The 112,984-nt window shown below is 69.4% G+C and carries 104 protein-coding genes, 1 pseudogene and 1 riboswitch (2 of these 106 cut by a window edge); of the genes and pseudogenes, 60 read left to right on the forward strand and 45 right to left on the reverse strand.

Annotation, left to right across the window (positions count from 1 at the left end; all coding sequences use genetic code 11):
* Positions 1-3,392: the 5' portion of a TM0106 family RecB-like putative nuclease gene (locus FNH21_RS15000; protein ID WP_152816867.1), read on the reverse strand. 250 nt of this gene lie to the left of the window's left edge; the window shows 3,392 of its 3,642 coding nt (coding positions 1-3,392); the start codon lies at positions 3,390-3,392; the stop codon falls past the left edge of the window.
* Between the two features lie 156 nt (positions 3,393-3,548).
* Between FNH21_RS15000 and FNH21_RS15005 the strand changes: the two genes are divergently transcribed.
* The 9 genes from FNH21_RS15005 to FNH21_RS15045 all read left to right on the forward strand — a co-directional run bounded on the left by FNH21_RS15005 (position 3,549) and on the right by FNH21_RS15045 (position 7,538).
* Positions 3,549-4,022 carry an Asp23/Gls24 family envelope stress response protein gene (locus FNH21_RS15005; RefSeq protein WP_055769630.1) on the forward strand — a complete coding sequence of 158 codons (474 nt, stop codon included), beginning with the start codon at positions 3,549-3,551 and terminating at the stop codon, positions 4,020-4,022.
* An 88-nt stretch (positions 4,023-4,110) separates the two neighbouring features.
* Positions 4,111-4,293 (forward strand): DUF2273 domain-containing protein, encoded by a 183-nt coding sequence (locus FNH21_RS15010; RefSeq protein WP_055769632.1) that lies wholly within the window; start codon positions 4,111-4,113, stop codon positions 4,291-4,293.
* Positions 4,294-4,298: 5 nt separating this feature from the next.
* Positions 4,299-4,718 carry an Asp23/Gls24 family envelope stress response protein gene (locus FNH21_RS15015; RefSeq protein WP_152816868.1) on the forward strand — a complete coding sequence of 140 codons (420 nt, stop codon included), beginning with the start codon at positions 4,299-4,301 and terminating at the stop codon, positions 4,716-4,718.
* Positions 4,715-5,275 (forward strand): DUF6286 domain-containing protein, encoded by a 561-nt coding sequence (locus FNH21_RS15020; RefSeq protein ID WP_152816869.1) that lies wholly within the window; start codon positions 4,715-4,717, stop codon positions 5,273-5,275. The genes FNH21_RS15015 and FNH21_RS15020 overlap by 4 nt, the downstream gene beginning before the upstream one ends.
* Before the next feature lie 57 nt (positions 5,276-5,332).
* Positions 5,333-5,938 (forward strand): hypothetical protein, encoded by a 606-nt coding sequence (locus FNH21_RS15025; protein ID WP_152816870.1) that lies wholly within the window; start codon positions 5,333-5,335, stop codon positions 5,936-5,938.
* Between the two features lie 61 nt (positions 5,939-5,999).
* Positions 6,000-6,194: a CsbD family protein gene (locus FNH21_RS15030; RefSeq protein ID WP_055769639.1), complete on the forward strand. Its 195-nt coding sequence runs from the start codon at positions 6,000-6,002 to the stop codon at positions 6,192-6,194.
* Positions 6,195-6,270: 76 nt separating this feature from the next.
* Positions 6,271-6,771 (forward strand): DUF3817 domain-containing protein, encoded by a 501-nt coding sequence (locus FNH21_RS15035; protein WP_241743295.1) that lies wholly within the window; start codon positions 6,271-6,273, stop codon positions 6,769-6,771.
* A gap of 7 nt (positions 6,772-6,778) precedes the next feature.
* On the forward strand, positions 6,779-7,276 hold the full coding sequence (locus tag FNH21_RS17445) for a 2-polyprenylphenol hydroxylase (protein WP_206687065.1): 498 nt from the start codon (positions 6,779-6,781) through the stop codon (positions 7,274-7,276).
* The gene (locus FNH21_RS15045) at positions 7,269-7,538 is read left to right on the forward strand and encodes a DUF3253 domain-containing protein (protein WP_152816871.1); all 270 of its coding nucleotides are present in this window, start codon (positions 7,269-7,271) and stop codon (positions 7,536-7,538) included. The genes FNH21_RS17445 and FNH21_RS15045 overlap by 8 nt, the downstream gene beginning before the upstream one ends.
* Positions 7,539-7,642: 104 nt before the next feature.
* On the opposite strand, the gene FNH21_RS15050 is transcribed toward FNH21_RS15045, so the two are convergent.
* The 5 genes from FNH21_RS15050 to FNH21_RS15070 all read right to left on the reverse strand — a co-directional run bounded on the left by FNH21_RS15050 (position 7,643) and on the right by FNH21_RS15070 (position 12,837).
* Positions 7,643-8,419 carry a CHRD domain-containing protein gene (locus tag FNH21_RS15050; RefSeq protein ID WP_152816872.1) on the reverse strand — a complete coding sequence of 259 codons (777 nt, stop codon included), beginning with the start codon at positions 8,417-8,419 and terminating at the stop codon, positions 7,643-7,645.
* Positions 8,420-8,637: 218 nt separating this feature from the next.
* The gene (locus FNH21_RS15055; protein ID WP_338403307.1) at positions 8,638-9,630 is read right to left on the reverse strand and encodes a glycoside hydrolase family 43 protein; all 993 of its coding nucleotides are present in this window, start codon (positions 9,628-9,630) and stop codon (positions 8,638-8,640) included.
* Positions 9,627-10,517, reverse strand: a complete 891-nt coding sequence (locus FNH21_RS15060; protein WP_152816873.1) for a carbohydrate ABC transporter permease — start codon at positions 10,515-10,517, stop codon at positions 9,627-9,629. The genes FNH21_RS15055 and FNH21_RS15060 overlap by 4 nt, the downstream gene beginning before the upstream one ends.
* The gene (locus tag FNH21_RS15065; RefSeq protein ID WP_152816874.1) at positions 10,514-11,491 is read right to left on the reverse strand and encodes a carbohydrate ABC transporter permease; all 978 of its coding nucleotides are present in this window, start codon (positions 11,489-11,491) and stop codon (positions 10,514-10,516) included. Before FNH21_RS15065 ends, FNH21_RS15060 begins: the two co-directional genes overlap by 4 nt.
* Positions 11,492-11,496: 5 nt before the next feature.
* Entirely contained in the window at positions 11,497-12,837 is a 1,341-nt protein-coding gene (locus FNH21_RS15070; RefSeq protein WP_152816875.1) for an extracellular solute-binding protein, read from the reverse strand.
* Positions 12,838-12,982: 145 nt separating this feature from the next.
* Here FNH21_RS15070 and FNH21_RS15075 point away from each other — a divergent pair, with 145 nt between their 5' ends.
* Genes FNH21_RS15075 through FNH21_RS15085 form a run of 3 tightly spaced genes read left to right on the forward strand, consistent with a single transcriptional unit; the run spans position 12,983 to position 16,749 of the window.
* Positions 12,983-14,011, forward strand: coding sequence for a LacI family DNA-binding transcriptional regulator (locus FNH21_RS15075; RefSeq protein WP_152816876.1), 1,029 nt, complete (start codon positions 12,983-12,985; stop codon positions 14,009-14,011).
* Between the two features lie 42 nt (positions 14,012-14,053).
* Complete coding sequence (locus FNH21_RS15080) at positions 14,054-15,886, forward strand: glycoside hydrolase family 2 protein (RefSeq protein WP_152816877.1); 1,833 nt, start codon at positions 14,054-14,056, stop codon at positions 15,884-15,886.
* Entirely contained in the window at positions 15,883-16,749 is an 867-nt protein-coding gene (locus tag FNH21_RS15085; protein WP_152816878.1) for a phytanoyl-CoA dioxygenase family protein, read from the forward strand. Before FNH21_RS15080 ends, FNH21_RS15085 begins: the two co-directional genes overlap by 4 nt.
* A 120-nt stretch (positions 16,750-16,869) precedes the next feature.
* Here FNH21_RS15085 and FNH21_RS15090 read toward each other — a convergent pair whose 3' ends face one another.
* Genes FNH21_RS15090 through FNH21_RS15100 form a run of 3 tightly spaced genes read right to left on the reverse strand, consistent with a single transcriptional unit; the run spans position 16,870 to position 19,023 of the window.
* Positions 16,870-17,898 (reverse strand): isopenicillin N synthase family dioxygenase, encoded by a 1,029-nt coding sequence (locus FNH21_RS15090; RefSeq protein ID WP_152816879.1) that lies wholly within the window; start codon positions 17,896-17,898, stop codon positions 16,870-16,872.
* Between the two features lie 44 nt (positions 17,899-17,942).
* Positions 17,943-18,377 carry a YkvA family protein gene (locus tag FNH21_RS15095; RefSeq protein ID WP_338403308.1) on the reverse strand — a complete coding sequence of 145 codons (435 nt, stop codon included), beginning with the start codon at positions 18,375-18,377 and terminating at the stop codon, positions 17,943-17,945.
* A 4-nt stretch (positions 18,378-18,381) separates the two neighbouring features.
* Complete coding sequence (locus tag FNH21_RS15100) at positions 18,382-19,023, reverse strand: TetR/AcrR family transcriptional regulator (protein WP_152816880.1); 642 nt, start codon at positions 19,021-19,023, stop codon at positions 18,382-18,384.
* A 66-nt stretch (positions 19,024-19,089) separates the two neighbouring features.
* Here FNH21_RS15100 and FNH21_RS15105 point away from each other — a divergent pair, with 66 nt between their 5' ends.
* The 3 genes from FNH21_RS15105 to FNH21_RS15115 all read left to right on the forward strand — a co-directional run bounded on the left by FNH21_RS15105 (position 19,090) and on the right by FNH21_RS15115 (position 22,737).
* Positions 19,090-19,965: an ATP-binding cassette domain-containing protein gene (locus FNH21_RS15105; protein ID WP_152816881.1), complete on the forward strand. Its 876-nt coding sequence runs from the start codon at positions 19,090-19,092 to the stop codon at positions 19,963-19,965.
* A 3-nt stretch (positions 19,966-19,968) separates the two neighbouring features.
* Entirely contained in the window at positions 19,969-22,311 is a 2,343-nt protein-coding gene (locus tag FNH21_RS15110) for a YhgE/Pip family protein (RefSeq protein WP_152816882.1), read from the forward strand.
* Positions 22,312-22,416: 105 nt separating this feature from the next.
* On the forward strand, positions 22,417-22,737 hold the full coding sequence (locus tag FNH21_RS15115; protein WP_152816883.1) for a putative quinol monooxygenase: 321 nt from the start codon (positions 22,417-22,419) through the stop codon (positions 22,735-22,737).
* Positions 22,738-22,747: 10 nt separating this feature from the next.
* Here FNH21_RS15115 and FNH21_RS15120 read toward each other — a convergent pair whose 3' ends face one another.
* Positions 22,748-23,299, reverse strand: coding sequence for a GNAT family N-acetyltransferase (locus FNH21_RS15120; RefSeq protein WP_152816884.1), 552 nt, complete (start codon positions 23,297-23,299; stop codon positions 22,748-22,750).
* Positions 23,300-23,483: 184 nt separating this feature from the next.
* Complete coding sequence (locus FNH21_RS15125; protein WP_191932037.1) at positions 23,484-25,289, reverse strand: 5'-nucleotidase C-terminal domain-containing protein; 1,806 nt, start codon at positions 25,287-25,289, stop codon at positions 23,484-23,486.
* A 161-nt stretch (positions 25,290-25,450) separates the two neighbouring features.
* Between FNH21_RS15125 and FNH21_RS15130 the strand changes: the two genes are divergently transcribed.
* A complete protein-coding gene (locus FNH21_RS15130; protein ID WP_191932038.1) occupies positions 25,451-26,440 on the forward strand; it encodes an alpha/beta fold hydrolase in 990 nt (329 codons plus the stop codon).
* A gap of 148 nt (positions 26,441-26,588) precedes the next feature.
* On the opposite strand, the gene FNH21_RS15135 is transcribed toward FNH21_RS15130, so the two are convergent.
* From FNH21_RS15135 to FNH21_RS15155, 6 genes are all read right to left on the reverse strand, one after another.
* The gene (locus FNH21_RS15135) at positions 26,589-26,969 is read right to left on the reverse strand and encodes a hypothetical protein (protein ID WP_152816885.1); all 381 of its coding nucleotides are present in this window, start codon (positions 26,967-26,969) and stop codon (positions 26,589-26,591) included.
* Positions 26,970-27,161: 192 nt separating this feature from the next.
* The gene (locus FNH21_RS15140) at positions 27,162-27,725 is read right to left on the reverse strand and encodes a dihydrofolate reductase family protein (protein ID WP_152816886.1); all 564 of its coding nucleotides are present in this window, start codon (positions 27,723-27,725) and stop codon (positions 27,162-27,164) included.
* Between the two features lie 243 nt (positions 27,726-27,968).
* The gene (locus FNH21_RS16905; protein ID WP_206687066.1) at positions 27,969-28,385 is read right to left on the reverse strand and encodes an alpha/beta fold hydrolase; all 417 of its coding nucleotides are present in this window, start codon (positions 28,383-28,385) and stop codon (positions 27,969-27,971) included.
* A complete protein-coding gene (locus FNH21_RS16910; RefSeq protein WP_206687067.1) occupies positions 28,382-28,855 on the reverse strand; it encodes an alpha/beta fold hydrolase in 474 nt (157 codons plus the stop codon). Before FNH21_RS16910 ends, FNH21_RS16905 begins: the two co-directional genes overlap by 4 nt.
* Positions 28,852-29,703 (reverse strand): SDR family NAD(P)-dependent oxidoreductase, encoded by an 852-nt coding sequence (locus tag FNH21_RS15150; RefSeq protein WP_338403309.1) that lies wholly within the window; start codon positions 29,701-29,703, stop codon positions 28,852-28,854. Before FNH21_RS15150 ends, FNH21_RS16910 begins: the two co-directional genes overlap by 4 nt.
* Entirely contained in the window at positions 29,700-31,214 is a 1,515-nt protein-coding gene (locus tag FNH21_RS15155; protein WP_152816887.1) for a flavin-containing monooxygenase, read from the reverse strand. Before FNH21_RS15155 ends, FNH21_RS15150 begins: the two co-directional genes overlap by 4 nt.
* A gap of 69 nt (positions 31,215-31,283) precedes the next feature.
* Between FNH21_RS15155 and FNH21_RS15160 the strand changes: the two genes are divergently transcribed.
* Both FNH21_RS15160 and FNH21_RS15165 read left to right on the forward strand, forming a co-directional pair.
* Entirely contained in the window at positions 31,284-32,369 is a 1,086-nt protein-coding gene (locus FNH21_RS15160) for an AraC family transcriptional regulator (RefSeq protein ID WP_152816888.1), read from the forward strand.
* The gene (locus FNH21_RS15165; RefSeq protein ID WP_191932039.1) at positions 32,347-33,327 is read left to right on the forward strand and encodes a substrate-binding domain-containing protein; all 981 of its coding nucleotides are present in this window, start codon (positions 32,347-32,349) and stop codon (positions 33,325-33,327) included. Before FNH21_RS15160 ends, FNH21_RS15165 begins: the two co-directional genes overlap by 23 nt.
* A gap of 165 nt (positions 33,328-33,492) precedes the next feature.
* On the opposite strand, the gene FNH21_RS15170 is transcribed toward FNH21_RS15165, so the two are convergent.
* Complete coding sequence (locus tag FNH21_RS15170) at positions 33,493-35,400, reverse strand: adenylyl cyclase (protein WP_241743296.1); 1,908 nt, start codon at positions 35,398-35,400, stop codon at positions 33,493-33,495.
* A 233-nt stretch (positions 35,401-35,633) separates the two neighbouring features.
* Here FNH21_RS15170 and FNH21_RS15175 point away from each other — a divergent pair, with 233 nt between their 5' ends.
* The 3 genes from FNH21_RS15175 to FNH21_RS15185 all read left to right on the forward strand — a co-directional run bounded on the left by FNH21_RS15175 (position 35,634) and on the right by FNH21_RS15185 (position 37,374).
* Positions 35,634-35,948, forward strand: coding sequence for a DUF6457 domain-containing protein (locus FNH21_RS15175; protein WP_055769682.1), 315 nt, complete (start codon positions 35,634-35,636; stop codon positions 35,946-35,948).
* The gene (locus FNH21_RS15180) at positions 35,945-36,928 is read left to right on the forward strand and encodes a D-cysteine desulfhydrase family protein (RefSeq protein WP_152816889.1); all 984 of its coding nucleotides are present in this window, start codon (positions 35,945-35,947) and stop codon (positions 36,926-36,928) included. The genes FNH21_RS15175 and FNH21_RS15180 overlap by 4 nt, the downstream gene beginning before the upstream one ends.
* A 122-nt stretch (positions 36,929-37,050) precedes the next feature.
* The gene (locus FNH21_RS15185) at positions 37,051-37,374 is read left to right on the forward strand and encodes an ASCH domain-containing protein (RefSeq protein ID WP_338403311.1); all 324 of its coding nucleotides are present in this window, start codon (positions 37,051-37,053) and stop codon (positions 37,372-37,374) included.
* A gap of 161 nt (positions 37,375-37,535) precedes the next feature.
* On the opposite strand, the gene FNH21_RS15190 is transcribed toward FNH21_RS15185, so the two are convergent.
* Together FNH21_RS15190 and FNH21_RS15195 are read right to left on the reverse strand one after the other, a co-directional pair.
* Complete coding sequence (locus FNH21_RS15190) at positions 37,536-38,840, reverse strand: MFS transporter (RefSeq protein ID WP_152816890.1); 1,305 nt, start codon at positions 38,838-38,840, stop codon at positions 37,536-37,538.
* 260 nt (positions 38,841-39,100) lie between these two features.
* Positions 39,101-41,515 carry an FdhF/YdeP family oxidoreductase gene (locus FNH21_RS15195; protein WP_152816891.1) on the reverse strand — a complete coding sequence of 805 codons (2,415 nt, stop codon included), beginning with the start codon at positions 41,513-41,515 and terminating at the stop codon, positions 39,101-39,103.
* A gap of 247 nt (positions 41,516-41,762) precedes the next feature.
* Between FNH21_RS15195 and FNH21_RS15200 the strand changes: the two genes are divergently transcribed.
* The 9 genes from FNH21_RS15200 (at position 41,763) to FNH21_RS15240 (ending at position 52,919) form a co-directional block, all read left to right on the forward strand.
* The gene (locus FNH21_RS15200) at positions 41,763-42,338 is read left to right on the forward strand and encodes a MarR family winged helix-turn-helix transcriptional regulator (protein WP_152816892.1); all 576 of its coding nucleotides are present in this window, start codon (positions 41,763-41,765) and stop codon (positions 42,336-42,338) included.
* 80 nt (positions 42,339-42,418) lie between these two features.
* Positions 42,419-44,293, forward strand: coding sequence for an MFS transporter (locus FNH21_RS15205; RefSeq protein WP_206687073.1), 1,875 nt, complete (start codon positions 42,419-42,421; stop codon positions 44,291-44,293).
* A 195-nt stretch (positions 44,294-44,488) separates the two neighbouring features.
* Positions 44,489-45,505 (forward strand): LacI family DNA-binding transcriptional regulator, encoded by a 1,017-nt coding sequence (locus FNH21_RS15210; RefSeq protein ID WP_152816894.1) that lies wholly within the window; start codon positions 44,489-44,491, stop codon positions 45,503-45,505.
* Positions 45,506-45,619: 114 nt separating this feature from the next.
* The gene (locus FNH21_RS15215; RefSeq protein ID WP_152816895.1) at positions 45,620-46,927 is read left to right on the forward strand and encodes an ABC transporter substrate-binding protein; all 1,308 of its coding nucleotides are present in this window, start codon (positions 45,620-45,622) and stop codon (positions 46,925-46,927) included.
* 90 nt (positions 46,928-47,017) lie between these two features.
* Positions 47,018-47,974 (forward strand): carbohydrate ABC transporter permease, encoded by a 957-nt coding sequence (locus FNH21_RS15220; protein ID WP_152816896.1) that lies wholly within the window; start codon positions 47,018-47,020, stop codon positions 47,972-47,974.
* Positions 47,974-48,882: a carbohydrate ABC transporter permease gene (locus FNH21_RS15225; protein WP_152816897.1), complete on the forward strand. Its 909-nt coding sequence runs from the start codon at positions 47,974-47,976 to the stop codon at positions 48,880-48,882. Before FNH21_RS15220 ends, FNH21_RS15225 begins: the two co-directional genes overlap by 1 nt.
* A gap of 2 nt (positions 48,883-48,884) precedes the next feature.
* Entirely contained in the window at positions 48,885-51,218 is a 2,334-nt protein-coding gene (gene yicI, locus FNH21_RS15230) for an alpha-xylosidase (protein ID WP_152816898.1), read from the forward strand.
* A gap of 68 nt (positions 51,219-51,286) precedes the next feature.
* Entirely contained in the window at positions 51,287-52,021 is a 735-nt protein-coding gene (locus FNH21_RS15235) for a glutamine amidotransferase (protein WP_191932040.1), read from the forward strand.
* A gap of 46 nt (positions 52,022-52,067) precedes the next feature.
* Positions 52,068-52,919, forward strand: coding sequence for an aminoglycoside phosphotransferase family protein (locus FNH21_RS15240; protein ID WP_152816899.1), 852 nt, complete (start codon positions 52,068-52,070; stop codon positions 52,917-52,919).
* 103 nt (positions 52,920-53,022) lie between these two features.
* Here the strand turns inward: FNH21_RS15240 and FNH21_RS15245 are convergent, their stop codons facing one another.
* The gene (locus tag FNH21_RS15245) at positions 53,023-53,535 is read right to left on the reverse strand and encodes a hypothetical protein (protein ID WP_152816900.1); all 513 of its coding nucleotides are present in this window, start codon (positions 53,533-53,535) and stop codon (positions 53,023-53,025) included.
* Between the two features lie 14 nt (positions 53,536-53,549).
* Positions 53,550-54,155: a P-loop NTPase family protein gene (locus FNH21_RS15250; protein ID WP_191932041.1), complete on the reverse strand. Its 606-nt coding sequence runs from the start codon at positions 54,153-54,155 to the stop codon at positions 53,550-53,552.
* A gap of 219 nt (positions 54,156-54,374) precedes the next feature.
* Between FNH21_RS15250 and FNH21_RS15255 the strand changes: the two genes are divergently transcribed.
* From FNH21_RS15255 to FNH21_RS15270, 4 genes are all read left to right on the forward strand, one after another.
* On the forward strand, positions 54,375-55,676 hold the full coding sequence (locus FNH21_RS15255) for a CapA family protein (RefSeq protein WP_338403313.1): 1,302 nt from the start codon (positions 54,375-54,377) through the stop codon (positions 55,674-55,676).
* 142 nt (positions 55,677-55,818) lie between these two features.
* Entirely contained in the window at positions 55,819-56,286 is a 468-nt protein-coding gene (locus FNH21_RS15260; RefSeq protein ID WP_152816901.1) for a hypothetical protein, read from the forward strand.
* A gap of 129 nt (positions 56,287-56,415) precedes the next feature.
* Positions 56,416-57,633 (forward strand): NAD(P)/FAD-dependent oxidoreductase, encoded by a 1,218-nt coding sequence (locus tag FNH21_RS15265; RefSeq protein WP_422108793.1) that lies wholly within the window; start codon positions 56,416-56,418, stop codon positions 57,631-57,633.
* 47 nt (positions 57,634-57,680) lie between these two features.
* On the forward strand, positions 57,681-57,971 hold the full coding sequence (locus FNH21_RS15270) for a hypothetical protein (RefSeq protein WP_152816903.1): 291 nt from the start codon (positions 57,681-57,683) through the stop codon (positions 57,969-57,971).
* A 67-nt stretch (positions 57,972-58,038) separates the two neighbouring features.
* Here FNH21_RS15270 and FNH21_RS15275 read toward each other — a convergent pair whose 3' ends face one another.
* Positions 58,039-58,842 (reverse strand): serine hydrolase, encoded by an 804-nt coding sequence (locus FNH21_RS15275; RefSeq protein ID WP_241743297.1) that lies wholly within the window; start codon positions 58,840-58,842, stop codon positions 58,039-58,041.
* 350 nt (positions 58,843-59,192) lie between these two features.
* Here FNH21_RS15275 and FNH21_RS15280 point away from each other — a divergent pair, with 350 nt between their 5' ends.
* The 3 genes from FNH21_RS15280 (at position 59,193) to FNH21_RS15290 (ending at position 62,497) form a co-directional block, all read left to right on the forward strand.
* Positions 59,193-60,545 carry a glycerophosphodiester phosphodiesterase family protein gene (locus tag FNH21_RS15280; protein WP_152816905.1) on the forward strand — a complete coding sequence of 451 codons (1,353 nt, stop codon included), beginning with the start codon at positions 59,193-59,195 and terminating at the stop codon, positions 60,543-60,545.
* Positions 60,546-60,683: 138 nt separating this feature from the next.
* Positions 60,684-61,685 (forward strand): acetamidase/formamidase family protein, encoded by a 1,002-nt coding sequence (locus FNH21_RS15285; protein ID WP_152816906.1) that lies wholly within the window; start codon positions 60,684-60,686, stop codon positions 61,683-61,685.
* Between the two features lie 50 nt (positions 61,686-61,735).
* Positions 61,736-62,497: an SDR family NAD(P)-dependent oxidoreductase gene (locus tag FNH21_RS15290; protein WP_152816907.1), complete on the forward strand. Its 762-nt coding sequence runs from the start codon at positions 61,736-61,738 to the stop codon at positions 62,495-62,497.
* A 139-nt stretch (positions 62,498-62,636) separates the two neighbouring features.
* Here FNH21_RS15290 and FNH21_RS15295 read toward each other — a convergent pair whose 3' ends face one another.
* Positions 62,637-63,524, reverse strand: coding sequence for an alpha/beta fold hydrolase (locus tag FNH21_RS15295; RefSeq protein ID WP_338403314.1), 888 nt, complete (start codon positions 63,522-63,524; stop codon positions 62,637-62,639).
* Positions 63,525-63,566: 42 nt separating this feature from the next.
* Here FNH21_RS15295 and FNH21_RS15300 point away from each other — a divergent pair, with 42 nt between their 5' ends.
* Positions 63,567-64,145 carry a TetR/AcrR family transcriptional regulator gene (locus tag FNH21_RS15300; RefSeq protein ID WP_152816909.1) on the forward strand — a complete coding sequence of 193 codons (579 nt, stop codon included), beginning with the start codon at positions 63,567-63,569 and terminating at the stop codon, positions 64,143-64,145.
* On the opposite strand, the gene FNH21_RS15305 is transcribed toward FNH21_RS15300, so the two are convergent.
* Positions 64,146-64,439 carry a GNAT family N-acetyltransferase gene (locus FNH21_RS15305; RefSeq protein ID WP_152816910.1) on the reverse strand — a complete coding sequence of 98 codons (294 nt, stop codon included), beginning with the start codon at positions 64,437-64,439 and terminating at the stop codon, positions 64,146-64,148. It lies immediately after the preceding gene.
* Positions 64,440-64,520: 81 nt separating this feature from the next.
* Positions 64,521-64,880, reverse strand: a complete 360-nt coding sequence (locus FNH21_RS15310) for a SpoIIAA family protein (RefSeq protein WP_152816911.1) — start codon at positions 64,878-64,880, stop codon at positions 64,521-64,523.
* Positions 64,881-65,010: 130 nt separating this feature from the next.
* Between FNH21_RS15310 and FNH21_RS15315 the strand changes: the two genes are divergently transcribed.
* The 6 genes from FNH21_RS15315 (at position 65,011) to FNH21_RS15340 (ending at position 71,146) form a co-directional block, all read left to right on the forward strand.
* Positions 65,011-65,769 (forward strand): SDR family NAD(P)-dependent oxidoreductase, encoded by a 759-nt coding sequence (locus FNH21_RS15315; protein ID WP_152816912.1) that lies wholly within the window; start codon positions 65,011-65,013, stop codon positions 65,767-65,769.
* A 97-nt stretch (positions 65,770-65,866) separates the two neighbouring features.
* A riboswitch (SAM riboswitch) is annotated at positions 65,867-65,980 on the forward strand.
* Positions 65,981-66,016: 36 nt separating this feature from the next.
* Positions 66,017-67,405: an LLM class flavin-dependent oxidoreductase gene (locus tag FNH21_RS15320; protein WP_152816913.1), complete on the forward strand. Its 1,389-nt coding sequence runs from the start codon at positions 66,017-66,019 to the stop codon at positions 67,403-67,405.
* A 102-nt stretch (positions 67,406-67,507) separates the two neighbouring features.
* Entirely contained in the window at positions 67,508-68,551 is a 1,044-nt protein-coding gene (locus FNH21_RS15325; protein ID WP_152816914.1) for a methionine ABC transporter ATP-binding protein, read from the forward strand.
* Positions 68,548-69,252, forward strand: a complete 705-nt coding sequence (locus tag FNH21_RS15330; protein WP_152816915.1) for a methionine ABC transporter permease — start codon at positions 68,548-68,550, stop codon at positions 69,250-69,252. The genes FNH21_RS15325 and FNH21_RS15330 overlap by 4 nt, the downstream gene beginning before the upstream one ends.
* Before the next feature lie 92 nt (positions 69,253-69,344).
* Positions 69,345-70,271, forward strand: coding sequence for a MetQ/NlpA family ABC transporter substrate-binding protein (locus tag FNH21_RS15335; RefSeq protein WP_152816916.1), 927 nt, complete (start codon positions 69,345-69,347; stop codon positions 70,269-70,271).
* Between the two features lie 221 nt (positions 70,272-70,492).
* On the forward strand, positions 70,493-71,146 hold the full coding sequence (locus FNH21_RS15340; RefSeq protein ID WP_152816917.1) for an SDR family oxidoreductase: 654 nt from the start codon (positions 70,493-70,495) through the stop codon (positions 71,144-71,146).
* Positions 71,147-71,582: 436 nt separating this feature from the next.
* Here the strand turns inward: FNH21_RS15340 and FNH21_RS15345 are convergent, their stop codons facing one another.
* The 3 genes from FNH21_RS15345 to FNH21_RS15355 form a co-directional block, all read right to left on the reverse strand.
* Positions 71,583-72,128 carry a heme-degrading domain-containing protein gene (locus tag FNH21_RS15345; protein WP_152816918.1) on the reverse strand — a complete coding sequence of 182 codons (546 nt, stop codon included), beginning with the start codon at positions 72,126-72,128 and terminating at the stop codon, positions 71,583-71,585.
* A gap of 126 nt (positions 72,129-72,254) precedes the next feature.
* The gene (locus FNH21_RS15350) at positions 72,255-73,247 is read right to left on the reverse strand and encodes a zinc metalloprotease (RefSeq protein WP_152816919.1); all 993 of its coding nucleotides are present in this window, start codon (positions 73,245-73,247) and stop codon (positions 72,255-72,257) included.
* 213 nt (positions 73,248-73,460) lie between these two features.
* The gene (locus FNH21_RS15355) at positions 73,461-74,450 is read right to left on the reverse strand and encodes a pullulanase X25 domain-containing protein (RefSeq protein ID WP_152816920.1); all 990 of its coding nucleotides are present in this window, start codon (positions 74,448-74,450) and stop codon (positions 73,461-73,463) included.
* A 236-nt stretch (positions 74,451-74,686) separates the two neighbouring features.
* On the opposite strand from FNH21_RS15355, the gene FNH21_RS15360 reads away from it, so the two are divergent.
* Complete coding sequence (locus FNH21_RS15360; protein ID WP_152816921.1) at positions 74,687-75,181, forward strand: DoxX family protein; 495 nt, start codon at positions 74,687-74,689, stop codon at positions 75,179-75,181.
* A gap of 110 nt (positions 75,182-75,291) precedes the next feature.
* On the forward strand, positions 75,292-76,161 hold the full coding sequence (locus FNH21_RS15365) for a Rieske (2Fe-2S) protein (RefSeq protein WP_152816922.1): 870 nt from the start codon (positions 75,292-75,294) through the stop codon (positions 76,159-76,161).
* Positions 76,162-76,222: 61 nt separating this feature from the next.
* Here FNH21_RS15365 and FNH21_RS15370 read toward each other — a convergent pair whose 3' ends face one another.
* Positions 76,223-77,458, reverse strand: a complete 1,236-nt coding sequence (locus tag FNH21_RS15370; RefSeq protein ID WP_152816923.1) for a saccharopine dehydrogenase family protein — start codon at positions 77,456-77,458, stop codon at positions 76,223-76,225.
* A complete protein-coding gene (locus tag FNH21_RS15375; protein WP_152816924.1) occupies positions 77,458-79,017 on the reverse strand; it encodes an APC family permease in 1,560 nt (519 codons plus the stop codon). Before FNH21_RS15375 ends, FNH21_RS15370 begins: the two co-directional genes overlap by 1 nt.
* A gap of 99 nt (positions 79,018-79,116) precedes the next feature.
* Here FNH21_RS15375 and FNH21_RS15380 point away from each other — a divergent pair, with 99 nt between their 5' ends.
* The 3 genes from FNH21_RS15380 to FNH21_RS15390 all read left to right on the forward strand — a co-directional run bounded on the left by FNH21_RS15380 (position 79,117) and on the right by FNH21_RS15390 (position 83,755).
* Positions 79,117-79,659, forward strand: coding sequence for a TetR/AcrR family transcriptional regulator (locus FNH21_RS15380; protein ID WP_152816925.1), 543 nt, complete (start codon positions 79,117-79,119; stop codon positions 79,657-79,659).
* A 138-nt stretch (positions 79,660-79,797) separates the two neighbouring features.
* Positions 79,798-81,990, forward strand: a complete 2,193-nt coding sequence (locus tag FNH21_RS15385) for a choice-of-anchor I family protein (RefSeq protein WP_191932043.1) — start codon at positions 79,798-79,800, stop codon at positions 81,988-81,990.
* Between the two features lie 130 nt (positions 81,991-82,120).
* Positions 82,121-83,755, forward strand: a complete 1,635-nt coding sequence (locus FNH21_RS15390) for an alkaline phosphatase D family protein (protein ID WP_152816926.1) — start codon at positions 82,121-82,123, stop codon at positions 83,753-83,755.
* Between the two features lie 77 nt (positions 83,756-83,832).
* Here the strand turns inward: FNH21_RS15390 and FNH21_RS15395 are convergent, their stop codons facing one another.
* The 5 genes from FNH21_RS15395 to FNH21_RS15415 form a co-directional block, all read right to left on the reverse strand.
* Positions 83,833-84,279, reverse strand: coding sequence for an excalibur calcium-binding domain-containing protein (locus tag FNH21_RS15395; RefSeq protein WP_152816927.1), 447 nt, complete (start codon positions 84,277-84,279; stop codon positions 83,833-83,835).
* A gap of 128 nt (positions 84,280-84,407) precedes the next feature.
* Positions 84,408-84,731 (reverse strand): NIPSNAP family protein, encoded by a 324-nt coding sequence (locus FNH21_RS15400; RefSeq protein ID WP_152816928.1) that lies wholly within the window; start codon positions 84,729-84,731, stop codon positions 84,408-84,410.
* A 353-nt stretch (positions 84,732-85,084) separates the two neighbouring features.
* Complete coding sequence (locus FNH21_RS15405; RefSeq protein WP_206687068.1) at positions 85,085-85,786, reverse strand: GntR family transcriptional regulator; 702 nt, start codon at positions 85,784-85,786, stop codon at positions 85,085-85,087.
* A gap of 5 nt (positions 85,787-85,791) precedes the next feature.
* Positions 85,792-86,745: a hydroxymethylglutaryl-CoA lyase gene (locus FNH21_RS15410; RefSeq protein WP_338403315.1), complete on the reverse strand. Its 954-nt coding sequence runs from the start codon at positions 86,743-86,745 to the stop codon at positions 85,792-85,794.
* 82 nt (positions 86,746-86,827) lie between these two features.
* Positions 86,828-88,060: a CaiB/BaiF CoA transferase family protein gene (locus tag FNH21_RS15415; protein ID WP_152816929.1), complete on the reverse strand. Its 1,233-nt coding sequence runs from the start codon at positions 88,058-88,060 to the stop codon at positions 86,828-86,830.
* A gap of 346 nt (positions 88,061-88,406) precedes the next feature.
* Here FNH21_RS15415 and FNH21_RS15420 point away from each other — a divergent pair, with 346 nt between their 5' ends.
* From FNH21_RS15420 to FNH21_RS15430, 3 genes and pseudogenes are all read left to right on the forward strand, one after another.
* Positions 88,407-90,503: a hydantoinase/oxoprolinase family protein gene (locus FNH21_RS15420; RefSeq protein ID WP_152816930.1), complete on the forward strand. Its 2,097-nt coding sequence runs from the start codon at positions 88,407-88,409 to the stop codon at positions 90,501-90,503.
* A gap of 3 nt (positions 90,504-90,506) precedes the next feature.
* Positions 90,507-92,378: pseudogene (locus FNH21_RS17165) on the forward strand (hydantoinase B/oxoprolinase family protein).
* A gap of 164 nt (positions 92,379-92,542) precedes the next feature.
* Complete coding sequence (locus tag FNH21_RS15430; RefSeq protein WP_152816931.1) at positions 92,543-93,154, forward strand: isochorismatase family protein; 612 nt, start codon at positions 92,543-92,545, stop codon at positions 93,152-93,154.
* A gap of 87 nt (positions 93,155-93,241) precedes the next feature.
* On the opposite strand, the gene FNH21_RS15435 is transcribed toward FNH21_RS15430, so the two are convergent.
* Positions 93,242-94,795 (reverse strand): LTA synthase family protein, encoded by a 1,554-nt coding sequence (locus FNH21_RS15435; protein ID WP_152816932.1) that lies wholly within the window; start codon positions 94,793-94,795, stop codon positions 93,242-93,244.
* Positions 94,796-94,948: 153 nt separating this feature from the next.
* Positions 94,949-96,502 carry a sulfatase-like hydrolase/transferase gene (locus tag FNH21_RS15440; RefSeq protein WP_152816933.1) on the reverse strand — a complete coding sequence of 518 codons (1,554 nt, stop codon included), beginning with the start codon at positions 96,500-96,502 and terminating at the stop codon, positions 94,949-94,951.
* 240 nt (positions 96,503-96,742) lie between these two features.
* Between FNH21_RS15440 and FNH21_RS15445 the strand changes: the two genes are divergently transcribed.
* Positions 96,743-97,639: an NERD domain-containing protein gene (locus tag FNH21_RS15445; protein ID WP_191932044.1), complete on the forward strand. Its 897-nt coding sequence runs from the start codon at positions 96,743-96,745 to the stop codon at positions 97,637-97,639.
* A gap of 29 nt (positions 97,640-97,668) precedes the next feature.
* On the opposite strand, the gene FNH21_RS15450 is transcribed toward FNH21_RS15445, so the two are convergent.
* From FNH21_RS15450 to FNH21_RS15475, 6 genes are all read right to left on the reverse strand, one after another.
* A complete protein-coding gene (locus FNH21_RS15450; protein ID WP_206687070.1) occupies positions 97,669-98,604 on the reverse strand; it encodes a restriction endonuclease in 936 nt (311 codons plus the stop codon).
* A gap of 72 nt (positions 98,605-98,676) precedes the next feature.
* Positions 98,677-99,552, reverse strand: coding sequence for a GntR family transcriptional regulator (locus FNH21_RS15455; protein ID WP_152816935.1), 876 nt, complete (start codon positions 99,550-99,552; stop codon positions 98,677-98,679).
* Between the two features lie 20 nt (positions 99,553-99,572).
* Positions 99,573-99,716, reverse strand: a complete 144-nt coding sequence (locus FNH21_RS15460; RefSeq protein WP_157365822.1) for a hypothetical protein — start codon at positions 99,714-99,716, stop codon at positions 99,573-99,575.
* Positions 99,717-99,813: 97 nt separating this feature from the next.
* Entirely contained in the window at positions 99,814-100,839 is a 1,026-nt protein-coding gene (gene pdxA / locus FNH21_RS15465; RefSeq protein ID WP_152816936.1) for a 4-hydroxythreonine-4-phosphate dehydrogenase PdxA, read from the reverse strand.
* Positions 100,836-102,134 (reverse strand): four-carbon acid sugar kinase family protein, encoded by a 1,299-nt coding sequence (locus tag FNH21_RS17450; RefSeq protein ID WP_152816937.1) that lies wholly within the window; start codon positions 102,132-102,134, stop codon positions 100,836-100,838. Before FNH21_RS17450 ends, pdxA begins: the two co-directional genes overlap by 4 nt.
* Complete coding sequence (locus tag FNH21_RS15475; RefSeq protein WP_152816938.1) at positions 102,131-103,216, reverse strand: 2-keto-3-deoxygluconate permease; 1,086 nt, start codon at positions 103,214-103,216, stop codon at positions 102,131-102,133. Before FNH21_RS15475 ends, FNH21_RS17450 begins: the two co-directional genes overlap by 4 nt.
* A gap of 198 nt (positions 103,217-103,414) precedes the next feature.
* Here FNH21_RS15475 and FNH21_RS15480 point away from each other — a divergent pair, with 198 nt between their 5' ends.
* The 7 genes from FNH21_RS15480 (at position 103,415) to FNH21_RS15505 (ending at position 112,684) form a co-directional block, all read left to right on the forward strand.
* Complete coding sequence (locus tag FNH21_RS15480; RefSeq protein ID WP_152816939.1) at positions 103,415-104,329, forward strand: D-arabinono-1,4-lactone oxidase; 915 nt, start codon at positions 103,415-103,417, stop codon at positions 104,327-104,329.
* A 43-nt stretch (positions 104,330-104,372) separates the two neighbouring features.
* Positions 104,373-105,215, forward strand: a complete 843-nt coding sequence (locus tag FNH21_RS15485) for a glycosyltransferase family 8 protein (protein WP_152816940.1) — start codon at positions 104,373-104,375, stop codon at positions 105,213-105,215.
* A gap of 376 nt (positions 105,216-105,591) precedes the next feature.
* Entirely contained in the window at positions 105,592-106,413 is an 822-nt protein-coding gene (locus tag FNH21_RS15490) for a hypothetical protein (protein ID WP_191932045.1), read from the forward strand.
* Between the two features lie 283 nt (positions 106,414-106,696).
* Positions 106,697-107,794: an N-6 DNA methylase gene (locus tag FNH21_RS17455; protein WP_206687071.1), complete on the forward strand. Its 1,098-nt coding sequence runs from the start codon at positions 106,697-106,699 to the stop codon at positions 107,792-107,794.
* Positions 107,746-108,249, forward strand: a complete 504-nt coding sequence (locus FNH21_RS17325; protein WP_277819765.1) for an N-6 DNA methylase — start codon at positions 107,746-107,748, stop codon at positions 108,247-108,249. The genes FNH21_RS17455 and FNH21_RS17325 overlap by 49 nt, the downstream gene beginning before the upstream one ends.
* Positions 108,246-109,355, forward strand: coding sequence for a restriction endonuclease subunit S (locus tag FNH21_RS15500; protein WP_152816942.1), 1,110 nt, complete (start codon positions 108,246-108,248; stop codon positions 109,353-109,355). Before FNH21_RS17325 ends, FNH21_RS15500 begins: the two co-directional genes overlap by 4 nt.
* A complete protein-coding gene (locus FNH21_RS15505) occupies positions 109,355-112,684 on the forward strand; it encodes a type I restriction endonuclease subunit R (protein ID WP_152816943.1) in 3,330 nt (1,109 codons plus the stop codon). The genes FNH21_RS15500 and FNH21_RS15505 overlap by 1 nt, the downstream gene beginning before the upstream one ends.
* Positions 112,685-112,837: 153 nt before the next feature.
* Here the strand turns inward: FNH21_RS15505 and FNH21_RS15510 are convergent, their stop codons facing one another.
* Positions 112,838-112,984: the 3' portion of a hypothetical protein gene (locus FNH21_RS15510; protein ID WP_152816944.1), read on the reverse strand. 684 nt of this gene lie beyond the right edge of the window; the window shows 147 of its 831 coding nt (coding positions 685-831); its start codon lies off the right edge, out of view; it ends in the stop codon at positions 112,838-112,840.

Consider the following 112,984-nt stretch of genomic DNA (forward strand, 5'->3'; position numbering starts at 1 on the left):
TGGAACCGATCCACCGTCCCCACCCTCACCCGCGGGTACCCGGCAGCGGCCAGCGCCCCGTGGACGAGCTGCACCTGTGCGTTGTAGGCGGCGACCACCAGGAGGTCGGCCTGGTCCAACGCCCGGGCCGGCGCCCCGGCGTCCGCGACCCACGGCAGGCCGAGGTGCAGCTCGACCTGACGGACGACCTCCGCCGCCTCCTCGGGGGAGGACGTCGCATGATCCGTGTGCTCGACCAGCACACACCCGACTCCCGGCTCCACACCGCCGAGCAGCCGCGACTCCGCCGCGGGCGCCGTGGAGAGCCGGCCCTCGTAGGCGAAGGTGGAGACCGCACGGCACAGTGCCGGGTGCATCCGCCAGGTGTCCGCGAGGAAGTAGCCGAGGTCGGCGGGCAGGGTGGCGTGTCCGTCGGAGAGCCAGCCGAGCGCTGATTCGTCGACCGGCTCGGGGTGGGTTCCCTGGGTGACCTGTGGAAGCTGCTGCGGATCCCCGAGGAGCAGCAGCCGCCGGGCCGCCTGCGCGACCGCCATCGTGTTCGCCAGCGAGAACTGCCCGGCCTCGTCGATGACGAGGAGATCGAGCGATTTGGGCGGCACGTTCTTCCCCGTCATGGTCCAGGCCGTGCCCCCGACGAGGCAGCCGCCGTCACCGGACACCAGGCGTGCGACGTCCGTGTCCGAGCGCTGCCCCCACGGGAGGTCGGCATCCACGTCCTTCGGCTTCTTCGCCACGCGTCCGGGCGGGACGCCGGCGTCGACGGCGCGGCAGAGCAGGTTCTCGACGACCGCATGGGACTGTGCGACGACGCCGATCTTCCAGCCGTCCGCCACCAGCCGGGAGATCACGTCCGCCCCGACATGCGTCTTGCCCGTCCCGGGCGGCCCCTGGACGGCGAGGTAGGACTCCGACAGGCGCAGCAGGGCCGCCGTGATCGCCTCGGCGTAGCCGCCGTCCCCGGGGCGGACGGCGGGAAGAGCGCCGCCGTCGAGGAGCCGGGGCGGCACGCGACGCAGGAGGTCCAGGGCGGGTCCGGCGGGAACATTCGGCAGGGCGCGGCCCACGTGGGCAGCCAGGTCGAGCAGAGCTGCCTGGATGGACCCCGTCATGATCGGCTGGTCCGGTCCCAGGGCCACCGGCAGCTCACTGCGTTCCGGTGCGCCGCGCCTCAGTTTCTCCCGGACGGTAGCCGTGGTCAGGCCGGTTTCGTCCTCGGCGAGCTCCACCACCTCGACCCCGAACCACCCGCCACGGCCGGGACCACTGCTGTCCGTGCTGTCGGCGTCCTCGGGGACGGGCGCGTCGTAGAGGGCGAAGTAGGTGCCCCCGGTCCGGAAGTCCGCGCCCGCCTCGAGCCGTGCGGTGACCGACAGGGTGCGCACGGGGTTGGACCGGGACGTGGGCTTCTCCCAGTCGCTGATCACGTCGACGGTGCGGAAGGGCATCACCTCCCTGGACTGCTCCCACTCCGAGGTCGGTGCTGCGAGGCGGTCGAAGTGGGCCCACCAGAACTGCTTCCGCTCACGCCGGTGATAGCCGACGGCGGCGGCGACCAGGGCCACCGCACGCGGACCGGGCTCCATGGCAGCGGCCGGAGTCAGGCCCGCGAGATAGTCCTGGAGCTGCGTCTCCTCGGCCTCGGGTGGAGCCTGGGGAACGGCATCGGCACGGGCATCGGCAGCAGCATCGGTGCTGCTGCCGCCGGCGGGGTCCATTCCGGGTGATTCCGGACCAGCACCGGACGCGGACCGCGACGCCTCCTCGGACTCGGGTGCGAGCCCGAGGAGCCAGTCCCGCAGCTTCAGCGTGGAGAGGCAGTCATAGCGGTTGTAGTCGCTGATGCCCTCGAGGATCGCCGCAGCCTCCTCGGCGTCACCGGCGTCGCGCGCGGCGCAGTAGGCGGCGTAGGCGACCACCGAGGCGCCCGCGTCCGTCACGTCCCCCGCGCGGAGGGTGGCCCCCATGTACAGGGGCTCGAGCTTCTTGATGCTGTAGGACCGTTCGGAGATCCGGAGGCTGTGCCGCACGGTCTCGTAGAGATCCACCAGGACCCCCTCGCGCAGCAGCGTGTCCACGGCGTCCTCACCGATGACGTGCTGGAGCGAGAGGCGGCGCAGGGCGCTCTTCTCGTAGGCGGCGTAGTGGTAGATGTGCAGGTCCGGATACTGCTGGCGCCGCTCGTCCACGTAGTCGAGGAACTGCATCAGGGCGGTACCTTCCTCGGCCCGGGAGTGGGCCCAGAAGGGCCGGAAGGATGGTTCGGCGGAGGCGCCCGGCCCGGCGGCGGGCTGCTCGACGACGCCGAACAGGTACTCGAGGCCCCACCGCCCGTCCGCCGGGTCCTGCCACAGGGGATCGCCCTCGAAGTCGAAGAAGATGTCCCCGGGGCTGGGAGCAGGGATGGCGGCGAGGGTGTGCTCCGGGAGGATCCGGTAGGAGACGGAGTGCTCCGTCCCCTCCGCGTCACTGTAGGAGACGGTGCCGTCCACCGCTCCCACCCCGGTCTGCAGCCGAGCCTGGTCCCGCAGCCGGGTGAGGGACGCGTCGTCGGGTCTCTCGGGTATCGCCGCCAGCTGGTCGATCGTGGTGATGCCCTCACGCCGGAGCCGCGCCCGGCGGTCACCGGTCATCGAGGCCACGAGCAGCAGGTCCCGCGCGGCGACCACCTGCTCGGCGCAGTAGTCGCACCGACCGCAGGCCGAGTGCCCGCCGTCGCCCCATTCCACCGGCGCGGACCCGCTGCGGTGCGCCTCGACGAGGTCGAGGAAGCGCGCCCGGCGCTCCCGGAAGACGGGCAGCAGGTCCGTGAGGCTGTGGGTGCTCCTCGACCGGTCACCGAGCACGAGTGTCACCTTCGGCGACGTCGGGATACCGGCTGCCTGCAGCTGGTCCCCGTAGGCGGCGAGCTGCAGCAGCGCTCCCACCTTCGCGTGCCGGGCGAGCTTCGTGTCCCAGACCGCGTACGCTCCGTCCTCCTGGCGCACGAGGAAATCGGAGCGGCCATGGAACGTGCCGTCGAAGAACGCCGCCTGGAACACCACCGACGCCCCTGAGCCGAGGGCGGTCAGGGACTCCTCGTGCTTGGTCGTGAGGGTGGCGCGGTCCATCGAGTTCGCGGGTTCGACGTCGTACACGCCCCCCGAGTTGCCCGGCGACCAGACGCCGTGGTCGGCCACGAGCTCGTCGAGGATCCTGTGCTCGTGGACGTCGCCGAGGACGGCGGCCCGCTGCAGCATCCCGTCCGGGGCGAAGGAGGCCCGCGGGGCACGCCCCAGCTTCTCGTCGAGGACGCGCAGCAGGCGGTACCCGCACTCCGAGGCGGTGACGAGGTCCGTCGCCGAGAACACCAGGTCCTGCCGGTCGGAGCTACCGTCGGCATCGAGCAGGAACATGCGCCGGGGTCCTTTCGTCGGGAGCGGCCAGTGGATCACCCACCTCCGACGTTCTGTGACGCAGGTCTCGGAACTGGTGCGTGCGGATTGCGGTGGACCGGACGACTTACCTGTGTACGACGCAGCTGAACGCAACGACAGTAAAGGATACGCATCATGGTCGAGACCGCCACCGCCCAGAAGTCCACCACCGGCTCCGAGTCCGCAGCGCCCGTCCGCAAGGGCCCCCTGCAGACCGACAAGGGCAGCACCACCATCGCCGAGACGGTCGTGCAGAAGCTCGCCGGTGTTGCCACCCGCGAGGTGCCCGGCGTCTTCGCGATGGGGAACGCAGCCCGCCGCGCCTTCAACCAGATCACCGAGCGCATCCCCGGCTCGCAGACGAACGTGAGCGGCGGAGTGAGCGTCGAGAAGGGCGAGCGCCAGGCCGCGATCGACGTGAGCATCGTCGTGGAGTACGGCAGCTCGATCGTCGAGGTCAGCGAGAACATCCGTCGCAACGTCGTGAACTCGGTGGAGCGTGCCACGGGGCTCGAGGTCCTCGAGGTCAACGTGAACGTCACCGACGTGCACCTGCCGGGTGACGACGACGAGGACGACTCGTCCAAGAGCGGCACCGAACTCGAGTAGCACCTGCGGCTCCGCCCGTGCGGCGGAAAGAACCCGCCGCACGGGCACGGACCGACGCCACCATCAGCCCACCAGACAGGACAGCATCATGTCGCGCAGCACCATCGGATTATTCGCAGGTCTCCTGCTGGGGATCGTCGCCGTCTTCGGCGGCTTCCTCCAGTTCATCGCCGTCGTCTTCTTCGCGGCGGTGGGCCTGCTCATCGGCCGCTACCTCGAGGGCAGGCTCGACGTCCAGGACCTGCTGAGCCGCCGCAGCTCGAAGGGCTGAGCGCCATGAGTACGCTCGCGGGCCCAGCGCCCGGTGTCCTCGACCCTGCCGGAAGCACGCACGGCGACCCGTCGACGAGGGGCACCCTCGTCACCAAGGAGAAGGTCCTGCGGAAGATCGCCGGACAGGCCGCCTCCGAGCTGCCGTTCATCGGCGGACGAAGCGGAGGACTGCTCGGCCTCGGCGCCTCCGGTGACCTCGACGCCCGCCCGCAGGCCGAGGTCGATCTCGACGGGACCACGGCCTTCGTCTCCCTGACCGTCGCGATGCTCTACCCCACGCCGCTGCGCGCGGGGACCGAGCAGCTGCGCAGCCACGTCACGGAGGTCCTGGAGCGGACGGCGGCGGTCCACGTGGGCCGCATCGACGTCACCATCGTTTCCCTCGAGACCGGCACGGCCGGTAGGGGAAGGAGCCTCGCATGAGCAGCACACCTACCCGGACGCTGAGGCGCCGCCCCAGCCGTACCGTCCCGGCCACCGTCACGGCACTGGTCCTGGTCCTCGGCGGAGCCGCACTCGCGTGGGCCGGTATCGCAGGACTGACCGGTGACACCACCCTCGCCGAGGGCTCGCTCACGGCGGGTTCCGGTCTCGCCTGGGGCTCGCCCGCCCTGTACGCAGCCGTCGCGGTGTTGACGGTCCTCGGGCTGGTGCTGCTGTTCGCGGCCCTGGTGCCCGGGCGCCGCACGCTCCTGACGGCCGGATCCACGTGGGGTGGACCCGAGGGGACGACGACGGTACTCAGCCGATCGGCGGTGGAGCGTTTCGCCGCCGCACGGGCTGAGCAGATCGATGGCGTCTCGTCGGCCAGAAGCAGCCTCCGGGGCTCCCGGCTGAAGCTGTCCGTCACGACCTACCTCCTGTCCACAGATGATCTTCAGCAAACGGTCAGGAATGCCGTCCAGTCTTCAGTGGACGACCTGGGCCTGGAATCCGCTCCGCGGGTCCGAACGATCATCCGGACGGAGCACGATGACTGACCCGATGACCGACCAGCATCTGCGCACCCTACCCACCGCTTCGGAAAGGACACGGCCATGAGGCAGTCACCCGCCGCACTCAACCGATCCTGGCTCGCCATCATCGGTGTCCTGCTCCTGCTCGGCGCCGCCGCACTCGTCGTGGCCACCGCAGGACTCCTCGACACCGTGATCCCCGGCGCGGCCGCTCCTGAGAACGGGGCACCACTGCTCGACGTCGATCCTGCGGCGACCGCCGCGGCACCCGCCGTCCTCGGTGGTGCCGCCGGCGTCGGCGTCCTGCTGGCCCTCCTGGGGCTGGCCTGGCTCGCGGCGCAGGTCCCCAGGCGTCGTCGGACCCGGACCTACCGGCTCCACGGAGCCGAGGACAACGGGCTCGTCACGATCAACCCGACCGTCCTCGAGGGAGCACTCAACGCGGACATCGAGCGCCTGCCGGGCGTGGAGAAGTCGCGGAGCGTGCTGCGGGGGAGTTCCACCGCGCCGGACGTCACCATCCGCACCACGGTGGACCACCGCGCGTCCATCGGCGACACCGTGCGCTCCATCCGCGGCGGAGCGGTGGAACGCCTCGCCGGCTCGCTCGAGGCGATGCCCCGGACGGTCGCCATCATCGTCGACGTCAGCACCTCGACGTCGAGGACCAGGAACGTTACGCAGTAACGCCCGTCCCGGGACCTCCCGGGACGGGAGAACACCAGCAACCCAGCGGAAGGACACGCACATGAGCTTCATCGACAAGGCGAAGAACAAGGCCGAGGAACTGTCGGGCAAGGCCAAGGAGGCCGTGGGCGACGCCACCGACAACCATGATCTGAAGGCCGAGGGCCAGGCGGACCAGGCGTCGGCGACGACCAAGCAGGCCGGCGAGAACGTGAAGGACGCCGCGACGAACGTCAAGGACGCCTTCAAGTCCTGATCCTGTTCGGTTGAGGCCCCGGAGTGGACGGCTCCGGGGCTTCTCCGTGTCCGGCGTCGGGCACGGACGGGACGGGATGGAAGAATTGGCGGTACCCACCGTGAACCAGGAGCAGACCATGAATCCCCGCACGCTCTTCCGCACCGTCGCCGTGGCCGAGGCGGTGACTTGGGCCTTCCTGCTGCTGGGCATGCTCCTCAAGTACGTCACGCGCACCACGGAGGCCCTCGTGCCACCCGCGGGCGCCGTCCACGGCTTCGTGTTCCTCTGCTTCGTGGTGACCACAATCTTCATCTGGATCAACCAGCGCTGGCCTGTGGTGACGGGCCTGCTCGGCCTCGCCTCCGCGATCATCCCCTTCGCGACCGTCCCCTTCGAGCGGTGGATCGAGCGTCGCGGCCGGCTGGGCGGTGGGTGGCGGCTGGCCCCGGGCGCCGACGCACCCCGCAATCCCGCCGAGCAGGTGCAGGCCTGGGTGCTGCGGAGCCCGCTCGTGGCCCTGTTCGTCGCGATCGTCGGGATCTCGGTCGTCTTCACCGTTCTGCTGCTCGTCGGCCCGCCCGGTTCGTCGAGCTGAGGCCGGCATGCTGGATCTCGCGAACACCACCGACGACGAACGCTTCTTCCTCCACAGCGGACGGCGCTGGCGGAAGACCGATCCCACTCTTCCCGGGGATGTGCGGGCCCGGCTGATGTCCCACCTCGGCCGCGGCCGCTCCGGCGTCCGCACCAGTGCCAAGGGCGACGACGGCGCAGCGCTGCCGCGCGCGCGGCGGACCGTGCAGCTCGCGAAGGAGGGGCTCGGCGAACGCGGGACCGCCTGGTGGGACCAGACCGCGGCCGAGCGCGCGGCCCGCTGGACCGCCGCCCTCGAGGAGCTCGACGCCCTGCACCCGAAGCGGCCGGAGCAGGCCGGCCGGGTGGATCGCGCGGACCGGGCCCAGCAGCCGAAACACACCGAGCAGTCGAATGACACCGAGCAGTCGAAGCGGTCGGAGCACCCGAAGCGGTCGGGCCGGGCACAGGGTCCGACCGGAAAGCGCGACGCCGGTTCGCCGCCGGAACGTCCCGGGCATGCCTGATCAGCCGTCCGAGAGCGAGCTGCGGGCGGAGATCCTCCGTATCGCGGAGCAGCGCGGGCCGGAGAAGACGCTCTGCCCGTCGGACGCGGCGCGGAGCATCGGAGGCGGGACGTGGCGGGAGTTGATGCCCGCCGCCCGCCGGTTGGCCTTCGACCTGGCCGCGGAGGGGCGGGTGGAGGTCACGCAGCACGGCGAGGGCGTGGACCGCGATGCCCGCGGTCCCATCCGGATCCGCTGGGTCGACCCGCCCGGATCGGCGTGACCCTCCCCGGGCGGGCGCTCGGCGGGACGGCCCGGACGTACGGAAGCCGCCGTCGGCACCGGTAGGCGCCGACGGCGGCTTCCCGCCACACTGCCGAGCCGAGGCTACGAGGCCTTCGCCGTGCTCCGGCGGACGGCGTAGGTGCCGCCGACCGCGGCCACGAGGACCAGTCCGCCGCTCAGGGCGATCATGCCGGTGGTGTTCGACGACGCCTCGACGGCCACGCCGGTATCCGCGCCGCCGGACGGCATGGCACCCATCTGGGTCTTGACCAGGGTTCCGCAGAGCGCGGGGGAGGTGGCGCCCAGGGGGAGATCCGGGGTCAGGTCACTCGGCGCGTTGAAGGCTTCGGGCGTGGACGGGGTGGTCGCCGGGTCCAGTCCGTGCACGTTGAAGACCGCCGTGCCGTTCTCGAGCGCCGCCACGGTCGCGGCGTCGATCGTGAAGGTGCGCTGCACCGCGTAGCTCCCGCCCTGGCCGCCGAGCTGCGTGTTGAGCGCCTCGGCCGGAGTGGTGGGACCGGAGGTGGTGACGGTCGTCAGGATACCGCCGTAGCTCGGCGCGCTCTCGGTGACACTGATGATGCCGTCCGCGTTGGTGTCCGCGGCGGGCGTGGGGCACACGCCCGCGGCTCCGCCGTGGATGTGCTGCACGTGCGGGTACGGCGCGCCCATGAACGTCTGCGCCAGGCCGGAGACCTGCAGGTTGACGGTGGCCTGGTCGCCGACGACGTCGAGGGTGACGGTGCCGGTACCCGTGGTGCCGTTGAGCTGGCCGAGGGTGGACGAGTAGGTGCCGTCCGCGGCCATGGCCGGTGATCCCGCCAGGGCGACGGCGCCGAGGGCGAGGACGGGGACTGCGAGGAGACTCTTCGTGTTCATCGGGATGGATCCTTCGCTGGAATCGGAGCGGGACCGTCGTGGGCCCGCGTCGGATGGAACGCGGAGCGCCTCGTCGCAGCCAGCGACGTCCCCACCGAATCGGTCTCGGCCGTGCACCACGGGGTGCGCCCTCGGTCCTCATCCTGACGCGGGCCCGCCGCGTGGCATAGCGGCCGGCGGGCCCGGTGCACGCCTTTACAGAACCCGGATCGTCCGTTTCACTCCTGCGTGAACTGCAGGTCGGAGCCCTGCCACTCGACGGGTTCGGCATGCATCGACCGGTAGGTGACCGCGGCGTCCCAGCTGTGGAAGAGCAGGTAGGTGGTGTCGTCGGGTGCCGTCGCGAGATCCTGCCCGCCCGGCCCGATGTAGCGGTCCCCGCCGAACGAGTCGGAGGAGAGGATGGGCTCGGGGGACTTCTCCCACGGGCCTTCCAGTGCCGGGGCGGTTGCATACCCCACGTTGTAGGAGCTGTCCCCGTAGAAGTTGCTGGAGTACAGGAGGGCGAAGCCGTCGTCGCGCGGGACCACGGTCGGCGCTTCGACCAGCAGGCCCTCCCAGTCGAGCGTCTGCTTGACGAGCCTCGTGGTCGGTCCCGCCAGCGCCAGGCCGTCGGCCGAGAGCGGAGCCGTCTGGATCCAGGTGTCCTTGTCGCAGCAGTTGCCGTCGTTCTTCCAGACGAGATTGAGGCCGGTGTCCGTGGCGAACGTGCTGGCGTCGATCGCGCCGCCCTCGGCCTCCGGACACACCAGCATCCGGTCACCGGCCACCGTGAAGGGTCCCGCCGGATCGGTGGACGTCGCTACGCCGATGCACTGGAGGGCGGGCTTGAAGTTCGTCGTGGTGAAGTACAGGACGAACTGCCCGTCCGCCACCTCGGTCACCTCGGGCGCCCAGGTCTTGCCCGGGATGGTCCAGGACGGCAGCTCCGGCAGGGCGTCGTCGTCGAGCATCTCCCACTCGAGGAGGTCGGTCGACGTCGCGACCTGGACGTTCTTGCGGTTGCCGGCGGAGGCGTACGCGTAGTAGACGCCGTCGACCTCGAGGATGTCCGGGTCCGCGAACTCCTCGTCGAGCACACGGGTGGCGTTCGCCTCCTCGGCCGGGGCCGCGTCGTCGGGGGTGTCCGACGGCGAGCAGCCGGCGGTCGCTGCGGCGAGCGCACCGACCGCCAGCAGGCCGAGGACCCGACGCAGGAGCGGAGGGTTCACCCCTTGACCCCGGACCGTGAGACGCCCTCGATGATGAAGCGCTGGAGGAACACGAAGAGCGCGAGGACGGGAAGGCTGGCGATCACGGCACCGGCCATCAGGAGGTCGTACCGGACCGCGTTCGCCGACTGCAGCGTCGACAGGCCGGGGGGCAGGGTCTGCACCTCGGGTGTGAAGAGCACGTAGACGGGCCACAGGAAGTCGTTCCAGTTGCCCAGGAAGGCCAGCAGGGCGAGCGTCGCCATGGCGGGCTTGGCGAGCGGCAGGATGATCCGGGTGAACATCTGGAAGCGGTTGGCGCCGTCGATCCGCGCCGCCTCCTCCAGGTCGTCCGGCAGCGAGATGAAGAACTGCCGCATGAAGAACACGCCGAACGCCGAGGCCGCCGTGGGCACGATGATCGCGATGAGCGAGTTCAGCCAGCCGAGTTCGCTGACGAGCAGGTAGTTCGGGATGACCAGGATGACCGGGGGGACCAGCAGGGTGGCGACGATGACCGCGAAGACGATCTTCTTCCCGCGGAAGTTCATCCGTGCCAGCGGGTACGCGGCCAGCGACGCGGTGACCACGACGAGCGCCGAGTGGATGATCGCGGCCAGCATGCTGTTCGCGAACCACCGGAGGACCGGGGTGTTGGTCCCTGGGGCGAGGATCTCCTTGTACGCGTCGAGCGAGAAGGGATTCGGGATCCACGACGGCGGGATCGCCGTCGCGTCGCTCCGCGTCTTGAACGACGTCACGATCATGAAGATGAGCGGACTGACGAAGATCAGTGCCACCAGCGCGAGGAGGACGATCTTGAGGACGGTCCGGGGCTGGAGCCTGCGCTGCGGCTTCTCGGCCGGCTCGGTCCTGCGGGGGGTGCGTGTCTCGACACTCGAGCTCATCGGGCGTCCTTCCGTTCGCGGAACAGCCAGAAGACCACGAGGCTCAGGCAGATGAGGAAGAGGGTCAGGACGTAGCTCATGGCGGCTGCGCTACCCATCTGGAAGTTACGGAGGCCCGTGTCCGCGATCTGGTAGATCGCGGTGCGGGTCTCCCTGCCCGGGCCGCCCTGGGTGATCAGGTAGGACTGGCCGAACATGTTCACCGACGCGATCAGCGTGGTGAGGGTCACGAAGGACAGCACCGGCCGGAGACCGGGCAGCGTCACATTGACGAACTGCTGCCACGGGCTGGCCCCGTCCATGCGGGCCGCCTCGTAGAGCTCCGAGGGGATGTCCTGCAGGCCGGCCAGGTAGATGACGGCGTTGAAGCCGAGGGTCCACCACACGGTCACCCCGACGAGAGCCACCCAGGCGGCCGGGGTGGAGGTGGTCCAGGCGATGTCGTTCGGCAGGCCGACCAGGCCGAGGTAGTAGTTGACGAGGCCGATGTTGTTGTCGAGCAGGTAGCGCCACATCACGGCGACGACGGCGACACCCAGGACATAGGGCGCGAAGTAGATGGCCCGGAAGAAGTTGCGGCCCGGGAACTTCTTCGCCATGAGCAGTGCCACGGCGAGCGGGATGGTGAGCAGGAGCGGCACGCTGAACAGGGTGAAGATGCCTGTGGCGCGCATCGATCCCCAGAAGTTGGTGAACTGCCCGCTGCCGGACCGGAAGAGCTCGGCGTAGTTCTCGAGGCCGACGAAGGGCTTGAGCGGGCGCGTGTAGTCCCAGGTGTGCAGGCTGATCCAGGCGCCGAACACGATCGGGACGAGCACGAAGGCGATGAACAGGACCAGGTACGGGGCCAGGAAGAGCCAGGGCGTGGCTGCCGCCTGCTTGCGGATCTCTCGGGACGGCGACGCCGTCCCCGACGGGCGGGGTGCCCCCTTACGTGCGGGGGCACCCCCTTCTCGTTCCCTCAGCGTGGTCATGGTGCTTACTCTCCGAACGACGCTTTGTTCTCTTCCATGAGCTTCGAGGCGTTGTCCGCTGCCTCGGTCATGGCGTCTTCCGGCGATTCCTCTCCGAGGACGGCCTTGCTGACGGCGACCTCGAGGGTCTCCGTCTGCACGGCCCCGATGCCGGGGACGGCCGGAAGGAACCGCATGGAATCGATCTGCTCGGCGATGGGAGCCTGGGGGAGGCCCTCGAGGGCGCCGGCGGCACGGACGGACTCACGGGCGGGGATCATGCCCGAACCGGCCCATTCGGCCGAGTTCTCGCTCAGCCAGGCGATGAACACCTTGGCCGCGTTCTGCTTGTCCGGGTCCGGCTGCGCCTGGCGGGGGAGGAAGAAGTTGTGCGAGTTGGCCCAGACGGCCTGCTCGTCCCCGATGGTGGGAATGGGAGCCGCCGCGTACGGCAGGCCGGACGCGTCGAGGTCGTTGACCTGCCAGATGCCGTCCCAGGTGATCGACGTCTCGCCGTTCTTGAACGCGACGTACTGCGAGTCGATCGCCACGGACGAGGGGCTGTAGCCGTCCTCGACGATGCTCCGCTGCCAATCGATGGCCTCGAGGCCTTCCGGCGAGGCGAAGTTGGCCTTGGATGCCTCGGCGTCATACGGTTCGTTGCCGTACTGCCACTGGAGGGAGAGGTTCATCAGGTGGCTGGGCCACAGCGTCGGCATCCAGAACGGGTTCTCGTAGCCGGCGGCCTGGAGCTTGGTGAGCGCGTCCTCGAAGGACGCTGCGTCGGTGGGAGCCTCGGTGATGCCGGCCTTCTCGAAGTGCTCCGTGTTGTAGTACATGGCCAGGGAGTGGACATCCAGGGGGATGCCGAACCGCTCGTCCTGGTAGACGCCTGCGTCCCAGACCTCCTTGGTGAAGTCGTCGCCGCTCAGTTCCAGCGTCTCGGCGAGGTCGTCGACCGGGACGATCACGTTGCGCGCGGCCATCGTGGAGAGCTGGTCGAGGTGCATGACGCCGACGTCGGGTCCCTCGCCGGCCGTCACGGCCGCCGGGAGCCGCTGGTAGAAGTCCGCCCACTGCATGGTGTTCGAGCTGACCTTGATGTTCTCGTGCTCGGCGTTGAAGTCCTCGATCATCTGTTCCATGAACGGCCCGTCGCCGCCCGTGAACCCGTTCCAGAAGGAGAGTTCCACCGCGGGTCCGGTGTATTCGCCGGTGAACTCGCTGGCAGCCTCTTCGCCACCGGAGCCGCCGCATGCGGTTAGTCCGAGCAGCGCGACGGCGCCGATGGCCGTTGCAGCCCTCAGGCGCCCGCGCAGGGATCGCTTCGTATGGATCATGGTGTCCTCCTCGTTGAAAACGTGCACGCCGCGTAGTGAATGGCGCGGCGTGTGACCGAGCTTACAGCGCTGTAAAAAAACTGTCCAGAGTCCCTTCCCGGGCCCTGCTCCCGGAGGCGACGGGGCGCATTGCCACCCGTCCTAGACTTGGGGTGAGCCCGAGGAGCAGCAGATGAGAAAAGTCCGACTCGCCGATGTGGCGGCGGTCGCCGGTGTATCGATGAAGACCGTGTCGAACGTCGTCCACGACTACCCCCACGTGACGCCGGAGATGCGGCGGAAGGTCCAGCAGGCCATCGACGAGCTCGGGTACAAGCCGAATCTCACGGCGCGGCGCCTGGCGACGGGGAAGACCGGCATGATCGCCCTGGCCATCCCCGAGATCGACCACCCCTACTTCTCGGAGCTCTCCCGGTACATCGCCGAGGAGGCGAGCGCGCGCGGCTACCGGGTACTGGTCGAGCAGACGCTGAGCAACCCTGCAGCGGAGCGCGCGGTGCTGAACGACCGCGAGGCCGGGGTGGTGGACGGCGTCATCTTCCACCCCGTGAGCATGAACTCGATGGAGGTCGCGAGGCTCAAGCGGGACGTGCCCGTGGTGCTGCTCGGTGAGTCCACCATGCCCGTCACCGCCGACCACGTGATGATCGACAACGTCGTCGCGGCCCAGGAGGGCGTGGCGCATCTCCTGGCGCAGGGCAGGCGGCGGATCGCCTTCCTCGGCGTGGTCGAGGGCGATGTCACCGGATCCACGGACCAGCGGCTCCTCGGCTACCAGCAGGGCCTGGTCGACGCGCGCATGCCGCTCGATCCCCGGCTGATCCTGTCGGTCACCGACTTCACGCCCGAGGAGAGCGCCCGCGCCGTCCGCGAGGCACTGGAGGCGGGGCTCGGCCTCGACGGCCTGGTCTGCCGTGACGACCGCTTCGCCACGGGTGCGCTCTACGCCCTCCGGACCGCCGGCGTGCGCGTGCCGGAGGATGTCGCCGTCGTCGGCTGGGACGACACCGAGCTGGGGCGCTGGGCCACACCGACCCTCACCTCGATCGCCCCGGACAAGCGTGAACTGGCGGCGACCGCCCTGCAGCTCCTCGGCGAGCGGATCGACGGCTACCAGGGCATCGGCCGCCACCGCATCGTCTCCCACTCGCTCATCGTGCGGGAGAGCGCCCCGGTCGCGGCAGCCGTCCTGTCTTCGTGAGGTTGTCTTTACAGCGCTGAAAATCTGCGGCAGGATATCGGCATGCGGAATCCAGATGTGTCGACGGCCAGCCTCCAGGACGGGACCTACCCCCGGCCTCAACTCGTCCGCCACGGGTGGGCGGATCTCGGGGGAGAGTGGGACTTCAGGTACGACGACGAGGACGCCGGCGTCGCCGACGACTGGTTCGCGGGGGCGACGCCGTTCCCCCTGACCATCACCGTCCCGTATCCGCCGGAGTCCGTCCGATCCGGCGTGAACGACACGACCTTCCACCCCGTGGTCTGGTACCGGCGCATCCTCACCCGGGCGGACGTCGTCGAGAGCGGGAGGTCCGCACCGGACGACCGCCTGCTGCTGCACTTCGGTGCCGTCGACTACCGGGCCACGGTCTGGATCAACGGTGCCCTCGTCGGGTCCCACGAGGGCGGCCAGAGCCCCTTCAGCTTCGACATCACCGATCATGCGGCGGCCGCCCCCGAGCTGTCCCTGGTGGTGCGCGCCGAGGATGATCCGCACGACGTCGCCCAGCCCCGCGGCAAGCAGGACTGGCTGGAGGACCCCCACGTCATCTGGTACCACCGCACCACGGGCATCTGGCAGCCGGTCTGGCTCGAGTCCGTGCCGGCCGCGTTCATCGAGGGCGCCGTCTGGGAGCCGGACGTCCCGAAGGGATCGGTCCGCCTCGAGCTCGAACTCTCGCCGCAGCGGCACACCGCCCGGACCGTGCGCGTGGACCTCAGCTATGCGGGCCACCCGCTCGGCAGCTACACGGCATCGGCCTCGCAGCCCCGTGTCGTCCTGGACTGCGTCATCCCGCATCAGGCCAACGGCCAGGCCTACGAGTCACTGCTGTGGTCGCCGGAGGATCCCCGCCTCATCGACGCGACGGTGGCCCTGCTCGACGGCGACGGGTCCGTCGTCGACGAGATCTGGTCCTACTTCGGCCTGCGCAGCGTCGGTACCGCCGGGCGCCACTTCCTGCTCAACGACCGGCCCTACTACGTCCGCTCCGTCCTGGAGCAGGGCTACTGGCCGGAGTCGCTCCTCGCGGCGCCCGACGCGCACGCCCTCCGCGAGGAGGTCCAGCTGATCAAGGATCTCGGCTTCAACGCGGCGCGCCTCCACGAGAAGGTCGAGGACCCGCGCTTCCTGTACTGGGCGGACCGGCTGGGCCTGCTCGTCTGGGGCGAGATGGGCAGCACCTTCGAGTTCTCGCCCACCGCCATGGAGCGGGTCTCCCGCGAGTGGGTCAGCGTGGTCCAGCGTGACCGGTCGCACCCCTGCATCGTCACGTGGGTGCCGCTCAACGAGAGCTGGGGCGTGCAGCAGATCGCCCACAGCGCCGAGCAGCGCCACTTCGCCCAGGCCATGTACCACCTCACCAAGGCCCTCGACGGCTCCCGACCGGTCATCTCCAACGACGGCTGGGAGCACGTGGAGTCCGACCTCTTCACCATCCACGACTACGCGACCACGTACGAGGACCTGAATGCGAGTTACCGGGATGCCGCCGCGTTCGACATCGTGGCCAGGGGAGTGGGGCCGGCGGGCCGCCGATTGAGCGTACTGCCGGACCTGCCCCGGACCGAACCCGTGATGGTGTCCGAGTTCGGCGGGATCCTCTACGCACCGAACAGCCCCATCGAGACGTGGGGCTACTCCACGGCGGACTCCGACGAGGACTTCGCCCGTCGGTTGCAGGCCCTCTTCTCCGCGCTCTACGACAGCCCGGTCCTCTCGGGCTTCTGCTACACCCAGCTGACCGACACGCTGCAGGAAGCCAACGGACTGACGGACGAGAACCGGAAGCCGAAGCTGCCGGTGGCCGAGATCCGGAAGATCGTCATGGGACCGAGGGGGGAACACGCATGAGTGACATCGCAGCAGGGACGCCGCCCCGGGAGATCCCGGTACCGGAGGGCGCGACCCCCGAGGCGGCCGCCGCCGTCGAGGGGCTGTACACCCGCGGGGTGATCGCGCAGCAGGGCGCCTTCACGCGCGAGTGGGCCGCGGAAATGCGCGAGGACATCGACGCCGCCCTCGCCGAGGCCCTCGCACGGCCGAACGGCGCCGTGGGCCGCGGCCCGAAGCGACACTACGTGGAGATCCACCCGGAACAGCTGCGCGGCTGGGTGGACCTCGTGGACCACCCGTGGGTCCGCATGGTCAGCGAAGCCGTGCTCGGCCCGGACTACGAGATCGTGGAGCTCGGGTTCGACGTCCCCGGGCCCGGTGCGGTCAATCAGCCGTGGCACCGTGACTTCCCCATGCCGGCGGAGACCAGGGAGCACGGGCGGCTCACCTCCCTCGCCTTCAACCTCACCGCGGTGGACACCGAGGAGGACATGGGGCCCTTCGAGGTGGCACCGGGGACCCAGTGGGACCTGCCGGAGGGCTTCGACCACGAGATGTTCCCGCCGAAGTCCGCCTATCCGCGGTACGAGGCACTCGCCGAGCGGAAGTATCCGCGCATGGGAGACATCTCGGCGCGCTCCGCGCTGACCATCCACCGCGGCACGAGGAACGAATCGCAGAAGTCCCGGCCGGTCCTGGTGCTCGGCATCGACGCGCCGGGAGCCGGGAACGCGGAACACCACTCCATGGCCGTGACGAAGCCCTTTCATGACGCACTGCCCGAGCGCGTGCGGCGCCACGTGGTGTGCCCGGTCGTCGACGAGCTGACGCCGATCACGCAGAAGCACTCCATCGAGGGCCTCATGATGGGCGAGGCCTGACAGCCTTCCGGACGACGGCGACGGCGGCACCCTCGCGGGTGCCGCCGTCGTCGTTCCCGTGTCCCGTCCGGTCCCGTGCCGTGACGGGCGAGCCGATCCTCCGACCGGGCGACGACCGGCCTACCGGCGGGCGAGCTCCGGGTGGTGGAGCTCGGTGACGTCCGGGTGCGCACGGACGCGGCCCTTCAGGACGTTCGAGCCGTACGAGGACAGCATGGGGTTCTCGGGGTCGTCCGAGATGCCGCGGGCAGCGGCACGCAGCTCCTCCGTCAGCGGCACCGGCTCGATCACGGCATCCAGGCGGGGCGACCAGAAGAACGGGATGGCGTAGCGGTCGACTCCGGGGGCGGGCGCGGTGACGCGGTGGACGGTCGCTGCGAGGTAGCCCTCGGTGGCGACCTCGAGCATCTCGCCGAGGTTCACCACGAGGGCGCCCGGGATCGGCGTGACGGGGACCCACTGCTCGGTCCCGTGGGGGAGGACCTCGAGGCCCCCGACGGCGTCCTGCAGCAGGAGCGTCACGAAGCCGTAGTCGGCGTGGGAGCCGACGCCCTGCGAACCGGCGCCCTCGACCACGCCGCCCACGTAGTGCACGAGCTTCGCCATCCATGCAGGTGTTCCCTCGAACGGCGCCGCGAAGTAGTCCTCCGGCAGGTGGAGGGCGACGGCGATGGCCGAGAGCAGTTCAGCGCCGACCCGGGACATGAGGGCGGCCCACTCCATGGCCCGGACCTCGAGCTCCGGCAGCGCCTCGCGCGGCCACAGGTTCGGGCCCTGCAGGAGCCAGTAGGGCTCGTCCGCGGGGTAGTCGGTGACGGGCTCGCGTTCGGGGGAGAAGTCGATCTGCTCCCGTGCGTCCGGTCGGCCGCGCGTGATCTCGGTGCCGAGTCCGGCGTAGCCGCGGAAGTGCGGCGAGGTGCGGTTGACGATCGTCAGGCGTTCCTCGAGCGGCAGGGCGAAGAAGCGGCGGGTGATGTCGAAGAGGTCGTCGACCTGCCCTGGTGCGGAGCCGTAGTTGACGATGTGGAAGAAGCCGACGGTGTGTGCGGCGGTGCGCAGTTCCTCGATGAACCCGGGGGTGAAGGAGCCATCGGTGGAGCGTGCGCTGCTGAGGTCGAGTGTGGGGATCTGCCCCGGTGAGTGCTGCATCTGCAGGAGATTACGCCTCGGCGAAAGACGCGCCCGCGTTTCCGTTACGCCGTATTGCGATCCTCGCCCGGGTCCCTGAGCCCGGCCAGGGCGCGCACCAGGCGGAGGCCGCCGTCGGACCCCGGCCAGTGGCGCCGCAGTGCGTCCGGGCCCGCGGAGCGCACCACCGCGCGGAGGACGACGGCGATCAGGACGAGGTCGTCCGCGTATCCGACGACGGGCAGGACATCCGGAACGAGGTCGATCGGGAGCAGCAGGTAGGCGAGGAGTCCCAGGAGCAGCAGGCGGCTCCGACGAGGCAGTGCACGGTCCGCGGCGAGCCGCCGGACGAGCCGGAGGATGTCCGGGCCGAGGCGCACTGCGTCGGTCAGCGAGAGCACGTCCGGGTGCCGCCGTGCGTAGACCGCGAGGCAGGCGAGGAAGAGGGCGTAGGCCAGCACCAGGGCGACGACGACGGACAGGGCGGCGTGCCGGTCCACGGGTTCAGGACGCCAAGGCCGCGCGGAGGACGGCGGAGATGCTGCCCGTGATCTGCTCCTCCGTGACGGCCTCCGGATCGGCCGCGCATTCGACGGCCATGCCGTTGATGGTGGCCAGCAGGATCGTCGCGAAGACGGTGTAGTGCTCCGGGTCGGACGGCGCCCCAAAGGGTGCGGCCCGCTCTGCGAGGGTCGTGGCGAGCAGTGAGCGGCGGTTGCGCCGGTGCTCCCTGAACACGGCGCCCACGTCGGGGTCGCGACCCGCCTGGAGGGCGAACTCGACGACGAGCGCGTGCCAGCGCTGCTCGCGCAGGACGCCGCGGGCGAGATGACGGGCCGTCCGCGCGATCGTCTCCTCGAGCGAGGTGAGGTGGTCGAGCTGGCTGAGGACGTCCGCGGCGGTGTCGGCGAGGCGTTCACCCAGGAGGGTCGCGAACAGCTCCTGCTTGGACCCGAAGTTCGAGTAGACCGCGCCCTTCGTGTAGCCGGCACGTTCGGCGATGGTGTCGAGCCGGGCCGCGACGTAGCCGATCTCCTCGAAGACCTCCAATGCGGCCGCGAGCAGTCCCGCACGTACGTCCTCCCGGCGCGGTCGGCGCCGTGGTCGTCCGGCCGTGGTGTCCGGCGTGTCCTTCTGCGTGGTCATCTGCCCTCCTGCAAAGACGATACCATTGGTATTGAATACCCAAAGTATTGAAAGTCGAAGGACGTCATGACCCTCATCCCGCTCGTTCACCGGCCGGATCTATCCGCGGACGCGCCCCCCGCCGTCGTCGTCGACGGTCTCACCCTGCAGGCAGGGAAGCGCACCGTCTTCGAGGGCATCTCCTTCACCGTTCCCGCCGGTGTCCTCGCGGTCCTCGCCGGCCCGTCCGGCACGGGCAGGACCGCCCTGGCGCTCGCGCTCTCCGGTCGGCTCGCGCCCTCGAACGGCCGCCTCTCGGTGCTCGGCCTCGCCCTTCCTCGCCGCGCCGGTGCCGTCCGGCGGCGGGTCGGGATCGCGGCCAACGCCACCGTGGCGCCGCTCGACGAGACACTCACCGTGCGGCACCACGTGGCCGAGGCACTCACGCTCGCCGGCCCCTGGTGGAAGCCCGCCGCCTCACCCCGGCAGGTCGACAGGACGATCTCCGCGGCCAATGACCTGCTCGGCGCGCTCGAGGACGCCTTCGGCGATGATCCCGCTGCCGCGTCCCTCCACCAGGCCAGGCTCCATCGCGGCGAGCTGATCCGGGACACCGCACCGATCGCGCGTTTCACCCTCAGCCTGCTCCTCGCGCTCATCCCGTCTCCCGACATGCTCGTCGTCGACGACGTGGACCAGCTCCGCACCGTCGGCGAGCGGCGGGCCGCCTGGGCAGCGCTGCTCACCGTCGAGCGCACGGCCCGCGCCGGCTCGGGCGCCCTGACCGTCGTCGCCACCTGCCAGGAGCGGCGTGAACTCGACGACGTCCTCGACCCGACGCATCGACTGAGCGCCCTGCCCCTGCGACCCGCCGTCGTGCAGGTGCTGGGGGCTCCCGCCGCGTTCGCCCCCACTCCGGCGACCTCCGTCGCTCCCTCGGGACCCACCCCAGAAACCAGGTGACGCATGTTCTCCCTGATCCGCACCGAACTCTCCCGCTTCCGCACCACCCTGCTGTCCAGGGCCGCGCTCATCGTGATCGCCATCATCCCGGCCCTCTACGGCGGGCTCTATCTCGCCGCCAACTGGGATCCGACGGGCAACCTCGAGCATCTGACGGCCGCGGTCGTGAACGAGGACCAGCCCGCACCGACCACCGGACCCGACGGCTCGGGCACCATGGTCTCGGCCGGCGATGACCTCGCCGCCTCACTGACCTCCTCCGGCGACGCCGGCTTCACCTGGGTGGAGGTGACCCGGGCCGAGGCCGAGGACGGCCTGCAGGACGGGACCTACGCGGCGACCCTCGACATCCCGGCCGACTTCTCCTCCCGCCTCGCCTCGCTCGGCGGGGAGTCGCCGGATCAGGCGATGCTCGACATCACCACCGACGACGCCGACAGCTTCATCGTCGGCCAGGTGGGCAACACCGTGGCCGCCACCCTGCAGCGCCAGGTGCAGTCGGGCGCCACCGAGGACTACCTCGACGGCATCTACCTGGGCTTCTCGTCCCTGCACGGGAAGCTGGTGGAGGCGGGCGAGGGCGCCGACAAGCTCGCCGCCGGCGCCCGCAGCGCGGACGAGGGGTCCGCTTCCCTCGCCGTCGGCCTGGGAGACATCGTGGACGGGACCGCGCAGCTGTCCACCGGCAGCGCGCAGGTCGCCGCCGGTGCTGCCGACCTCGCGGCCGGGTCCGGTGAGCTCGCGGGTGGCCTGGCCGGTCTCGACAGCGCGACGGCGGACCTCGTCCCGCAGTCCCTGCAGCTCGCCGACGGTGCGGCTGCGGCCTCGGCCGGAGCGGCGACCCTGCGCGACGGCGCCGCACAGCTGGCAACCGGAACTCAGTCCGTCGCCGACGGCGCCTCGGCCCTCACCCCGTCCGCCTCCGCCCTCGCGGACGGCACCCGGCAGGTCGCGGACGGCGTCGGCCAGGTGGGGCAGGGAGCCGCGGCACTGTCCACAGGTGCCGCCCAGATCCAGGGCGGCGCCGAGCAGTCGGCCGCCGGGTCGAGGGCGGTGGCGGACGGACTCGCCCGGCTGCAGCAGACCTATGACTCGCTCACCGACGCCGAGCGGCTCGCGGCCCTCCAGCAGCTCGCCGCAGGCGCGGACGCCGCTGCGGACGGTTCGGATCAGGTGGCCGCCGGAGCCGGGGCCCTCGCGTCCTCGGCGTCGGACCTCGCCGCCGGCGCGGACGCCGCGGCCACGGGTGCGTCCACCGCCGCCGACGGAGCGGGAAGCCTCGTGACGGGCGCGGGGCAGCTCGCCGCCGGCGCCACCGACGCGTCGGCAGGGGCCGCGCAGGTCGCCCAGGGTGCGGCGGACCTGGCCGACGGGCTGGGTCAGCTCGACGCCGGCACCGCGACGCTCGCCCGGAACACCCCGGCCCTCCGCGACGGGATCGTCGCGGCGTCCGACGGCGCGGACACGCTCGCCGCCGGAGCGTCGACGCTGAGCACGGGTGCGGGCGACGTCGCCGGAGGGGCAGCAGTGCTGGCCGACGGGTCCGGCGAGGCCTACGACGGCGCCACGAGCCTCGAGGGCGGGCTGGGCTCCCTGTCGACGGGCTCACAGGACCTCGCGCAGCAGCTCGGCGAGGGGGCCGGCCAGGTGCCCGACCCCGACGACGCGGAGCGGGCCGAGCTCGCTTCCGTGGGAGCCTCACCCGTCTCGATCGAACGGACGCACGCCAACGCGGTGGACGCCTACGGCGAGGGCATGGCGCCCTACTTCATCCCCCTGGCGCTCTGGGTCGGCGGGATCGTGACCTACACCGTCCTCCGCGCCGTCTCGCCGCGGGCCCTGGCCTCCTCGGCGTCGTCCTGGCGCGTGTCTGCCGCCGGGTACCTGCAGGGCGCGCTGTTCGCCGTGCTCCAGGCGGGGGTCCTGCTCGCGATCCTGCTGGCCGGCCTCGGCCTGACCACGCCGCACCCGGTGGGCCTGGTCGCCTTCACCGTCCTCACGGCGCTCGTGTTCACGGCGATCCACCAGGCGCTCGTCGGGCTGCTCGGCGGGGTGGGGCGGCTCGTGGCGCTCGTCCTGCTGATGCTGCAGCTGACCTCCGCCGGGGGCACCTATCCCGTCGCGACGGAGCCCGGCTTCTTCCAGGTCCTCAGCCCGCTGCTGCCCATGACGCACGCCGTCACCGGGCTGCGGCACCTCATCGCGGGAGGTGACACGGGCATCGTCTGGGCGTCCGTCGCTCAGCTGCTGATCGTCTTCGCCCTCGCCGCCGCCCTCTCCGTGTACGCGTCGCACCGGCGTCGTTCGTGGACCCTGGAGAAGCTCCACCCCAGCCTGTCGATCTGACAACAGTCCTCCACAGGTGTGCCGTCCGCCTGCAGCGGCCGGCCCGGAGCTTATAGGTTGGAGGTGTATGTCCGAGCAGTTCCTCCATCAGGAAGGCACCATCCCATGATCTTCATCGTCGTCAAGTTCACCGTGAAGCCCGAGTGGAGCGACCGCTGGATCGACCTCACGCGCGACTTCACCGAGGCCACCCGCCGCGAGGCGGGCAACCTCTGGTTCGACTGGTCACGCAGCGTCGAGGACCCCAACCGGTTCATCCTCATCGAGGCGTTCCAGGACGACGCCGCCGAAGCGCACGTCAACAGCGACCACTTCTCGCAGGCCATGCAGGACATGCCGCAGGCGCTCGTCGAGACGCCGGAGATCATCAGCGAGCGGATCGCCGCCGAGGGCTGGGGCCGCATGGGCGAGCTGACGGTCGAGTAGCGCCCGGACGTCAGACGGCGGTGGCCACTGCGGGGAGGGCCTGCTCCATGATGAAATCGTCCTCGAAACGGTCTCCCAGCTGGAAGCGCTTGGTCCCCACCACACCGAAGCCGTGCTTGCCGTAGAACCGGAGGGCTCGGGCGTTCTCCTGGTTGACGCCGAGCCAGATGCCCGGGAGGCCGGACCCGGCTGCGTGCTGCAGCGTCGCCGTCATCAGGGCCGATGACGATCCGCTGCCGTGCAGGTCGGGGTGGACGTAGAACTTGCTCAGTTCCGCCGTCGGAGTGAGCGAGAGGGCTGCGAGCACGTCCGCGTCCGACGGAGGATCCAGGACCACCATGCTCCAGCCCGCCACCCGGTGCCCCTCGCGGATGCACAGGACGGTGTGCCCCGGCCGGGCCAGCACCTCGGCGAAGCGCTCCTCCGAGAGCTGCGTCTCGATGTGCCGCTGGATCTCCTCCGGAGGGGAATCGGGCGGGCAGGCCAGGGGGAACGTGACGGCGGCGCAGGCGGCGAGGGCCGCCGCGTCGGCGACGGTCGCCGTCGTGATGTCGATGCTCATGCACCAAATCTAGGACGAACGGCAGCAGGACGCGGACACGGGGTCCACGTCCTGCTGCCATTCGTTCACTGCGTCCGTCGGTTCACTGCGTCCGTCGGCTCCGGCGGGTGCTTGCTCCGGTCCGGGCGTCCGATCCTGCGGACGCAGGGCACCGGAACGCCGGGGGCGGAGCTGCCGTGATGGGCTACTCGACGACGGGCAGGCCGTCGCGGGTGAGCTTCCAGTTCTCCTCGAAGAACGTGCTCGGATCGATCGTGCCCTCGGCGATCAGGTAGTCGATGAGCAGCTGACGGATCTCCGTGGTCTGGTTGACGAGGACCGGAGCCGTGGCGATGTGCGGGAAGTTCCCACCGCCGGACTGCCGGTAGTTGTTCGTCGCTACCGCGAACCGCTGCGCGGGATCGATCGGCGCACCGGCGTAGCTCAGGTCGACGATGCGCTGTCCCACGGGCCTGCTGATGTCGATGTCATAGCTGACGCCGGACATCATGTCGTAGTTGTAGTCCGGCGTGCCCGCGGCATTGGTCAGCGTGGCCGGATCGACCGGAGCGCCGACGGCGGTCTGGGTGAAGTACTTGGCCGAGTACTCGAGGTAGTCCTTGACCTGGGCGCCGGTCATCTCGACGCCGAACAGCGTGTTCGGGAAGACGTACAGTCCGGCCATGTCGCGGATGGTGACGGGCCCCTCGGGGATCACCGCTGCACGGTTGAAGGGCGCGACGATGGACAGGACCGGCAGGTCGGCGTTCGGGGTCCCGTCGAGGGCCTTGTCGACGGCCTTGGCCTGGACGTCGTTGACGAAGTCCATGACGGCCGTGTCGCGGAAGCGCGAGTCGGCCGCTGACATGGTCTCCGTCGCCGTACCGATGGCCGTGTTGACGTAGTCGATCGTCGTCCGGTGCTGCTCGGCGGCGATCGCCGAGATCTTCGGGTCGGCAGGGACGGTGTTGGAGTTCAGCAGCTCGGAGTTCGCCGACGCGACGTCCCACTGGCCCCGTACCTTGACGAGCTCGAAGTCCATGACGGACAGGCGCATGCCCCAGTTCTTCGGCTCGGTGAGCAGGATCTGCTCGCCGGTCTGCCGATTGGTGACGAACCGCTCCGGGATCTCCTGGTGCTCGTGGCCCGCAAGGATCGCATCGATGCCCGGCACCTGCTCGGCGATCAGCGTCGACGCGTTCTCGATCGGGAGGTCGCCGCCGTAGGAGGACGTGCCCGAGGGGCCGGAGTGCGAGCTGACCACGACGACGTCCGCCCCCGCGGACTTCATCTCCGGAACGTACTTCTTCGCCTGCTCCACCATGTCGAGGAACTCGAGCTGCCCCTCGACGTTGTTCTTGTCCCAGATGGCGCTGCCGGGCGTGGTCAGCCCGAGGATGCCCACCTTGATGGGCTTCTGGCCCTTGAGCTTGACCGTCTTGATCACATAGGGCGTGAAAGCGTCCCCGCCGGTGGTCGCGTCCTTGACGTTGGCACCGAGCAGCGGGAAGTCGAGCTGCTCCTCGTAGGTGCGCAGCAGCGGCAGCCCGTAGTTGAACTCGTGGTTGCCGAGCGTGGTGGAGTCGTAGCCCATGGCGTTCATCGCGGCGGCCATGGGGTGCAGCTCGCCGGTCTCGTCCACCGGCTCGGTGTTGGCGTAGTAGTCCGTGAGGGACGTGCCCTGGATGGTGTCGCCGTTGTCGATCAGCAGGGTGGACCCGGCGCCGCGGTCTGCGCGGACCTGGTTCACGAGCGTCGAGATCTTGGCGATCCCGACGTCGTTGCCGGCCGCGTCGTCGTAATCGGCGTTCTTGAAGTAGTCCCAGTTCTCGATGTAGCCGTGGAGATCGCTGGTGCCCATGACGGTGATCGAGACCGTGCTGTCCTTGGATCCGCCCTTGGTTCCGCCGGGTGCGGCGGTCGCTGCGGGTGCGAGGGTGAGGGCGGCGGCGCAGCCGACGGCGATGGCCGTGAGTGCGCGACGGTGCCCCCGGTTGAGGCTTTGTGACACGGTGAATCAGCTCCTGTTGGTATGCGGTGGCGTCAGCATACCCGTGACCGATGACACACTGGTGACCGGGACATGGCGGTGGATGAACGCCCGGTGTCCGCCGGCGAGGACCGGCGGTGGACCGGTCCCCTCACCCCGTTCGAGGTCAGGGAGGACCATCAGTGACGACGACGCCGGAGCATCAGGACGAGTACCGCGAGGACCTCCTGGGCGCAGGGTACGAGGCACGGACGCTCCCGCTGGCGGGGGACGACGAGGGCGAGGTCGTGGCGACGCTCGTCCGTCGTCGCGCCTCGGGGACCTCGCGCCGGGCGGTCCTGTACGTGCACGGCTTCGTGGACTACTTCTTCCAGACGAATCTCGCGGACGCCTGGCTGGAGGCCGGGTTCGACGTGTACGCACTGGACCTGCGGAAGTACGGCCGATCGCTCCGCGAGCACCAGACGCCGAACTACATCACCGCGCTCGATCACTACGACGAGGAACTCGACACTGCGGCACGCATCATCCGGGAGGACGAGGGCCATGACGTCCTCGTGGTGATGGGGCACTCGACCGGTGGCCTCATCACCTCGCTGTGGGCGCACCGGCGGCGCGGCCGGGGGATCGTGGACGCGCTCGTGCTCAACAGCCCCTGGTTCGACCTCAACGCGAGCGTGTTTCAGCGCACCGTCGGGACCGCCGCGGTCCACCGGATCGGCGCGCTCAAGCCGCGCACCGTCGTCGGCACGCTCGGGTCCGCGTACGGGCGGTACCTCCACAGCGGCAGCGGAGGGGAGTGGAGCTACGACCTCGCGTGGAAGCCGCACGGCGGGTTCCCCGTGGTGGCCGGGTGGCTCGCCGCTGTCCGCCGCGCCCACGCCGAGCTCAACCGTGGCCTCGCGATCGACTGCCCGGTCCTCGTGGCGTGCTCGGACGCGACGTCGAACCCAGTGAAGGAGCCCGCCAGGATCTCCTCGACGGACGTGGTGCTCGATGTCGCGCACATCGCTGCCCGGTCCCCGCGCCTCGGGCGCCACGTCACGCTGGTGCGGATCCGTGGGGGCATCCACGATCTGGCCCTCTCGCCCGAGCCGGCGCGCTCGGAATTCTTCGCGGAGCTCGCGCGGTGGCGGGACACCTACGTGCCGGAGGCCGGCGTTACCCCGTGATCCGGATCCGTGAGGTGGAGCCGGACGACGACGGCGGCGGCGTGGACGCGCTCGCCGCGCTGCTCGTGCTGCCGCTGATCCGGGCCTGAACGCGTGCACCGGCGCGTGGGTCGAGGTCCAGGTCAAGCAGTGAGGACGACTGTCTGACTCAGGCGAAGCGGCGCATCGCGAGTCGTTCGGCGAAAGCCTGCTCCTCGCAGAGCGACGAATGCGCGAGGGTGAAGATCCGGGCGTCGGAGCGCAGTTGCCCGATCAGGGCGAGCGCGGTGCGGGCGTCCAGGTCATCAGCGAGCAGCAGCGTCGCCGTCGCCTGCACCCGCCCGGCGCCGGCGGTCGCCGCAGCGCTCCGCAGCCCTGCGACGCTCTCGTGCCACTGGGTTGGATCCGCGCTCCGGAAGGAGCGCTCGATGCCGAGGATGCGCTCGTCGAGCAGATCGGTGAACCGCGAGACGAATGACGCCGCTGCGCGCGGCGAGCCGATGTCGGCAGCAAGCCTGGATACTGCTGCCGTGTCGATGATGGGCTGCATCTCGGGTCCTTTCATGCTGTGCGAGCCGGAGGGTGGACAGGACTCGGAAGGGCCGTGTCCAGGTCCCCACCGGGATGCCCAGTCTTGCGTGGGTATCTGAAGCTGGGACGCAGGAATACTCGGGTTTTCATCAAGAAGCGGAAGGGAACGTCCGGCGGTTGCCGCTCTGTTCCACCATCCGCCGACCCGCCCTCATCGACCGCCGCGCTCGACGTCGTAGGTCAGCACGGCGAACTGTCCCTGCTGTTCCACGGTGCGCAGGACGAGCCGGTCGGCCCCGACCCGCAGCGGCAGGAGCGGCGCCCCGCCGGTCAGCGCGGCGGGTGCGACGGCGAGCTGGATCTCGTCCAACAGCCCGGCTGAGAGGAACTGGCCGGCCAGGTCGCCGCCGCCGACCACCCAGATGTCCCGTGCGCCTGCCGCTTCGCGGATCCGGTCGATCGATGCGCGGACGTCGCCGGAGACGAGCCGCACGTCGGCACCCTCGGGGATCGGCAAGTCCCGGGAGGTGAAGACGAACGTGGGACGCTCGCCGTACAGCGTCGGCCATTTCCCGGGGTCCTCGATCAGCCCCTCGAAGGCGAGCACCCATGCGTAGGTCGTCGAACCCTCCACCAGGACACCCACGGAGTCGAGGAAGCGCTCGTGGTGTTCCGGCGGCGGCGGCTCCACGGCGAACAACCACTCCAGCGAGTTGTGCTCGTCCGCGATGAAGCCGTTGATCGAGGTGGCGGTGGAGAAGATGATCCGGGTCATGCGTCATTGCACCATGCAGCTCCGACGATCAGGACCAACGGCCAGGGCGTCATCAGGAGGCAGGCTGCCCTTCGCCGCAGGTCGGCATGAACCCGTGACGAACCTGCGTCAGCGGGCGCGCCCGGCTGCGCTCCCTCCCACCGACCGGACGGAGTCAGTGGGAAGGGTGCATCCCTCCCACTGACGACCTTCGGTGAGTGGGAGGGCCGGCGGTGCCGGGTCGGAGGACCGGGCGCCGTCGGCTTAGGCCGGTGCGCCGTCGACCCGCCCGACGAAGTCGCGCACCAGGGCGTCGAACTCCTCCTCCCGCTCGATCTGCGGCATGTGCCCGCAGCGCTCGAACAGGTGGAACTCCGCGTGCGGGAACACCGTGCGGGCGTGGTCGAGGTGCGAGGCCGGCAGCACGCGGTCCTCGTCGCCCCACACCACGAGCGTCGGCTTGTGCTGGGCCGCGACGGTGCGGAGCAGTTCGGTCCGCCAGCGGCGACGCACCCCGCGGAACGTGCCGAGGTGGCGGGCAACGGCGAGCAGGACGTCGTCGTGCACGGGGTTGCCGCCGACCTGCTGGGCGTGGTCGAGGCGCTCCTCCGTGACGAACCGCTTGTCGTAGAACAGGGCGCGCTCGGTGCGGTAGGCGGCCTTCCGGGACTTGTCCTTCATGAGCCGCCGGCCGAGGGGCGGATGGCGAGCAGGCGCAGCGCGATGGTCACCTCCTTCCCGAAACCGGCGCTGTTCACCAGGACCAGGCTGCGGACCCGTGCCGGTTCCAGGGCGCTGATCTTCAGGGCCACGGCGCCGCCCAGAGAATTGCCCACCACGTGCAGCGGCCGGTGCTCGCCGAGGGCGTCGAGCCCGGCGATGACGAAGCGGGCCATCGATTCCATCGAGTAGCGACCCTCGGTCCGCTCGGACAGGCCGAACCCCGGGAGGTCCAGGCTGATCACGCGGTGATCGGGGGCAAGCCGTCCGTACAGCCCCTCCCAGTCCTCGAGGCTCCGGCCGATCCCGTGGATCAGCAGCACGGGCGTCCGGGTGCGGTCGCCGTCGTCCCGGTAGCGCACCCGCACGCCGTCGACCACCAGCATGCCGTCGTCGTGCGTGGCGGACCGCTCCACGCGAGCCCCGCTCACCGGCGGATCTTCCGGGCCATCCGGGCGAGCTTCGTGGCGCGGCGTTCCAGGGTGCCGAAGGACATCGGTGCCACACGGGCGACGACGTCGGGGATCTTCGCGCTGAGGCCGATCAGCAGGCGGGGTTTCCGTGTCTTCACGGCCTCGAGCATGAGCTCCGCGGCCTTGTCGGCGGGGAAGATGAGGAGCTTGTTGAATTCGTCCTTCGCCTTCTTCACGTCGACGTCGCTGAGGTTCCCGCCGATCCGCGCGTTCAGTGCGATGCCGGTCCGGATGCCGCCCGGGTGCACTGAGGTGATGCCGATGCCGCGGGGCAGCAGTTCGTTGCGGAGGGCCTCGCTGAAGCCACGGAGGGCGAACTTGCTGGAGGAGTAGGCCGTCTGGCCCGCGGGCCCCACCAAGCCGAACAGGCTGGAGACGTTGACGATGTGTCCGCCGGGCGTGATCCGCGGCAGCAGGTGGTGCGTGAGCAGGACGGGCGCATGGAAGTTGATGGCCAGCACCCAGTCGAAGTCGTCCATGCTGATCTGGTCGAAGCGCCCGGCCAGGGCCACGCCGGCGTTGTTGATCAGCAGGTCGATGCGCTCGGTCCCGGCGAGGAGATCCGCGGCCACCCGTTCGACGGCGTCACGCTCGGAGAGATCGGCCACGAACGTCCGCACGCTGCTGCCCGGGAAGGTGGAGCGGATGGACGAGGCGACGCCGTCGAGCTTCGCCGCGTCCCGGTCGACGAGCAGCAGGGCGCTGCCGCGCTCGGCGAGACCGCGGGCGAGGTGCTCGCCCATGCCTCCCGCTGCTCCGGTGACGACGGCGGTGGCGCCGGTGAACTGGAAGGGCTGGATGCTCACGCGTGGATCTCCTGGAGGTCGGGGGCGGGGGTGCCGCTGGGAGGTACGGGGGTGTCGAACACCATGTTCTTCGAGAGGCTGCCGCGCAGGGCCGTCGGGGCGTCGAGCAGATAGTTCTGCCGCATGATCCACGGCTGGCGGTCGCCCTGCTTCGGGAAGGCGGACACCGCGCGCTGCACGTAGCCCGAGGTCAGGTCGAGGATGGGCCGGGCGGTCATCGCGCCGTCGACCGCCGGGGCGCCGTAGCGGTGGCCGTGGCGGTCCATGTACCGGACGAGGCGGCAGACGTAGCGTGAGCTGAGGTCGGCGCGCAGCGTCCAGGACGCGTTGGTGTAGCCGACGCAGAGCGCCAGGTTCGGGACGCCACTGACCATGAGCCCCCGGTACACCCAGGAGTCGCCGAGGTCCACCGGGCGGCCGTCGACCGTGAAGGTCGCACCGCCGAGGGGCAGCATCGAGAGACCGGTGGCCGTGACGACGACGTCCGCCTCGAGCTCCCGCCCCGAGGCGAGGCGGATGCCTGTCGGGGTGAAAATGTCGATGGTGTCGGTGACCACGGATGCCGACCCGGATTTCAGGGCCTTGAAGAGGTCGGCACTCGGCGCCACGCAGAGGCGCTGGTCCCACGGGTTGTAGGCGGGGGTGAAGTTCTCGCGGACCGAGGCCTCGTCACCGAGGATCCGCTCTGTCTGGGTACGGATGAGCTTCTTGGCGAGCTCGGGCCGGCGGCGGCAAAGCTGGTAGAAGGCCTGCGTGAACAGCACGTTCTTGGCCCGGGCCAGGTGGTGCGCGGGGCCGGCGGGGAGGCGGCGGCGGACGGCGTCGGAGAACTTGTCCCGGCTGGGCACGGCGGTGACGTAGGTGGGGGAGCGCTGCAGCATGGTCACGTGGTGGGCCTCCTTCGCCATGGAGGGGACGAGGGTGACGGCGGTGGCGCCGCTGCCGATCACCACGACCCTCTTCCCCGCGTAGTCCAGGTCCTCGGGCCAGAACTGCGGGCGGACGATCTCCCCGGCGAAGGAGTCGAGGCCGGGGAAGGAGGGCTCGTAGCCGCGGTCGTAGTTGTAGTAGCCGCTGCAGAGGTAGAGGAAGCCGCAGGTGAGCTGCCGGCGTTCCGTGCCGCCGTCGTCGTCCGTGACGTCGAGGTCGAGGGTCCAGCGCGCGTCCTCCGAGGACCAGGCGGCGCCGACCAGCTTCGTGCGGAAGCGGATGCGCTCGCGGATGCGCGGATCCTCCGCGGTCTCGCGGATGTAGGAGAGGATCGAGGAGCCGTCGGCGATCGCCTTGGCCTCGGTCCACGGGCGGAAGGGGTAGCCGAGGGTGAACATATCGCTGTCGGAGCGGACGCCCGGGTAGCGGAAGAGGTCCCAGGTGCCGCCGATTGCGCCCCGGGCCTCGAGGACGGCGAAACTCTTGCCGGTCAGGCCGGTGGACACGCGGTAGGCGGCGCCGATGCCGGAGAGCCCGGCGCCCACGATGACGACGTCGAGGTGCTCGAGTGCTGTTTCCATACCTTCATCATTCCGTCTTGCACTGCGGACCGCTTGACTTCGTGCGACAGCTATTTACCCTTGGACGACATGAGCTCTGTCATCCGCTCGGCCGGCATGCGCGGCTTCCGCGACGTCGTCGAACAGTTCGGCGGTGATGCCGAAGCGCTCGCGGCGCAGTTCGGGGTGCCGCTGGACGCGCTCGACGGCGACGACGTGCTCGTGTCCGACGTCGCGATGGCCCGCCTGCTGGAGGGGGCGGCCCGCGCGCTGCCCTGTCCGGATCTCGGCCTGCGCATCTCCGCGTACCAGGACATCGGGATCCTCGGCCCGCTCGCCGTCGCGGTCCAGAACTCGCCGACCGTGGGGGCGGCGCTCGAGTGCGCGTCGCAGTTCCTGTTCCTCCACAGCCCCGTGCTGCGCTTCACCCTCGTGGCGGATCCGGAGGGGCGGCCGGGCGATGTGGGCCTCTGCTACGGATCCTCTGAGGGCACGCCGCCGCGTCAGGCCACGGATGCGATCCTCGCCTTCTCGCACCGCATGATCCGTTTCCTCCTCGACGGCCCGTACGGACTGCATTCGGTGCACCTCTCGCACCTGCCCAGGGCTCCCGCCTCCCGCTATACGGAGTTCTTCGGCGCCGAAGTGCGCTTCGGCCAGGCCGCCTCGCTCCTGCGGGTACCGCGGAGCCTGCTCGACCGCCCGCTCGCCGGTGTCGACGACACCCTGCGGGAGATCGCCCTCGACTACCTCCACAGCCACTTCCCCGAACCGGGCCGCGTAGTCGCACCGCAGGTCAGGAACGCCATCGACCGCATGCTCGGCAGCTCCCCGCCGCGCATCGACTCCGCCGCCCGGCTCCTCGGCATGCACGCCCGGACCCTGCAGCGTCGGCTGGCTGGCGAGGGCACCAGCTTCGAGTCCCTGCTCGACGACGCCCGCCGCGACGCGGCGCTGCGGCTCCTCACCCGCACGGACCTGCCGCTGCAGCAGGTCGCGGGGCTCGTGGGGCTGTCGGAGCAGTCGGCGCTGACGCGGTGCGTCCGGCGGTGGTGCGGCACGACGCCGAGTGGCGTGCGGGCGGGCAGCGCGGGAGTCCCGGAGGCCCCCACCTACACTGACAGGCAAGGATTCACGGCGGGAAGGGGGAGCGGTGGCAGGGATCACGAGCGCTGACGTGGCCCGCGAGAGCGGTGTCTCCCGCACCACGGTCAGCTATGTCCTGACAGGGCGCGACGGCGTCAACATCTCCGAGGAGACCCGCCGCCGGGTCCGGGAGACGGCCACCCGGTTGGGGTACGCGCCGTCGGCCGCGGCCCGGGCGCTGCGCACCGGGCGGAGCGACCTGGTGCTCTGCATCCTGCCGGACTGGCCCGTGGGACCCGTCATCGAGACCCTGCTCGACGAACTGGCGGACGAGCTCTCCGGCCGCGGCCTCTCCGTGCTCGTGCACCACGGCCGCGGCGCCCGGCCACTCTCGGACCTCTGGCGGGCCGTGACCCCGCGGGCCGTGATCGGCTTCGCGCCCTTCGCGGAGGACGATCTGCTGGCCATGCGTCAGGCCGGCATCCAGGTGCTCGGGACGCTCGGCGAGGACCGCCAGCCCGATCCCGATCTGCCGTCCGAGAGCCAGCTGCGGATCGGTGCCCTGCAGGCGGAGTGCCTGACGGTCCGCGCGACCCGGCTCGGGTACGCCTGGCCGGCCGACGCACGTCTCGCGGTCTTCGCCCGTGACCGCCTCCGCGGGGTCCAGCGGATCTGCGCCGAGCTCGATCGTCCCGAGCCCGTCGTCCTTCCCGTCGGACTCGACGTCGAGTCCGCGGCCGAGGCCGTCCGGGCCTGGCGAGGGCTCGGCATCACCGGCATCGCGGCCTACAACGACGACGTCGCCCTCGCGGTCCTCGCCGGGATGCGGGCCGAGGGCCTGTCCTGTCCTGACGACTGCGCGGTGGTGGGCGTCGACGACGTCCCGGCCGCACGGCTCGCTGCGCCTGCGCTGACGACGGTCTCGCAGTCCATCGAGGTGCAGGCGCGGTATCTGGCCGCCCTCGTACTGGCCGACCTCGACGGTGCGGCGGAGAAGCCGGGCCATCCGGGCCACGGGCTGCATCTGGTGGAGCGGGACTCGGCCTGACGCTCGCCGTCAGGGGCAGCGGTGCCACCCACCTCGGCAAGCCGACCCGGGTGCACCACCACGGCAGTGCTTCGAGTCCCCGCACCGTCAGGCACGCACGAAGGGCCGGAGCAATGCTCCGGCCCTTCGTGCATGCACGCGGCCTGTGACCACAGGAACGCCGGTTTACGGGTAGCGCTCCACGTAGCTCGGGGTGCCCGTGTTCGCGTTGCTCACGGGTGCCCCGGTGTCGTTGACCACGTGGTCGATCGTGCCGGCGCCGAGGTTGACGGTCAGCACGTGGTTGAGGACGACGCCGGATGTGTCCGGCACCTCGAACCCACGGGTGGCGCGGATGGTCGGGTCCACGTTGGTGAAGATGTACGAGCCGCCACCCCACAGGGTGTGCTGCTTCACCCCGTCAGCCACCTTGTAGCCCGCCCAGCCGAGGACGCCGTCGTGCTGCCAGGCCGCCTGGTTGGGCGGGTCGTAGGGCAGCTCGTTCTGGTAGAGCACGGTGCGGCCGCGCTCGCCGTTCCAGATGGTGTTGTACTCCTGGTAGTGCTCCACGAACAGGCCGGTGGCCGTGACGTCGTCGCCGTTGATGATCACGCCGTTGCGGCCCGTGCTGACGTCCCAGCCGAACGCTCCCTCGTTGCCGTGGTCCGCGCGCCACACCCAGATGTGGTCGATCAGCACGTTGTCGCTGTTCACCTCGAGGCTGGTGTCGGCCTTGCCCACGTGCGGGCCGCCGATGCGGAAGTAGACGTCGCTGAGCGTCGTCGGGTTCGCCGGATCATTCTTCTTCGCCCCGTTGTTGCCGTTCTTCGTCCCGATCTGCAAGAGGACGGGGGAGTTGACGGTGCCGCCGTCGATCGTGACACCGGCGATCACCACGCCCGGCACATCGGCGACGCGCAGGGGCACGGCGCCGTTCACGGCGGTCAGGGTCGCGTGGCCGAGGCCGAGCACCACGGTGTCGGCTCGCTTCACCCGGATGGTGTCGGCGATGTCGTAGACGCCCGGCGTCAGGAGGAGATGCTTGCCGCGGGCCAGGGCGTTGTTGAAGGCCTGCACGGAGTCGCCCGGGCGGGCGACGAAGAACTCGGAGAGCGGGACGGTGCGGCCCGGCGTCACGCCGTCACCCCACGAGATGCCGCGGGAGTTCGTCTCGGCCGAGGGCACGCGCACACTGTAGGCGCCGCTGCTGTCCGCGAAGAGGTAGGGCTTCTCGCGGCTGACCGGGGTCTCGTCGAGGGTCGTGTACGGGGGCGTGGGGAAGCCCTCGTCGGTCGGCGCTCCCACGGTGCCCGAGAACACCTGGTTCCAGACACCGTTGGACCAGCTGTCGATCTCCGCGTTGCGCGTCAGCCACTGCTGCTGCGAGCCGTTGACGATGTCCCCGGCCTTCGAATCGGCGAGGTAGCCACCGCTCGCGAACTGCGGACCGGCCGTGCAGTAGTCCATGAGGGACAGCGTGCCGCCCGTGACGTTCACGCGGCGCAGGGAGACGGCCTGCGAGACCGCCCAGAAGTTCGCGGTCGCCCGGCAGCCGTCCTGGCCCGCCCCGTTGACCTGCAGTGTCAGGTTGGAGAGCGTGCGCCAGAAGTTGTTCAGCGCGATGCAGTTGCTCGTGCCGTTGTCCTCGAGGCAGCGGTTGTAGACCTCGATCTTGCCGTTGATGGTCACGTCCGACGGTGACGCGCCGAGCCCCGCGACCTCCGTGTAGTAGCCGACCTCGAACTGGAGCGGCTCCGCGTCGGTGCCGTAGGTGCCGGGCAGGAACAGGAGCGCTTCGCGTCCGGTGCCCATCTCGTCGTCGATCTGGCGGGCGTTGACGGCATCGACCTCGGCCTGGATCTCGCTGACGGGCATGCTCGGATCGAAGATCGTCACGTTCGGGCCGAAATCGGGTGCCGACGACGGGGGTGCCTTCTTCGCTGTCACCGGCACGCTCTGAGCCGGTACCTGTGCGGGGGTGGCGGGTGGGGCGGCGATCGCGGTGGCTCCCGTGCTGGTGGCCAGGAGCACGAATGCTCCGAGCAGTGCTGCGAGCCGGGTGCGTCCGGTCCTGGTGGGGCGGGGGATGGTCATGCTGAACGGTTCCTCTCCGTCGAGGTGGTCCTGCCGGGGCGGCGAAGCGAGCGTGGTGAATCGTGTCACTACGCCGTGAGGGAATTACATCCCCGGAGCGTGGTGAAGTCAAGGAGTGCCGCGACAGCATCGCAGGAGATCAGTCGTTGAAGGGTCGCGCGGCCGGTGGTAGAGCTTGGAGGAGCGACGCCGGCACGGCCGGCACGTCGACAGCCCCGACCCGAGGAGAGACCATGGCAGCGCCCGACGACGAAGAACGCAGCCTCAGCGAGTGGAGCCGGACCCTGGCACAGGCCCTGCAGGTCCTGGACCTCGAGGTCGATCACCCGAGGATCGTCGAGGTCGCCGAGCGCTCCTCGCGCCTGCTCACCCCGCACGCCGGAGCCATCAGTGCCTTCATGATCGGCTACGCGGCGGGCACCGTGACCACGGACGGTCGGGACGAGACGAGCGCCGCCGTGGAGAAGGCCGCGAAGACCGTCCTGACGGTCATCGAGAAGGACGAGGAGACGAGCGAGGAGGAAGGCTGGACCGGCTCGGCACAATGACGACCGCTGAGCGGCAGGAGCAGACACCGACCCGCGCCCGGCTCGGATCCTGGCCGACGCCCCTCGAGCCTGCGCCCCGTCTGTCTGCCGCTCTCGGACTGGACCCCGACGACCTGTGGATCAAGCACGACGACCTCAGCGGGTTGGGAGGGGGAGGCAATAAGGTCCGGAAGCTCGAGTGGACCGCCGGCACGGCCCTGGCTCGCGGGGCGGACGTCCTCGTCACGACCGGCGCGGCGCAGAGCAACCATGCGAGGCTGACCGCGGCGGCCGGGGCGAAGCTCGGCGTCGACGTGGTGCTCGTGCTCACCGGATCCCCGGAACCGCTCGGCAACATCGCCCTGGACGCCCTGCTCGGCGCGACCGTCCACTGGTGCGGTGACGTGACCGAGGACGGGCTCGCGGCTCGGGCGGAGGGTGTCGCGTCAGATTTGGCGGCCGACGGGAGATCGCCGGTCCTCATCCCGTTCGGCGGCTCCAGCAGTGTGGGGGCGATCGGGTACCGCGATGCCGGTACGGAGCTCCTCGGTCAGGACCCGTCGGTGGGCCGCGTGGTGGTGGCGGTCGGGTCGGGCGGCACGATGGCCGGTCTCGTCGTCGCCCTCGGCGCGGAGCGCGTCCTCGGAGTGGACACGGGGGCCATGGCTGACCCCGCGCCCGCCGTCGCCCGCATGGCGTCCGAGCTGTCGGGCCGGCGGCTGGACGCGCAGGATCTCCTGATCGACCGCTCGCTGCTCGGACCGGGCTACGGCTCGGTCACCGACGAGGTCCTCGAAGCACTGCAGCTCGCTGCCCGCACCGAGGGTGTGGTCCTCGATCCCACCTACACCGCGAGGGCCATGGCGGGTCTCATCCGTGCTGCCCGAAGCGGGGAGATTCGCGCGGGATCGCGGACGGTCTTCTGGCACACCGGCGGCCTGCCCGGTCTCCTGGGACACCGCGACGCACTCGACCGGATCATGGGCACCACCACGCCCTGAGCGCAGCGCGTTTCGCTGCGCGACCATCGTCGAAGGCGCGCGATGGCGTGGTCCGCATCCCGTTCCGGGCGGCGCTGGCAAGCGCCGCAGGCTTTCGTCATCGAACCTCGCGACGACGGACCGTGCAACAGTGGACCATGCCCGAGCCGTCGTTGCCTCCTGTCGAATTCGCCTTCCCCGGCCCTCTTCGGGACGCACTCGTCGCCTCGATCCTGGCGGGCCGGAAGACCACGACGACGTCGTTGCTGGCCGAGTACGCCGTTGACGGCGAGGAGCTGCCCGGTGTGGGCCGGCGCCAGGCCGTGCTCGACTCGGCGGGTCGACCTGTGGCCGTCATCGAGACGGTGCACGTTGAGCAGCGGCGCCTCGACCAGGTGCCCGTGGGCCATGTCGTGGACGAGGGTGAGGGCCACGCGACGGTCGCCGGATGGAGGGCCGGGCCGTGAGCACTTCTGGCACGGTGTCGAGATGCGGGAGTACCTGCAGGACCCCGCCTTCACCGTGACGGACGGGACCGTCGTCGTCCTCGAGCGATTCCGGCTCGTCAATCAGGCGCCGGCGAAGGGCGGGCAGCACCGCTGACCGGCCCGACTGCGGGAGGCCCCGGTCAGACGCCGGCCGGTGCCGCGGATCGGGACCGTGGCAGGCGCGCGAGCGTCCAGGCCAGCAGGACGGCCACCAGCACGGCCGCGGCCAGCCCGAGCCCCGAGTAGCCCATCAGGACGAGCGCGGGCCCGGCGAGGGCTCCACCGGTGGCGCCGGCGAGGTTCATCAGCAGATCGGAGGTGCCCTGGACGGGCGCACGCTCGCCGACGTCGACCGCTCCCGCCAGCAGCGACGACGCCGACACCACGCTCGCCGACCAGCCGAGGCCGAGGAGGATCAGACTGACCGTCACGGCCACCTCGGACTCCGCACCCCGCCAGGCCACCAGCAGGGCGCCCAGCAGGAGGATCTGCCCGCAGAGGATCCCGCGGACAGCGCCGGCGCGGTCAGCGATCCAGCCGAACACCGGTGACAGGGCATACATCCCTGCGACGTGCAGGCTGATCGTCAGCCCGACCACGGACAGGCCCGCGCCGTGATCGTGCAGATGGACGGGCGTCATGGACATCAGGGAGACCATCGCCGCATGGCTGACCATGAGGGTCACGACGGCGAACCGTGCGCCGCTGTTACCCGCCAGGACGGCGAAGCCCCGCCGCTTCAGGGGCACCGGGGCATCGGCGCGACGATCGGCCGCCTGGCGCCTGAGCGCGGTCAGGAGGGGATCGGGCCGCAGCCCCGCCGTGTACACCAGGGCCGCCGCGACCTGGGCGGCGGCGGTGAACACGAATCCGCCGCTGAGCGCGGGGATCCCGAGGAACCCGGCGACCACCTGGCCGGGCTCGAACAGGTTGGGACCGAGGACGGCGCCGATGGTGGTCGACCAGACCACGAGTGAGAGGCTCCGCCCACGCGTCGATTCGGTGGCGAGGTCCGTGGCCGCGAAACGCGCCTGCAGGCCGGTCGCGGATCCCGAACCCAGCAGGACCAGTGCGACGAGCAGCAGGGGGAAGAGGGAGAGATACGCCGCGGTGATCGCGAGCAGCGCCCCGCAGCAGGCGAGGACGGAGCCCGTGGCGAGGGAGACGCGGCGTCCCCGCCGTTGGGCGAGGGTGGCGAGGGGGACGGCGGCCGCAGCGGCTCCGAGGGTCGCCATCGTGGCGGCCATGCCGGACCACGCGCTGGATCCGGACGTCTCGGCGGCGAGGAGGGCGCCGAGGGACAGCGTGGCACCTGCACCGAGTCCGCCGAGGATCTGCGCGACGACGAGGACGCGGACCACATGCCGCTGGGCGACGTCTACCCCGGGGGCCGTCTCCGGTGGATCGTCGTGCCGCCGGTCCGCGTGCCGGTTGTCCTGCCGCATCCGCCCGCTCCTCCTGGTCGCCGTGACCGGAGCAGTCTATCCGCGCGGACAAGCCCCCCCATGGCCGAGGCGCTGGCACGGCGACCCGCACACCGGAGCGCCGACCGGCCAGGCCAGGCACGGCAGACCTGGCGCACCGACATGCACATCCGGGAGCGCCGACCTACCCGGCCCGCCACGGCAGAGCCGGCGCAGCGAGCACGACGTCCGGCCGCCGTCGGACCATCCCCTGAGGGGCGTCCGACGGCGGCCGGGTCGGGTCAGGCGTTCGCCGCTTCCGCCACCTTCGCGGGCGTGGTGTCAGCGCCCGTGAAGCCGTCCGGCTCCGGCTGGGGTGCCGGAGCGGTGGCAGCGACATCGTGCTCGGTGGGAGCCGTGTGGGAACTGGGCTCGAACCGCACGATGATCTGCTTGGAGATGGGGGTGTTGCTGCCCTGCGCCACGCGGTCCAGCGGCACGAGGACATTCGCCTCCGGGTAGTACGCGGCGGCGCAGCCGCGCGCGGTCGGGTACGAGACCACGCGGAAGGCCCGCACCACGCGGTCGATGCCGTCGTCGTACACGCCGTGGATGTCGACGTTCTGGCCGTCCTTCAGGCTCAGTTCGCGGATGTCCTCCGGGTTGATGAACACCACGTGGCGGCCCTTGTGGATGCCCCGGTAGCGGTCGTTGTGGCTGTAGATGGTGGTGTTCCACTGGTCGTGGGCGCGGAGCGACTGGAGGATCAGCGTCCCCTCCGGGCGTTCGAGGTACTCGAGGTCGTTGACGGTGAGCACCGCCTTGCCGGTCGGCGTGTTGAACGTGCGCGAGTCGCGCGGACCGTTCGGCAGGATGAAGCCGCCCTCCTGGCGGATCTTCCGGTTGTAGTCCTCGCAGCCCTCCACCACGTTGGCGATGTGGTCGCGGATGAGGTCGTAGTCCTTCTCGAAGCCTGCCCAGTCGGCGTCGATCTTCCCGTCGATGGTGGCGCGCGCGAGCCGGCTGATGATCGCCGGTTCGGAGAGGAGGTTGTCCGAGACCGGCTCCACGCTGCCCCACGAGGGGTGGACGGCGCAGACCGTGTCCTCCACCGAGACGAACTGCTCGCCGGTCTCCTGGCGGTCGATCTCCGTGCGGCCCTTGCAGGGGAGGATCAGCGCCTCCTTGCCGGTGATGAGGTGGGAGCGGTTGAGCTTGATGGAGATCTGGACGGTCATGTCGGTGTTCTGGAACGCCTTCTCAGCGACCTGGGTGTCCGAGATGGCCGAGACGAGGTTGCCGCCGAGGGCCACGAACGCCTTGATCTCGCCGTCGCGCATGCGCTTGATGGTCTCGACGGCGTCGGCGCCGTGCTCGCGCGGCGGCTCGAATCCGAACTCCTTGCCGAGGGCATCCATGAACGTGGGCGGCATCTGCTCCCAGATGCCCATGGTTCGATCACCCTGCACGTTGCTGTGCCCGCGGATGGGGGAGGCGCCGGCCCCGGGCTTGCCCATGTTGCCGCGCAGCAGCAGGAGGTTGATCATCTCCTTGATGGTCGCGACGCCCTTCTTCTGCTGCGTGATGCCCATGGCCCAGGTGATGATGACCTTCTCCGCGGCGATGTAGCGCGCGGCGAGCTCGTCGATCTCCTCGGAGCGGAGTCCCGTGGCTTCGAGGACCGTGGTCTCGTCGAGCTTCAGGAGGTAGTCGCGGAGCTCGTCCAGCCCCTCGCAGTGCTCCTCGAGGAACGCATGGTCGAGGACGGTGCCCGGGTTCTCCGCCTCGGCCTCGAAGACGCGCTTGGACACGGCCTGCAGGAGCGCCATGTCTCCGCCGAGCCGCACCTGCAGGAACTGGTCGGCGATCTCGGTGCCCTTGCCGGCCACCCCCCGGACCTTCTGCGGGTTCTTGTAGCGCTTGAGTGCCGCTTCCGGGAGCGGGTTGACGGCGACGATCTGTCCGCCGTTGCGCTTGCAGTTCTCGAGCTCGGTGAGCATGCGCGGGTGGTTGGTCCCGGGGTTCTGACCCATGACGATGATGAGGTCGGCGTTCTCGTAGTCATCGAACGTGACCGTGGCCTTGCCGATGCCGATGGTCTGCCCCATGGCCCAGCCGGAGGACTCGTGGCACATGTTGGAGCAGTCGGGGAGGTTGTTGGTGCCGAAGCCCCGGACGAACAACTGGTAGAGGAACGCGGCCTCGTTGGAGGTGCGGCCGCTGGTGTAGAAGGCGGCCTCGTCGGGGGAGTCGAGGCTCTTGAGCTTGCTGCCGACGATCTCGAAGGCCTCGTCCCAGCTCACCGGCCGGTAGTGGTCCTCTCCGGCAGGCTTGTACACGGGTTCGACGAGGCGTCCCTGCATGCCGAGCCAGAACTCCGAACGCTCCCGCAGCTCGCTGATCGAGTGCTCGGCCCAGAAGTCGGAGGAGATGATGACGGGTGCGGCCTCCCACGTGACGGCCTTGGCGCCGTTCTCGCAGAACTCGAACGTCTTGCGCTTGTCCGGGTCCGGCCAGGCGCAGCTCGGGCAGTCGAAGCCGTCCTTGTGGTTCATCTTCAGGACGGTCCTCAGGGTCCGCTCCACCCCCATGTGCTCGATCGCCGGCTTCATGGAGTAGTACACACCGGGGATCCCTGCGGCCCAGTCCTTCGGCCGCTTCCCGACCCGGAGGTCCTTCTCGTCGAATTCCTCGACCACGGGTTCCTTGCGCGTCATGGCGACCGTCCTTCTCCGCGGCCCCGGCGGGGGCCTTCCTCGGCAGGCGGGTGACCTGCCTCGATTGTCGGGCTTGTACGTCAGGCCTAACAGTGTTGCGGTGCAGGCTGCAAGCCTCGGGATGCCCGCTGTGCATCGCTTGACGTGCTCTCCGCCGTTCGTGACACCATTTGTTTAGTTGACCTAACGAAACGGGAGGAGTACCGTTACTTAGAGCAACGAACTATATGAGGGTCTGGAGTCCGCAATGTCGGTAGCGCAGCACACCGCTGCAGAGCTGGTGCACAACATCTTCGACCTGCAGCGAGCCCTCCGGGGCGTCACCACGGCAGGCATGAAGTACTCGGAGCTGGGGCCGGCGCACACCGGTGTCCTGTTCTTCATCGGGGAGGGCGGTCCACTGAGGGCGTCGGCGCTCGCGTCACGCCTCGGGATCGGGCCGTCCGCCCTCAGCAGGCAACTCGCGGACCTGGAGCAGTTCGGCTTCGTGGTCCGCAGCCCGGATCCGCTGGACGGCCGGGCCTGCCTGCTCTCGCTCTCCGAGGACGGCCGGACCTACCTCGCGGACACGTACGAGCGACGGGCCGAGACCCTGCGGGAGATCCTCTCCGACTGGACCGAGAGCGAGGCGGAAGCGGCGTCGTCCTCCGTCCAGCACCTCACCGAGGCGTTCCGGACCGCGACCGCGCAGCACGGCGGGGGAGGGCATGCGACGACCTCCGATCCCCGACGCTTCCCCCGCACCACCACCGAATCGAGCACGGGCAACGACGGCCGTCACCACCTGGACCCAGCGTCCGAGAGCACGAAGGAAGATCACTGATGGCCACCCACTCCGCCACGGCGACGACGGCAGAGGCCGTACCGCAACCGGCGCCGCATCCCCATAAGGCCGCCGAGCCCATGAGCCACAAGCAGATCCTGCAGGCCCTCACCGGCCTGCTGGCGGGCCTGTTCACCGCGATCCTCAGCAGCACGATCGTCGCGAACGCCCTGCCCACGATCATGAGCGACCTCAACGGCTCGCAGACCGACTTCGCCTGGGTCATCACGGCTGCGCTGCTCGCCAACGCGGCCACCACGCCCATCTGGGGCAAGTTCGCCGACCTGTTCGACAAGAAGATGCTCGTGCAGGTGAGCATCGTGATCTTCGTGCTCGGTTCGGTGCTCGCGGGCTTCGCGCAGACCATCCCGCTGCTCCTCACCGCCCGCGTCATCCAGGGCGTGGCGATGGGCGGCCTCACGGCACTGGCACAGGCCATCATCGGCACCATCATCGCCCCGCGTGAGCGTGGCCGGTACTCCGGCTACATGGGTGGTGTGATGGCCGTCGCGACGGCGGGCGGGCCGCTCCTCGGCGGGTTCATCGTCGACTCGCCGCTGGGCTGGCGCTGGACGTTCTTCGTCTGCGTCCCCCTGGCGATCATCGCCCTCGTGCTGCTGCAGCTGACCCTCAAGCTCCCCGACACGCGCCGCAAGGCGCGGATCGACTGGCTCGGATCCATCCTCCTGACCGCCGGCGTGAGCCTGCTCCTCATCTGGGTGTCCTTCGCGGGCAAGGAGGGTTACTACGCGTGGTTCTCCCGTGAGACCGCCCTCATGGTGGGCGGCAGCGTGATCCTCCTCGCGCTCCTCATGGTGGTCGAGACGAAGGTGGCCGAGCCGATCATCCCGCTGAAGATCATCTCCGAGCGCACCACGGCCCTGGCCATCGTCGCCTCGATCGCGGTCGGGATCGCGCTGTTCGCCAGCTCCAGCTACCTCGGCCAGTACTACCAGGTGGCCCGTGGGGCCACCCCCACCGAGGCGGGCCTGCTGACCCTTCCCATGATCGCGGGCAACCTGATCGGCTCCATCGGCGCCGGGCAGCTCGTCACCAAGTACGGCAAGTGGAAGCGCTACCTCGTCGCGGGTTCCCTGTTCCTCATCGCCGGTCTCGGCCTCGCCGGCACCATCGACCACCTGACGGAACTCTGGCTCGTGGGCATCTACACCTTCGTCTTCGGCCTGGGCCTCGGCCTCATGCTGCAGAACCTCGTCCTCGCGGTCCAGAACACTGTGGCAGTCAAGGACATCGGCTCGGCCAGCGCCTCCGTCGCCTTCTTCCGCTCCATGGGTGGAGCGGCGGGAGTCGCCGTGCTCGGAGCCGTCCTCGGCACGCAGGTCACCACGAAGACCACGGAGGGACTCGCCGCGGCGGGCGTCCCCAGCACGGGCGGTGCGGCAGGCGGCTCGCTCGACCTCGTCGACCTGCCTGCGCCGATCGCCGAGATCGTCCGGGCGGCCTATGGGGACAGCACGGCGCTGATCTTCACGATCACGGCGGTCATCGCGGTCCTCGGTCTCATCTGCGTCCTGTTCATCAGGGAGACGCCGCTGCGCCGCACCGTCGACTTCGCGCAGGCCGCCCCCGCAGGTCCCGCGGCGTCGATGTCCCCTGCGGCCACCGGCACCACGCCCGCCGTCGCCGGCGGCTCGGCGGACACCGCGACGACGCAGGCCGACACCGCGACGACGCAGACCGACACGGTGACGGCGCAGGCCACAGCGGCAGCGGGCCGTCCCGCGTCGCCGGTCATCGCCGGACGCAACACGGGGACGTCGTCCGGCGACGGCGAGACCACGGCCGACGACGCCGATGTCGTGGCAGTGCAGCCGTCGCACGGCCGGCACAGCGCCGGGCCGGTCGCGATCCTGAAGTCCGACGTCGACCGCGTGGCGCGCGAGCTGTCCGAACTCGAAGCGGGATCGTCGGCACGAGCGGGCGCCGAGCGCTAGCCCGCAGTGTGGACGGAGAGGCCATCGGGGTGACCCGGTGGCCTCTCGCCGTCCCGGCCCGCATTTGTTCGCCTTCCCCACAAAACCCCTTGTCCTCGCCGGGGATGTGACGTAGCGTCTTTCCCACCGGCCGTCGAAACGTTTAGACGATTCACCCGGTCCTGAACGATCCGTCCCGCAGACATCGGAGTCAGCATGGCCAACATCCACGACGTAGCACGCGTCGCCGGTGTGTCCATCAGCACCGTCTCCTATGCGCTGAGCGGGAAGCGGCCCATCGGCGAGAAGACCCGCCTGCGGATCGACGAGGCGGTCCGCGAGCTGGACTACATGCCCAATGCCGCCGGTCGCATGCTCGCCGGGACGCGCACCAGGATCTTCGCCCTGACGGCCCCGCTCAGGAGTGACACCTACGCACCCGCGCACATGGCCTTCGTGCTCGCCGTCGTCACTGCCGCCCGCGCCTTCGACTACGACGTCCTCCTGCTGACCGAGGATGAGGCCGTCGACGGGTTGCGCCGCGTCTCCTCGAGCCGCCTCGTGGACGGCATCATCGTCCTCGACGTGTCCGTCGAGGATGAACGGGCTGATCTCGTGCGGTCGCTCGGCGTACCGGCTGCCCTCATCGGCGTGCCGGGTGACGCGGCGGGGCTGGTCTGCGTCGACCTGGACTTCGAGGCCGCGGCTGCCCTGGCCGTCGATCGCCTCGTCGATGCGGGTCACGCCTCCGTGGCGTTGCTGGGCCACCCCTCGGCCGTGTACGAGCGCGGTTCCAACTTCCCGGTGCGGTTCCGGGACGGGTTCCTCGCGCGGGCCGCGGAGCGCGGCGTCGCGGCGTCCTTCTCGATGGTCGAGAAGGACGCACCGGAGATCCGCCAGGCGGTCTCGGCGATCCTCGATGCCCACCCCGCCGTGACCGGGCTCGTGGTGCACGCCGAGGAGGGTGTCCACACGACCATCCTCGAGGCCGTCGCCGGCCGCGGCCTGTCCATCCCCGCCGACCTCTCCGTCATCGCCGGGGTGCCGACCTTCGACACCTCCTCCTTCACCCCGCCGCTCGACGTCATCCCGTTGATCCCGGCGGATTCCTGCGTGCGCGCCGTCGAGCTGGCTGTCCAGCAGCTCGAGGGTCCCATCGAACCGCGCGTCGAACTCGTCGCGCCGAAATACCGCGACCACGGTTCGGTCGCGGCACCCCGCCCGGGCGGCTAGCGCCGGGCTCCTGTCCATCCACCAGATCCACCTCGACCAGGGCTCGACCGAGCTGCTGTCGAAACGTTTCGATGAGATCGCCGACGATCGGCGGCCTCTACAAGGGAGTAGGCAATGAACAGAAGCAGATTGATCCTCGGTGCAGCAGTCACGGCCGCGGCACTCGCCCTGACCGGATGCTCCGGCTCGGGTTCCGGTGCGGAGGGAGCATCGGGCGGTGAGGGTGACACCCTCAAGCTCTGGCACTTCGAGAGCGACACGAGCGCCATGGGTATCGCCTGGGACGAGGCCATCCGCGTCTTCGAGGAGGAGACCGGTGCCACCGTCGAGTTCGAGGAACGCAGCTTCGAGCAGATCCGCTCGACCGCGAGCCAGGTCCTGAACTCCGACGAGGCTCCGGACCTCCTCGAGTACAACAAGGGCAACGCCACGGCGGGGCTCCTCTCGAGCCAGGGCCTGCTGACCAACCTGGACGACGCGGTGGCGGAGTACGGCTGGGACGACAAGCTCGCGCCGTCCCTGCAGACCACTGCCAAGTACGACGAGCGCGGCATCATGGGCTCCGGCAGCTGGTTCGGCGTCCCCAACTACGGCGAGTTCGTGGAGGTCTACTACAACCAGGACATGTTCACCGAGGCGGGCCTCGAGGTCCCGACGACCCTCGACGAGTTCGAGGACGTGCTGCAGGCCTTCACCGACAAGGGCGTGACGCCGATGGCCGAATCCGCGGCCGAGTATCCGCTGGGCCAGCTCTGGTACCAGCTCGCCCTGACCCAGGCCGATCGCGGCTGGGTCGAGGACTACCAGCTGTACAAGAACCCGGTGGACTGGCAGGGGGCGGAGGTCTCCTTCGCCACCGAGACGGTCAAGGAGTGGACGGACAAGGGCTACATCTCGCCGAACGCCACGGGCTCGACGGCGGAGGACGCGGGCACCGCGTTCATCAACGGCACCAACCCGATCTTCTTCTCCGGCAGCTGGTGGCACAACCGGTTCACCACCGAGGCCACCGGCTTCGAGTGGGGCACCTTCCTCTTCCCCGAGGCGGAGCTGGCCCCGGGGTCCGCGGGCAACATGTGGGCCGTGCCGGAGAACGCCGCCAACAAGGAGCTCGCCTACGAGTTCATCGACATCACCATGCGTCCCGAGATCCAGAACCTCATCGGCAACAACGGCGGCGTACCCGTCGCCGCCGATCCGGCGGACATCACGGACGAGAAGAGCTCCGAGCTGATCGCGAACTTCAACGAGCTCACGGAGAAGGACGGCATCGCCTTCTACCCGGACTGGCCCACGCCCACCTTCTACGACGAACTGAACGCAGGACTCCAGGAGCTCATGAACGGAACCATCGCGCCGGAGGAGTTCCAGGAGCAGGTCGGCGAGCAGTACCAGAGCGGTGTCGACGACATCGTCGGCTGACCCCGCATCCACGCCACGCCTGCCGGACCCTTACCGGTCCGGCAGGCACGGCGGCCCCCGCAGAACCCCCTCCCTGGAAGGTGCACGCCCATGGCGATCGCAACCCGGTCGAAGGAGCGCGCGAAGCGCCCGACCACCAGTCTCATCCCCGGCTCGAGCCGCAGCTCCTTCTGGCCCTACCTGGTGCCGGGACTCGCGCTGCTCACCTTCATCATCGTCATCCCGCTGCTGTGGAACGTCTATCTGACCTTCACCTCCTACCGCGGCATCCGGCCCCCCGAGTTCATCGGGCTCGAGAACTGGGTCGAGCTGTTCGGCGACACCACGTTCTGGACCTCCTTCCGGAACTCCGTCGCCATGATCATCGCGATGGTGGTGGTGCCCACGGTGGTGGGCCTCGTCCTCGCCGCGATGCTGTTCGACCTCATCGGCCGGAAATTCGGGGGCCGCCTCGCGAGCTTCCTCCGCGCCACCTACTACCTGCCGCAGATCCTGCCCGGCGTGATCGCGGCGATCGTGATCGGCTGGATCCTCCGCCCCGAGAACGGCGCCCTCAACCAGGTGCTCGCAGCCGTCGGGCTCGGCGGGCTGCAGGGCAACTGGCTCGGCGATCCCGATACCGCGCTGCCGAGCATCATGGTGATCATGGTCTGGGTGCAGCTCGGCTACCCCGTGGTGATCTTCATGGCCGCGCTGCAGCGCGTGGACCCCGAACTCTACGAGGCTGCGGAGCTCGACGGCGCCAACTGGTTCCAGCGCTTCCGCGCCATCACGGTGAGCATCATCCGGCCCGAGATCTTCGTGGTCACCCTCACCTGCGCGATCGCCGCGCTCAAGGTCTTCAGTCCCATCTACGCCCTGACCGGCGGCGGCCCGGGCACCTCGATGATCGTGCCCGCGTACTACGCGTACAGCGAGTTCTTCCAGTCCCAGCAGGTGGGCTACGGAGCAACCATCGCCACCGCCCTGACGGTGGTCATCGCCGTCGTCAGCATCATCTTCGTCCTCGTGCAGACGAGGCTCGAGCGCAGTGAGGAGGCACGCTGATGGCCATCACCGACACCCCCGCCGGGACGACCGCCCGCGCAGCCCTGCAGCAACCGCCCCGGCAGCGACCGCGCGGCGGGCGGGCCCGGAAGACGGCCGGCGACTGGCTGATCCTGCTGGTGGCCGTCCTGATCGGGCTGCTCATCGCCGTCCCGTTCCTGCTCATCCTCGCCAACTCCTTCAAGTCCCCCGCGGACTACGCGACCGGCGGGCCGCTCTCCCTGCCGACCTCTCTCTCCTTCGACGGCATCACCGCGTTCTGGGAGCGGGTCGACTTCCCGCGGAAGCTCTGGAACAGCTTCTTCATCAGCGCCGTCGTCGCCGTGCTCGCCGTCGGGATCTCGATGTTCAACGCCTTCGCGCTCGGGATCGGGCGGGTGCGCGGCCGCACCTGGCTGGTGCTGCTGATCCTCCTCGCGAACATGCTGCCGCAGGAGGTGCTCCTCTACCCGCTCTACTTCATGTTCCGCGAGGTGGGCCTCTACGACAACGTGTGGGCCGTGATCATCATCTTCACCGTCATCCAGAGCGCCTTCGGCACCTACCTCCTCGCCTCCGTGTACGGGACGTTCCCGAAGGAACTGCTCGAGGCGGCCTCGCTCGACGGAGCGAGCCGCTGGCAGATCCTGTGGCGCGTGATCTTCCCGATCTCGCGGCCCACGCTGAGCGTGCTGCTCATCTTCTTCTTCATCTGGACGTGGAACGAGTTCCTGATCCCGCTGACGTTCCTCGTGGGCAACGACAACCAGACCGTCCCCGTCGCCATCACCGTCCTCCAGGGCGACCGCCTCATGGACGTCACCACCACGAGCGCCTCGGCCCTGCTCGGGCTCCTCCCCACGCTCATCTTCTTCCTCATCTTCCAGCGCACCCTCACCCGGGGCATCACAGCAGGAGCAGTCAAGTAACCATGAAATTCACCGACGGATTCTGGCATGTCCGCCCCGGCGTCGATGCGCAGTACGCGCAGGAGGCCTACGACGTCGAGGCGGTCGGCGACCGCCTCGTGGTGTCCGCACCCACCAAGGTCATCGAGCGCCGGGGCGACACCCTGAACCGCGCCCTGCTGACCGTGACCCTGAGCAGCCCGCTCGACGGCGTGATCGGCGTCCGCATCGAGAACCACCGCGGCGACACCCCGCACCGCGGCTTCGAGCTCGTGGGCGCGGAGCAGGGTGCGGGCACCGCGACGGCGGACGACGACGGCGGCGTGCTGACCGCCGGACCGCTCACCGCGCGCATCACCCGCGGAGCGCCCTGGAACCTCACCTTCGAGGCCGACGGCCGGGTCCTCACCTCGAGCGGGCACAAGTCGGTCGGCCGCATGGGCCTCGGGCGGGACGCTCCGGTGACCACCGAGCCCGCGGGCGTCGCGGGAGTCACGGCGACCGGGCGCGCGCCGTCGCCGTCGTACCTGCACGCCCAGCTCTCGCTCGGCGTCGGCGAACTGGTGTACGGCCTGGGGGAGCGCTTCGGGCCGTTCGTGAAGAACGGCCAGACAGTGGACATCTGGAACGCCGACGGCGGCACGTCCAGCGAGCAGTCCTACAAGAACATCCCGTTCTACCTGACCAACCGCGGCTACGGCGTCTTCGTGAACCACCCCGAGCACGTGTCCTTCGAAGTGGGGTCGGAGGCGGTGGAGCGCGTCCAGTTCTCGGTGCCCGGCGAGGCGCTCGAGTACTTCGTGATCCACGGGCCCACGCCGGCGGAGATCCTCGAGCGCTACACGCGGCTCACGGGCCGGCCCGCGCAGGTGCCGGCGTGGTCCTACGGGCTCTGGCTGTCCACGAGCTTCACCACCGACTACGACGAGCAGACCGTCGCGCACTTCGTGGACGGCATGGCCGAGCGCGGGCTGCCGCTGAGCGTCTTCCACTTCGACTGCTTCTGGATGCGCGAGTTCAACTGGTCGGACTTCGAGTGGGACACGCGTGTGTTCCCCGATCCCGAGGGCATGCTCGGGCGCCTGCACGAGAAGGGCCTGCGCATCAGCGCGTGGATCAACCCGTACATCGGGCAGCGCTCACGCCTGTTCGACGAGGCGGCGCAGGCGGGCTACCTGGTCCGGCGCAACGACGGCACGGTGTGGCAGTGGGACCTGTGGCAGGCGGGTATGGGCCTGGTGGACTTCACCAACCCGGACGCCACCACGTGGTTCCAGGACAAGATCCGCACGCTGCTCGGGCAGGGCGTCGACGCCATCAAGACGGACTTCGGGGAGCGCATCCCGCTCGGCGTCCGCTGGCATGACGGCACCCCGGACGGCACCATGCACAACCTCTACCCGCAGCTCTACAACAGGGCGGTCTTCGACGTCCTCGAGGAGGTGCGAGGGCCGGGCGAGGCGGTGCTGTTCGCCCGCTCCGCCACCGCGGGCGGCCAGCAGATGCCCGTCCACTGGGGCGGCGACAACTCCTCCTCCTTCGAGTCGATGGCCGAGACCCTGCGCGGTGGGCTCTCCCTGGCGCTCAGCGGCTTCGGGTACTGGAGCCACGACATCGGCGGGTTCGAGGGTTCCCCCGACCCCGCGGTGTTCAAGCGCTGGCTGGCGTTCGGGCTGCTCTCGAGCCATTCCCGCCTGCATGGCTCCACGAGCTACCGCGTGCCGTGGGCGTTCGACACCGGCGAGGAGCCCGCGGGCCAGAGCGCCGTGGACGTCACGAGGACCTTCGCGCGCCTGAAGCTGTCCCTCATGCCCTACCTGTACGCCGTCGGGCTCGAAGCGCACACCCGGGGTACGCCGTTCATGCGGCCGATGCAGCTCGCGTTCCCCGAAGATCCCGCCGTCGCGCACCTGGACCGCCAGTACATGCTGGGTCCCGATGTCCTCGTGGCTCCGGTGTTCTCGGCGGCCGGGGAAGTGGAGTACTACCTGCCCGCGGGCACCTGGACCCAGCTGCTCACCGGTGAGGTGGCCGCCGGGGGAGCGTGGCGGCGCGAGGTGCACGGCTTCGACACGCTGCCGCTCTGGGTGCGCGAGGGAGCGGTCCTCGTGACGGGGAGCACGTCCGACCGGCCCGACTACGACTACCTCGAAGATCCCCTCGTCACGGTCTACCCGGGTGCGGCCGACGGCACCGCCGTCCGCGTGGTCACACCGGACGGGTCCTCGGGGGAATTCCGCGTGTACCGCTCCGAGGACGGATATCGCGTCTCGGGTCCGCCGGGCGTGGCCTTCCGGGCGCGACGGGCGGGTGCCGCGGAGGTGGCGTCCGACGGCGGCAGCGTGGAGCTGGGGTAGGAGTCCCCCACCGGGGCCACGCCCGGCTCCGCGCCGGCGGTTCGCGGGGTGGCCAGTAGCATCGAGGGGTGAAACCCTTCCTGCTCCTGGCCACCCGCGCCGAGGACTTCGCCGCCGACGCCGAGTACAGCAGCTTCCTCCGGTTCGGCGGGCTCGCGGAGGGCGAGCTCCGGCGCATCCGTCTCGAGTCCGGGCCGATGCCCGAGCTGGACCTCGCGGACTATTCCGGCATCTTCCTCGGGGGGAGCCCGTTCAACTCCTCCGATCCGGAGGAGTCGAAGAGCGCCGTGCAAGTGCGCGTCGAACACGAACTGGGGGCGCTGCTGGACCGCGTGGTCCCTCAGGACTTCCCGTTCCTCGGAGCCTGCTACGGCGTCGGTACCCTCGGCCGGCACCAGGGCGCCGTCGTCGACACCACCTACGCGGAGCCGATCGGCTCCGTCGAGATCACCCTGACGGACGGGGGCGCGGCGGATCCGCTGCTGGCCGGGCTGCCGCCGTCGTTCGCCGCCTACGTGGGACACAAGGAGGCGTGCGCGGCGCTGCCGTCCTCCGCCGTGCTGCTGGCCTCCTCGCCCACGTGTCCCGTGCAGATGTTCCGGGTGGGACAGAACGTGTACGCGACGCAGTTCCACCCGGAACTCGACGTCGAGGCGCTCGTCGGACGGATCAGCACCTACCGCCACGCAGGCTACTTCCCCCCGGAGCAGGCGGACGAGTACATGGAGCGTGCCCGCGCGACCGTCGTCGACCAGCCCGAGGCGATCCTCCGCGCGTTCGTCAGCCGGTACGCGCGCAGGTGAGGCGGCTCCGACTCCCGGTCGGCGGCAGCCGACCAGCGCCGAGGCGATGACCGCCTGGCATCGGGGGCTCCTCACCCCCCGGCAGGCGGGCTTCGTGGAGGCGCACCTCCCGGCGCCGCTGCTGGTGGAGGACCTGTCGTGGAACCTCGTGGACACGAGGGTCCTGCACGTCCGGTCCGGCGGTCACGACGTCGTGGTGAAGGCGGCACCGCAGCCGAACCACCACATCGGCCGGGAGATCACCGCCCACGAGACGTCCACCGCGCCGCTGGTGCGGGCGGACAGGACGGGTCGCCTGGTCGCGGCGGACCGTGACGTCAACGTCCTGATCACCACGTACCTCCCGGGTGAGCTCGTCGAAGGTTCGGGCGCCGAGTGGGTCGGGGACACGTACCGACAGGCCGGTGCTGCCCTCCGACTGTTCCACGCCCAGCCGGCGCAAACGGATGCCGGGTACGAGCTCCGGATGACGCAGAAGGCGATCGCCCTGCTGGGCCGGCGGCACCGCGTCGACGCAGCGACCGAGTCCACGGTCCGGCGGATCCTCGAGGGTTACCGGCCGGCTCCGGCGGTCCTGGTGCCGACGCACGGTGACTGGCACCCGCGGAACTGGCTGCAGGCCGACGGCCGGCTGCAGGTCATCGACTTCGGTCGGTTCGATCTCCGTCCGGCCTCGTCGGACTTCTGCCGTCTTGCGACCCGGCAGTGGCGGGACCGGCCGGAGTTGGAGGCCGCGTTCCTGGCGGGCTACGGAGCGGACCCGCGGGACGGCGACGTGTGGCGGGTCGAGCTGCTGCGGGAGGCGGTCGGCACCGCGGTGTGGGCCTTCCTCGTCGGCGACGCCGCGTTCGAGGCGCAGGGGCACCGGATGCTGCGGGAGGCGATGGCGCGGTTCTGAGGGCGGACCGCCGGTGCTCCGGGTGCTCCCGGTGCTCCCGGACCTCGTCCGGACCTCCGCTCCCAGGGGTGCCGGTCGGTGGGGCCGGATGGCCCTGATCCGGTCAGTCTCCGGGCAGCACGAAGGCGAGCCGCTGCTCCGGGGTGAACACGTACGTGTCGTCGCACCGGTACCCCCTCAGCCACTGACGGCCGTCCACGACACGGAGGTAGAACCCCTTCGGGTACTCCGGGTCCGAGGTGACAGGCTCCGAGGCGACATGGACGGCGCCGGTCGGGGCGCGCCCCGCCGACAACACGGAATCAGGGGCCGTGTGCTGGCCGGGCATCGCGAGGCGGAGGTAGGGGCCGGTCACCAGGGGGCAGGGCTCCAGGCCGTGCCGCCGCCCTGCCGCGAAGACCTCCGACCGGGCGCCGCCCTCACCCAGCCCGAGCTGTTCCACCGTCTGATGCACGATGCGCAGCGTCCGCCCGGCGGGCTCGTCGAACGAGGGATGGGCGAGCAGGGTCTCCGCATGGGTGTTGAGGTGCACGCCCGCGTCGCGAAGCCGCTGACGGAGGCCGTCCCGCGACTGCGTCCCCACGCGCACCCTGATGCCGTCCATCGCCCTCGTCATGGGGTGATTCTGCCTCAGGGCGGGCTCTCGTCCTGCAGGACCTCTGCGGCGCCGGCCGACGGCGCAGGGTCCGGAGGGCGGACACCGCAGCCTCCGGCCGCGATCCAGGCGTCGAGGTCGCGCGGACGCCGGAAGGAGAGCACAGGAGGCATCGACGGATCAGCCCTGATCCCGGCGATGTCGACCCGCTTGCGGCGGAACGTCGCGACGTGCCAGAGGACGATCGAATCCGCGGACAGGACGCGGCGGAGGGTCTCCGTGTTGCCGTTGCACACGGGTTCCTTCGACATCACCCGCAGGACCGTTCGCCGGAGGAGGCGGCCGAGGGACAGCCACCGCGGGTAGTCGAGGAAGACGACGAGTTCGGCCCGCGGGAGGACGAGGTGCCGCCAGGTGGAGTAGGCGCTGTCGAGCACCCACCGATCCTGTGCGGCGATCTCGGCGGCCAGGCGCACCTGGTCCCCGGGCGGGCGGCTCGCCCAGCCGGGAAGCCAGCCGAGGTCATCGTCCGCCGAGAACACCGGCAGGCCGGTCGCCCGGGCATAAGCATGGGCGGCCGACGTCTTGCCGCTCCCGGTCACCCCGTGGAACAGGACACGCTGAGCTGGTGTGGCCGGCATGCCCCCACCGTACCGGCGGATCCGAGGGTGCAGGGCGCGGGAGCCGGAGTCGGGCGGATGCCGCCGGCCGGTTCGAGTCCGTCCGATGCGAAGTGACGGCGGCATGGTGTTCAATGGCGCGTACGGAACAGGCCGGCCGGCTCCGCCGTCCATCCGCGGAGCATCGAGGCCGGTCGGGCCTGGCGTCGACGCCGGGCCCGCACCCTGGAAGGTGGTGGCGTGAGGCACGAAGCGATGACGGGAGACCGCCGGCCAGGGCGGGTGCGCCGCACTGCCCAGGCCTCGGCGCTGCTGGTGGCGGCGCTGGTGCTCGCCGGCTGCTCCTCCTCGCCGGACGGCAGCGACGGACCGACGTCGGGTGCCGCGACCGCCACGGCATCGTCCACCGGGCCCGGCAGCGCGTCGGCCGGTCCGACGCCGAGCCCGTCGACAGCCTCGGCCGGATCAAGCGCTGGTGCGCTCCCCGGGACGACCCCCTGCGACGGCTGCCTCGACGTCGTCGTCAGCGGTGATCTCCTGGTGCATCCGCAGCTCTGGGACCAGGCGGCCGTCGATGCGACCGTCACGGGCAAGGGCGCGCTGGACTTCGAGCCACTCCTCGCCGGACAGCGGCCCTACCTGGCGACGGCGGACCTCGCCATCTGCCATCTCGAGACGCCGGTCGCCGGTCCCGACGGCCCCTTCAGCGGGTACCCGCAGTTCAACGTCCCGCCCCAGATCCTGACGGCAGCGGCCGACGTCGGCTACGACGCCTGCACCTCCGCGAGCAACCACTCCATCGACGCGGGAACCGAGGGGCTGCTGCGGACCCTGGCGGCGCTCGACGCTGCCGGGCTCGAGCACACGGGCTCCTACGCCACGGAGGAGGAGGCCGCGCAGGTGCTCATCCTCGACCAGCCAGAAGCGCGCGTCGCCGTCATCGAGGCGACCTACGGCCTCAACGGGCTCGTGCCGGACCAGCCATGGCGCGTCGACCTGCTCGACGCCGACGTCATGATCGCCAAGGCCCGAGCAGCCCGAGCAGCCGGCGCGGACGTCGTGCTCGGCGCCGTCCACGCGGGCGACGAGTACGTGCCGACCCCGAACGCGCAGCAGGTGGAGATCGCCCATGCCCTGGCGGACAGTGGAGAGTTCGATCTCCTCTACGGACACCATGCACACACCGTCCAGCCGATCGAGAACTACAACGGCACGTGGATCGTGTACGGCCTGGGCAACGGCGTCACCGAGCTCTCACCCGTGTACGACGTCAACAACGAGGGGCTCACCGTCCGGGCGAGTTTCAGCAGGGACGACGCCGGCGCCTGGTCCGTCTCGGACCTCGTCTGGCTACCGTCACTGATCGAGCGGGACCCCTACCGGTGGTGTGCGCTGGCGCCGGGCCGTCCTCCGGGGGAGTGCTCGTCCCCCGAGCGGGAGGCTGCCTCACGGGAACGGACGCGATCGGTCGTCGAGTCGCTCGGCGCCCGGGAGGCGGGAGCGCGGCCATGGGACCTGTCGGAGGGAGCGGGCTCCCGGTAGGCGTCACCCATGGCTGCCCGGAGGCCGCTGCGGTGATCCTGAGCGAACACTGCGGGTCACGGGGGCTTGCCCCTTCCTAGACTGATGGCATGGGGACAGGGACATGGTGACGCCGGGCAGAAGTGACCGGCATCGACGTGCCGTGGACGAGCCGAGCGCCCGGCGGGCAGCCGAGACCGCGGAGATCCTCCGCCGGGAACTGACCCACGCCCAGGTCGAACTTCATCGCTTCGAGCGGGCGCGGTTGCAGCCCGTCGGTGGAGATGACCAGGCCCGGCCAGGAGTGATCGGTCGCACCATGTCGTCCCACCGCGCCGGGTCGCCCCGTCGGACCACGTCGTCCGGTTCGCAAACCGACGGCACCGGCCCTTCCGTCGCGGCTGTGGCTTCCGTCCTCGTTCCCGCCGCCTCCCGACGCCGGAGGGTGCGCACCCTCCGCGCGGTCGGACGTCGGCGCGGAACCGGGCTCGCCGTATGGCTGATGATCCTCTACCTCCTGCTGACCGTGCTGTCCCTGGCCCCGGCGCACGAGACCGGCGCCCGGCCCGCGAACGGGTCCGCCGTCGTCGGACATGCAGAAGGTCCGTCCGGGAACCCTCCTGCGCACTGACGGATCTTCCCTGCCCGGTGTCGGTGACGGGCGGTACTGTCGGGAGGACAGGCCGCGCAGGGTGAAACGGAAGAGGTAGCTGTCATCGGTTCCAGGACGAACGCCGCGCCCGCGGGCCGCACGGTCCCCGTGGTGCCCACCGCCGGGGAGAAGCGCCACCACCAGGTCCTCATCATCGGCGGCGGCAACGCGGGTGTGTCCCTCGCCGGGCGCCTCCTGCGGTACCACGTGAAGGACGTCGCCGTCGTCGAGCCGCGCAGCCGTCACCTCTACCAGCCACTGTTCTCCCACATAGCAGGCGGGACCGCGGATGCGTTCGAGGCCGTGCGGTTGCAGTCGGCGGTCATGCCCAAGGGCGTGGTCTGGATCCAGGACAAGGCAACGGACGTCAGCACCGGGAGCAGCACGGTGCTGCTCGAGTCGGGTTCCGCCATCACCTACGACCACCTCGTCGTGTGTCCCGGCATCCAGAACGACTGGACCTCCATCCCCGGACTCAAGGAGGCCATGGAGGGACCGTACGGCGGGTCGAACTACGAGTACGAGCTCGCCCCGAAGGCCTGGAAGCTGTTCAAGGACCTGAAGCGCGGAACCGTCGTGTTCACGCAGCCGCCGGGTCCGGCATCCTGCGACGGCGCCGCCCAGAAACCGATGTACCTCGCCTGTGATCACTGGCGCCGGCAGGGCGTTCTCGGGGACATCCGGGTGGTCCTCGCCGTGTCCACGCCCACGATCTTCGGCATGGACATCATCGACGAGGAGCTGAATCGCAAGATCGACGAATACGGCATCGAGGTCCGGTACAGCACCGAACTCGCGTCCGTCGACCCGTCGGGCCGCACCGTCGAGCTCACGGACACCGCGACCGGAGCATCCGAGACCATCGCGTACGACGTACTGCACGCCGTCCCCCCGCAATCCGCTCCGGAATGGTTGAAGACCACCGACCTCCCGGCCCCCGGCAATCATGGCGGTTTCGTCGAGGTGGACCCCCTGATCCTCCGCCATCCCCGGTTCCCGGCCATCTGGTCCCTCGGCGATGCCGCGTGCACCCTGAACTCGAAGTCCGGGGCCGCCCTGCGCATGCAGACGAAGGTCCTCGCGAAGAACCTGAAGGCCGTCCTGAAGGGCAAGAAGCCCACCGCTCAGTACAACCAGTACTCGGCCTGCCCGTTCGTGGTCAGCAAGAACACCGTGGTGTTCTCCGAGTTCGACGACAAGTACGCGCCCATGCCGACCGTGCCGGGCTGGGACAACCTGGCGCGTGAGCGGCGCCTCACCTTCATCGCCGAGCGGGTCCTGCTGCCCAAGGTGTACTGGAACCTCATCCTGCGCGGACGCGCGTAGGAGCCAGGACTCTCGGCCTTCCCCTGACACAGGGCCAGGGCGGCACCATGGCCGTAGGATTCAGCCATGACCAGGGGGAAGCAGTCAGGCAGGGCCGCGCGGTGATCGAGGTGATCGGACTCGTCGCCAGGATCGTGTTCGAGCTGGTGATCGAATCCTTCCCGTATTGGGGATCCTCCGACCGCAGGACCTACCGGAGGTACCGGCGCGAGCTGCCGGCGGGGGAGAAGCTCCTCACCCGGAGGGAATGGCGTGCCGCCCAGCGTTCGGCGGGACCACCCGGGCGGGCGACGGCCCCCGGTGGCCGGATCCATGACCGGGAGCACGGGCAGGAGTAGCGCACCGGCCGCCGGCCAGGACTGCCGCCCGGCCGGGCGAGAGTCAGGAGTCGTGCCTCGCCGATCCTCAGCCGCCCGTCGGGAACAGGGCGGCCTCGGCTGCCCTGGTCACCTCACGGATGAGCTCGGTCTGCTCGGTCGTGCCGCCATCCTCCGGTGCCTCCGTGTAGACCACGAGGGCGATGGTGGATCCCCGGTAGGTGAGGAGTGCCGCGTCGTGGAGCTCGCCGGCGACCTGCCCGTACTTGTGCTGCACCAGGACGTCGGCGCGGGACCCGGCCGGGATGAGATCCTCCTCGTTCGTGTCCTGCATGTACCCGAGCAGCTCCGTGGTGTGTTCCTCGTCGAGGAGTTCACCCGCGGAAAGTCGACGCAGCACGAGGGCCATGTCCTCGGCGGTCAGCAGATTCTCCTCCGGGTCGTACTCGACACCGAGCGACGAGGCATACGCCGTGAGCTCGGAGTGACCGACGGCGTCCATGAGCAGGAGCCACGCGTCATTGCTGCTGGTGTTGACCATGGCCTGGAGCTGGAAGGCGGCATCGTAGTCGCCGAGTGGTTCGTCCAGGCGGGCTTCGCCTGTCTCCACCCGGTGGTAATAGGCGGCCGCGGTGATGATCTTCGCCGTACTGGCGGCGAAGAACGGATCGCGGTCCCCGAACGTCCGCGTGGTCCCACCCGAGACATCGGCAAGGGCTACTCCGACGCGGTACCCGCCCGCTTCGTCGAGGATCGCTGCCATGTCCCGGTCCAGTGACGGTGGCGCGGCAGCCACCGGTGCGGTGGGGACGGCGATCGGCTCCGGCACGCCCGGTCCGTCGTCGCCCGACGACCGCACGAGGGGCACGAGGATCACCGCGGTGGCAAGCATGAGGGCGGTGGCTCCCCAGAGGGTGCGTCTCCGCCGGACCCGGGTCGAGGGTCCCCGGCGTGCGATGGCATGACCTCCAGGACGGTCCTGCATCATCCTGTCCCTCCTTCCAGCGGCGCTGGGTCCTGTGACCATGGGCTGCCCGCACCTCGATCACTCCCGGCCGATCGTCTCCGCCAGCTGCAAGCCTACTGACCGGTACGGCCTGCGCCGGGTACATCGGGGCGCGTCCCCGTCAGGGCTTCATCGCCCGTTCATCCTGCGTTGCGGGCCATGTCCGACGGGAGCGATTGGATCGGACCGGGGCGCTGACCGCTCCCGTGCTTGTTCCCGATCGAAGGACGTCCTCCATGTCTTCCCGTTCCACCCGTGCCACCCGTGCCACCCGTGCCACCCGTGCCACCCGTGGCACCCGTGCCACCCGTGCCACCCGTGGCACCCGTGCCACCCGTGCCACCCGTGCCACCCGTGCCACCCCCGCAGTCGTCACCGCCGCCGTCGTCGGCCTCTCGCTCCTCGCCCTGCCCGCCCCCGGCGCGCAGGCAGCACCCAGCGCGCATCAGCGGGAAGAGCGGGTCGCGCCCGGACATCAGCCGGCGGGCCCCATCCTCGTCGGCCACCGCGGCGCCGGCGGCACGGCTCCCGAGAACACCGTCGCCGCCTTCAAGGAGGGACGGTCCTCGAAGGCGGACTTCATCGAGATCGACGTCCAACTCAGCGCCGACGGCGTGCCCTTCCTCTTCCACGATGACACCCCCGCCCGCACCACGGACGTGGAGGACGTGTTCCCCGGCCGTGCTTCGGACCCCATCACCTCGTTCACCTGGGCCGAACTCCAGCAGCTCGATGCCGGCTCCTTCTTCGACGAGCGCTTCGTCGGCGAGCGCATCCCGCACCTCGACGATGCCGTCGATGTCGCCACCCGCACCACGGGCGTCTACATCGAGATCAAGAGCCCCTCGAAGTCCCCGGGCATCGAGCAGCTGGTTGCTGACCAGCTGCTGACCGATCCTTCGTGGCGGAAGCTCGTCGCCGCGGACAAGGTGCAGGTGATCGGCTTCGACGTCGCCTCCAACCGCCGGTTCGCGGAGCTCGCCCCGCAGATCCCGCTGCAGCAGCTCACCGGAGCGGTGCCCGGCGACGCGGAGCTCGCTGCTCTGGCGGGCTTCGCAGATTCGGTCGGCGCCAACTACCGGACGCTCACCGGCGCCGACGTCGATCGTGTGCATGCGGCCGGCCTCGCCATGAGCGCCTACACCGTCAATTCGCCGGAGGCCGTCCAGGCCGTGGTCGATCTCGGTGTGGACGCGGTCACCACGGACTTCCCCGTCCAGAACGGCCGTTACCTGCGCGGGCTCCCGGTCTTCCCGGGTGCGGGCCTGGAGATCAGCGGCGCCGTGAACAACCCGCCGGGAGACGACGTCCAGCCGGAGAACGGTGAGTACGTGTCGCTGCGGAACGTTTCCGGAACAACCGTCGATGTCAGCGGATACTTCCTCCGGGACGCGGCCAACACCATTCTCCGCGTGGGCGAGAGGTACGTGCTGCAGCCTGGCGCGGAACTCCGCGTGTACACCGGGCCGGGGACGGACACGGCTGCCGCCTACTACAACGGACTGCCCGCCTCGGTGCTCAACAACACCGGGGACTCGCTCGGACTCTGGAGCGCGGACCTGCGCCTGCTGGACGTCTTCGCCAACTGACCCGGCCACCACCGCCGGTCATTCGACGGCTGTGCACCCGCAGCGCCGTCGAGTGTCCCGGCCCGGGGCGCCGGATGCAGGGATCGATACCCGCACCGGACCCTTGTCGGGGTCGGGGCCGCCCCGTAGCATCCGGTCATGGAGATCATCGAGTACCACCCGCGGCGGGACCAGCTCGTCTACACCTTCGGCGGCAGCGCCCCCGTGCTGAGGGTGCAGCCGGGTACCGCCCTCCGGCTCTGGTCCGAGGACGCCTTCAACAACGCCCTCACCTCGATCGACGACGTCAGCGGGGAGAAGGTGGACCTCGACTTCGTCAACCCGCAGACGGGGCCGTTCTACGTGGAGGGCGCGGAACCGGGGGACACCCTGGCCCTCCACATCGCCGATCTGACGCCGGCCCGGTCCTACGGCGCCTCGGCCACCATCCCGTTCTTCGGCGGCCTGACCAGCACGGACCGCACCGCCACGCTCCAGGACCCGCTGCCGGACATCACGTGGATCTACCACGTGGACACCGAGCGGCGGACGGTGGGCTTCCAGTCGCGACGCGGGGATTTCGAGGTCGCACTCCCGCTCGAGCCGATGCTCGGGACGGTCGGGGTGGCACCTCCCGGAGGCGAGGTGCGGTCCAGCCTGGTGCCGGAACGGTTCGGCGGGAACATGGACGCACCGGACGTGAAGGCGGGCACCACGGTGTACCTCGGCGTGAACGTCGAGGGTGCCCTGTTCTCGATCGGCGACGGCCACTACCGGCAGGGCGAGGGCGAGGCGTGCGGCACGGCCGTCGAGGGGGCCATGCACTCGACCATCATCGTGGAACTCGTCAAGGGCGGTGCGCCGGCGTGGCCCCGCATCGAGACCGACTACCACTGGGGCGCCGTCGGTTCCTCGCGGCCCATGGAGGACGCATGGCGGATCGGGCAGGTGGAGATGGTGCGCTGGTTCGGCGATCTCTTCGGCCTGCACCAGCTCGATGCCTACCAGCTGCTGACGCAGACGGCCCTCGCGCCGATCGCCAATGCCGTCGACGCGAACTACAGCGTGGTGGTCAAGGCGCCCAAGGCACTCTTCCCGTCCGCCGACGCCTACGGGGGCCTGCACGCGCACCTCAGGCGCCAGGCCGCAGACCTGCGCTGACGTCCCGCGCCCGGACACCAGTCCGGCGCCAGTCCTACCGAAGGAGCACCATGGACCTGCAGCTGACCGGCGTCACCGCCCTCGTGACCGGAGGCACCAAAGGCATCGGCAGGGCCATCGTCCGGTCCTTCGCCGAGGAGGGGGCGAATGTCGCGTTCTGCGCACGGGACGCCGGGGAGGTCGCGGCGACCGAGCAGGCGTTCGCGTCGTCGTCGGGCCGCGTCGGCGGCTCCGTGCTCGACGTCGGCGACGGGGTGGCGGTTGCCGCCTGGGTGGACGCCGTGGCGGGTGACTTCGGGGGGATCGACGCGGTGGTCAGCAACGTCAGCGCGCTCGCGATCGAGGACACGGAGGAGAACTGGGAGGCGAGCCTCCGGGTCGATCTGCTCGGGACGGTGCGCCTGGTCAAGGCGGCCCTCCCGCACCTGGCGAGGAGTTCGACGCCGTCGATCACGGCGATCTCGAGTGTCTCCGGCCGCGAGGTGGACTTCGCCTCGGGGCCGTACGGCACCGTGAAGTCGGCGCTGATCGCCTACGTGGCGGGCCTCGCCTTCCAGCTCGCCGGGCAGGGCATCCGGGCGAACACCGTCTCTCCCGGCAACACCTACCACGAGGGCGGTGTGTGGGAGAGCATCGAGGGCGGTAACCCCGAACTCTTCGCCACCGCGATGGGCCTCAATCCCACGGGCCGGATGGGCACGCCGGAGGAGGTGGCGGACGCCGTCGTCTTCCTCGCCAGTCCCCGGTCCAGCCGTACCACGGGCGCCAATCTCCTGATCGACGGCGGCCTCACCCGCGGCATCCAGTTCTGACGAAGCACGACGGGCAGACCGGAACGGATGCAGGGCGGGGTACTCCGGTGGCCCGGACCGGAATCAGCAGGCCTGGCCGTGGCACCGAGGGGGACGTGCGCCGGTCACGGGACCGGCGCACGTCCCCCTCGGTCAGGGCCTACGTGGCGAGGAACGGGAGGAGGATCTCGTTGATCTCCGTACCGTGGGTCCAGAGCATGCCGTGGGGCGCACCCTCGATCTCGACGTACTCGGCGGCGGGCAGGCGCTTGGTGAACTCGCGTCCCGTCGCATCGATGGGCAGGATGCGGTCGTCGGTGCCGTGCGCGATCAGGGTGGGGACGGTGATCTTCTCGATGTCGGCGCGGAAGTCCGTCAGCCAGGAGTCGACGACGGCGAAGGACGCGTACCAGGACGAGCCCGAGGCCACGTTCCAGGCGTTGCGGAGGGCTTCCTCGCTCAGGCGGTTGCCGAGGAAGGTGTCGGTGTTGAAGAAGTCGTTGTAGAAGTTCGTGAACCAGGCGTAGCGGTCCTCGATGGCGGCGGAGCGGATGCCGTCGAACACGGTCGAGGGGACGCCCGTGGGGTTGTCGTCGGTCTGCAGCAGGAACGGTTCGAGCGAGGCGAGGAAGACGGCCTTGGCGACACGGGCCTCGCCGTAGGTCCCGATGTACCGGCCCACCTCGCCGGTGCCCATCGAGAATCCGACGAGCACGGCGTCGTTGAGGTCGAGGGTCTCGAGCACCGTGTTGAGATCGGCGGCGAAGGTGTCGTAGTCGTAGCCGGTGGTGGGTTTGCTGGACTGGCCGAAGCCCCGGCGGTCGTACGTGATGACGCGGTACCCGGCGTTCAGGAGGGCCGCGGTCTGCTTCTCCCAGGAACCACCGTCCAGCGGGTAGCCGTGGATGAGGACGACCGGCTGGCCTGCGCCGTGGTCCTCGTAGTAGAGGTGGAGGTCCGTGCTGTTCTCGGTGCCGACCTTGATGAAACCCGTGATCCGATCCCTTTCCTCGAGCGGTGAGAACGGTCGTTCTCTCCTGCTGCTCACAGCGTATAGAACGATCGTTCTCAAAACAAGTAGAATGGCTGGATGACTTCTGACGACGTGCGGACGCGCATCATCGCGACCGCCGATGACCTCTACAACGCGCGCGGCATCCAGTCCGTCGGCATGGACGAACTGCGGACGGCCGCCGGGGTCTCGCTCAAGAAGCTCTACCAGGAGTTCCCCTCGAAGAGCAGCATCGTCATGGCCGTCCTCGAGCGGTGGCACGCGTCATGGACCGAAGGGCTGGACGCGCGGGTACGGCAGGCCGATGCACCGCGGGACCGGCTGCTGGCGATGTTCGACTACCTCGCCGAGTGGTTCGGGCAGGACTCGTTCCGCGGCTGCGGCTTCATCAACAGCTTCGCGGAGCTGGGTGCCGTGAGCCCCGACGTCGCCGAGTACGCCCGCAAGCACAAGGAGTCCTTCCAGGTCTACGTCGGCCACCTGGCAGCGGACGCGGGAGCGCCGTCGGACCTCGCCCCTCAGCTGTCGATCCTGGCCGAGGGTGCACAGACGACGGCGGCGATCGCCGGCACCTCCGACGCCGCCGGCCATGCACGGAGGGCTGCCGAGGTGCTCGTCGACGCTGCGCTCATGCGCCCGTCACGTCGTGCCGGCTGATCAGCCGACCAGGTCGCGGTACTCGGGGTGGTCGTCGATGAACGCCGCGACGAACTCGCACTCGGGCACCACCGTCAGGCGCCGGTCCCGTGCGTCGTCGAGCGCGTGGCGGATCAGGGTGCTGCCGACGCCACGGCCCTCCAGGTCCTCGTCGACCACGGTGTGCGTGAAGACGATGGTGTCATCGGAGAGCTCGTAGGCGGCGATGCCCGCCGGATCGCCGTCGAGTGCTGCCTCGTAACGGCTCTTCGCCTTGTTGTCGGTGACGGCCACGTCTGGATGCTCGCTGCTCATGGAGTCACTCTGGCACCCGCGCCGACAGGCGGTCAACGACACGACGCTGGGCGTGCGCGGCTCCTCCCCTGGCTCCGGGAGCTAGGCCGGAGCGTGCGACGAGCTCGATTCGAGGAGCCAGGCGACGGCGTCGGTCTCCGAGGTGAAGTACCGGGTCGCGGTGGGGGAGCGGTGGGAGAAGCCCGACATCACTTCGTCCACGACGTCCTGGCCGACCAGCGCCACCCTGGAGAATCCGCGGTAGCTGCTCATCCCGATCCGGGCCTCGGGCGTGATGCCCGTGATGCCGTGCATGTGGACGAGGAGCGGCAGGGCCGTCGGTCCGTGGAACTCGGCGAGGGCCGCGGCCGCGGCGACGGCGTACGGGTGGGTGATCTCGACACCTCGTCGCCAGCGCAGTCTCAGGATCCCGCGGTCGAAGTTCGCGGTGAACGGGTCCATCGAAGTCCTTCGATCGGCGGCTGGGGGCATTGATCAGCCAGCGTAGCAAGACGCACCCCCGGATCGCTTCGACCGTCCACAGGTGCCCATTCCGCCGTACGGGCGCCGTGCAGGTTGTAGCCTCCTGTCCATGACACTGAGCATTCTGGTGACCGGGGCCAGTCGAGGTATCGGCGCAGCCATCGCCCTGGACCTGTCCGGGCGGGGGCACCGCATCGCCGTGCACGCGGGGCGGGACACGGCGGCGGCGGAGGCCGTCCGGGACGGACTCCCCGGAGCGGGTCACACCGTCGTTGTCGGCGATGTCGGTGATCCTGACGCCTGCCGGCGCATCGTCGACAGTGCCGTCGATTCCCTCGGCGGAATCGACGTGCTGGTCAACAACGCGGGCATCTTCGAGGCGCATCCCGTCGACGGCACGTCCTTCGAGGAATGGCAGCAGGCCTGGCGCCGCACCCTCGACGTGAACCTGCTCGGTCCGGCGAACCTCGCCTGGCTCGTGGCGCGGCACCTCGTCGGACGCCCCGCAGGTCCGGAGGGCGGGCGCCTCGTCAGCGTCGGGTCCCGGGGCGCCTACCGCGGTGAACCCGCCACGCCCGCGTACGGCGCGAGTAAGGCGGGGCTGCACGCACTGACGCAGTCGCTCGCCGTCGCCCTCGCACCGCACGGGATCCTCGCCGCCGCCGTCGCGCCCGGCTTCGTCGAGACCGACATGGGCAGGACCGTCCTCGACGGTCCGGGCGGGGACGCGGTGCGCGCGCAGAGCCCGTTCAACCGTGTGGCGACGCCGGAGGACATCGCCCGGACGGTGGGCTGGCTCGCCACCGACGCGCCGCTCTGGGTCAGCGGGACCGTGGTGGACGCCAACGGGGCGTCCTACCTGAGGTGAGGCCGGCCCGGCGGGCCGTCCACCACATTGCCTCGTGACGTTCTGTGACGACGGCCGATGGACGCCTGCAGGGCCTCGCCCTTAGGCTCGGGCGCAGAATCAAGAGTTCCAACGCAAAACCCTGGTTTGTTGGACGGCAACCCTCTCGCTGTAGCGGGGTGCCCCAGGTGAGGATTCGGCCCGTCATGCACCGTGCGGGCAAGTATGGCGCTTCCTTCCGGCAGTGCCCCGGACACGAGGATCCTTCATGACCTCTGCACCCCGCCGTATCCGCTTCAATGCCTTCGACATGAACTGCGTGGGCCACCAGTCGCCCGGTCTCTGGCGGCACCCTGAGGACCAGTCCTGGCGCTACAAGGACCTGCGCTACTGGGCGGACCTCGCGCAGACCCTGGAGAAGGGCCTGTTCGACGGCATCTTCATCGCGGACGTCCTCGGCACCTACGACGTCTTCGGCGGCTCTAACGAGGCGACGCTGCGCCAGGGGACGCAGACGCCGGTCAACGACCCATTCCTGCTCGTCTCCGCGATGGCCCTCGTCACGGAACACCTCGGCTTCGGCGTCACGGCCGGCACGGCCTACGAGCACCCGTACCCCTTCGCGCGGCGCCTCTCCACCCTGGACCACCTGACCGACGGCCGCGTGGGCTGGAACGTCGTCACCGGCTACCTGCCCTCCGCGGCCCGCAACATGGGCCACGAAGACCAGCTGGAGCACGACCAGCGCTACGACCACGCCGACGAATACCTCGAGGTGCTCTACAAGCTCCTCGAAGGCTCCTGGGAGGACGACGCCGTCGTCCGCGACCGCGAGACCGGCGTCTTCACCGATCCCGCGAAGGTCCACGAGATCCAGCACGACGGCACGTTCTTCACCGTCCCCGGTATCCACCTCAGCGAGCCGTCGCCCCAGCGCACCCCCGTCATCTACCAGGCAGGGGCCTCCCCGCGGGGTATCGCCTTCGCGGCGGGCAACGCGGAAGCGGTCTTCGTCGGCTCGCCCACGAAGGCCCTCCTCAAGGACGCCGTGCGCAAGATCCGCGACGCCGTCGAGGCCGAGGGGCGCGACCGCTACGCCGTGCGCATCTACACGATGCTGACCGTCATCACGGACGAGACCGAGGAGAAGGCGCACGCCAAGCACGCCGACTACCAGCAGTACGTCAGCTACGAGGGAGCGCTCGTCCTGCTCTCCGGCTGGCTGGGCATCGACCTCAGCGTCTATGACCCCGACGAGCCGATCGGCAATGTGCAGTCCAACGCCATCCAGTCCGCCGTGGCCAACTTCCAGAAAGTGAACGACGACGGCGCCCCCTGGACCGTCCGCGACATCGCCGAGTGGGCCGGCATCGGCGGGCTGGGGCCGAGGGTCGTCGGATCCGGTGCGCAGGTGGCCGACGAGCTGCAGTCCTGGGTCGAGGAGACGGACGTGGACGGGTTCAACCTCGCCTACGCCATCACGCCGGGCTCCTTCGAGGACGTCATCACCCACGTGGTGCCCGAGCTGCAGAAGCGCGGCGCCTATCCGACGGACTACGCGGAGGGGACCCTCCGCCAGAAGCTGTTCGGTAAGGGTGACCGTCTTCCCGCGGAACACCGCGGTGCAGGCTACCGGCTCCAGCCCGCCCGCCCCTGACGCACCCGTCCGGCCGCGCCCCTGACGCACCCGTCCGGCCGCGCACCCGCGACGCCCGCGCTCCAGCCTCTCCTGCCCCGCTCGACCTTCCCGAGGAACCCCATGATCTCGCTGAGACACCTGACAAAGACCTATGGCCGCGGCGACGCCTCCGTCACCGTGCTCGACCGCCTCGACTTCGAGGTGCCCACCGGGCGGATCGCCGCTGTGGTCGGCCCGAGCGGTGCCGGCAAGAGCACCCTCGCGCAGTGCATCAACCTCCTCGAACGCCCCACGTCGGGGTCCGTCGTCGTGAACGGTGAGGACCTCTCCGGCCTGCCCGAGAAGCGCCTCCGCGACGCGCGGCGCCGGATCGGCACCGTCTTCCAGTCCTCGAGCCTGCTCAGCCGTCGCACGGCCGCCGAGAACATCGCCCTCCCCCTCGACTTCCTCGGAGTGACTCCGCAGGAGACGAGGAGCCGGGTCGGTGAACTGCTGGAGCGCGTCGGACTCACCGACAAGGCGGGCCACTACCCGTTCCAGCTCTCGGGTGGGCAGGCGCAGCGCGTCGGCATCGCCCGGGCGCTCGCGCTGCGTCCTTCGATCCTCCTGGCCGACGAAGCCACCTCCGGGCTCGACCCGGACACCACGCGTTCCGTCGTCGGACTCGTCCGCGAACTGCGCGACGATCTCGATCTCACGGTCGTGTTCATCACCCACGAGATGGACACGGTGCGTCAGGTCGCCGATACCGTCGCCCGGCTCGACCACGGGAGGATCGTAGAGCAGGGCAGCCTCGTGGACCTGCTGACCTCGCACGGCTCCCGCCTCGGTCGCTCGCTGCAGCCCCGCCGCGGCCACGCCGGACCGGAAGCCGGCACGCGGACCTGGTTCGTCACCTACGATTCCACCACCGTTCCCGGCGACTGGATCCAGCGCGTGACCGCCGACCTCGGGGCGAGCGTGCACCTCCTGGGGGCATCGGTCGAGACCGTGCACGGGGTCAACACCGGCAGCGCGACGCTCGGCATCGGGACGGAGGACGACGCCCGCGTCGTGGCGGCGCTCGCCCGGTGCGGACTGAGCGGCACTCCCGACCACTCCGCCGCAACCTTCGGTCAGACCGACGAGCGGATCCTCGCCGGAGCCCTCGAGGACGCGGCATGAGCGCCGTCGTCCTGCCGCGCGCCGACGTCCCCCTCGGGGACTTGCCCGCCCTCCTGCTCCCCGCCTACGGGGAGACCGTCACCATGGTGGGCATCGTCATGGCCGTGGTCCTCGTGATCGGTACACCCCTCGGTGTGCTGCTCCACAACGTGGCCCCCGGCGGACTCTACGAGCGCCCGGCGCTGCACACCGTGCTCAGCTGGATCATCAGCATCGGCCGGTCGCTGCCCTTCCTCATCCTGATGGCGGCGATCGTACCGTTCACGCGCTTCGTCACGGGCACGAACATCGGCATCGCCGCAGCGGTCGTGCCGATGTCGCTCGCGGGCATCGCGTTCTTCACGCGCATCGTCGAGAACGCCCTGCGTTCGGTACCGCCGTCCATCATCCAGGTGGCGCGGGCCGCGGGTGGGTCCAATCTCCAGATCATGCGGTCCGCGCAGTTCGGCGAGGCCGTCCCCGCGGTGATCGGCGGCCTCACCATCCAGGTGATCGCGATGATCGAGTACTCGGCCATCGCGGGCACCATCGGGGCCGGGGGCATCGGCTACGTCGCCGTGACCTACGGCTACCAGCGGTTCGACAACACCGTGATGCTCGCGACGATCGTGATCCTCGTGGTCACCGTCGCCCTCGTGCAGGTGGCCGGCGACCGCCTGGTCCGCTTCGCCACGCCGCAGAAACGGCTCCAGCGCGCCTGACCCGTCGTCGGCTCCATCCCGCTCCACCGCCGCCCAGTTTTTCTGCCCCACCCGACACCGCGCCCTCCGGCGCGCCCAGAAAGGCCTCCACCATGTCCGAGAACACCCCTTCCCCCTCCGCCGGCGCACCGACCCCCGAGGCCGATCACGGCTTCACGCTCCGCAAGCGACGCAAGGCCCCCTGGATCGCGGGAGGCGCCGTCGTCGTGCTCGCGGCCGGTGCCTTCATCGCCGTCCCGCTCCTGAATCCCGCGGAATCCGCAGCCGAGACCGAGGGCGCCACCCTCCACGTCGCCACCGCCGAGGGGAACCACGCCGAGCAGGCGCTCATCGAGTTCATCGACCGCGAGGTCGCGCCGAAGTACGGCATCGACATCGAGTTCAAGGGGCTCAGCGACAGCAACACCATCAACCGGGCGGTGAGCGAGGGCGAGGTGGCAGCGACCCTCTACCAGCACGAACTGTGGCTCGGGCAGGTCCTCCAGGCCAACCCGGACTTCCGCGAGACCGCGGTGGCGCCGGTGTTCCGTTGGGGCTTCGGGATCTGGTCGGACAAGTACACGAGCGTCGACCAGATCCCCGACGGCGGCACCATCTCGCTGTACTCCGACCCCGCCAACGAGGCCCAGGGGCTGTGGCTGCTCGAGCGGGCCGGCCTGATCACCCTGAAGGACGGCGTGGACAAGTGGGCGGCTACCCAGGACGACATCGCGACCAATCCCAAGAACCTCACCTTCACGCTCCTCGACTTCGGGGCGCAGTCGAGGGCGCTCCCGGACCTCGATGCCGCCGTCGGCTACACGGAGTACTACACCGCGGCGAAGGTACCCCTGGAGAAGCAGATCTTCGCGCCTGCGGCGCCGGACGAGTTCGCCTCGCAGCTGACCGTCGGCACCGACTACCTGGAGACGGAGAACATCCAGAAGCTCACCGAGGCCTTCGCCGACCCCGCCGTCCAGGAGTTCCTCACCACGGACCCGAGCGTGAAGGACCTCCTGCTGCCGATCGACGCCTCCTGAGGGCTGCGCCCGGGGACGGCGGGCTCCTCCTCGCCGCTGCCCGGGCACGGTGGGCACGGCAGGCACTGTGGGCAGGGTGGGCAGGGTGGGCAGGGTGGGCACGGCGTCCGGGTGACGGGAATACGGGTGCGCTCCGGGCTGAACCGCCCGGAAGCGGTGGCACCGGCACTGGGTGGGGACTAGCGTCGGGACCAGACAATCCATCGATCGAAGGAGTTCCCATGTCACGCGTAGCCATCATCGGCGGGCACGGCAAAGTAGCGCTGCACCTCACGAAGATCCTCACGGACCAGGGCCACCAGGTCAGCTCGATCTTCCGCAACCAGGACCACGCCGCCGACGTCGAGGAGGCCGGCGCCACGCCCGTCGTCGCCGATCTCGCAGAGCTCTCGGTGCAGGACATGGCGGACGTCTTCAGCGGGCACGATGCCGTGGTCTGGTCCGCCGGCTCCGGTGGGAGCAGCCCCGAGGCCACGTACGCCATCGACCGCGACGCCGCGATCCGGTCGATGGATGCCGCCGAGCAGGCGTCCGTGGGCCGGTACGTCATGGTGTCCTACCTCGGGGCGGGCAAGGACCACGGTGTCCCCGAGGACAACAGCTTCTTCCACTACGCCGAGTCGAAGGCCGCCGCCGACGAGCATCTGCGCCACTCGAAGCTGGCCTGGACCATCCTCGGTCCCGGCTCCCTGACCACCGATCCGGGGACCGGCACGATCGAGGTGTCCGACGAGCCCCAGCAGGATTCGGTGCCGCGCGAGGACGTGGCGCACGTGGCCGCCGTCGTGCTCGGGGACCTCGGGACGGTGGACCGGACCATCCAGTTCAACAGCGGTCCGACGCCGATCGCCGAGGCGATCGAGGCGGCCATCTAGAACGCGGACCACCGAATGACGACGGCGCCGGGCCTGATCCGGCGCCGTCGTCGTGTGTCGGGCCTGTGTGTCACGGGCCTGTCCGGGCGTCGTCGTCGCGTCCTTCGCGCACCAGCAGCCCTGTCTGCCCTGTGACTGCCGTTGAGACGGGACCGTTCAAGCGGCCGCTGCGACGTGGTGGGGCGACAGCGCTGCTTCCTGCACCCCTTTCACGCCCCGAACTGCGTGTCTCGGCGCGACACGCCGCTGCAAGGCCGGATTGTCAGGGAAAGGGCGTGCACGAAGGCACACCCCGGAGGCTGACTCGGGGCGGGTGGGACGGCGACCGAACGGCGTGCACGAAGGCAGACCCCGGAGGCTGACTCGGGGCGGGTGGTACGGCGACGACGGCTGGGTGGGCGTGCACGAAGCCACGCCCCGGCGGGGAGGAACCCGGTCAGAGCCCGTCGGCGGCGTGGAACGTGCGGAGCGCCTCGACCACGAGCTTGTGGTCCTCGAGCTGCGGCAGGCCGGACACGGTCACGGTGGCCACCGGTCCCACGCCCCGGATGTACAGGGGGAAGGAGCCTCCGTGCGCCGCGTAGGTCGACTGGTCGACCATCGGATTGCCCTCGAAGCGGCCGCCGTTGCGCCGTGCCCTCAACCCGACGAGCAGCGACGGCACCAGGTAGCGGGCAGCAGTGCGGCTCTTGGCGTCGAGCCAGAAGTCGTTGTCGGGTGTGGCGCCGTCGAGCGCGGCCCGGAAGAGGATGTGGTTCGGTTTGCTGATGCCGATGGCGATCGGCAGGTTCCGGCCCACCCCCATCTGCACGAGGAGCTGGCCGAGCGCCACGGCGTCGTCGTTGGTGAAGCGGGTGAACTGGAGCTCGGCAACCTCGCCCTCGACCTTCGCGATGAGCGCTTCGAGTGCGTCCACGGGCTGGTCGCCGCCACCGTCTGGATCGAACGGGCGAAGGACTGTCGAGGGGGCATCATTGCTCATTGGTCAAATCTACGTGGTCGGGAGTGGTCGGCGGAATCGCCGGCGGTGGACGATCTCCGGTGGTCTTGACACCGCGCGGCGGCGTCTTACCTGCGGCTCGGGCACCGTGCGGGCAGCTGCCGGGAATCAGTGGCCCGGTGCGCAGGGTCCTGACCCGAGCAGGGCGAGGCCCGCCCGGTCGCCCGGGCCGAAGGACACCAGCCCGGTGTTCGCCTCGTACATCAGCTCGCGCGGATCGTCCACGTGATCGAGCCCGACGACATGGGTGAGTTCGTGCATGAGGGTCGCCCGGACGAGGTCCCTTCCCGCGGGGTACGCCAGCATCCCGGTCGCATCGGGCGCGTCGATCTGCACCTGCCCACCGACATAGACGAGCGGCTCTCCGGGGACGTACGCGTACTCACTGCCACCCAGTCCGGCAATGTCGCCGGCGAGCTGGGGAATCTCCGCGGGGCTCGTCCAGGTGATGAGGAGGGGCGCCCAGGTCCGGCCGTAGAGCTCCGGCTGGTAGAGATCGCGCTCCTCGGACGGCCCCTCCGTCGTCAATCCGTCATCGACGAAGTGCAGCCCGGTGGCCGCGGACACCTCCGCCACGGCTTCCTGCACGAGCCCTTCCGTCCCCGGCGGCGCATTGTCCGGGCGGACGACGTAGTGCACCGGGCGGCACGGGTCGACAGCCACCCAGTCCTGCGACTCGGTGGGGGACGGGAGGAGCTGATAGGCGCCCGATGCCGGAACGAGCGGTGGTGTGCCGAGCGGACTGTCCTGTGCCTCGACGCCCCGGGGTGGCACATTCGCGCCGGGCAGGTAGGGCAGGGTGATCGGCAGGACGAAGCGGTCGAACAGCGATGGCGTCGCGTACAGGAGGGCGACGAGCAGGACGACCCCGATCGCGGTGGTGGAGGACCGGGTTCGGGACGCCCGCCGTCGTGATCCTCGGAGCCCGGCCCGCCTCCTCCGCCGGGAGTGGGTCGCAGGTGCGCGCCACGGGTGAGGATCACTCGCCACGCCCACGGCGTCGTCCAGCGCCCACTGCGGGACCCTGCCCGAGGGCGAGCGCCGCAGCTTGCCGGCCCCGTCCCTGCGCTCGTGGTACCAGTCCCGATCCATCGCACCCATGTGCAGCCCCCATCCAGTCCCTCCCATGCTGAGGGAGGTCGTGGACGCGGGCGGACGGCAGGGCGGGTCCTTGGGCAAAGCTGCGGCAAGGCTGAGCGGAACGACGACGGCCCCGCCTCCTGCTGTGCGGCAGTGATTCGCGCGATCCCGGAACGACGACGGCCCCGCCTCCTGCCGCACGGGCAGGTGACGGGGCCGTCGGCCGGGATCGGCCTAGGAGGTCGTGATGTCCCTCGTGGCGTAGTCGAAGCGGAACGTGACCGACGTGTCCGAGAGCAGGTGCAGTTCGTGGTTGGCGCCGTCGCGCACGCCGAACCGGCCGTAGTTCTCGTCCCAGGTGCCGTTCACGAGGATCTTGAACTGGTAGGTGCCGGCGGGCAGCTGCAGCGTCTGCTTCCAGACGTTCTCGGTCGGCTCCCACACGAACTGCAGCTCGCGGAGGTCGGTGCTCCAGTGACCTGTCTCGCCGAACAGCGGATCGAAGTCGCCGGAGAGTGCGACGGACTGCGGCTGATCGTGCCAGGCTTCGTCGGCGGGAGTGTCGGTCGGTACCTGCTCGGTCGCGACGTCGGGGGAGACCTCGAGGGTCGGGGCGACGTCGGGCGGGGTGGGGTCCTCGGAGTTCGTGGCGTCGGCGGGGGCGAGGTCCGCCATGGTCTCCGAGACGTCCGACTCCTCGGCCGTCGCGGGCGGCTCCGACGAGGACGGCTCGGACCCCTCAGTCGACGCCGTCGCGTCCGCCTCCGTGTCGGTCCGCACGGCCTGCACGGCCTGCACGGCCTGCGCGTCCTCGCCGAGGGACTCGGGGGACTGCGGCGCATGCGTGACGGCCGGGGCCTGCTCGGGCACGGGGGCGCCGCTGATCATGGCGTTGATGAACTGGTCGGGATCGGCGAACGCGTGGACCGCGCGGATGCCCTCGTCGGTCGCCGTCCAGCCGGAGCGGCCCTTGACCAGCCAGCCGGCCTTCACGAGCTTGGCCGTCGCCGTCGTCAGGGCCTTGAACCCGCGGGGGACGCCGCCGGAGAGGAGCTCGGCCTCCTTGGCGTCGAAGGGGACTGCCGCCACGGCCTGAGACATCACGTCGCTGGGCGCGACGCTGTTCCCGGCCTCCTGGTGCTCGGCGAGTAGGGCGAGGGTGGTGCGCAGGCGGACGCTGGTGCTGTTCCGGGGGGCGATGACGATCTCCTTCGTGGTGTTCATACGGCGTGCTGCGGTCCATCATGACCGCGGGTCCCCGCGCGCGGTGAGGAATCTGCGGAGCGCATGCTCCTACCCAGGCGGATCGCGGCGTGCTAGGACTGCGGACGGCAGCACACTGATGGTATCGAAGGAACCGCGCCCGGTGCGCCCCGGGGCGCCGGATGACGGCCCGACGTCGGCGGGCGACCACGTGGACCCGGCCGTGCCGTCCGATGGGTCGGTGCTAGGTTCGCGGGATGGCAGCAAGACGAGGGATCGGCACGAGAACCGGCACGACGACGGCGCGCACCTCGTTGCCCCGCACCATTGCGCGCCTGGTGCTCGGAGCCTTCCTCCTGTTCGCGGGGACCGCACACCTGACCGTCGCCCGGTCCGAGTTCGCCGCCCAGGTACCGTCCTGGCTGCCGCTCGACGCGGACGTCGTGGTGGTGGCGTCCGGCGTCGTCGAACTGCTTCTCGGTGCGGCGCTCGTCGCGCTCGGGCGGTACCGGGTCGTCGTCGGGTGGGTGGTCGCCGCGTTCTTCGTCGCGATCTTCCCGGGCAACATCGCCCAGTACGTCGAGGGCGTGAGCGCCTTCGGCCTGGACACCGACGCGGCACGCCTGACCCGGCTGTTCTTCCAGCCCGTGCTCGTCCTCTGGGCGCTCTGGTCCACGGGCGCCTGGCGGGACCGTGCGGTCCTGAGCCGGACCGGGCGGGACCGGACCGGGCGGAACCGTCCGCGGCGTTAGGGTACGCGGCCCGATCCGGCAAGAGCCCACCACCCGTCGGGGTTCATCAGTATGCTTCCCATATCAGCTGGTGGTGTTCGCCGCCCGGACCTGCGATTTGGGAGAACTCCATGAAGACACTCCGTCCCCTCCAGTCCATCGACAAGCTCGAGAACGCCGCGGCACTGGATCCGGTGGCCAACAAGGTCCGCGACGTGGTGCAGGCCGTACTCAAGCCCGGCGCCCTGCGCGATATCCTGCACGGCGTGCCCATCGGCCACCCGCTGCACCCCCTGATGATCCTCGTCCCGACCGGAAGCTGGCTCTCCGCAGCGGTCCTCGACCTGCTTCCGGGATCCAACAAGGCGTCCGCCGTCCTCATCGGCACCGGTGTCGCCAGCGCTGCCCCCACGGCGCTCGCCGGCTGGGCCGACTGGTCCGAAGGCCACGAGCAGCAGCTGCGCGTCGGGATCGTGCACGCGACCGCCAACCTGATCGCCGTCGGCCTGTACACCGGCTCGCTCGTCCAGCGGCTGCGCGGCAGGTCCGGCAAGCTGCTCTCCTACACGGGCCTCGTGGTCGTCTCGGCCGGTGGCTTCCTCGGTGGGCACATGTCCTACCGGCAGTCGCTCGGCGCCAACCACAACGAGGACGTGCCGCACCGCATCGAGGCCGGCTGGCACTCCATCGGGTCCCTCGAGGAACTGCAGGAGGGCAAGCTCGAGAAGCGCGTGCTGGGCGAGATCCCGCTCGTCGTCTTCCGCCGGGGCAGCGAGGTCTCGGTGCTCTCCAACACCTGCAGCCACCTCTCCGGGCCGCTGAACGAGGGTGAGGTCACGTTCGACGACGGCAATCCGTGCGTCGTGTGCCCGTGGCACAACAGCGGGTTCTCACTGAAGACCGGTGAGGTGGTGCAGGGTCCCGCGACCTCTCCTCAGCACTCCTTCGAGACGCGGGTGATCGCCGGCCAGGTCGAGGTGTCGCTCCCCAACGCGGGCTGAACGGGCAGGGCCGGATCTCGGCGGCGGCGCGGGCGGAAGCGCTCGCCGCCGTCGCCCCGGGTCAGGCCGCGCCGGCGTCGCGCTCCTCGAGGCCCCACGGCGAGCCGTAGCCGGCGGGGGCGTCGGCGGCGAGCAGGTCAAGGAACGGTTGGGCGTCGAAGGCCTCCGGGCCGAGGACGCCGGAACCGCTCCAGGCACCGGAGGCCAGGAGTTCCAGTGCGAGCACCGGATTGACGGCGGTCTGCCAGACCACGGCCTGCGAGTTGTACTCCGCCATGGACCACTCGTTGTCCACCACGTGGTAGAGATACACGGCCCGGGGTGCGCCGTCGGTCCCGGTGCCCGTCACGTACACGCCGGCGCAGGTCTTGCCCTGCATCCGGTCGCCGAGCGTCGCCGGATCAGGCAGCGCGGCTGCCACGACGTCGCGCGGGGCCACCGATACGCCCTTCACGTCGAGGGGTGCGGTGGAGTCCAGGCCCAGGGTGTGCAGCGTGCGGAGCACCGTGATGAACTCCTCGCCGAGCCCGTACTTGAAGGTGACTCTGCGGGCCTTCGTCCAGCGGGGCATGAGGATCACCTCCTCGTGCTCCACGTTGACGCATTCCACCGGGCCGATCCCCTCGGGGAACTCGAACACCTCCGGCTCGCTGAACCGGGCTGTGGTGAACCAGCCGCGGTCCCGCTCGAAGATCACCGGTGGATTCAGGCATTCCTCGATCGTGGTCCAGATGGAGAACGACGGCGCGAAGTCGTACCCCTCGACGGTGAGATTGGCGCCGTCGCGCACCCCGAGTTCCTCGATGGAGGAGAAAAGGTGGTCCTCTGCGTAGCGGGCGAAGACGTCGGAGAGGCCCGGTTCCACGCCCATGCCGACGAGCGCGAGGCGGCCGGCGGCCTCCCACTGCGCGGCCGCGGCGAACTGCTCGTCGCCGAGCATCACCCCGGTCTGCTCGTGCGGGTGGTCCGGGTGCGGTGCGGACAGGCTCATCGCCATGTCGAGGTACGTGGCGCCCGCCTCGAAGCAGCCGTCGAAGATCGGCATCACGAAGCGCGGGTCCACGGCGTTCAGCACGTGCGTGATGGCGTGCTCGCGGACCACGGCGGCGACGGCGGACGACGACGACGCATCGATCTCCGCGGCGACCAGCCGCGGGTCGCCGAGTTCGTCGACGAGCGCCTGCGGCCGGGCGGGGTCGTAGTCGGCGACCACGAGGGCGTCGAAGAACGGCCGCCGGACGGCGATCCGGACGGCGGCCGAGCCGACGCCACCGGCGCCGATGATGAGGATGCGCATCAGGAAAGTCCTCCGTCGATGGAGCGTCGGTAGATGTCAGGGGAATCGGGGACCAGGACGGGGGAGTCCTCGGTGAGGGTCTTCCCGGCGAAGAACGGGCGGGAGGCGGGGCGGGTGCGCCAGAGCAGCATGAGGACCAGGCCGAGGGCCAGGGACCCGATGCCCACCACGAACGTCCCGCCGATGCCGAACAGGACGCTGTACCCGTAGTCGACGTCGGCCATGTCGATGGCGGACTTGAAGAAGGCCGCGGTGAGCATCAGGGCCCCGAGCAGGGGGAGCAGGAAGCGGAAGACCACGTTGTGCCGGGAGTCGAAGAGCTCGCGGCGGAAGTACCAGACGCAGGCGTAGCCCGTGATGGCGTAGTAGAAGGCGATGGCCAGGCCGAGCGAGAGGATCGAGTCCGCGAGGATGTTCTCGCTGATGATCGTCATGACGATGTAGTACGCGATCGCGGCGATGCCCATGACCAGTGTGGAGAACGACGGCGTCCTGAACCCGGGGTGGACGGTGGCGAAGCGCTCGGGTAGCGCCCGGTAGACGGCCATCGACAGTGTCCCGCGGGCGGTCGGGAGGATGGTGGTCTGCGTGGAGGAGACGGCCGAGACCAGCACGGCGATCACGAGCAGCCACGACCAGGGGCCGAGGACCACGTCCTTGAGTGCCAGGAAGACGTCGTCGGCGTTAGCTTCGTTGCCGAGGCCCACGCCGTCCTCGCCTACGCCCGCGTACATCATGGCCGCGACGGTGACGCCGACATAGGTCACCAGCAGCAGGACGGTCGAGATCAGGGCGGCGCGGCCCGGGATGCGCCGGGCGTCCTTCGTCTCCTCGTTGAGGGCCAGGCACGCGTCCCAGCCCCAGTAGATGAACAGCGCGAGGAGGATCGCCTCCGTGAAGCCCTCGACGCTCTCGAACGCGAAGGGGTTGAACCAGTCCGCGGACGGCGCCGTCGCTTTCTCCGCGGTCCCGTTGGCCACACCCACCAGGGCGAAGACCACGAAGAGGGCCAGCGCGAGGTACTGCACGGCCAGCAGGATGTTCTGGAGGCGGGCGCCGATCTCCACGCCGCGATAGCTCACGTAGGTCATCAGGGCGATGAAGACGACGCCGGTCGCCGTGACCACGAGAGGATCCTCGGCGAGTGATCCGTCCCCCACGAGCAGCCAGAGGTAGATGCCGCCGATCTGCGCCAGGTTGGCCAGCACGATGATCCCCGCGACGGCGACGCCCCATCCGGCCATCCAGCCGGCCCAGGGGCCGAAGGCCTTCGTCGCCCAGGTGAAGGAGGTGCCGCAGTCCGGGACGGCCTCGTTGAGCTCACGGTAGGCGAAGGCGACGAACAGCATCGGGATGAACGCGACGATGAAGGCGATCGGCGCCTGGGCGCCGACGGCGAGGACCACGAAGCCGAGGGTGGCGACGAGCGAGTAGACCGGGGCCGTCGAGGCCAGTCCGATCACCACGGAGCCCCACAGTCCGAGGGTCCCGGCGGCGAGCCCCTTGCCCGACCTCCGGGAGCCGCCCGGGAGGGTGTGGTCAGCGGGGGTGAGCGGCATGGCGACCTCGACTCCTCGGCGGCGTCGGTCCTCCGACGCGGTGATGCAGCACACAATACCGACCAGTCGGTTTTCTGACCAGCCCCTAGACTTCCCCTCATGCGCCTCGCCCCACGGACCCCCCAGCGACTGCTCGACGCCTACGAGGACCTGCTGGTGACCGAGGGGGAGCGCAGCGCGACGCTCGACGCGATAGCGCAGCGCGCCGGCGTCTCCAAGGGCGGGCTGACCTACCATTTCCGCTCGAAGGACGAGCTGACCGCTGCGCTCTTCGACCGCCTGCGCGTGCTCGTCGAGGAGGACCTCGGGATCATGCGCGCGGCTCCCGCCGAGGCCGCGCGCTACTACATCAGGAGTTCGCTCGACATCGCGAGCCCGCTCGAGCGGTGCAACGTCGCGGTGACCCGCCTCGCGCAGGGTTCCAACCCCGGGGCCAACGAGCTGCTCGCGTGGTGCCGGGTCCAGTGGTTCGACGTCCTGCTGGAAGCCCTCGGGAACGAGGACATGGTGCACCTGGTCATGCTGCTCGGTGACGGGATCTACTTCACCGCGTCCCTCAGCGGTACAGGCGCCATGCCGTCGGAGACCGATCCGTCCACGATCGACCGCATCATCGCCCTGATCGACACCATCACGCCCTGACCCCGCCGCCGGATGCCGCCGTGGCAGAGGACCAGGGTGTCCCTCCGATCGTCACTCCCCGGCAGAGGTGCGTTCACCCGGGAGCCATGTTCGCTTCGTAGACAGGACAGGACCCGTCCGTCCTGACCCGGGAGCAGCATGCCGTCGTCCAGCCCCACCCGCCGTACCGCCACCCGAGCTGCCGCCGCGCTCGCCGCCGTCGCCCTCAGCGGGGCGGGCCTGCTCGCGCTCCCGGCGGTCGGTGCCGTCGTCCCGGCGCCGATCAGCTTCCCGGGCGAGGACGCGGCCCTGACGCTCGAGCCGATCGGCTCCTACGAGAGCGGGGTCTTCGACGAGTCGGCGGCCGAGATCGTCGCGTACCACGCCGGCAGCCAACGGCTCTTCGTCGTCAACGCGCTGCTCGGGGCGGTGGACGTCCTCGACGTCGCCGATCCCACCACCCCCGCCAAGCTCTTCACCATCGCGGGCGACGGCGTCGCCAACTCTGTCGCCATCCGGCCGGACGGACTGGGCGTCATCGCCCTCGAAGCGCCCGTCAAGACCGACGCGGGCTCCCTCGTGTTCTTCGACGCCGCGGGAAGTGGGGACATCCTCGGCTCGGTGCAGGTCGGAGCGCTGCCGGACATGGTGGCCCTGTCCGGGGACGGGGCCTACGCCGTCGTCGCGAACGAGGGCGAGCCGAACGAGGACTACACCGTGGACCCGGAAGGGTCCGTCAGCGTCGTCGCCCTGCCGTCCGGCCTGGCTGCTCCGCTGCAGGATGCCGTCCGTTCGGCCGGCTTCGGTGCGTACGAGGCGCCGGGGAACGGTGGGACCAGGGCGCTGCCCGACGGCGTCCGCATCTTCGCGGGTGTCGCCGGGTCCGCGCGTCCCGTGTCGGAGAACCTCGAGCCGGAGTACGTCGCGATCGACGGCGGCGCCGCCTACGTGACGCTGCAGGAGAACAACGCGATCGCCGTCGTCGACCTGGGTGCCGCCGAGGTCACCGGCCTCCTGCCGCTCGGTGCGAAGAACCACGGGCTGCCCGGCAACGGGCTCGACGCGTCGGATCGCGACCCGCAGGGAGCGCCGACCATCAGCATCCGCACGTACGAGGGGCTCAACGGGCTCTACATGCCGGACGCGATGAGCGCGTACTCGGTGGGCGGGCAGACCTACCTGGTCACGGCCAACGAAGGCGACGCCCGCGAATGGGGCGACTACGTGGAGGGTGCGCGCGTGAAGGACCTCGGCACCGGCACACGTGCTCCGCTCTGCGCCGACAGCCCTCTCGCAGGCCTGACCGGCGACGGTGATCTGGGGCGTCTGAACGTCAGTACCGCGAGCGGCCTCACTGAGGCAGGCTGCTATGACGAACTCTTCGCCTTCGGTGCACGCTCGTTCTCGATCTGGACCCCGGACGGCACCCAGGTGTTCGATTCCGGCGACGACTTCGAGCAGATCACCGCAGCGGCGAACCCCGGGTTCTTCAACTCGAACCACACGGAGTCCAACCTCGAGGGCCGCAGCGACGACAAGGGCCCCGAGCCCGAGGGGGTCACCGTCGGCGAGATCGACGGCCGCACCTATGCGTTCATCGGCTTCGAGCGGGTGGGTGGGATCGCCGTCTACGACATCACGAACCCCGTGGCGAGCACCTTCGTCACCTATGTGAACAACCGCGACTTAGCGCAGTCGGTCGGCGACGGCGGCGACCTCGCGCTCGCGGGCGACCTCGGCCCGGAAGGTATCACCTTCATCCCGGCGGAGGGTTCGCCGACCGGCCAGCCGATGCTCGCCGTCGGCAACGAGGTGTCCGGGACCACCACGCTGTTCGCGGTCTCGGTTGCACCGACCCCTACGCAGACCCCTACGCAGACCCCTACGCAGACCCCTACGCCGACGCCGACCCCTACGCCGACGCTGACCGCCTCCCCGACGCCGACGCCGACCCCGACGCTGACCGCCTCGCCGACGCCGACGTCGCCGCCGAGCCCCACCCCCGCGCCGACTTCTCCGCCAACCGGTTCACCGAGTCCGACGCCGTCAGCTGCGCCTACACCTTCGCCGACGCTGCCCGTACCGGCCGATGAACCCATCGACAGCGGTCCAGACAGTGGTCCAGGCAGTGGTCCAGACAACGGCTCGAGTGGCGGCCCGGGTACGGGCGGTGGCCCTGACGACGGGTTTGACGACGGGTCCGACGACGGGTTCTTCAGCCCGACCGGCGAACTGGCGTCGACCGGCGCGAGCGTCCTGCTCCTGGCGGCAGCGGGTGTCGTGTTCGGTCTCGTCGGGGTCCTCCTCCTGGTCCTCCGGCGCCTGACCCGTGGCGACGCGACGACCGGCTGATCCTGCCGTGTCAGGAGGCCCGGCGCTCCGGCGAGCACGCACCTGCGCAGGAGGTGAACGCTCGGCGAACTCTCGAGGAAGAGCGCCGGGTAACCATCCAGGATGCGGATTGGCGGGTTTAGATCGATCCATGACTTCCCTCTCCCGCCGCACCGTCCTCCGGGCTGCCGGCACGGTCGCCGCAGCCGGCGCCGTCGTCGTTCCCGTCACCACCGCCCGGTCCACGCCCGCCGCCGCCGCGACCGGCACCTTCACCCATGGCGTCGCGTCCGGAGATCCGCTGCCCGACGGCGTCCTGCTGTGGACACGCGTGACACCCAGGCGGGATGCCAAGCCGGGGTCCGGTCGGGGTCCGGCGGTACCGGTCCGCTGGGAGGTCTCGACGACGTCGGACTTCCGCCGCATCGTGGCGCGCGGTACTGCGAAGACGGGGCCCGAGCGTGACCACACGGTGAAGGTCGACGTGCGCGGGCTGCTACCCGCCACCGGGTACTGGTACCGGTTCATCAGCGGTCATGAGCAGTCGCCGGTCGGCCGCACCCGGACCGCTCCTGCGGAGCAAGCGGCCGTCGATCTCCTGCGGGTCGGCGTCGTGTCCTGCGCCAACCTGCAGGCCGGGTACTTCTCGTCCTACCGCCACCTCGCCGCGCGCGGGGACCTCGACCTCGTACTGCACCTCGGGGACTACCTCTACGAGTACGCGCCGGGGGAGTACCAGGCGCGCGACGTCGTCGTCCGCCCGCACGATCCGCCCGTCGAGATGACCACGTTGGAGCACTACCGGCGCCGGCACGCGCAGTACAAGCAGGATCCGGACCTGCAGGCGCTGCACGCCGCGGTGCCGTTCGTCGTGACGTGGGACGACCACGAGTCGACGAACGACGCGTGGGAGGGCGGCGCTGAGAACCACACCGAGGGGGCCGAGGGCGCGTGGGTGGACCGCCGCGCGGCCGCCATGCAGGCGTACGCCGAGTGGATGCCCGTCCGCTACGAGGCCGGCGGTCAGCTGTACCGCCGGCTCGCCTTCGGGTCGCTGGCGAGCATCTCCATGCTGGATCTCCGGTCCTACCGCGACCAGCAGGCGGCGACGACGACGGACCCCGCCATCGGCGACCCGGACCGCAGCATCACGGGCGAGGCGCAGATGGAGTGGCTGCTCGACGGACTGTCGACGCAGCAGGCGCAGTGGAAGCTGGTGGGCAACTCGGTCATGATCACGCCGGTCCTCTTCCCGCCCGCGCTCGGCGCGGCCGCCGTCGAGGGCATGGAGAAGCTGATGGGTGCGACGACGGTCGACGGCGTCCCGTACAACATCGACCAGTGGGACGGCTACACGGCGGACCAGTCACGGGTGCTGCGGCACCTCGGCGACAACGGGATCGAGAACACGGTCTTCCTCACCGGTGACATCCACTCCGGGTGGGCCTGCGATCTTCCCGCGGACCGTGCCACCTATCCCGTCACCGGCGCCTCCGTCGGGACGGAACTGGTGTGCACCTCCGTGACCAGCGACAACCTCGACGACATCCTGGGAGCACCGCCGCGGACGGCGTCCCTCGGGGTCGAAGCGCGCTTCCGGACCAACAACCCGCACGTCAAGTACCTCGACTTCGACTCCCACGGGTACTCGGTCCTCGAGGTGCGGCCCGGCGGCATGCGCATGGACTGGTACGTGCTGTCCGACCGGACCGACAGGGCGGCGACGTCGAGCCTGTCGGAGTCCTTCCAGGTCCTCGCGGGAACGCAGAAGGTGTCGCGCATCTGAGCACGACGCCGCGAGAGGGTCGGACACGACGATGCCCGGCACACCAGGTGCCGGGCATCGTCAGGATCGAGGACGCGTCAGTTCGTGGCCATCCGACGGCGGACGACGAAGGCTCCGCCGACGACGGCCAGCACCAGGCCGCCACCGAGCGCGAGGGCGGCCGAGTCGTCGCCCTGCGGGGTCTGGGCGACGCCGGTATCCGCGCCGCCGACGGGCATCTGGCCCATCTGCTGCGGCACGGTCGGCGTCACCGGGGGAGCGACAGGAGTGTTCTCAGCGACGATCCGGGCGACGACATTGGCGTCGTAGGCAGGCGTGCCTGCGGCGTCACAGCCGAAGCCGTCCCTGTCAGCATCGAGGCCGAGCTGGTACCCAGGTGTTCCGGCCGGGATGTTGTAGACGCCCACCGCTGCAGCCTCGCTGCAGTTGTTGAACGGCAGGCCGACGGCCAGGGCCGGGCCTGCGGACAGGACGGACAGGCCGGCGACGGCGGTGGTGGCCAGGGCGATCGAGATCTTCTTCATTGAATACTCCTGAGACGTTGGTGGTGCTGGTTCCCCGACCGTACGGGGGCGGCTGTCCTCATGAGGCGGGGACCGCTGACCTCAGGAATAGGTTGCAGAGCGCAACTACATGGCCTATGCGGTCGGGACTACCGCTTCAGGAGCACCGGCACCAGATCGGTCGCGTCGAGCATGACCGTCTCGATCTTCTCCGTCAGCGACCCGTCGATCTCCGACGCCGCCTTCGCGTCGATCCACCGCTGGTCCGTACCGAACGCCGTCCAGTTCGCCTTGGGATCGCCGTCGTGCTGAAGGAGGTAGACGAGGACCTCGGGGTTGTCGACGGGCGTCCAGTAGCCGAGGCTCGTCATGTCGTGCTCGGTGAAAAGGTCGATGGTGACGGAGCGGAAGCGCTCCATGAGGGCGTCCATCTTGCCGGGAGTCGCGGTGTAGGTGCGCAGTTCGTAGGTCATCCCCCGATCCTGTCGCACAAGGAGGTCCAGGTCGAGCGGGCCGCTGGTCGCCGCGACGCCCTGGCCGGCAGTGTTGCCTGAGGCCCCCGTCCTTCCCCCGGTCGTCCGTGCTGAGTAGAGTTCGCCGCACGGACCCCCGTGGGCTCGTCGGGAGCAGACCTGCGCTGGGCAGAGTCGTGGTGTGCGACCACTGTTGGACGTGTGTCTGCGGCCTGGAAGCCGTGCAACGGGCACCTGTTCCCCTTCCCTGAGGGGTTCGGGCCGGAGGTTCCCTAGTCCATCGACACGTCGGCCCCCGGTCTCGGGGCCGGTGTGCCGGCAGTGCGGACCAGGCTGCCTCGGACGCGCGGGACCTACCGCGTCGAGGGGTTCGCGCCCGCCGCGTTCCGCGCCGCGAGGATGTGGGTGCGCATCACGGCCTCAGCCCACTCGCCGTCGCGCGCCTCCGCCGCGGCCACGAGCTCCGCGTGGTGCTGCATCGATCGACGGAGCGCCTCGCCGCTGTACTTGCGGAACGTGTGCGCGACGACGGCGGGCCGCATGACGGCCTGCAGCGCCGTCGCGACGTGCCGGTTGCCGCACCGCTCGATGAAGATCCCGTGGAACGCCGCGTTGAGGGCACTGAGCCCCTCCATGTCGCCGCCGTTCGCGACCACGGCCTCCATGCGCGCCGAGAGCGCTGCGAGCTCGACGACGTCCTCGTCCGTCAGGTTCGGCACCGACAGCAGGACGGCGTGCGGCTCGAAGCCCGCGCGGACGTCGTACAGGCCGGCGACGTCCTCGGGCGAGAAGTCGACCACCTGCGCGCCCTTGTTGCGGCTGAGTTCCACGAGCCCCTCGGCCGCCAGCCGGCTGAGCGCCTCCCGGATGGGGGTCCGGCTGACCCCGATGCGTTCCGCCAGGTTCGCCTCGCGCAGCCACGACCCGGCGGCCAGCTCCCCGGAGGCGATCATCGACCGCAGCCGCCCGTAGGCGCTCTCATCCCGCGGGGCGTCCCGCTGTGCATGCGTCAGCGGCGCGGGGGGAGCGGGCACGGCGGCGGCAGTCATCTCCATGCCCGTCACGCTATCGCGTCGGGCCAGGACGCGGCGGCCAGTGCGGCGCGGGTACCGCCCCTCGACACGAAGGACGACGACGCCCGCCCGGTGAGCTCGACGATCCGGTCCGAGGCCAGCATGTACCGGTCGAGGTCGATGCCCGTGGCGATACCGAGCCCGTCGCACAGGTGCACGAGGTCCTCCAGGGCGGCATTGCCGAGCACCGACGGGTCTCCCGGGAACCACAGGTCCCCGCCGAGCCCGGCGAAGGATCCCTCGAGCCAGGTGGCGCCTGCGAGCATCGCCGCGAGCGCGTTGGCGGGCGCGAATCCGTTGCGGTTGTGCAAGTGCACGCCGACATCCAGCCCAGGGTAGAGGCGCCGCACCTCGGCGATGCCGTCGTACATCTCGCCCGGCTCCTCCTCGCCCGAGGTGGCCGCCAAATACACGCCGTCGGCCCCGGCGTCCACGGCGGCACGGACGACGCGCAGTCGTTCCTCCCGCGTCACGGGCCCGCGCGCGGGAGCGAAGAAGGCGCAGGCGACCGCGACGACGAACCGGATACCCGCCCGGTCGGAGAGCGCCCCGATGCGCTCGACGTCGGCCAGAATCTGCCCGACGGTGAGCCGCTGGTTCCGGAGGCTCACCTCCTCGTCGGCGGACACGACGACGACGAGCTCGTCCAGTCCGCAGTCCACGGCGCGTTCGGCGCCCCGGAAGTTCGGCGCGAGTCCGCGGTACCGGACGCCGTCCATCCTGGGGACGGCGGCCATGACCTCGGCGGCGTCGGCGAGCTGCGGGAGGACTTTCGGGTGGGCGAAGCTGACGGCCTCGATCTCGCGGACCCCGGCATCGATGAGGAGGTGCACCAGCTCCACCTTGTCCGTCGTCGGCACCATCGCGGGCACCGACTGCAGGCCGTCGCGCAGCCCCACCTCCACGAGCCGGATCGAGGACGGCAGACCGGGGATGCTCACGCGAGCCCCCGCTCACGCAGCGAGGCGGGGGTGGCGCGGTCGACCCCGACATCGGCGACCCGGTGGTCCGAGGGTGACCTGCTCATGCGAGTCCCCGCTCGCGGAGGGCGGCGAGGGCGTCGTCGTCGACCCCCACCTCGGCGAGGACCGCGGCCGTGTGCTCGCCGAGCGGCGGACCGGGCCAGCGGACCGTACCGGTGGTGCGGCTGAGCCGGGGGAAGACGTTCTGCTGCGCGACGGGGCCGAGGACGGGATGCTGCACCTCGGTGATGGACTCGCGCGCGAGGTACTGGGGATCGGTGAGCATGTCGACGGGGCGGAAGATCTTGCCGGCGGGGACACCGTGCGCCTCGAGCGCGGCCTCGAGGACGGCGGCGTCCTGCGTGGAGGTGTAGGCGCCGATCAGGGCGTCGAGCTCGGCCTGGCGTTCCCCGCGGGCGCCGTGCGTCGCGTACCGGGGATCCGTGGCGAGGTCCGGCTGCCCGATGGCTGCGGCGAGCCGTCCGAACACCGTGTCCTGGTTCGCGGCGATCAGCAGCCAGGAGCCGTCCGCGGTCGGGTAGACGTTGCTCGGCGCGACGTTCGGGAGGATGGCGCCGGTCCGCTCGCGCTGGTAGCCGGAGATCTGCCACTCGGGGACGAGGGACTCCATGACGCCGAGCACTGCCTCGTAGATCGCCGAGTCGACCATCTGCCCGCGGCCGCTCACCTCGCGCTCGCGGACCGCGGCGAGCGCCCCGATGGTCGCGAACAGGGCCGCGAGCGTGTCCCCGATCGAGATGCCGACCCGCGAGGGCGGCGTCGAAGGATCGCCGACCACGTAGCGGAGGCCGCCCATCGCCTCACCGATGGCCCCGTACCCGGCCCGCTGCGCGTAGGGTCCGTCCTGGCCGAACCCGGAGACGCGCACCATGATGAGGCCCGGGTTCAGGGCGGCGAGGTCGGCGTACCCGAGGCCCCAGCGCTCCATGGTGCCGGGACGGAAGTTCTCGATCAGGATGTCAGCGCCGGCGATCAGCTTCCGTGCGAGGTCCTGGCCCTCCGCCTCGCGCAGATTGAGGGTCACGGACCGCTTGTTCCGTCCCACCACGGACCACCACAGGGACTGCCCCTCGGGGAGCTGCCGGCCCCACTGGCGGAGGGGATCACCCGTGGCCGGGTCCTCGATCTTCACGACGTCGGCCCCGAGGTCACCCAGCATCTGGCCGCAGAACGGTCCGGCGAGCAGCTGTCCCAGCTCGACGACGCGGAGGCCCGCGAGAGGTCCGGTCGACGCCGGAGGCTGGTCGGGGGAGGGAGTCTCACTGGCGGTCATCGGCAGGCCTCCGGGGCGTCGGGATGTCCGGACAAGGTGGCCGAACGTATACAACTTCGCACTCGTGCGGCGGGAAGGCAAGGGATATTCGGTGTCGTCACAGAAAGTTGTATGCAACCCATTGACGCTCCCGCCCGGCGCTCCTACGCTTTCACCAGCGGACGGCGTGACGCACGCCACTTCGTGCCGGAGCCCCCCTTCTCCTGCACGGGTTCGAGCGACACCACCTGTCCGCGAGTGCACCACCAGCCCTGCGCGACGCGCCGCGTCCCCCATCCGGCGCGTCGCGCAGCCCAGGGCCCCGTCCAGGCAGCACCCTGATCCACCCCCACCCAGAGGAGACCTGATGGCGTTTCGGCTCGGCGTAGACGTGGGCGGCACATTCACGGACATCCTCCTCATCAATGAGGCCACCGGCGAGACCCACCGGTACAAGACGGCGTCGACGCCCGAGGACCAGTCCATCGGGGTGCTCCACGGCATCGAGCAGGCCTGCCGCGCCGCAGGGGTCCCGACGTCGGAGGTGACGGAGGTGCTCCACGGCACCACCGTGGCCACGAACGCGATCCTCGAGCACAAGGGCGCCCGCGTGGGCCTGGTGACCACCAAGGGATTCCGGCAGGTCCTGCAGATCGCCCGGTCCTTCGTGCCCGGCGGCCTGGCCGGCTGGATCATCTGGCCCAAGCCCGAGCCGCTCGCCGACCTCGAGGACACGGTCGAGGTGAACGAGCGCGTCACCACCAGCGGCGAGGTGCGCATCGAGCTCGACGACGACGACGTCCGCACCCAGCTGCGGAAGCTCAGGAAACGCGGTATCGAGGCCCTGAGCATCAGCCTCATCAACTCCTACGCGAACGGCAGCCACGAGGTGCGGATCGCCGAGCTCGCGGCCGAGGAACTGCCCGGCGTCCCCGTCTCCGTCTCCTCGGTGGTGCTGCCCGAGCTCCGCGAGTACGAGCGCACCATCACCACCGTCGCCAACGCCTACGTGCAGGGCCAGGTCTCGCGCTACGTCGGCAATCTGGAGGACAAGCTCACGGCCGCCGGCATCGAGGGCCACCTCTCCATCCTCAGGAGCGACGGCGGACTCGTCTCCGGGAAGGTCGCCGCCGACAACCCCGTGTCCCTGCTGCTCTCCGGCCCGGCGGGCGGCGTGACCGGTGCGGTCTGGGCCGCCGAGCAGGCCGGCTTCAAGAACCTCCTCACCTTCGACATGGGCGGTACGTCCACCGACGTCGCGCTCGTCCAGGACCTCACGCCGCGGATCGGCCGCGAGACGACGGTCGGTGACCTGACCGTCCGCGCCACGTCGGTGGACGTCCGGACGGTCGGCGCCGGCGGCGGGTCGATCGCCCATGTCCCGCAGCTGACGGGCGCGCTCCGGGTGGGCCCGCAGTCCGCGGGCGCGGTGCCCGGTCCGGCGTCCTACGCCAAGGGCGGCAGCGAGCCCACCGTGACGGACGCGAACGTGGTGCTCGGCTTCCTGCCGTCCCAGCTCGCCGGTGGTGAGATCGGCCTCGACGTCGAGGCCGCAGGGACCGCGGTGAAGACCATTGCGGAGGCGATCGGACTCGACGGCGTCGAGAGCGCGGCCGAGGGCATCATCGACATCGTCAACGAGAACATCTACGGAGCGCTGAAGCTCGTCTCCACGCAGCAGGGCTTCGACCCGCGGGACTTCGCGCTCGTGGCCTTCGGCGGCGCGGGTCCGCTGCACGCCAACGCGCTCGGCAAGCTCACGGGTGCCTGGCCGGTGATCATCCCGCCGTCGCCCGGTGTGCTGTGCGCCTATGGCGACGCGACCACGAGCCTCCGCGACGAGTCCGCCCGGACCCTCGTGCGGCGCTTCAGCGAGCTCGACGACGCCCAGGTGCGCGGTGTCCTGGAGGACCTCGCGGCGACGGCGAAGGAGTCGCTCCTCGCCGCGGGCCTCGCGGAGGAGAACCTGACCGTCACCTATTCGGCGGACCTCCGCTACCACGGGCAGGGCTTCGAGATCCCCATCCAGGTGGACCTCCGGACCTTCAGGGAAAGCGGCGACGACGGCGGCCTGACGGCGCTGCGGGCCTCCTTCGACACCGAGCACGAGCGGCTCTTCGCCTTCCTCCTCGACAATGAGCACGAGCTGGTGACGGCCCGCGCCACGGTGAGCGGACCACGGCCCGAGGTCGCGAGCATCACCCTGGAGAAGGGTGGCAGCGATCCGCTCCCGGCGCTCCGCAGCACGCACTCCATCTTCGTGGGCGGCGAGCACCACGAGGCCTCCATCTACGACCGGCACCTCCTGAAGGCCGGGAACGTGATCACCGGTCCCGCCGTCGTCGCCGAGATGGACTCCACCACGCTGGTGCTCCCGGGGCACGCGGCCACGGTGCACCACCACGGGAGCCTCCTGATCCGGCCGATCGAGAACTACGCAGCAGCAACCACGAGTGAGGACTGACCCATGGCCCAGCTGATCGAGACCGCCACCTCGGACCTGACCGCGGTCGACGTGGACGTGGTGACGCTCGACCTCATCGAGAACGCCCTCCGCAGTGCCCGCTACGAGATGGACGAGACCCTCTTCCGCACCGCGCTCTCCCCGGGCATCCGCGAGCAGCACGACGAGTTCCCGCTCATCGCCGACCCCGAGGGCAAGATGATCGTCGGCCAGTTCGGTCTGTCCATCCCCGATTTCCTGGCGAACTTCAGCGGCACCATCGAGGAGGGCGACGTCCTCATGACGTCGGACCCGTACTCGTGCGGGGCGGCGATCAGCCACGCGAACGACTGGCTCGTGGTCATGCCCATCTTCTTCGAGGGGCGGATCGTGGGGTGGGCGTCGCAGTTCGGGCACATGACCGACGTCGGCGGGAAGACGCCCGCGTCCATGCCGACGGACGCGCGGACCATCTTCGAGGAGGGCGTGATCATCCCGCCCTTCAAGCTCTACCGGAAGGGCGAGCGGGACGACACGGCGCTCGGCATCATCCTCAACCAGGTGCGGAAGCCGGACTGGAACCGGGCGGACCTCAACGGGATCGTCGCGGCGTGCCGGACGGCGTCGCGCCGGGTGCAGGAGATGTGCGCGCGGTTCGGGGTGGACACGTACACGTCCGCGCTGAACGCCCTGCTGGACCGGAACTACCGGGCCATGAAGGCGCTGCTGGCGCTGGTGTTCGAGGAGGGCAAGCCGCTCTCCTTCACCGACTACATCGACGACGACGGCCGCGGCTACGGTCCGTACGAGCTGACGATGACCATCACGCGGACCGGCGACAAGGTGCTGATCGACCTCACCGGCAGCGCCCCGCAGGCGCAGGGGCCCATCAACTACTACATCAACGAGAACCTGATCCGGATGTTCTTCGGCATCTACATGATCACCGTCGCGGACCCGCAGATCCTCTGGAACGACGGCTTCTACCCGCTCGTGGACGTCGAGATCCCGGAGAACTCGTTCTAAAAGCCGGCCTACCCGGCGGCGCTCAACGGCAGGAACCACGGCATCGGCCGCCTGTTCGACCTCTTCGGCGGGCTCCTCGGCCAGGCCAACCCGGACCTGCTGAACGCCGCCGGCTTCTCCTCCTCACCGCACTTCATGTACTCGGGGAACTACAGCGAGGGCGAGCGGAAGGGGGAGTGGTTCCAGCTCTACTCGATCGGCTTCGGCGGGATCCCCGGGCGGCCTGTGGGCGACGGCCCCGACGGCCACTCGCTGTGGCCCTCCTTCGTCAACATCCCCTGCGAGTACCTCGAGAGCTACTACCCGCTGATCATCGACCGCTGGGAGACCATCCCGGACAGCGGCGGTGCGGGACTGCACCGCGGCGGCAATGGCGTCGACGTCGCCTACCGGTTCCTCGAAGCCGGCACCATCGCCATCCACGACGACCGCTGGCTCACCTACCCCTGGGGCGTGAAGGGCGGCGAGCCCGGCGCGCGCGGGACCAAGTGGATCGACCGGGCGGACGGCACGCGCGTGGTGCTCGCGTCCAAGGTGCACGACGTCGCCGTCGGCAGGGACGACGTCCTCCACTTCGTGACGTGGGGCGGCGGCGGCTGGGGCGACCCGCTGGCCCGCGACCCCGAGCTCGTCTGCAAGGAGGTGCGGCGCGGCCTCGTCACGCAGGCCGGCGCCCGCACGTACGGGGTGGTGTGCGACGACGACGGCGACCTCGACGCTGCTGCCACGACCACGGTGCGCGAGTCGATGCGCGAGGGTCGGGAGGAGCCGCTGCCGCTGTTCAACCGGGGCGATTCCATGGAGAACCTCCTGGCCAACAGCCTCGCCGAGACCGGGCTGCCGGCGCCGACCCCACCGCTGGCGGTGTAGTGGCTGCTGCAGTCGACCCGTCCGGTCCCGCGTCTGCAGGGTCCGGGGAGTCGTCGCCGTCGGGCGCTGCATCGGGGTCATCGTCCGCGGGGTCCGGCGACGTATCGTCGCCCGGGTCCTCCGCAGGGTCGTCCGCCGGGTCGTCCGCCAGGTCCTCCCCGGGGTTGTCCTCCGGCTTCTCCTCCGGCTTCGACGGGACGCTGACGCCGGGACCGCGCCGCGCCGTCATCGCCGTCGACCTCATGCGGGCCTACTTCGACGACGCCAGTCCGCTGTGCCTGCCGTCGTCGTCGTGTCTCGACGGAGCCGCAGCCGTCCTGGCAGCCGCACGGGCGGCGGGGTACCCCGTCTTCCACACGGTGGTGCGGTTCGACGACGCCGCGCACGGGGGAGTGTTCCTCCGGAAGGTGCCCGCGCTGCAGCTGCTCATCCGGCCGGCGCCGGACGGCGGGGTGCCGCCCCTAGGCGAACTCATGCCCGACGTCGCCCCGCTCGAAGGGGAGACGGTGCTGGTCAAGCAGTCGGCCAGCGCCTTCTTCGGCACCGACCTGGCAGCGCTCCTCCACGAGGCAGAGGTGGACACCGTCATCATCATCGGCGTCAGCACGAGCGGCTGCGTCCGGGCGACGGCGGTCGACGCCATCCAGCACGACTTCGTGCCGATCGTCGTCCGCGACGCCGTCGGCGACCGGGACGACGCGGTGCAGCGGGCCACGCTCTACGACCTTCAGGCCAAGTACGCGGAAGTGGTGGGCCTCGACGAGCTCACGTGGTGAGGCGCCGCGGACCAGTGAGGCCGGCGCGGCGCGTCAGCGACCCACGGGGCATGTCATCGACGACGCGCCCGGCGTCGTGATGGACCGCTAGGGTGCGTCGCTGACGCCCCAGGCCCGGTCGTAGAACGGGATCGAGAGTGCCTCCAGCAGTTCGTTGTAGGCATCCGGTGCCAGGGCCTGCGCGGAGCCCCGCGGGATCTCCGTCGAGAAGGCCGAGACGCCGAGCCCCGCCGCACCGTCCTGGAGGGTCAGTCCCGCGGCCTCCAGCACGGTCGGGTACACGCTCAGCTGGTCCATGCCGGACCGCAGTTCGGCGGTCCCACTGCCTCCCGGGACCCAGATCCGGTTGAAGATGGAGCGGTTCGGGTTACCTTCGATCTGCTCGTGCAGCGGATCGCCGGCGGGGGATCGCCTGAGGTGGTCGCCCACGATCACCACGGCGGTGTCCTCAAGGTAGCCGCGCTCCCTCATGTGGTCGACGAGTCCTGCGACCTGCGCCATGGAGCAGGAGTACACGGACGGGATGTCGAGCTCGGTGTCCACCGTGCAGTAGTCGTACACGTGCGCGGGCTCATGGGTGTCCAGTGTCAGCATCGAGAGGTTGAACCGCTGCCCGGTCCGTTCCGACTCGGCGTGCAGCCGGTCGACCTCCTCCTTGGCGTGGGTCATGAGCTGGCCGTCGCTCAGTCCCCAGTCCTCGCGGAAGGATTCCGGCGGGTCGCCGGCGGCACGCCAGTCATCGAGGTCCTTCACCTCGGCGTAGCCGTGCGTGCGGAGGTAGGTCTCCTTCGCGGCGAAGGCGGCGTTGGCGCCGGTCAGGAACACGTTCGTGTAGCCGCGCTCCTGGAGGAGGTCGCCGGCGCAGGTCAGGCCGGGGAGGTAGGTGGGGGTGTCCGTGCCGAGGTCGTTCGACGGGGGCGCACCGGCCGCAGCGCCGGTGCCCTTGAGTGGGATCCCGCATTCGCTCGCGACGATGCCGGACATCGTCCAGCCCCCGCCCTGGTACTGCTGGAGGGCCGGGGCCTCCTGCCAGCCCTCGGAGGCCGGGGTGGCGTCCTTCAGGGGAGTGAAGGCGTCCTTCTCGAAGAGTTCCTCGTCCTGGAGGGTGCCCTCGCCCGATTCGAGGTAGACCACCACCAGGTTCCGCGCGTTCTCCTCGCTGGTGATGACGGGCTCCACGTAGAAGTCGCCGAGGTCGAAGTCGGAGTTCGCGCCCCGGATGTAGCTCGCCACGCCCACGGTGGTGGCGAAGGCGGTGGTGCCACCGATGACGAGGGCGCCGACGAGGACGGTGGAGACCGAGCGCGTGAGCACCTTCGCGCGGCGGGGCCGTGCGTCGGCTCCGGACCGGCGGCGCGTGCGGCGCCTGAGGAAGTGCACGACGCCGATTAGGGCGGTGATGACGAGGGGTGCGACGCCGACCCCGAGGATGCCGGCCCAGACCACGCCGCCGCCACCGCCGTCCGTCTCCACGGAGACGAGGTTCAGGACCATCTGGCCGACGGAGATCTCGCCCCAGTAGTAGCGGATACCGATCGCGGCGATGAGCAGGGTGAGTCCCGCCCAGATCAGGACGTAGACGAGCGCATAGCCCAGAATGATGCCTGCCCGTCGGATCACGTGCAGAATTTGATCGGCCATACCGTCACCTCGCCTTCGATGAGCCCACAAGTCGTCGACCGCTCGTGGCGGCGACCCGTCGGGCCAATCGGATAGTAGCCCTGGGATGCCGGGCGTTCAACGTACGTTCATCTGTGGTTAATACCGTGTCGGGTCCTAGGAGCGGGATCGCGGCTACGGCGCCGCGTCCCCGTCCGCCCACGCGTCGGAGTAGAAGGACGGCGAGTTCGAGTTGAGGAGCTCGGCGTAGAAGTTGTCATCGAGCGCCTGGGCCGAATCCACCGGGATGTCCGGCGAGAAGGCCGAGACGCCGACGCCGGCCTCGCGGCCCTGAAGGGTCAGGCCCGCGGCCTCGAGGATCGTCGGGTAGAGATTCAGCTGGTCGATACCGGAGCGAGGGGTGAGCCCGGCGCCGCCCGGCATCCAGATGCGGTTGAAGATGGTGCGGTTCTCGTGGTGGTCCAGCTGCTCGTGGAAGGCGTCGCCGGCGCTCATGTGCTTGAGGTGGTCGCCCATGATCACCACGGCGGTGTCCTCGAGGTAGCCCTGTTCCTCCATGTGGTCGACGAAGCCGGCCACGAGCTCCATGGAGCAGGCGAACACCGACGTGACCTCCTGCTCGGTGTCGACCGAGCAGTAGTCGTACACGTGGACCGGCTCGTGGGTGTCGAGCGTCAGGACGGAGAGGTTGAACGGCTCGCCCGTCTGCTCGGACTCCGCGTGCAGCGCGTCGAGCTCCTCGCGGGCGTTGGCGAGCAGGCGCTCGTCGCTGAGGCCCCAGTCCGGGCGGAAGTCCGAGGCGGACTCGCCGACGGCCCGCCACTGGGCGAGGCCCTTGATGGAGGAGTAGCCGTGGCCCCGGAGGAAGGTGTCCTTCGCGGCGAACGAGGAGTTCGCGCCGCCCAGGAAGGTGCTCGTGTACCCGTGGTCGCTGAGCACGTCGCCGAGGCAGGTGGCGCCCCCCAGGTAGGTGTCGACGTCGTCCTCCGGCACGGCGGCACGGCCGCTGCTCTCGTCCGACGCGCTGCCGCCCTTGAGGGGGATGCCGCACTGGGTCCCGACGAGCCCGGCCATGGTCCAGCCGCCGCCCTGGTACTGCTGGAGGTCCTCGATGGTCTGCCACCCGTCGGCGGCCTGCGTGACGTCCTTCAGCGGCGCGAAGGCGTCCTTCTCGAACAGCTGGTCGTCGGCGAGGGTCTGCTCACCGGACTCGAGGTAGATCAGCACGAGGTTCCGCTTGTCCTCGTCGCTGGTGACGACGGGCTCGGCGTGGAAGTCCTGGATGTCCCAGTCGGAGGTTGACGCCCGGATGTAGTCGGCGACGCCCACGGTTGTGGAGAACGCCGTCGTGCCGCCCACGACGACGGCCGCTACCAGTGCGGTGGACACCGCGCGCTTGACGAGCGGCCCGCGGGACGGGCGTCCGCCGTCGTCCGCCTGACGGCGGTTCCGGCGCCGGAGGAACTGGACGAGCGCGATGCTGCCGGTGATCAGGAGCGGCGCGACGCCGATGGCGAGGATGCCCCTCCACAGGAAGTCACCGCCGCCGTCCGTCTCGACGGACACGAGGTTGAGGCGCATCTGGCCGACGGAGATCTCGCCCCAGTAGTAACGGATGCCGGCGGCGGCGATGAGGAGGGTGAGGCCGGCCCAGATGAGCAGGTAGACCAGCAGCCGTCCGACGACGACGCCGACCCGTCGGGTCACGCCGGGGATTCGGGACTGCATGGCAACACCTCACGTTCCAACCATCAGGTGCCTGCCGGGCACCACTGACGTCCGACCTTTCGCAAAGGGTGGACAAGACTAGTGCCCTAGGGTACCCGTTCAACCTTGGTTCATCCTGTGTTCACGGGTTCGGTGGTATAACGGGTGCCTGAATCCTGCTGCACTGCTGCGCTTTTCCTTCGCCCGCGGTGGCCCGCCGCTTCCTAGGCTTGATGGGCGGACGACGGTATGGGGGAGAACGTGGAAGCTGGACAGGGTGCGGCCGAGCAGGCGCGTCGCGCGGGGGAGCGGGTCTCGCGGCTGGAGGCCGAGCTCGAGCAGGCGCGGAGGACCAAGCAGGCGTGGCTTGCCGGGGCGGAGGGCGAGCAGCGGGTCGGCGACCAGCTGAGCCGGCTGGAGGCCGAGGGGTGGGCGGTTCTGCACGACGTGCACTGGCCCGGTCGGCCGAAGGCGAACCTGGACCACATCCTGGTGGGTCCGGGCGGCGTGCTGGTCATCGATGCGAAGAACTGGTCGGGCGACGTCCGCCTGCGCGACGGCGACCTCCGCCAGAACGGTTTTTCACGACGGCGGGAGATGGAGAAGGCCCTCGACCAGGGCGCCGCGGTGGCCGCACTCCTCGAACCGCAGCATCGCACGCTGACCCAGGCCTGGATCTGCCTCGTCGGTCAGCCGGAGCTGCTGCCCAGCCCGACCGGCGGCGTGACCATCCTGGGGATGGATCACCTCGTCGAGGCCGTGCGGACACTACCGCCGGTGCTCGAGCCCGCCCTGGTGGGCGTGATCCACGACTACTTACATGGACTGCTCGCCGGGCCGACGAGTCCGGCTGTCGCCACGACGGCCCTGCTCACGCGACCGGACGCCGTATCGTCGGCGCTCGCAGACCGCCGAGCCGCGGCGGCTGGCTCGGACTCGATGCCGCGACCGCGTAACACTGCACCGGCGCGGTCACCCCGGCCTTCGAGGAGGGCGCGACGTCGGAATCAGCCCAGTTGCCTCGGTGCTTTCGGGCGGCTCGTGCTGCTGGCGGTGGCGCTGCTGATCGGGACCATTGTCCTTCAGAGCTTCGCCGAGACGATCTCCACACCTCCGCCGGTCACACCGACGATCGAGCAGGTGGTCCCTGCGGGATAGCGGCGGTAGGTTCCGGTCTCGATAGGTGACTACTCGAAGAAGTCCTCATCGACTTCAACGACGGTGTACACCTTCGCGACCTGCACTCCTACGGAGTGTCGGATCATCAGGTCGGTGAGTTGCTTGCCGTCGATCAGGATAATTCGGGTCGGGATAGCGCGCGCATACTCAAGAGCTTGCGTCGAGAACCGACTTGTCGTGATGAAGACGCCGCGAGTGGCTCCTCGCCCGGCGAGGGCTCCAACGAAGGACTGGATGGCCTCGCGTCCAACGGTCGACTCCGCTGCGTAACGCTTTGCCTGAATATAGATCTGGTCGAGCCCTAGGGCGTCCTGATCGATGACTCCGTCCACGCCACCGTCGCCCGTTCCCCCGATACGCCGGCCCCGGTTCTCGGCACCGCCGTAACCCATCGCGAGGAGCAGTTTCACGACGGCTTCCTCGAAAAAATCGGGATGCCGATCTTGCAGCCGCTTCAGGAGATCGGTGGCCACGTCTGCTCGCAGGAGTTCGATGCCACTCTCGATCTGCTCTGTCGGATCGAGTTCGGAGTCCTCATCGGCTCGCCTTTGCACGGCGGTGCTTGCTGAGATGTTCTGACGCCTTGGCTCGTAGTCGTTGTACGCAGGTATTGCTCGAAGCGTTTCCTTCGTGATGTTTCCGGCATTGGCGCTGAGTAACTGCTTCCCAATTTCAGTGATGATGAAGCGGCCGCGCTCCGGTTTGGCCACCGCAGTTGCTCGTGTCAGGTCGGACATGGCCCACCCGATTCGGTTCTCAGCGCTCGGTTGCCCCGAGGCGAGAAGGATGGCTCGCTGATCCGGGGGGATCGCCTCCTGATCAAGCACATCAGCGATTAGTTCGCGCCTGGTCCTTGTTCTACCGTCAGAGAGGACCTTCAATACTGGCCGCATGAATTCGTGCCACTTTGGCATCGGTTCAGTCGACGATGCGCTGTCTGTCATGAGGCTCACTCTGTTCGTTGTGAAGTTCGTACTGAGTCGTCGGTGGTATGGGCGATACCGCTTTGATCGACCCTATTCGAGGCGGCGATCCTCGGGCGACGATAGCTCGGCAGCAAGGCGCAGGAGGTCTTTACTGAGCCGGCGCGCCTGGTCGGAAACGGAGTCAGGAAGAACAGTGGTAGCCGAGGTCGGCGCATGCGGTGGCTCCCGCTGGATGTCGATGTCGAACACCACATGGTCCGGGTGGTGCCAGGTCGAGAAGACCTCGACCGGCCGCCCGTCCTGATCGAAGCTCGTTCCCTCCAGCAGCAGCACGGGTGACGACGCTTCCAGCTGCAGCAGCCGCAGCAGGTCGCCGTCGCCCGGCACCGCTCGGATCTGCCGCTTGCCGGAGGTGATCCGCACACCGTACTTCTCCCCGAGCACCGCATGGAGAGACGCATCGTGAAGGGCTTCCGCCGTCAGGTTGGTGAAGGTCGGCGCAGGCAGCCACGTGTGGATGACGGCGATGGGCACGCCGTCGGCCGCCCGCAACCGCTCGAGAAAGAGGACCTGCGGAGTCCCGAGGACCGCGGTCGACGCATCGGCGTCCTGCACGGTCAGCGACAGCACCTCCGTACCGACGCTCGCCCCGGTGCTGCCCAGCTGCGCCGAGAGCCCGGACGTGCGGTGCACCAGCCGGTGGTGCTCACGGCGAGGAGCAACGGTGCTGCCGCGCCCGCGGCCGCGCTCGATCAGCCCTTCATCGGTCAATGCACCGAGGGCCTGGCGCACCACGGACCGGGACACGCCGTAGCGCACCTGAAGCTGCGCCTCGCTGGGCAGCGAGGTGCCTGGCGGCAGTGAATGGTTCAGAATCTGCGCCCGCAAATGCCCTCGGAGCTGCAGGTGCAGCGGCTCGCTGCTCCCGGCGTCGAGAAGGCGGCCAGGGGTGTCAGGTGTGTCCATCTCAACCACTGTCCCTACCGTCAGGACGCAGAGTCGGACTCATCCGCCTGCGCCGGATTGTCGTCGTCGTGCTCTTCGAGGACCTTGCCGTCGTGGACCCGCTTGAGCTCGATGCCCTCGAGGTAGCTGGGGATGGGTGGGTCGAGGTCTTCGTCGCTGGTCATGATTCCGATCCTAGGCGTCCGGTGAGGACAAGCCGCGACGGCGTCGGTGGCTTGTCCTCTCCTGGTCGTCGGGCACGGTGGTTCACCGCGGGAAGACCTACTTCTTCTGCGCGGTCCGCCAGACGTGGTCCCAGCCCGGCGCCAGGGCAGCAGCCCGCCGAAGAGACAGCACGAGGCTCGCTTCGCGGGCGATGCCCTGCCCGGCGATGTCGAACGCCGTGCCGTGGTCCACCGAGACACGGACGACAGGCAGGCCGACGGTGATGTTCACGCCGTCGTCGCCGTAGACCGCCTTGAAAGGTGCGTGGCCCTGGTCGTGATAGCAGGCGATGACCATGTTCCACTTGCCCTTGACCGCTGCGGGGATGAGCGCGTCCGCGGGAATGGGCCCGTGTACGTTGATGCCCTTCTCGCGGGCAGCGGCGACGGCGGGCGCGAGGATGTCGGCGTCCTCGTCGCCGAACAGGCGGTTCTCGCCTGCGTGCGGGTTCAGACCGGCGAGGCCGATCGGTTCGTCCGGGTTGCCGAGCGCCTTCGTGAACGCACTGACCAGCTCGATGACGTTGCCGGTGCGCTCCGGCGTGACGTCCTCGATGGCCTGCCGCAGCGAGACGTGGGTGGTGAGGTGGAAGAAGTAGAGATCGCCCGCGGAGAGGACGAGGCTGAAGTTCTCCACCCCGAACTCGTGCGCGAGCAGCTCCGTGTGGCCGGGCCACTTGTGCCCGCCGGCGTGCATCGCGGCCTTGTTGAGCGGCGCCGTCACGATGCCCTGGACCTTGCCTTCGCGGGCCAGGCGGCAGGCCTCGACCACGAAGCGGTAGGAGCCGTCGCCCGCCGCCGGGCTGAGCTCGCCGAGCTTCACGTCGGCCAAGGACGGGCCGGTTTGCAGGAGTTCGATGACGCCGGGCTCGTTCGTCGCGTCCTCGATCGAGGACAGCACGCGGACCGTGTCCGGGTCGCCGCCTACGTTGGTGACGCCCTGGCGCATGGCGGCCTCATCACCGATGACGACGGGCCTGCACTCCTGCCGGACGTCGTCGTGCCCGAGGAGGGACTTCGCGGTGATCTCCGGTCCGATGCCGGCGACGTCGCCGAGAGTGACGGCGAGGGTGGGGATGCTCATGAGGATGCCTCCGTTGAGTGGGCGAGGGGGGTGGTCAGTGTCCGGGTGAGTTCGGTGACGGTGTCGAGCAGGGCGGTAACCGGCCCGAAGCCGCCGGCCTTCGTGACGACAATCTTTCCAGCGGCGGCGCCGCCTTCGACGACGCCGACCGGGATGCCCTCCTGGATGGCGCCGGTGATGCGCAGCGCCTGGGCCCGCGTGGCGTCGAGGACGGCGCGGGCTCCGTCGCCGCCGACGAGCACCAGGGCGCCGACGGAGGCGCGGGCCAGGGTCTGCTGCACCACCGACGCGAGGCTGCTCGCGATGGCGGTCCCGCTGAGGGTTCCAGCGCCGCCGACCGCCTCGGGGGAGGTGATGACGACGACCCGCGGCAGGGACTCCGGGACCTCGAGCTCTCCGGCGGCCCACTGCGCGAGCCGGTTCGGCTGGTCGAGCAGGGATTCGTCGGGCTGCAGGATGCGGAGGTCGGCCGGGTCCAGCTGGGCGCGCAGATGGTCGGTCTGGGCGCGGGCGACGTCGTGCAGCGAACTGACGACGACGACGATGCGCTGCCCCTGTGGCGCCGGGTCAGGTTCGGCCGAGGCGTGCACTGCTCCGGCCTCGGCCCAGGCTGCCGCCATGGCTGCCGCGAGGCCGGCGGACCCGGCGGGAATCGCCGTCGGGCCGGCGACGACGAGCGCGGCCGCGAGGGTGCGGAGGTCGTCATCGGACGCTGCGTTGACGACCACGACGCCGCTACCCGCCGCGTCCCGCAGTGCCTGCGCATCATGGTCGGCAGTACCGCTGAGGCTGATCGTCGCGGTGCCGGGCAGGAGCTGCGAGAACTCGCTGGTGGGGACCGGTGTGACCGGGTCGCGGCCCGCGGGGGAGTCCTCGACCGGTCCGCTGTGGACGCGCAGCAGGCCGTCCTCGATGGTCCTCCCCATGGCCGGGTAGGCCGGGCACACGACGGCGAAGCAGCCGGGGTGCTGCTCCTGCCACGCGTCGAGCGCTCCGGCCACCTGCGCCGGGACGCTGCCGCGCATCGTGGAATCGATCTTCAGGTACAGGCGGTCCGACCCGGCGGTGACGAGGTTCCTGATGGCGCTCGCCGTGGCCTGCTGGGCGGTTGTCGCGTCCATCGCGCGGGCGTCGGTGTTCACCGCCAGGGCGCTGCCGGGTGCCACCGAGTCCGGGAAGAGTTCGCCCAGCAGCAGCCGGGAGGACCAGCCGGTGCGGGAGAACTGGACCACCGAGTCGGTGGCGCCGGTGACGTCGTCGGCCGCAATGCCGACAATGGGTGCGGAAGGTGTCACGGCCGGTCGTCGTCCTGCGTCCGACGGCGACGGTCAGTCGGCGCCGACGGGTCACCTGCGGGTGGGAGCTCGGAGGCGGACGTCGGGGTGACTGCTACGGCGTCGTCCGTGTCCAGCCCACCCTGGCGCTTGAGCACCCAGGTGGCCAGCAGCGGCGCGAAGATTGCCGTGACCAGGACGGCCGAGGCGACCTGCGCCGTCGCGACCTCGACGAACGGGGAGAAGCTGGGGTCCGCTGCGGCGACGATTGCCGGCGTAGCAATCGAGTTTCCGGCCGTGGTGGCGGAGGCGATGCCGATGCCGGACTTGATGCCGCGGCGGAGGATGAACCGGTAGCCGATGTAGACGAGGGTGCCGGTGATGAGGGTGGCAGCGATGCCGACGAAGATGCCGCTGAGGCCGCCGGTGATGACGTTGCGGAGGTCGATGCCGGTGCCGAGGGCAAAGGCGAAGAACGGAATGACGATGTTCGGCACGGGCCGCATGACCTCGGTCCACTTGGCGTCGAGGTTGCCGACGATGAAGCCCAGGATCAAGGGGATGACCGCGGCGAGGAGGGTGAGGAACGGGATGTTTCCGAGGCCGGAGATGCCGAGGAAGAGGAGTGTGAAGAAGGGGCCGTCGTTGACGGCGGACGCCATGTAGGCGCCGCGGTCGCGGTAGTCGCCGTAGCGTCCGGTGAAGGCGAGCCACAGTCCGCCGTTGCTGTTATCGAAGCTGGCCAGGAGGGCGAGGATCGAGATCCCGAGGATGCCGTCGATACCGACCACGAGGCCGAGGCCGGCGACGAGGGCGGCGGGGATGATCGTCTTGAACAGCAGGACGACGCCGGTGGTCGCCAGGACGGGGCCGGAGGCCTTGGCGGTGATCTGCATGCCGGTAGCGAAGATCAGGACGGCGATCAGCGGCAGGGCCGACTCGGCGAACAGGGCGGTGGTGAAGCTGCCGAGCTCGAGGAAGCCGGGGGCGAACGTCCCCACGATCGAACCGAGGATCAGGGGGATGAGCATGAGGCCGCCGGGGATGCGATTCATGCCGTCGAACAGGGGGATGCGGGACTTCGGAAGCGATTCGGCTGCCATGGCGAATCTTCTCTCTGTGCGGGAGGTCTCGGTGCGGACGGGAGGGGTACGTACAACTAGTACGGACACGATGTACCAAGGGTACGGGGAGTGTGGTGTGTCACACAAGCACCTTGCCGAAGTAGCAGGTGTACTCCCGAAATCCACGGTCAGGGCCTGCAGCAAGGCTCGATCGCCGGCGCCGCGCTGGCCATCCGAATGGTGCTGGCCGACGGCACGGTTGCGGAGTTCGACCGTGACCACCCGGATTTCCCCGCCGTCCAGCTCGGCCTCGGCTCACTGGGCGTGATCACCGCCGTGACACTGCGTGCACGGGAGTCGATGATCTACACCTGCGTGAAGAAGGCCGTCGACGCGGGCACGCTCGAGACGGACCTGGAGACCTGGAACCGGGAGAACATCCTGGTCAAGGCCTGGTGGTTCCCGCAGGAGAACCAGGTCCAGGTGTGGACCGCCAACGAGGCGTCCGACGACGAGGTGTCGCGGTACCGGGCCGGCGGCAGCCAGCTCGTGGAGTACGCGACGACCGATACGTCCATGAACAGCACGATCGAGTCGACGCTGCAGCACCTCCGCGACGACAGCAAGGGCGTCGCCGACAACGGCAAGTCGCTCCGCACGGTGTCGCGCTTCCGGGACTTCACCGACGTCACGGGTGACATCTACCAGGTGTTCTGCAAGGGGATCGCGACTCCCCAGATCAACGTGGAGATCGGCATCCCGCTCGCGCGGGCCGGGGCGGTCATCAGGAAGATCAAGGACTGGCATGCGGAGACCCGACCCCGCATGCACTACCCGGTGATCCTGCGCTGCACCGGCGCGTCCGAGGGATGGCTGAGCCCGTCCAACGGCCAGGACACCTGCTACTTCGGCTTCGTGGTCTATTACGCGGCGGACGGTTCGCTGTCCGAGGAGGGGAACAGCTTCCTCCGGGCCGTGGAGCGGGCCCTGGCCGAGGAGGGCGGCAGGCCCCACTGGGGCAAGTACTTCGACGAGTCCCTCTACGACTGGCCGGCGCTCTACCCCCAGTGGGAAGCCTTCCGCCGGGTGCGCGAGACGCTGGACCCCGAGCACAGGTTCGCGAATGCATTCACCGATGCGCTCCTCGACTGACCCGACCCGCCCACCCTCGATTCCCTGGACAGGAGCACCACCGATGAACGCCTGGGTGACCTTGCTGACCCAACCCGACTACCTGATCGGGGTCCGGACGCTGCGTGCCTCGCTCGAGCGCTCCGGCAGCACCGCACCCCTCGTGGTCATGGTGACCGAGGGGATCGACGAGCAGGCCCGGCACCTCCTGCAGGACGACGGGTGCCTCCTGCGCGACGTGGCACCGCTGCGGCCGGCCGGGGGATCGGCGGACAGCTACGCCAACTCCCGGTTTGCCGAGGTGTGGACCAAGCTGGCCGTCTGGGGTCTCACGGAGTTCGAGCGCGTCGTCTTCCTGGACGCCGACATGCTGGTGACCCGGAACATGGACGAGCTGTTCTCGCTGGACCTGGCCGACGGCGCCATCGCCGCCTGCCACGCCTGCCGGTGCAACCCCAACCGGATCGCGAGCTATCCGCCGAGCTGGACACCCCAGACCTGCTTCTACACGCACTGCCGGGGCGGGGACCACGTCACCGAAGCGGATGCGACAGACAACTACCTGAACGGCGGCTTCCTCGTGCTGTCACCGGACGAGGCCGTGTTCGCCGACATGGTGGGGCGGCTGGCAGGCGTGGACAACCTGTCGCACTACCCGTTCGCCGAACAGGACTTCCTGAACGAGTTCTACCGGGACCGCTGGCGTCCGCTGCCCTACGTGTACAACGCGCTGAAGACTCTGCAGCACCAGCACCCGTCGGTCTGGGATCCGTCGTCGGTGAAGAACATCCACTACATCATCGACAAGCCGTGGGCGAAGCCGCTCGACCCCACGGACCGGTACGTCGAGGTGAACCGGCTCTGGTGGGAGATGGCCGACACCCTGGGTGCACCCGTCGGCTCCTGAGCTCGCAGACGGAGGTGCTTGGTCCCGACCCCGCTGTGGGGTTCGGGATCGAGCAGGACGGCGTGCGAAGTCGGCCCGCGCGTCGCACAGGCTGGCGGTGTCCGCGGGGGAGAAGCCGACCACCTGCGCGGCCTTGTTCCGGCTGCGCTCCACAAGCCCATCCGTGGCGAGCCGGTGCAGTGCCTCGCCGCGGATCCGTCCCATCCGGTCCACCAGCTGCAATCTTCTAAATCGTCTTGTGCAGCTCATTGAGCTATCCTTCTTTGGTTGTGGAACCCCTGGCTCGTGTCCTTCATGTTGAACGGCAACTCGGTGGAGTTCCGTCACGGAATAACGTCTGCGAGTCAAGGTAAGAAGTGACGGTTCCGCAGCCTAGTTGGGTGAATACGTGGGGGACGTAGCTACTTGGGTTGGTGCCATCGGCACGCTCGGAGCGGTGTTCTGGGCTGTCTACCTCTACCGTCGGAGCCTTAGAGATAGCGAGCGTGCGCAGGCGCGCCTGCTGGCACCAATCGGTGGGGTTGCACCGGTGCAAGTCCTGCCAGGCATGGAGGTAGAGGGTGAAGGTTCAGGGCCCGGGGACCTCCTCGGAATCTCCGCCGATCGACGCCCGATAGTGATCGCTGAGGCTTACATGGCGACAGTGCGTTTGGTCTCGACAAGCGACGAGGCGTTCTCTGGTACCACGGCCGCGTTGCTCATGGAAGATGGTCGGGAGGCAGACTTAGCCCTAGGATTTGATGAGATCGCGCCGCACGAGGAAAAGAAGTTCACCAACTACTTCCCGCCGGGCGACATTGCAGGGTCGATGCGTGTACGTCTCCGATTCCGAGACGCCAACGGACGTCGGTGGGAACGGGTCAATGGTGAGCCACTGCGCCCGTACAGCGATACCAAGAAAAAGACGTGGTCTAAGCGGGCAACTGTCGCGGCCACCCTCGTTACGGCAGCTCTCGGAATCATTGCCTTCCTCACGCCTGAGGAAATGAAGCTCTCGCTCGTTGGTGCGTATGCTTTTGTCGCGTTGGGCTTCGGCGCCGTGAAGGCAGCGACGACAATTTTCAATCACGACTCTTCGTATTCTTCGGGCACGAAGCTCCGAACGACGCTTGCAATTTGTGACGTATACGCGTTCATTTTCGCAATCTCCGCGACCGTGCTTGGTGCTTTCACCCTCGTGCCTGCTTTCATCTCGTAATACGAGTCCGGAAGCACGCCCCAAGCGCCGAAGCGCTCGGGAGCGACCTTACACTTGCGATGGTCATGATCGCGTCGGATGCGCACAGACTTTCCCAGCAGTGGTAGCTGCAGGATGCTTTCGTACTCGGGTCGTCGGGGAATGTCGTCAATCAACATCGGGGGATTGATCAGATGACCCAGCTCGGCAACGGGGACTTCAGCTTGAGGTCTGTTGAACGGCGACACGTCCCAGTAGCGGAGTACGTGCCGGATCTGCTGTCCTCCGCCGATATCCTCTAGTTGTGAAAACTTCTGATCTTACCCGCGTGCGGGCCACGCTTTGGGCTGCTGCCGATGAGCTGCGAGCCAACTCGAAACTCACGCCGGGGCAGTACCGCGACCCGGTGCTTGGGTTGGTGTTCCTCGCCTACGCCGAGAACCGATTTGAGGCTGTTCGTGGGGAGGTCGAGGCTAAGGCCAGCGCTAGGAACCCAGCAACGATCGCGGACTATAAGGCGAAGTCTGTGCTTTATGTCCCCGACAAGGCACGGCTGTCGAGTCTTGTAGACCTGCCCGAAGGCGCTGACGTCGGCAAGGCCACCGACGAGGCGATCAAGGCCATCGAGAAGGACAACCCCGAGCTCAAGGACATCCTGCCGCGCGGATACCAGAAGCTGGAACGCTCGACACTGATCGAGCTGCTGCGGCGCTTCGCGCCGTTGCCCACCCAGCTCGAAGGCGATGCTTTCGGCTTCATCTACGAGGACTTCCTCTCCAACTTCGCAGCGCAGGAGGGCAAGGGCGGTGGAGAGTACTTCACGCCCTACTCCATCGTCCGCCTCATCGTCGAAATCCTGGAACCGTTCCAAGGTCGGGTCTTCGACCCGGCCTGCGGATCGGGCGGCATGTTCGTCCAGTGCGCGAAGTTTGTCGAGCGGCACAACGAATCGGCCAGCCGCAAACTCTCAGTCTTCGGAGTGGAAAAGACTGAGGACACTGTTCCGTTGGCCAAGATGAACCTTGCGCTCCACGGACTCTCGGGCGACATTCGCCAGGCCAACAGCTACTACGAGGACCCGCACAGCGCGGTCGGTGCCTTCGACTACGTGATGGCCAATCCGCCGTTCAATGTCGACAAAATTAAGAAAGACGATCTCGCCGGCGGCAAGCGATTCCCGTTCGGCGTTCCGAAGGCCGACAACGGCAACTTCCTGTGGATCCAGCAGTTCTACGCGGCGCTCTCCCCCAAGGGCCGGGCCGGCTTCGTCATGGCGAACTCCGCCGGAGACGCCCCCCCCACTCCGAGAAGGAGGTCCGCAAGCAGCTCATCGAGTCCGGCACCGTCGACGTCATGGTCGCAATCAGCTCCAACTTCTTTTACACAGTCACCCTGCCGGTGACGCTCTGGTTCCTCGACAAGGCTAAGATCGGCACGGCCCGAGAGGACACCGTGCTGTTCCTCGACGCCCGGAACATCTATAACCAGATCGACCGCACACACCGCGACTTCGCGCCCGACCAGATTGAGTTCCTCGCCAACATCGTTCGGCTCTACCGCGGCGAGGACGTCGAGACCACTGACGGCAGCGACACCTTGCTCAACGAGTATTTTCCCGACGGGAAGTACGTCGACGTCGGCGGTCTCTGCAGGGTCGCCTCTCGTGCCGAGATCGAGGCCCAGAGCTGGAGCCTCAGCCCGGGCCGGTACACCGGTACAGCAGAGGTCGAGGAGAGCGACGTCGATTTCATCGGCGAACTAGAGGCCTTGTACGAGGACTTCACGATGCTGAGCGACGAGGCTGGGGCCCTGCGTGCCAAGGTCGATGTGGCTGTCCAAGGGATTCTCGAGGCATGAGTGAATGGTGCGTTGTCCCGCTGGGGGACGTGTGCGAGCTGAAGCGTGGCTACGACCTACCGAACGGCTCGCGAAGGGATGGTCGAATTCCCGTCGTCTCGTCGTCGGGGCACACAGGGTGGCATGACGAGGCGAAGGTCACGGCCCCCGGCGTTGTGACCGGCCGATATGGCACGCTTGGTCAGGTTTTCTATATAGAGGAGGACTTTTGGCCGCTAAACACCGCTCTCTACGTCCGTGACTTCAAGGGGAATGACCCCCTATTCGTTGCTGCACTGTTGCGATCGATGAATCTTGCGCAGTACGACGGCGCGGCTGCAGTTCCTGGCCTTAACCGCAACCACCTACACACACTGCCCGTCCGTGTGCCGGCGGTGCGGACGCAGGGACAGATCGCTGACGTGCTCCAAGCCTTCGACAACCTGATCGGTAATAATCGACGGCGGGTCGAGGTGTTGGAAAAGATGGCACAGGCTATCTACCACGAGTGGTTCGTGAAGCTCCGCTACCCCGGCCATGGCGAGGTGCCCATGATTGACTCCGCCCTCGGTCCGATTCCTGGGGACTGGCGGGCAGGCACGGTTGGGGACGAGGTTGAACTCAAATACGGCAAGTCGTTGAAGGCAGATGCTAGGCGGGGTGGAGGCGTTGCTGTTGTGGGTTCTTCTGGGATTATCGGCTGGCATGACGAGTCGTTTGTTGATGGCCCCGCGATTATTGTGGGGCGCAAGGGAAACGTCGGCAGTGTCCACTGGGTCGACGGACCTTGCTGGCCGATAGACACTGCCTACTTTGTCCAAACCGACCTACCGTTGAGGTTCGTAGCCGAACAGTTGCGCCGAACGGAGTTCGCGAACTCCCATGCGGCTGTTCCGGGGCTCAGTCGTGAGGGCGCTTACGCGAGACCGTTCCTCCTCCCAAAGGTGGACGTGCTGAATTCCTTCCAAGCGCTGGTCGAGCCATTTGGCTCCGAGGCCGCCGCGCTCTCGCTCCAGAGTAAGAAGCTCACGGAAATACGCGACGTCTTGTTGCCGAAGCTGGTGACGGGGCAGATCGATGTGTCCAAGCTCGACCTGGATGCGTCCATCGTGGAACAGGTGGCGTGATGACTCCCACGGGGCCTGAGTACTTCTACGTCGAGAAGCCGAGCATCGAGTTGCTGGAGCAGCTTAACTGGACACCTGTGGATGCCTTTTATGAGGTCCTCGGAGCCCAGGGAACCCTTGGGCGTGATTCTCAGCACGATGTCATACTCGCTCATAGGCTGCGGTTCGCGATGCGGAAGCTCAACTCCGAGTACGTGCCCGACGCCTCGATTAACGAGGCCATCGAGCTGCTGACCAGAGACCGCTCGGCCATGGACCGGGTGCGTGCCAACCTCGAGGTTCACAAGCTGCTGCGTGACGGCTACAAAGCCGAGTGGACAGACGACCGCGGTGACAAGCAGACTGATACGCTCCGCTACCTCGATCTGCGGAACCCCTTGCACAACGACCTCTTGGCTGTGCGTCAGCTGTGGGTCAAGGGCAACCTTCACAGCCGCCGCCTTGATCTTGCGTTGTTCGTCAACGGCGTCCCGTTGGTGCTGATGGAGTTCAAGGAGCCCAACGAGCCGGTTAAGTCCGCCTACGACGACAACCTGACCGACTATCGGGACACCATCCCACAACTCTTTATCCCCAACTGTTTTGTGCTGTTGTCCAACGGCAGCGTCGCCAAGGTCGGGTCGACGTACTCGCCATGGGAGTTTTTCGGCGATTGGATGGTCATAGACGCCCTCGGAACCCGCGGCGCTATCGCCTTGGAAACAGCCCTGCGCGGCACCTGTGACCCAGTAGTGTTGCTCGACCTGATCGAGAACTTCGTTGCGTACATGGAGCGCCCCGGTGGACTGATCAAGGTCTTGGCGCGTTCGCACCAGTACCTCGGGGTTAACGCAGCCATTGAGAACCTTCACCAGGCGCGCGCGGAGCAGGACAAACGCCTGGGTGTCTTCTGGCACACCCAGGGCTCGGGCAAGTCGCTGTCGATGTTGTGGTTCACGCAAAAGGTGCTTCGCCAGGTGCCGGGCAAGTGGACGTTCGTTATGGTCACGGACCGCACCGAACTCGACATCCAGCTGCATGGAGAGTTTGCCGACGCCGGAGCGATCTCGCCCGAGGCGCGGGTGCACGCGGAGTCTGTCGCGCACCTGCGCGAACTGCTTGCCGCAGATCACCGGTACGTGTTCACCCTGATTCACAAGTTCCAGCCGTCCAAGGCCCTGGGGGAGCGGCAGATGCCGGTCCTCTCAAGCCGTTCCGATGTCATCGTCATCACCGATGAGGCGCACCGAAGCCAGTACGACACGCTGGCCCTCAACATGCGCACAGCATTGCCTAACGCCTCCATGATGGGCTTCACCGGTACCCCACTGATCGCCGGCGAGGAGCAGGCGACTCGCGAGCAGTTCGGTGACTACGTCAGCATCTATAATTTCCGCGATGCCATGAAGGACGGTGCGACTGTCCCGCTCTACTACGAGAACCGCATCCCAGAGCTGCAGCTGGTCAACGAGAACTTCTCCGACGACCTCAACGCGCTGCTGGAGGAAGCTGAGCTCGACGAGGATGCCGAAGGCCAGCTCGCTCGTGCGTTCGGCACGCAGTACACGCTGCTGACACGACCTGAGCGCTTGAAGACCATCGCTAAGGACCTCGTCGCCCACTTCGTTGGCCGTGGCTTCAGCGGCAAGGCGATGTACGTCGGGCTTGATAAGGCCGCAGCCGTCCGGATGTACAACCTGGTCCAAGAGGGGTGGGCCGAGCACCTGGCAGAGCTAAGGGCGGAACACGATGTGCTGCCGGAACTTGAACGTCCGTGGCTCGCCTCACGCATCGAGCTCATGGAGACCACCGACATGGCAGTCGTGGTTTCGCAAAGCCAGAACGAGTTGAAAATGCTCGACGACCTGGGCCTGGACATCCGGCCCCATCGCGAGCGAATGAATCGTGAGGATCTTGCCGAGAAGTTTAAGGACGCGGCGGACCCGCTGCGCCTGGTGTTCGTCTGCGCTATGTGGATGACCGGATTCGATGCGCCCAGCGTCTCGACCGTATACCTCGACCGGCCGATGAAGAACCACACGCTGATGCAGACCATCGCCCGCGCCAACCGCGTGTTCCCAGAAAAGGACAACGGGCTGATCGTCGACTACGTCGGCGTCTTCCGGAATCTCGAGAAGGCCCTCGCTATCTACGGAGCCGCAGACGCCGGCAAGTCGCCCATTGAGATCATCGACGCGCTCTCGCGCGAGCTGGATGCCGCAATGACAGAGTTGTTCCAGTTCTGCTCCGGCGTCGGGGTGGATCTTGCCGCGATGCGTGACGCGGAAGGGTTCGATCACATCGCCAAGCGCGACGCCGCAGTCGAGGCGCTGCTGGTGAACGAAGACACCCGGACTGACTTCCAGCAGAAGGCCCGCCAGGTGCGCAAACTATTCAAAGCCCTCCTCCCGGATCCCGAGGCCGCCGCGCAACAGCGCAACGTCGCCGCGGTCCGGGTCCTCGCCGAACGCATCGCAGATGTCACGCGGCCGCCTGAGGCCGACCTCCGAGTCGTCACTGATGCTGTAGACGCCTTGCTCGACCGATCAGTCGGTGCGGAGGAGTACGTGATTCGGGCGGCTGCGGAGGGAACTAAGCCTGACCCCTTGATCGACCTGTCCCTGATCGACTTTGAGGGATTGGCAGCCAAGTTTGCAGGTCGCAAGAGAGCCGAGACGGACCGGCTGGCTCAACTACTCCGCCAACAGGCCATTGGAGCAGCGACCCGCAACCCGACCCGGTACGAACTCGTCGAGCGCATTGAACAGCTGATCTCGGACTACAACGCCGGAAGCGTGAACATCGACGAGTACCTCCGACGGCTGATCGAACTGTCGCAGACCCTAGCCGAGGAGGAGAAACGGTCGGTACGAGAGGGCCTGACCGAGGAGGAGCTCGCGATCTTCGATCTGCTGACCCAGCCCGAGCCCGTGCTGACCGACGACCAGCGCGATACCGTGAAGGCCAGCGCCAAGAAGCTCCTAGAACATCTCCATGACAAGCTGGTCCAAGACTGGCGTCGCAAGGTTGACGTGATGAATGACGTCGACAGCACAATTCGTCGGGTCCTGGATCAAGGGTTACCCGAGACGCCCTACACGTCCGACATCTTCACCTCGAAGGTGCAGCTTGTTTTCGACCACGTTCTCACCGCATACGGCGACGACGGCGAGAGTGCCTACACTCCAAGCATCAGTCTTGATTTGCCAGTGCAGGGGGCCGAATACGGGCCGCTTGACGTGAACAAGGTCGCGGACGACGTGGTGGCCCGCATACACGATGACCCCGCCTTCGCGGCTCATGTCGCGGCGCAGTTGGGTGCCGCACACACAGGGGACTCAGGGAGTTGAGTCGGTAGCCCCACCTGCCTGGAATACTCACTCATCTCGGGCCTGAGCGTTGCATAGATGGCCTGCTTTGGTATCGTCACTATCTTTTTCAAAGAACACACCGGCATTAATCCCGGGACGGTTCAGATTACTGAATCACCCATCGCTGGAGAACTATTTAAGAGAGTGTCCGCTGCGGATATGCCCGATGAGAGTATCCAAATATCCTGCCAGACGATCTCTCCACGGCGCTACAGGTGCTAGCTCGGTTTCACAGGCGGCCTGAGGGTATTCGATGATGATTTCTGACTCCCAGGGATG

It is taken from the genome of Arthrobacter bussei (assembly GCF_009377195.2).
Classification (GTDB): domain Bacteria; phylum Actinomycetota; class Actinomycetes; order Actinomycetales; family Micrococcaceae; genus Arthrobacter_D; species Arthrobacter_D bussei.

Excerpts from the sequence above, each read along its gene's own strand:
- FNH21_RS15350 (WP_152816919.1), bottom strand. The coding sequence starts at position 73,247 with ATGGGTGCGATGGATCGGGACTGGTACCACGAGCGCAGGGACGGGGCC.
- FNH21_RS15415 (WP_152816929.1), bottom strand. The coding sequence starts at position 88,060 with ATGACCGCCAGTGAGACTCCCTCCCCCGACCAGCCTCCGGCGTCGACC.
- FNH21_RS15365 (WP_152816922.1), top strand. The coding sequence starts at position 75,292 with ATGAAGACACTCCGTCCCCTCCAGTCCATCGACAAGCTCGAGAACGCC.
- FNH21_RS15485 (WP_152816940.1), top strand. The coding sequence starts at position 104,373 with ATGAACGCCTGGGTGACCTTGCTGACCCAACCCGACTACCTGATCGGG.
- FNH21_RS15435 (WP_152816932.1), bottom strand. The coding sequence starts at position 94,795 with ATGGCCGATCAAATTCTGCACGTGATCCGACGGGCAGGCATCATTCTG.
- FNH21_RS15500 (WP_152816942.1), top strand. The coding sequence starts at position 108,246 with ATGAGTGAATGGTGCGTTGTCCCGCTGGGGGACGTGTGCGAGCTGAAG.
- FNH21_RS15105 (WP_152816881.1), top strand. The coding sequence starts at position 19,090 with ATGACCCTCATCCCGCTCGTTCACCGGCCGGATCTATCCGCGGACGCG.
- FNH21_RS15360 (WP_152816921.1), top strand. The coding sequence starts at position 74,687 with ATGGCAGCAAGACGAGGGATCGGCACGAGAACCGGCACGACGACGGCG.
- FNH21_RS15180 (WP_152816889.1), top strand. The coding sequence starts at position 35,945 with ATGACGACCGCTGAGCGGCAGGAGCAGACACCGACCCGCGCCCGGCTC.
- FNH21_RS15200 (WP_152816892.1), top strand. The coding sequence starts at position 41,763 with ATGTCGGTAGCGCAGCACACCGCTGCAGAGCTGGTGCACAACATCTTC.
- FNH21_RS15455 (WP_152816935.1), bottom strand. The coding sequence starts at position 99,552 with ATGGACACACCTGACACCCCTGGCCGCCTTCTCGACGCCGGGAGCAGC.
- FNH21_RS15310 (WP_152816911.1), bottom strand. The coding sequence starts at position 64,880 with ATGGACCCGTTCACCGCGAACTTCGACCGCGGGATCCTGAGACTGCGC.
- FNH21_RS15450 (WP_206687070.1), bottom strand. The coding sequence starts at position 98,604 with ATGACAGACAGCGCATCGTCGACTGAACCGATGCCAAAGTGGCACGAA.
- FNH21_RS15285 (WP_152816906.1), top strand. The coding sequence starts at position 60,684 with ATGGAGATCATCGAGTACCACCCGCGGCGGGACCAGCTCGTCTACACC.
- FNH21_RS15135 (WP_152816885.1), bottom strand. The coding sequence starts at position 26,969 with ATGCAGCCCATCATCGACACGGCAGCAGTATCCAGGCTTGCTGCCGAC.
- FNH21_RS15005 (WP_055769630.1), top strand. The coding sequence starts at position 3,549 with ATGGTCGAGACCGCCACCGCCCAGAAGTCCACCACCGGCTCCGAGTCC.
- FNH21_RS15335 (WP_152816916.1), top strand. The coding sequence starts at position 69,345 with ATGTCCGAGAACACCCCTTCCCCCTCCGCCGGCGCACCGACCCCCGAG.
- FNH21_RS15305 (WP_152816910.1), bottom strand. The coding sequence starts at position 64,439 with ATGAGCAGCGAGCATCCAGACGTGGCCGTCACCGACAACAAGGCGAAG.
- FNH21_RS15190 (WP_152816890.1), bottom strand. The coding sequence starts at position 38,840 with ATGCGGCAGGACAACCGGCACGCGGACCGGCGGCACGACGATCCACCG.
- FNH21_RS15075 (WP_152816876.1), top strand. The coding sequence starts at position 12,983 with ATGAGAAAAGTCCGACTCGCCGATGTGGCGGCGGTCGCCGGTGTATCG.
- FNH21_RS15160 (WP_152816888.1), top strand. The coding sequence starts at position 31,284 with ATGAGCTCTGTCATCCGCTCGGCCGGCATGCGCGGCTTCCGCGACGTC.
- FNH21_RS15380 (WP_152816925.1), top strand. The coding sequence starts at position 79,117 with ATGCGCCTCGCCCCACGGACCCCCCAGCGACTGCTCGACGCCTACGAG.
- FNH21_RS15375 (WP_152816924.1), bottom strand. The coding sequence starts at position 79,017 with ATGCCGCTCACCCCCGCTGACCACACCCTCCCGGGCGGCTCCCGGAGG.
- FNH21_RS15315 (WP_152816912.1), top strand. The coding sequence starts at position 65,011 with ATGACACTGAGCATTCTGGTGACCGGGGCCAGTCGAGGTATCGGCGCA.
- FNH21_RS15395 (WP_152816927.1), bottom strand. The coding sequence starts at position 84,279 with ATGAAGAAGATCTCGATCGCCCTGGCCACCACCGCCGTCGCCGGCCTG.
- FNH21_RS15115 (WP_152816883.1), top strand. The coding sequence starts at position 22,417 with ATGATCTTCATCGTCGTCAAGTTCACCGTGAAGCCCGAGTGGAGCGAC.
- pdxA (WP_152816936.1), bottom strand. The coding sequence starts at position 100,839 with ATGAGCATCCCCACCCTCGCCGTCACTCTCGGCGACGTCGCCGGCATC.
- FNH21_RS15320 (WP_152816913.1), top strand. The coding sequence starts at position 66,017 with ATGACCTCTGCACCCCGCCGTATCCGCTTCAATGCCTTCGACATGAAC.
- FNH21_RS15045 (WP_152816871.1), top strand. The coding sequence starts at position 7,269 with ATGCCTGATCAGCCGTCCGAGAGCGAGCTGCGGGCGGAGATCCTCCGT.
- FNH21_RS15110 (WP_152816882.1), top strand. The coding sequence starts at position 19,969 with ATGTTCTCCCTGATCCGCACCGAACTCTCCCGCTTCCGCACCACCCTG.
- yicI (WP_152816898.1), top strand. The coding sequence starts at position 48,885 with ATGAAATTCACCGACGGATTCTGGCATGTCCGCCCCGGCGTCGATGCG.
- FNH21_RS15020 (WP_152816869.1), top strand. The coding sequence starts at position 4,715 with ATGAGCAGCACACCTACCCGGACGCTGAGGCGCCGCCCCAGCCGTACC.
- FNH21_RS15290 (WP_152816907.1), top strand. The coding sequence starts at position 61,736 with ATGGACCTGCAGCTGACCGGCGTCACCGCCCTCGTGACCGGAGGCACC.
- FNH21_RS15220 (WP_152816896.1), top strand. The coding sequence starts at position 47,018 with ATGGCGATCGCAACCCGGTCGAAGGAGCGCGCGAAGCGCCCGACCACC.
- FNH21_RS15080 (WP_152816877.1), top strand. The coding sequence starts at position 14,054 with ATGCGGAATCCAGATGTGTCGACGGCCAGCCTCCAGGACGGGACCTAC.
- FNH21_RS15400 (WP_152816928.1), bottom strand. The coding sequence starts at position 84,731 with ATGACCTACGAACTGCGCACCTACACCGCGACTCCCGGCAAGATGGAC.
- FNH21_RS15325 (WP_152816914.1), top strand. The coding sequence starts at position 67,508 with ATGATCTCGCTGAGACACCTGACAAAGACCTATGGCCGCGGCGACGCC.
- FNH21_RS15090 (WP_152816879.1), bottom strand. The coding sequence starts at position 17,898 with ATGCAGCACTCACCGGGGCAGATCCCCACACTCGACCTCAGCAGCGCA.
- FNH21_RS15275 (WP_241743297.1), bottom strand. The coding sequence starts at position 58,842 with ATGCTTGCCACCGCGGTGATCCTCGTGCCCCTCGTGCGGTCGTCGGGC.
- FNH21_RS15140 (WP_152816886.1), bottom strand. The coding sequence starts at position 27,725 with ATGACCCGGATCATCTTCTCCACCGCCACCTCGATCAACGGCTTCATC.
- FNH21_RS15050 (WP_152816872.1), bottom strand. The coding sequence starts at position 8,419 with ATGAACACGAAGAGTCTCCTCGCAGTCCCCGTCCTCGCCCTCGGCGCC.
- FNH21_RS15065 (WP_152816874.1), bottom strand. The coding sequence starts at position 11,491 with ATGACCACGCTGAGGGAACGAGAAGGGGGTGCCCCCGCACGTAAGGGG.
- FNH21_RS15405 (WP_206687068.1), bottom strand. The coding sequence starts at position 85,786 with ATGGAGATGACTGCCGCCGCCGTGCCCGCTCCCCCCGCGCCGCTGACG.
- FNH21_RS15385 (WP_191932043.1), top strand. The coding sequence starts at position 79,798 with ATGCCGTCGTCCAGCCCCACCCGCCGTACCGCCACCCGAGCTGCCGCC.
- FNH21_RS15250 (WP_191932041.1), bottom strand. The coding sequence starts at position 54,155 with ATGCCGGCCACACCAGCTCAGCGTGTCCTGTTCCACGGGGTGACCGGG.
- FNH21_RS15475 (WP_152816938.1), bottom strand. The coding sequence starts at position 103,216 with ATGGCAGCCGAATCGCTTCCGAAGTCCCGCATCCCCCTGTTCGACGGC.
- FNH21_RS15345 (WP_152816918.1), bottom strand. The coding sequence starts at position 72,128 with ATGAGCAATGATGCCCCCTCGACAGTCCTTCGCCCGTTCGATCCAGAC.
- FNH21_RS15210 (WP_152816894.1), top strand. The coding sequence starts at position 44,489 with ATGGCCAACATCCACGACGTAGCACGCGTCGCCGGTGTGTCCATCAGC.
- FNH21_RS15370 (WP_152816923.1), bottom strand. The coding sequence starts at position 77,458 with ATGCGCATCCTCATCATCGGCGCCGGTGGCGTCGGCTCGGCCGCCGTC.
- FNH21_RS15195 (WP_152816891.1), bottom strand. The coding sequence starts at position 41,515 with ATGACGCGCAAGGAACCCGTGGTCGAGGAATTCGACGAGAAGGACCTC.
- FNH21_RS15390 (WP_152816926.1), top strand. The coding sequence starts at position 82,121 with ATGACTTCCCTCTCCCGCCGCACCGTCCTCCGGGCTGCCGGCACGGTC.
- FNH21_RS15505 (WP_152816943.1), top strand. The coding sequence starts at position 109,355 with ATGACTCCCACGGGGCCTGAGTACTTCTACGTCGAGAAGCCGAGCATC.
- FNH21_RS17445 (WP_206687065.1), top strand. The coding sequence starts at position 6,779 with ATGCTGGATCTCGCGAACACCACCGACGACGAACGCTTCTTCCTCCAC.
- FNH21_RS15060 (WP_152816873.1), bottom strand. The coding sequence starts at position 10,517 with ATGAGCTCGAGTGTCGAGACACGCACCCCCCGCAGGACCGAGCCGGCC.
- FNH21_RS15205 (WP_206687073.1), top strand. The coding sequence starts at position 42,419 with ATGAGCCACAAGCAGATCCTGCAGGCCCTCACCGGCCTGCTGGCGGGC.
- FNH21_RS15420 (WP_152816930.1), top strand. The coding sequence starts at position 88,407 with ATGGCGTTTCGGCTCGGCGTAGACGTGGGCGGCACATTCACGGACATC.
- FNH21_RS15225 (WP_152816897.1), top strand. The coding sequence starts at position 47,974 with ATGGCCATCACCGACACCCCCGCCGGGACGACCGCCCGCGCAGCCCTG.
- FNH21_RS15460 (WP_157365822.1), bottom strand. The coding sequence starts at position 99,716 with ATGACCAGCGACGAAGACCTCGACCCACCCATCCCCAGCTACCTCGAG.
- FNH21_RS15015 (WP_152816868.1), top strand. The coding sequence starts at position 4,299 with ATGAGTACGCTCGCGGGCCCAGCGCCCGGTGTCCTCGACCCTGCCGGA.
- FNH21_RS15025 (WP_152816870.1), top strand. The coding sequence starts at position 5,333 with ATGAGGCAGTCACCCGCCGCACTCAACCGATCCTGGCTCGCCATCATC.
- FNH21_RS15010 (WP_055769632.1), top strand. The coding sequence starts at position 4,111 with ATGTCGCGCAGCACCATCGGATTATTCGCAGGTCTCCTGCTGGGGATC.
- FNH21_RS15440 (WP_152816933.1), bottom strand. The coding sequence starts at position 96,502 with ATGCAGTCCCGAATCCCCGGCGTGACCCGACGGGTCGGCGTCGTCGTC.
- FNH21_RS15030 (WP_055769639.1), top strand. The coding sequence starts at position 6,000 with ATGAGCTTCATCGACAAGGCGAAGAACAAGGCCGAGGAACTGTCGGGC.
- FNH21_RS15035 (WP_241743295.1), top strand. The coding sequence starts at position 6,271 with ATGGAAGAATTGGCGGTACCCACCGTGAACCAGGAGCAGACCATGAAT.
- FNH21_RS15120 (WP_152816884.1), bottom strand. The coding sequence starts at position 23,299 with ATGAGCATCGACATCACGACGGCGACCGTCGCCGACGCGGCGGCCCTC.
- FNH21_RS15300 (WP_152816909.1), top strand. The coding sequence starts at position 63,567 with ATGACTTCTGACGACGTGCGGACGCGCATCATCGCGACCGCCGATGAC.
- FNH21_RS15340 (WP_152816917.1), top strand. The coding sequence starts at position 70,493 with ATGTCACGCGTAGCCATCATCGGCGGGCACGGCAAAGTAGCGCTGCAC.
- FNH21_RS15270 (WP_152816903.1), top strand. The coding sequence starts at position 57,681 with ATGGCCGTAGGATTCAGCCATGACCAGGGGGAAGCAGTCAGGCAGGGC.
- FNH21_RS15100 (WP_152816880.1), bottom strand. The coding sequence starts at position 19,023 with ATGACCACGCAGAAGGACACGCCGGACACCACGGCCGGACGACCACGG.
- FNH21_RS15175 (WP_055769682.1), top strand. The coding sequence starts at position 35,634 with ATGGCAGCGCCCGACGACGAAGAACGCAGCCTCAGCGAGTGGAGCCGG.
- FNH21_RS15480 (WP_152816939.1), top strand. The coding sequence starts at position 103,415 with ATGGTGCTGGCCGACGGCACGGTTGCGGAGTTCGACCGTGACCACCCG.
- FNH21_RS15330 (WP_152816915.1), top strand. The coding sequence starts at position 68,548 with ATGAGCGCCGTCGTCCTGCCGCGCGCCGACGTCCCCCTCGGGGACTTG.
- FNH21_RS15085 (WP_152816878.1), top strand. The coding sequence starts at position 15,883 with ATGAGTGACATCGCAGCAGGGACGCCGCCCCGGGAGATCCCGGTACCG.
- FNH21_RS17325 (WP_277819765.1), top strand. The coding sequence starts at position 107,746 with ATGGTCGCAATCAGCTCCAACTTCTTTTACACAGTCACCCTGCCGGTG.
- FNH21_RS16905 (WP_206687066.1), bottom strand. The coding sequence starts at position 28,385 with ATGAAGGACAAGTCCCGGAAGGCCGCCTACCGCACCGAGCGCGCCCTG.
- FNH21_RS15240 (WP_152816899.1), top strand. The coding sequence starts at position 52,068 with ATGACCGCCTGGCATCGGGGGCTCCTCACCCCCCGGCAGGCGGGCTTC.
- FNH21_RS15155 (WP_152816887.1), bottom strand. The coding sequence starts at position 31,214 with ATGGAAACAGCACTCGAGCACCTCGACGTCGTCATCGTGGGCGCCGGG.
- FNH21_RS15280 (WP_152816905.1), top strand. The coding sequence starts at position 59,193 with ATGTCTTCCCGTTCCACCCGTGCCACCCGTGCCACCCGTGCCACCCGT.
- FNH21_RS15215 (WP_152816895.1), top strand. The coding sequence starts at position 45,620 with ATGAACAGAAGCAGATTGATCCTCGGTGCAGCAGTCACGGCCGCGGCA.
- FNH21_RS15355 (WP_152816920.1), bottom strand. The coding sequence starts at position 74,450 with ATGAACACCACGAAGGAGATCGTCATCGCCCCCCGGAACAGCACCAGC.
- FNH21_RS15245 (WP_152816900.1), bottom strand. The coding sequence starts at position 53,535 with ATGACGAGGGCGATGGACGGCATCAGGGTGCGCGTGGGGACGCAGTCG.
- FNH21_RS15170 (WP_241743296.1), bottom strand. The coding sequence starts at position 35,400 with ATGACCATCCCCCGCCCCACCAGGACCGGACGCACCCGGCTCGCAGCA.